The sequence below is a fragment of the Fusobacterium sp. SYSU M8D902 genome (genome assembly GCF_040199715.1).
Lineage (GTDB): Bacteria > Fusobacteriota > Fusobacteriia > Fusobacteriales > Fusobacteriaceae > Fusobacterium_A.
In genome coordinates, this window is sequence record NZ_JBEFNA010000001.1 from 1 (window position 1) to 115343 (window position 115343).

General features: G+C 30.6%; 104 protein-coding genes, 1 pseudogene and 1 riboswitch (1 of these 106 running past the window's edge). Of the genes and pseudogenes, 16 read left to right on the top strand and 89 right to left on the bottom strand.

Annotation, left to right across the window (positions count from 1 at the left end; translation table 11 throughout):
• Window positions 1-92: 92 nt before the first annotated feature.
• The 6 genes from ABNK64_RS00005 to ABNK64_RS00030 form a co-directional block, all read right to left on the bottom strand.
• Entirely contained in the window at window positions 93-1556 is a 1464-nt protein-coding gene (locus ABNK64_RS00005) for a tripartite tricarboxylate transporter permease (protein WP_502878723.1), read from the bottom strand.
• 18 nt (window positions 1557-1574) lie between these two features.
• Complete coding sequence (locus tag ABNK64_RS00010; protein WP_300343267.1) at window positions 1575-2003, bottom strand: tripartite tricarboxylate transporter TctB family protein; 429 nt, start codon at window positions 2001-2003, stop codon at window positions 1575-1577.
• Window positions 2004-2073: 70 nt separating this feature from the next.
• Window positions 2074-3000 (bottom strand): tripartite tricarboxylate transporter substrate binding protein, encoded by a 927-nt coding sequence (locus ABNK64_RS00015; RefSeq protein WP_300343269.1) that lies wholly within the window; start codon window positions 2998-3000, stop codon window positions 2074-2076.
• 292 nt (window positions 3001-3292) lie between these two features.
• The gene (galE, locus tag ABNK64_RS00020) at window positions 3293-4282 is read right to left on the bottom strand and encodes a UDP-glucose 4-epimerase GalE (RefSeq protein ID WP_300389305.1); all 990 of its coding nucleotides are present in this window, start codon (window positions 4280-4282) and stop codon (window positions 3293-3295) included.
• A gap of 17 nt (window positions 4283-4299) precedes the next feature.
• A complete protein-coding gene (gene galT / locus ABNK64_RS00025; protein ID WP_349763072.1) occupies window positions 4300-5820 on the bottom strand; it encodes a UDP-glucose--hexose-1-phosphate uridylyltransferase in 1521 nt (506 codons plus the stop codon).
• Window positions 5820-6995 carry a galactokinase gene (locus ABNK64_RS00030; RefSeq protein ID WP_349763073.1) on the bottom strand — a complete coding sequence of 392 codons (1176 nt, stop codon included), beginning with the start codon at window positions 6993-6995 and terminating at the stop codon, window positions 5820-5822. Before ABNK64_RS00030 ends, galT begins: the two co-directional genes overlap by 1 nt.
• Window positions 6996-7172: 177 nt before the next feature.
• On the opposite strand from ABNK64_RS00030, the gene ABNK64_RS00035 reads away from it, so the two are divergent.
• Window positions 7173-8327: an ROK family transcriptional regulator gene (locus tag ABNK64_RS00035; RefSeq protein ID WP_349763074.1), complete on the top strand. Its 1155-nt coding sequence runs from the start codon at window positions 7173-7175 to the stop codon at window positions 8325-8327.
• 224 nt (window positions 8328-8551) lie between these two features.
• Here ABNK64_RS00035 and hslU read toward each other — a convergent pair whose 3' ends face one another.
• From hslU to ABNK64_RS00065, 6 genes are read right to left on the bottom strand one after another with little or no spacing between them, the layout of a single operon-like run.
• The gene (gene hslU / locus ABNK64_RS00040) at window positions 8552-9862 is read right to left on the bottom strand and encodes an ATP-dependent protease ATPase subunit HslU (protein ID WP_349763075.1); all 1311 of its coding nucleotides are present in this window, start codon (window positions 9860-9862) and stop codon (window positions 8552-8554) included.
• A 19-nt stretch (window positions 9863-9881) separates the two neighbouring features.
• Entirely contained in the window at window positions 9882-10460 is a 579-nt protein-coding gene (locus ABNK64_RS00045; protein ID WP_291255473.1) for an IMPACT family protein, read from the bottom strand.
• Between the two features lie 12 nt (window positions 10461-10472).
• The gene (locus tag ABNK64_RS00050) at window positions 10473-11207 is read right to left on the bottom strand and encodes a site-2 protease family protein (protein ID WP_349763076.1); all 735 of its coding nucleotides are present in this window, start codon (window positions 11205-11207) and stop codon (window positions 10473-10475) included.
• Window positions 11170-12519 carry a ComEC/Rec2 family competence protein gene (locus ABNK64_RS00055; protein WP_349763077.1) on the bottom strand — a complete coding sequence of 450 codons (1350 nt, stop codon included), beginning with the start codon at window positions 12517-12519 and terminating at the stop codon, window positions 11170-11172. The genes ABNK64_RS00050 and ABNK64_RS00055 overlap by 38 nt, the downstream gene beginning before the upstream one ends.
• Before the next feature lie 17 nt (window positions 12520-12536).
• Window positions 12537-13859: an MFS transporter gene (locus ABNK64_RS00060; RefSeq protein WP_291255470.1), complete on the bottom strand. Its 1323-nt coding sequence runs from the start codon at window positions 13857-13859 to the stop codon at window positions 12537-12539.
• Window positions 13852-15030, bottom strand: a complete 1179-nt coding sequence (locus ABNK64_RS00065) for a nucleotidyltransferase (protein WP_349763078.1) — start codon at window positions 15028-15030, stop codon at window positions 13852-13854. The genes ABNK64_RS00060 and ABNK64_RS00065 overlap by 8 nt, the downstream gene beginning before the upstream one ends.
• A gap of 367 nt (window positions 15031-15397) precedes the next feature.
• Between ABNK64_RS00065 and ABNK64_RS00070 the strand changes: the two genes are divergently transcribed.
• Window positions 15398-17035, top strand: coding sequence for an AAA family ATPase (locus tag ABNK64_RS00070; RefSeq protein ID WP_349763079.1), 1638 nt, complete (start codon window positions 15398-15400; stop codon window positions 17033-17035).
• 66 nt (window positions 17036-17101) lie between these two features.
• Here the strand turns inward: ABNK64_RS00070 and ABNK64_RS00075 are convergent, their stop codons facing one another.
• The 13 genes from ABNK64_RS00075 to ABNK64_RS00135 all read right to left on the bottom strand — a co-directional run bounded on the left by ABNK64_RS00075 (window position 17102) and on the right by ABNK64_RS00135 (window position 30783).
• The gene (locus ABNK64_RS00075) at window positions 17102-18595 is read right to left on the bottom strand and encodes an ABC transporter substrate-binding protein (RefSeq protein WP_349763080.1); all 1494 of its coding nucleotides are present in this window, start codon (window positions 18593-18595) and stop codon (window positions 17102-17104) included.
• Window positions 18596-18696: 101 nt separating this feature from the next.
• Window positions 18697-22191 carry a DUF4402 domain-containing protein gene (locus ABNK64_RS00080; protein ID WP_349763081.1) on the bottom strand — a complete coding sequence of 1165 codons (3495 nt, stop codon included), beginning with the start codon at window positions 22189-22191 and terminating at the stop codon, window positions 18697-18699.
• A gap of 12 nt (window positions 22192-22203) precedes the next feature.
• Window positions 22204-22578 (bottom strand): hypothetical protein, encoded by a 375-nt coding sequence (locus tag ABNK64_RS00085; protein WP_349763082.1) that lies wholly within the window; start codon window positions 22576-22578, stop codon window positions 22204-22206.
• Window positions 22575-23828: a WG repeat-containing protein gene (locus ABNK64_RS00090; protein WP_349763083.1), complete on the bottom strand. Its 1254-nt coding sequence runs from the start codon at window positions 23826-23828 to the stop codon at window positions 22575-22577. Before ABNK64_RS00090 ends, ABNK64_RS00085 begins: the two co-directional genes overlap by 4 nt.
• Window positions 23829-23845: 17 nt before the next feature.
• On the bottom strand, window positions 23846-24265 hold the full coding sequence (locus ABNK64_RS00095) for a COG1470 family protein (protein WP_349763084.1): 420 nt from the start codon (window positions 24263-24265) through the stop codon (window positions 23846-23848).
• Complete coding sequence (locus ABNK64_RS00100; protein ID WP_349763085.1) at window positions 24265-24612, bottom strand: LysM peptidoglycan-binding domain-containing protein; 348 nt, start codon at window positions 24610-24612, stop codon at window positions 24265-24267. The genes ABNK64_RS00095 and ABNK64_RS00100 overlap by 1 nt, the downstream gene beginning before the upstream one ends.
• Before the next feature lie 23 nt (window positions 24613-24635).
• Window positions 24636-25109: a hypothetical protein gene (locus tag ABNK64_RS00105; protein WP_291255902.1), complete on the bottom strand. Its 474-nt coding sequence runs from the start codon at window positions 25107-25109 to the stop codon at window positions 24636-24638.
• Between the two features lie 58 nt (window positions 25110-25167).
• Entirely contained in the window at window positions 25168-25704 is a 537-nt protein-coding gene (locus tag ABNK64_RS00110) for a hypothetical protein (protein ID WP_349763086.1), read from the bottom strand.
• Window positions 25705-25728: 24 nt separating this feature from the next.
• Window positions 25729-28365 carry an SHOCT domain-containing protein gene (locus ABNK64_RS00115; RefSeq protein WP_349763087.1) on the bottom strand — a complete coding sequence of 879 codons (2637 nt, stop codon included), beginning with the start codon at window positions 28363-28365 and terminating at the stop codon, window positions 25729-25731.
• Between the two features lie 99 nt (window positions 28366-28464).
• Window positions 28465-28971, bottom strand: a complete 507-nt coding sequence (locus ABNK64_RS00120; protein ID WP_349763088.1) for a hypothetical protein — start codon at window positions 28969-28971, stop codon at window positions 28465-28467.
• 64 nt (window positions 28972-29035) lie between these two features.
• Window positions 29036-29758: a hypothetical protein gene (locus tag ABNK64_RS00125; RefSeq protein WP_349763089.1), complete on the bottom strand. Its 723-nt coding sequence runs from the start codon at window positions 29756-29758 to the stop codon at window positions 29036-29038.
• A gap of 86 nt (window positions 29759-29844) precedes the next feature.
• Window positions 29845-30195, bottom strand: a complete 351-nt coding sequence (locus ABNK64_RS00130) for an Rrf2 family transcriptional regulator (protein WP_349763090.1) — start codon at window positions 30193-30195, stop codon at window positions 29845-29847.
• A 15-nt stretch (window positions 30196-30210) separates the two neighbouring features.
• The gene (locus tag ABNK64_RS00135) at window positions 30211-30783 is read right to left on the bottom strand and encodes a cyclic nucleotide-binding domain-containing protein (protein WP_349763091.1); all 573 of its coding nucleotides are present in this window, start codon (window positions 30781-30783) and stop codon (window positions 30211-30213) included.
• 346 nt (window positions 30784-31129) lie between these two features.
• Between ABNK64_RS00135 and ABNK64_RS00140 the strand changes: the two genes are divergently transcribed.
• On the top strand, window positions 31130-31702 hold the full coding sequence (locus ABNK64_RS00140) for a hypothetical protein (protein WP_349763092.1): 573 nt from the start codon (window positions 31130-31132) through the stop codon (window positions 31700-31702).
• On the opposite strand, the gene secA is transcribed toward ABNK64_RS00140, so the two are convergent.
• The gene (gene secA, locus ABNK64_RS00145) at window positions 31699-34239 is read right to left on the bottom strand and encodes a preprotein translocase subunit SecA (RefSeq protein WP_349763093.1); all 2541 of its coding nucleotides are present in this window, start codon (window positions 34237-34239) and stop codon (window positions 31699-31701) included. The genes ABNK64_RS00140 and secA overlap by 4 nt on opposite strands.
• 282 nt (window positions 34240-34521) lie before the next feature.
• On the opposite strand from secA, the gene ABNK64_RS00150 reads away from it, so the two are divergent.
• Entirely contained in the window at window positions 34522-34884 is a 363-nt protein-coding gene (locus tag ABNK64_RS00150; RefSeq protein WP_349763094.1) for a PAS domain-containing protein, read from the top strand.
• 24 nt (window positions 34885-34908) lie between these two features.
• The gene (locus ABNK64_RS00155) at window positions 34909-35235 is read left to right on the top strand and encodes a hypothetical protein (RefSeq protein ID WP_349763095.1); all 327 of its coding nucleotides are present in this window, start codon (window positions 34909-34911) and stop codon (window positions 35233-35235) included.
• 61 nt (window positions 35236-35296) lie between these two features.
• Here ABNK64_RS00155 and ABNK64_RS00160 read toward each other — a convergent pair whose 3' ends face one another.
• The 9 genes from ABNK64_RS00160 to ABNK64_RS00200 form a co-directional block, all read right to left on the bottom strand.
• Window positions 35297-36559 carry a PTS galactitol transporter subunit IIC gene (locus ABNK64_RS00160; protein ID WP_349763096.1) on the bottom strand — a complete coding sequence of 421 codons (1263 nt, stop codon included), beginning with the start codon at window positions 36557-36559 and terminating at the stop codon, window positions 35297-35299.
• 12 nt (window positions 36560-36571) lie between these two features.
• Window positions 36572-36958: a PTS sugar transporter subunit IIB gene (locus tag ABNK64_RS00165; protein ID WP_291255528.1), complete on the bottom strand. Its 387-nt coding sequence runs from the start codon at window positions 36956-36958 to the stop codon at window positions 36572-36574.
• 13 nt (window positions 36959-36971) lie between these two features.
• The gene (locus tag ABNK64_RS00170) at window positions 36972-37409 is read right to left on the bottom strand and encodes a PTS sugar transporter subunit IIA (protein WP_349763097.1); all 438 of its coding nucleotides are present in this window, start codon (window positions 37407-37409) and stop codon (window positions 36972-36974) included.
• 18 nt (window positions 37410-37427) lie between these two features.
• Complete coding sequence (locus tag ABNK64_RS00175) at window positions 37428-38078, bottom strand: L-fuculose-phosphate aldolase (RefSeq protein WP_349763098.1); 651 nt, start codon at window positions 38076-38078, stop codon at window positions 37428-37430.
• A 23-nt stretch (window positions 38079-38101) separates the two neighbouring features.
• On the bottom strand, window positions 38102-40144 hold the full coding sequence (locus tag ABNK64_RS00180; protein WP_349763099.1) for a PTS sugar transporter subunit IIA: 2043 nt from the start codon (window positions 40142-40144) through the stop codon (window positions 38102-38104).
• Window positions 40145-40339: 195 nt separating this feature from the next.
• Entirely contained in the window at window positions 40340-41638 is a 1299-nt protein-coding gene (locus ABNK64_RS00185; protein WP_349763100.1) for a Sapep family Mn(2+)-dependent dipeptidase, read from the bottom strand.
• Window positions 41628-42110 (bottom strand): GrdB-related putative oxidoreductase, encoded by a 483-nt coding sequence (locus ABNK64_RS00190; RefSeq protein WP_300342786.1) that lies wholly within the window; start codon window positions 42108-42110, stop codon window positions 41628-41630. Before ABNK64_RS00190 ends, ABNK64_RS00185 begins: the two co-directional genes overlap by 11 nt.
• A gap of 2 nt (window positions 42111-42112) precedes the next feature.
• Window positions 42113-43477, bottom strand: a complete 1365-nt coding sequence (gene celB, locus ABNK64_RS00195) for a PTS cellobiose transporter subunit IIC (RefSeq protein ID WP_349763101.1) — start codon at window positions 43475-43477, stop codon at window positions 42113-42115.
• Complete coding sequence (locus ABNK64_RS00200) at window positions 43477-43794, bottom strand: PTS sugar transporter subunit IIB (RefSeq protein WP_291255521.1); 318 nt, start codon at window positions 43792-43794, stop codon at window positions 43477-43479. The genes celB and ABNK64_RS00200 overlap by 1 nt, the downstream gene beginning before the upstream one ends.
• A 202-nt stretch (window positions 43795-43996) precedes the next feature.
• On the opposite strand from ABNK64_RS00200, the gene ABNK64_RS00205 reads away from it, so the two are divergent.
• Window positions 43997-45133 (top strand): replication initiation protein, encoded by a 1137-nt coding sequence (locus ABNK64_RS00205; protein WP_349763102.1) that lies wholly within the window; start codon window positions 43997-43999, stop codon window positions 45131-45133.
• A 30-nt stretch (window positions 45134-45163) separates the two neighbouring features.
• Here the strand turns inward: ABNK64_RS00205 and ABNK64_RS00210 are convergent, their stop codons facing one another.
• The 22 genes from ABNK64_RS00210 to rimP all read right to left on the bottom strand — a co-directional run bounded on the left by ABNK64_RS00210 (window position 45164) and on the right by rimP (window position 69834).
• Window positions 45164-45316 carry a hypothetical protein gene (locus tag ABNK64_RS00210; protein ID WP_291255510.1) on the bottom strand — a complete coding sequence of 51 codons (153 nt, stop codon included), beginning with the start codon at window positions 45314-45316 and terminating at the stop codon, window positions 45164-45166.
• A gap of 19 nt (window positions 45317-45335) precedes the next feature.
• Complete coding sequence (locus ABNK64_RS00215; RefSeq protein WP_349763103.1) at window positions 45336-46826, bottom strand: carboxypeptidase M32; 1491 nt, start codon at window positions 46824-46826, stop codon at window positions 45336-45338.
• A gap of 18 nt (window positions 46827-46844) precedes the next feature.
• Complete coding sequence (locus tag ABNK64_RS00220; protein WP_349763104.1) at window positions 46845-47315, bottom strand: thermonuclease family protein; 471 nt, start codon at window positions 47313-47315, stop codon at window positions 46845-46847.
• A 105-nt stretch (window positions 47316-47420) separates the two neighbouring features.
• Window positions 47421-48155 carry an acid phosphatase AphA gene (aphA, locus tag ABNK64_RS00225; RefSeq protein ID WP_349763105.1) on the bottom strand — a complete coding sequence of 245 codons (735 nt, stop codon included), beginning with the start codon at window positions 48153-48155 and terminating at the stop codon, window positions 47421-47423.
• Between the two features lie 202 nt (window positions 48156-48357).
• Entirely contained in the window at window positions 48358-49494 is a 1137-nt protein-coding gene (locus ABNK64_RS00230) for a glycerate kinase family protein (RefSeq protein ID WP_349763106.1), read from the bottom strand.
• Window positions 49495-49523: 29 nt separating this feature from the next.
• A complete protein-coding gene (locus ABNK64_RS00235; protein ID WP_300390099.1) occupies window positions 49524-50780 on the bottom strand; it encodes a GntP family permease in 1257 nt (418 codons plus the stop codon).
• Between the two features lie 140 nt (window positions 50781-50920).
• Entirely contained in the window at window positions 50921-52000 is a 1080-nt protein-coding gene (locus ABNK64_RS00240) for a CdaR family transcriptional regulator (protein WP_349763107.1), read from the bottom strand.
• 91 nt (window positions 52001-52091) lie between these two features.
• Window positions 52092-52667 (bottom strand): D-sedoheptulose 7-phosphate isomerase, encoded by a 576-nt coding sequence (gene gmhA / locus ABNK64_RS00245; RefSeq protein WP_291255247.1) that lies wholly within the window; start codon window positions 52665-52667, stop codon window positions 52092-52094.
• A 9-nt stretch (window positions 52668-52676) separates the two neighbouring features.
• Entirely contained in the window at window positions 52677-53549 is an 873-nt protein-coding gene (locus ABNK64_RS00250) for a LysR family transcriptional regulator (RefSeq protein WP_291255248.1), read from the bottom strand.
• 127 nt (window positions 53550-53676) lie between these two features.
• Window positions 53677-54459 (bottom strand): Cof-type HAD-IIB family hydrolase, encoded by a 783-nt coding sequence (locus ABNK64_RS00255; protein ID WP_300342805.1) that lies wholly within the window; start codon window positions 54457-54459, stop codon window positions 53677-53679.
• A 101-nt stretch (window positions 54460-54560) separates the two neighbouring features.
• The gene (locus tag ABNK64_RS00260; RefSeq protein WP_349763108.1) at window positions 54561-57221 is read right to left on the bottom strand and encodes a valine--tRNA ligase; all 2661 of its coding nucleotides are present in this window, start codon (window positions 57219-57221) and stop codon (window positions 54561-54563) included.
• Window positions 57222-57827, bottom strand: coding sequence for a ribosome biogenesis GTP-binding protein YihA/YsxC (yihA, locus tag ABNK64_RS00265; RefSeq protein WP_291256360.1), 606 nt, complete (start codon window positions 57825-57827; stop codon window positions 57222-57224).
• A gap of 17 nt (window positions 57828-57844) precedes the next feature.
• Window positions 57845-60151 (bottom strand): endopeptidase La, encoded by a 2307-nt coding sequence (gene lon, locus ABNK64_RS00270; RefSeq protein ID WP_300342808.1) that lies wholly within the window; start codon window positions 60149-60151, stop codon window positions 57845-57847.
• 18 nt (window positions 60152-60169) lie between these two features.
• The gene (gene clpX, locus ABNK64_RS00275; protein ID WP_349763109.1) at window positions 60170-61405 is read right to left on the bottom strand and encodes an ATP-dependent Clp protease ATP-binding subunit ClpX; all 1236 of its coding nucleotides are present in this window, start codon (window positions 61403-61405) and stop codon (window positions 60170-60172) included.
• Between the two features lie 14 nt (window positions 61406-61419).
• Entirely contained in the window at window positions 61420-61995 is a 576-nt protein-coding gene (gene clpP, locus ABNK64_RS00280) for an ATP-dependent Clp endopeptidase proteolytic subunit ClpP (protein ID WP_291256363.1), read from the bottom strand.
• 114 nt (window positions 61996-62109) lie between these two features.
• Window positions 62110-63396 carry a trigger factor gene (gene tig, locus ABNK64_RS00285; RefSeq protein WP_291256364.1) on the bottom strand — a complete coding sequence of 429 codons (1287 nt, stop codon included), beginning with the start codon at window positions 63394-63396 and terminating at the stop codon, window positions 62110-62112.
• Window positions 63397-63412: 16 nt separating this feature from the next.
• Entirely contained in the window at window positions 63413-65131 is a 1719-nt protein-coding gene (gene recJ / locus ABNK64_RS00290; protein ID WP_349763110.1) for a single-stranded-DNA-specific exonuclease RecJ, read from the bottom strand.
• Between the two features lie 7 nt (window positions 65132-65138).
• Window positions 65139-65501, bottom strand: coding sequence for a 30S ribosome-binding factor RbfA (gene rbfA, locus ABNK64_RS00295; RefSeq protein ID WP_291256366.1), 363 nt, complete (start codon window positions 65499-65501; stop codon window positions 65139-65141).
• A 35-nt stretch (window positions 65502-65536) separates the two neighbouring features.
• Window positions 65537-67714, bottom strand: a complete 2178-nt coding sequence (gene infB / locus ABNK64_RS00300; protein ID WP_291256367.1) for a translation initiation factor IF-2 — start codon at window positions 67712-67714, stop codon at window positions 65537-65539.
• Window positions 67715-67737: 23 nt separating this feature from the next.
• Entirely contained in the window at window positions 67738-68265 is a 528-nt protein-coding gene (locus tag ABNK64_RS00305) for a DUF448 domain-containing protein (protein ID WP_349763111.1), read from the bottom strand.
• Window position 68266: 1 nt separating this feature from the next.
• On the bottom strand, window positions 68267-69331 hold the full coding sequence (gene nusA, locus ABNK64_RS00310; RefSeq protein ID WP_349763112.1) for a transcription termination factor NusA: 1065 nt from the start codon (window positions 69329-69331) through the stop codon (window positions 68267-68269).
• A gap of 23 nt (window positions 69332-69354) precedes the next feature.
• Entirely contained in the window at window positions 69355-69834 is a 480-nt protein-coding gene (rimP, locus tag ABNK64_RS00315) for a ribosome maturation factor RimP (RefSeq protein ID WP_291256370.1), read from the bottom strand.
• A 417-nt stretch (window positions 69835-70251) separates the two neighbouring features.
• Here rimP and glmS point away from each other — a divergent pair, with 417 nt between their 5' ends.
• From glmS to asnA, 10 genes are all read left to right on the top strand, one after another.
• On the top strand, window positions 70252-70671 hold the full coding sequence (gene glmS / locus ABNK64_RS00320) for a methylaspartate mutase subunit S (protein WP_291258828.1): 420 nt from the start codon (window positions 70252-70254) through the stop codon (window positions 70669-70671).
• Between the two features lie 22 nt (window positions 70672-70693).
• A complete protein-coding gene (glmL, locus tag ABNK64_RS00325; protein WP_349763113.1) occupies window positions 70694-72100 on the top strand; it encodes a methylaspartate mutase accessory protein GlmL in 1407 nt (468 codons plus the stop codon).
• A 38-nt stretch (window positions 72101-72138) separates the two neighbouring features.
• Window positions 72139-73593, top strand: coding sequence for a methylaspartate mutase subunit E (locus ABNK64_RS00330; protein WP_349763114.1), 1455 nt, complete (start codon window positions 72139-72141; stop codon window positions 73591-73593).
• A gap of 44 nt (window positions 73594-73637) precedes the next feature.
• A complete protein-coding gene (locus tag ABNK64_RS00335) occupies window positions 73638-74885 on the top strand; it encodes a methylaspartate ammonia-lyase (protein ID WP_349763115.1) in 1248 nt (415 codons plus the stop codon).
• 77 nt (window positions 74886-74962) lie between these two features.
• Window positions 74963-75229, top strand: a complete 267-nt coding sequence (gene citD / locus ABNK64_RS00340; RefSeq protein WP_291256375.1) for a citrate lyase acyl carrier protein — start codon at window positions 74963-74965, stop codon at window positions 75227-75229.
• 13 nt (window positions 75230-75242) lie between these two features.
• Window positions 75243-76115, top strand: coding sequence for an HpcH/HpaI aldolase/citrate lyase family protein (locus tag ABNK64_RS00345; RefSeq protein ID WP_291256376.1), 873 nt, complete (start codon window positions 75243-75245; stop codon window positions 76113-76115).
• A gap of 21 nt (window positions 76116-76136) precedes the next feature.
• On the top strand, window positions 76137-77678 hold the full coding sequence (gene citF / locus ABNK64_RS00350) for a citrate lyase subunit alpha (RefSeq protein ID WP_349763116.1): 1542 nt from the start codon (window positions 76137-76139) through the stop codon (window positions 77676-77678).
• A 103-nt stretch (window positions 77679-77781) separates the two neighbouring features.
• Window positions 77782-78393 carry an acetate uptake transporter gene (locus tag ABNK64_RS00355; protein WP_291256378.1) on the top strand — a complete coding sequence of 204 codons (612 nt, stop codon included), beginning with the start codon at window positions 77782-77784 and terminating at the stop codon, window positions 78391-78393.
• 51 nt (window positions 78394-78444) lie between these two features.
• A riboswitch (SAM riboswitch) is annotated at window positions 78445-78532 on the top strand.
• 88 nt (window positions 78533-78620) lie between these two features.
• Window positions 78621-79775: a methionine adenosyltransferase gene (gene metK, locus ABNK64_RS00360; protein ID WP_300340578.1), complete on the top strand. Its 1155-nt coding sequence runs from the start codon at window positions 78621-78623 to the stop codon at window positions 79773-79775.
• A gap of 368 nt (window positions 79776-80143) precedes the next feature.
• Window positions 80144-81139, top strand: coding sequence for an aspartate--ammonia ligase (gene asnA / locus ABNK64_RS00365; RefSeq protein ID WP_291256380.1), 996 nt, complete (start codon window positions 80144-80146; stop codon window positions 81137-81139).
• A gap of 54 nt (window positions 81140-81193) precedes the next feature.
• Here the strand turns inward: asnA and ABNK64_RS00370 are convergent, their stop codons facing one another.
• The 32 genes and pseudogenes from ABNK64_RS00370 to ABNK64_RS00525 form a co-directional block, all read right to left on the bottom strand.
• Window positions 81194-81823, bottom strand: coding sequence for a hypothetical protein (locus ABNK64_RS00370; protein ID WP_349763117.1), 630 nt, complete (start codon window positions 81821-81823; stop codon window positions 81194-81196).
• Window positions 81816-82961 carry an AAA family ATPase gene (locus ABNK64_RS00375; RefSeq protein ID WP_291256382.1) on the bottom strand — a complete coding sequence of 382 codons (1146 nt, stop codon included), beginning with the start codon at window positions 82959-82961 and terminating at the stop codon, window positions 81816-81818. Before ABNK64_RS00375 ends, ABNK64_RS00370 begins: the two co-directional genes overlap by 8 nt.
• A 370-nt stretch (window positions 82962-83331) precedes the next feature.
• The gene (gene trxA / locus ABNK64_RS00380; protein WP_498041305.1) at window positions 83332-83646 is read right to left on the bottom strand and encodes a thioredoxin; all 315 of its coding nucleotides are present in this window, start codon (window positions 83644-83646) and stop codon (window positions 83332-83334) included.
• Window positions 83647-83714: 68 nt separating this feature from the next.
• Window positions 83715-84560: a dihydropteroate synthase gene (gene folP, locus ABNK64_RS00385; protein WP_349763234.1), complete on the bottom strand. Its 846-nt coding sequence runs from the start codon at window positions 84558-84560 to the stop codon at window positions 83715-83717.
• Window positions 84561-84974, bottom strand: a pseudogene (locus ABNK64_RS00390) (GNAT family N-acetyltransferase); the annotation flags it as partial.
• Window positions 84964-85800, bottom strand: a complete 837-nt coding sequence (folK, locus tag ABNK64_RS00395) for a 2-amino-4-hydroxy-6-hydroxymethyldihydropteridine diphosphokinase (protein ID WP_349763118.1) — start codon at window positions 85798-85800, stop codon at window positions 84964-84966. The gene folK and the pseudogene ABNK64_RS00390, both read right to left, overlap by 11 nt.
• A 10-nt stretch (window positions 85801-85810) precedes the next feature.
• Window positions 85811-86362: a GTP cyclohydrolase I FolE gene (gene folE / locus ABNK64_RS00400; protein WP_291256384.1), complete on the bottom strand. Its 552-nt coding sequence runs from the start codon at window positions 86360-86362 to the stop codon at window positions 85811-85813.
• A gap of 70 nt (window positions 86363-86432) precedes the next feature.
• Window positions 86433-88499, bottom strand: a complete 2067-nt coding sequence (glyS, locus tag ABNK64_RS00405; protein WP_349763120.1) for a glycine--tRNA ligase subunit beta — start codon at window positions 88497-88499, stop codon at window positions 86433-86435.
• Between the two features lie 13 nt (window positions 88500-88512).
• Window positions 88513-89382, bottom strand: a complete 870-nt coding sequence (gene glyQ, locus ABNK64_RS00410) for a glycine--tRNA ligase subunit alpha (RefSeq protein ID WP_291256386.1) — start codon at window positions 89380-89382, stop codon at window positions 88513-88515.
• Window positions 89379-89849: a signal peptidase II gene (gene lspA / locus ABNK64_RS00415; protein ID WP_291256387.1), complete on the bottom strand. Its 471-nt coding sequence runs from the start codon at window positions 89847-89849 to the stop codon at window positions 89379-89381. The genes glyQ and lspA overlap by 4 nt, the downstream gene beginning before the upstream one ends.
• Before the next feature lie 8 nt (window positions 89850-89857).
• On the bottom strand, window positions 89858-92659 hold the full coding sequence (ileS, locus tag ABNK64_RS00420) for an isoleucine--tRNA ligase (RefSeq protein WP_291256388.1): 2802 nt from the start codon (window positions 92657-92659) through the stop codon (window positions 89858-89860).
• Window positions 92659-95067: an ATP-binding protein gene (locus ABNK64_RS00425; RefSeq protein WP_349763121.1), complete on the bottom strand. Its 2409-nt coding sequence runs from the start codon at window positions 95065-95067 to the stop codon at window positions 92659-92661. The genes ileS and ABNK64_RS00425 overlap by 1 nt, the downstream gene beginning before the upstream one ends.
• Window positions 95068-95072: 5 nt before the next feature.
• Window positions 95073-97238 (bottom strand): Tex family protein, encoded by a 2166-nt coding sequence (locus ABNK64_RS00430; protein ID WP_349763122.1) that lies wholly within the window; start codon window positions 97236-97238, stop codon window positions 95073-95075.
• A 122-nt stretch (window positions 97239-97360) separates the two neighbouring features.
• Entirely contained in the window at window positions 97361-97624 is a 264-nt protein-coding gene (gene rpsP, locus ABNK64_RS00435) for a 30S ribosomal protein S16 (RefSeq protein WP_176846417.1), read from the bottom strand.
• 57 nt (window positions 97625-97681) lie between these two features.
• Window positions 97682-99022: a signal recognition particle protein gene (ffh, locus tag ABNK64_RS00440; protein ID WP_349763123.1), complete on the bottom strand. Its 1341-nt coding sequence runs from the start codon at window positions 99020-99022 to the stop codon at window positions 97682-97684.
• A gap of 11 nt (window positions 99023-99033) precedes the next feature.
• Window positions 99034-99345 carry a YlxM family DNA-binding protein gene (ylxM, locus tag ABNK64_RS00445; RefSeq protein WP_291256392.1) on the bottom strand — a complete coding sequence of 104 codons (312 nt, stop codon included), beginning with the start codon at window positions 99343-99345 and terminating at the stop codon, window positions 99034-99036.
• A gap of 129 nt (window positions 99346-99474) precedes the next feature.
• Window positions 99475-100563, bottom strand: coding sequence for an antitoxin (locus tag ABNK64_RS00450; protein WP_349763124.1), 1089 nt, complete (start codon window positions 100561-100563; stop codon window positions 99475-99477).
• An 89-nt stretch (window positions 100564-100652) separates the two neighbouring features.
• Entirely contained in the window at window positions 100653-100997 is a 345-nt protein-coding gene (locus ABNK64_RS00455; RefSeq protein WP_349763125.1) for a DUF1667 domain-containing protein, read from the bottom strand.
• Window positions 100998-102260 carry an NAD(P)/FAD-dependent oxidoreductase gene (locus ABNK64_RS00460; RefSeq protein WP_300391008.1) on the bottom strand — a complete coding sequence of 421 codons (1263 nt, stop codon included), beginning with the start codon at window positions 102258-102260 and terminating at the stop codon, window positions 100998-101000. It lies immediately after the preceding gene.
• Between the two features lie 13 nt (window positions 102261-102273).
• Complete coding sequence (locus tag ABNK64_RS00465) at window positions 102274-103707, bottom strand: NAD(P)/FAD-dependent oxidoreductase (RefSeq protein WP_349763126.1); 1434 nt, start codon at window positions 103705-103707, stop codon at window positions 102274-102276.
• A gap of 146 nt (window positions 103708-103853) precedes the next feature.
• A complete protein-coding gene (gene glpK / locus ABNK64_RS00470) occupies window positions 103854-105356 on the bottom strand; it encodes a glycerol kinase GlpK (protein ID WP_291256397.1) in 1503 nt (500 codons plus the stop codon).
• Between the two features lie 26 nt (window positions 105357-105382).
• A complete protein-coding gene (locus ABNK64_RS00475) occupies window positions 105383-106123 on the bottom strand; it encodes an MIP/aquaporin family protein (RefSeq protein WP_300343302.1) in 741 nt (246 codons plus the stop codon).
• A gap of 190 nt (window positions 106124-106313) precedes the next feature.
• Window positions 106314-106877, bottom strand: coding sequence for a glycerol-3-phosphate responsive antiterminator (locus tag ABNK64_RS00480; protein ID WP_349763127.1), 564 nt, complete (start codon window positions 106875-106877; stop codon window positions 106314-106316).
• 74 nt (window positions 106878-106951) lie between these two features.
• Window positions 106952-108568: a chaperonin GroEL gene (gene groL / locus ABNK64_RS00485; protein WP_300340617.1), complete on the bottom strand. Its 1617-nt coding sequence runs from the start codon at window positions 108566-108568 to the stop codon at window positions 106952-106954.
• Window positions 108569-108586: 18 nt separating this feature from the next.
• On the bottom strand, window positions 108587-108856 hold the full coding sequence (locus ABNK64_RS00490) for a co-chaperone GroES (RefSeq protein WP_291256401.1): 270 nt from the start codon (window positions 108854-108856) through the stop codon (window positions 108587-108589).
• 70 nt (window positions 108857-108926) lie between these two features.
• A complete protein-coding gene (locus ABNK64_RS00495) occupies window positions 108927-110141 on the bottom strand; it encodes a M20 family metallo-hydrolase (protein WP_349763128.1) in 1215 nt (404 codons plus the stop codon).
• 14 nt (window positions 110142-110155) lie between these two features.
• Window positions 110156-110395 (bottom strand): hypothetical protein, encoded by a 240-nt coding sequence (locus tag ABNK64_RS00500; protein WP_300340624.1) that lies wholly within the window; start codon window positions 110393-110395, stop codon window positions 110156-110158.
• Window positions 110396-110496: 101 nt separating this feature from the next.
• Window positions 110497-111831: an alanine/glycine:cation symporter family protein gene (locus ABNK64_RS00505; RefSeq protein WP_300340728.1), complete on the bottom strand. Its 1335-nt coding sequence runs from the start codon at window positions 111829-111831 to the stop codon at window positions 110497-110499.
• A 162-nt stretch (window positions 111832-111993) separates the two neighbouring features.
• Window positions 111994-113148, bottom strand: a complete 1155-nt coding sequence (locus ABNK64_RS00510) for a dTDP-glucose 4,6-dehydratase (RefSeq protein ID WP_349763129.1) — start codon at window positions 113146-113148, stop codon at window positions 111994-111996.
• 72 nt (window positions 113149-113220) lie between these two features.
• Window positions 113221-114786, bottom strand: a complete 1566-nt coding sequence (gene rny / locus ABNK64_RS00515; RefSeq protein WP_291256405.1) for a ribonuclease Y — start codon at window positions 114784-114786, stop codon at window positions 113221-113223.
• 24 nt (window positions 114787-114810) lie between these two features.
• The gene (locus ABNK64_RS00520) at window positions 114811-115158 is read right to left on the bottom strand and encodes an STAS domain-containing protein (RefSeq protein ID WP_291256406.1); all 348 of its coding nucleotides are present in this window, start codon (window positions 115156-115158) and stop codon (window positions 114811-114813) included.
• Window position 115159: 1 nt separating this feature from the next.
• Window positions 115160-115343, bottom strand: the final stretch of a protein-coding gene (locus tag ABNK64_RS00525) for an ATP-binding protein (RefSeq protein ID WP_291256407.1). It continues 209 nt past the right edge of the window; 184 of the gene's 393 nt are visible here — the last part of the coding sequence; its start codon lies beyond the right edge, outside the window — the gene reads right to left on this strand; its stop codon occupies window positions 115160-115162.

Here is a 115343-nt window from a genome sequence, read left to right on the forward strand (position 1 = left end):
TGATTTCTATTTTTTTTGCAAAAAAAGAAAAAGGCGTTGCAACTGATATTTAAAAATCATCAGTTTGCAACAGCCCCATTAATTTAATTTTATTATTTTTTCTTTCTCAAAGCAGAATAAACTGATAATAAAGATAAAATCAAAAATACAATAGTTATTGGTCTAGTCCATAAAAAAGAATAAGAACCTTCATACATTAAAACAGCTTTTCTTAAATTTGTTTCTAGCATCGGACCTAATATAACTGATAATACTATAGGAGAACTTGGCATTTTTATTTTTCCCATAATATAACCAATTATTCCAAATGCAAAAGTAACCCCTACATCGAAAAGACTATTATTCATAGAATAAGAACCAATTGTTGAAAGCATTAATATACTCGGTATCATTAGTGTTTTAGGAATTTCAACAATTCTACTATAAAATTTTATTCCTGCTAATCCAATAATGAGCAATAAAATGTTACCAAGTATCATTGAACTAAATAAACCATAAACAATTTCTGGATTTTGTTCAAATAATAAAGGACCTGGAGTTAAACCTTGAATTATAAGAGCACCCAATAAAACTGCTGCAACAGCATCTCCAGGAACACCAAGAGTTAAAAGAGGAACTAAAGCACCACCAGTAACCCCATTATTTCCAGCTTCAGGAGCTGAAATTCCAATCAAGCTTCCTTTACCAAATTTTTCATCTTTATTACTTCTTTTAGCTTCATTATAACAAACAAATGCAGCTATATCTGCTCCAGCTCCTGGAATAGAACCTATAAATGTACCAATTACACCTGATTTTATAATAGTAGGTAAACAATGCTTCAACTCTTTTAAATTCATATAAGATTTATCCATTGTTATATTTGTTTTAATTTCTTTTTCATCAATTAAAAGTTCTATTTGATTAAAAACCTCTGAAACAGCAAATAAACCAATCAATACTGGAATTACAGAAAATCCATTTAATAAATCTACAACATCAAAAGTAAATCTAGGATAACTAGTTATATAATCCATTCCAAATGTTGAAATTAATAGTCCAATAACTCCTGCAATAATCCCTTTAAGAAAATTTTCTGCAGAGATACTTGCTATTATAGTTAAACCAAATAAAGCTAATGCAAAATATTCAGGTGCTGAAAATCTTAAAGCAAACTTTGCTAAAAAAGGTGAGATTGTAACAAGAGCTATACAACTTATTAGCCCCCCACAAGCTGAAGCTATTGTCGAAACACTCAAAGCTTTAGCAGGATGCCCTTGTTTTACTAATGGATATCCATCAAAGCATGTAGCTGCTGATGCTGGAGTTCCAGGTGTATTCAATAAAATTGCTGAAATAGACCCACCATAGATAGCTCCTACATAAATTCCAACAAGCATTATTAAACCAGTTACAGCATCCATTCCAAAAGTAAACGGTAATAAAATAGCTACCCCCATTGTAGCTGTTAAGCCAGGTAAAGCTCCAATAATTATTCCACCTGTAACACCCAATATTAAATAAATAAAATTTCCTAATTGTAAAGCAGTCAATAAACCATCTAATAAATGTTGCACTATAATTCACTTTCCTTTCTAAATAAATATTCCTGTTGGTAATGATACTTTAAATATATATGTAAATAAAAGATATAATCCTAATGGAAATAATATCGAATATATTATTTTTAATAAAATTGAATTTTTTTTGAAAAGTGACATAATACTAAAAGAAAATAATACTGTAGATATTAAATATCCTAATTTTCCAATAATAAAAATATATATCGCAAAAATAAATATAGTAGCTAAAGTATATTTTATATTTTTATTTTCTTGAATCGTTTTATCTTTAGAAAAAAATAAAAATATACTTAAAATAATTAATATAAATCCTACAATTTTTGGAAAAAAGTCTGGTCCTAGTCCACTATCACCAATATAACTCATATCAAAATTATTTGCTGAATATATAATTATAGCACTTATTATACATAAAATTACAGAAAAAATTTTCTCTAACAAAATAACCTCCTCAAGTAAAAAAGGGAATTGGAAGAGCAATTCCCTTTTAAAATTTTATAATTTATAAAGTTTATTTTAAATTATCAATAATCTCTTTAATAACCATAGTATCTTCTTCTATGAAATTACCAAATTCTTCAGGGCCTAAATATTTTACTCCAAAATTAGCCTTTTCCATAAAGTCTATGAAATCATCAGATGAAGTTACATTTTTTATTGCTTTATTTAAAGTATCTATTATTTCAGGATTAGTTCCTTTAGGAACAGCTATTCCTCTCCAAGTTCCTGAAACAACATCATATCCTAATTCATTTAGTGTAGGAACCTCTGCTAAGCTTTCTATTCTTTCATTAGCCATTAAACCTAATGCTCTAAATTGTCCTGATTTTATTTGACCAATAGCTTCTCCAGGTCCCATTAAAGCGAAATCAGCATGATTTCCTAATAAAGCTGGAACTACTTCTCCTGCACCATTATATGGAATATGATTGAATTTAACTCCAATTTTATTTTCAATAGCTAAAGCATAAAAATTTGGTTTTGCTGTACTCGCAAATTTTACTTTTTCAGGTCTTTCTTTAGCATCTTTTATTAATTCATCAAAAGATTGATATTTAGAATCTTTTCCTACTAAAACAACAGTTGGATCCATATTAACTAAAGAAACTAAATCAAAATTTTTATAAGTTATTGGTGATAATTTCATCAAAGGTAATGAAACTATTTCTCTTGTTATCATTGTAATAGTATATCCATCTTTTTTTGATGTTGATCCATAAGTCATTCCTACAGCACCAGCTCCACCAGTTCTATTAACAATAATAACTGGTTGTCCCAATTCTTTCTCTAATAAACTTCCTAATTTTCTTGCTACAGCATCTGTTCCACCACCAGCAGCAAAAGGAACAACAAGATTTATATTTTTATTAGGATAACCTTTTGCAAAACTAAAAATACTTAGAATAAACATTAAAATCATACATAAAAACTTTTTCATTTTTCCTCCTTTTTCATACTGTACTATTTTATTACTTGTAGTGCTATAAAATTTACAATATGTATTTAAAATTCCATTAATAATTATACAACAATTTAAATATTAAGCAATTATTAATACAGTTATAAAGTTTCTTATATAGAACTATTTAAGAAACAACAATCAATAACCAAGTATTTATAATATTTTTATAGTTTCTTATATGAAACTTTATTTTTTTTAGATATTTTAATAAAACTAAAAACCCTCTCTAAATAATTATATAGTTATCTAGAGAGGGTTAAAATTTTAATTAGTCCTCATATCCATTAGGATGAGTTTTATGCCAATTCCAAGCAGTTTCTATAATTTTATCAAGAGTATTATACTTAGGTTTCCAATTTAACTCTCTCATTGCTTTTTCAGAAGTAGCTACAAGCTTAGCAGGATCCCCAGCTCTTCTAGGAGATACAACAGCAGGAATAGGGTGACCTGTTACCTTTCTAGTAACTTCTATTACCTCTTTAACAGAGAATCCCTCTCCATTACCTAAATTGAATATAGCACTCTCCTCTCCTTTATAAAGTCTTTTTAAAGCAAGGATATGTGCATCAGCAAGATCCATAACATGAATATAATCTCTTATGCAAGTTCCATCAGGAGTAGGATAGTCATCTCCATATATTCCTATACTCTCTCTCTTTCCTAGAGCAACTTGTAAAATTATAGGAATAAGGTGACTTTCAGGATTGTGATCCTCTCCGATCTCTCCACTTGGATGTGCCCCTGCAACATTGAAGTATCTCAATGCAGTAAATTTTATACCATAAGCTAGATCACACCATTTCATCATTTTTTCAACTGCTAACTTACTCTCTCCATAAGGATTAGTAGGGAAAGTCTTATCTGTTTCTAATATAGGGATATTTTCAGGCTCTCCATAAGTTGCAGCTGTTGAAGAGAAAACAATATGTTTAACTCCATGTTTTCTCATAGCTTTTAATAAGCAAAGAGTTCCATAAAAGTTATTTTCAAAATATTTTAATGGTTCAGTCATACTTTCACCAACTAGAGAGAAAGCAGCAAAGTCTATAACTCCCTCTATCTTATTTTCTTTGAACACTCTATCTAAAAACTCTTCATCTCTTAAATCACCAAGAACAAGCTTTGCTTTTTCATGTACTGCATCTACGTGTCCAGTTAAAAGATTATCTAAAACAACAACTTCCTCTCCACTATCTATAAGGGCTCTAGTTACATGACTTCCAATATAACCAGCACCACCACATACTAAAACTGACATAATTAACCTCCTTAAAATTAAATACTATTTATATGGTCAACAAATCTTAGTAAACCACTTTGTCCTTTCTCATCTCTTTTATACACTCCAGCATCTTCTAAAACTCTTGAGAAAGTTATACCTACTTCAGATTTTAATATATCATAAGCATTTTGAGAAGAGATTTTTTCATATTTTTTCATAATATTTTTAATCCACTCCAAATGTTTCTCAACTTTACTATCATTTTGTATTCTATTTTCATAGTCATTTTCAACTATATACCTACTTAAAATTTCCAACTCCTCTTTTAGTCTTCCAGGAAGAACAGCTAATCCCATAACCTCAATAAGCCCGATATTCTCTTTTTTAATATTGTGTACATCAGAGTGAGGGTGGAATATTCCAAGAGAATGCTCTTCACTAGTTCTATTATTTCTTAAAACTAGATCCAATTCAAATTTCTCTCCTCTTCTTCTTGCTATAGGAGTAATAGTGTTGTGTGGAGTATCTTCACTATAGGCAAGAATACCTAAAGCTTCATCACTGTATTCTCTCCAATTATTTAGGATTTTATCAGCTAAATCCACCAACTTTTCTCTATTTTTACTAGAGATTCTAATAACTGACATAGGCCACTTAACAATACCAGCTTCCACATCTTCAAATCCTTTAAATGATATTTTTTTCTCAATAGGAGCCTTAGCCATAGGAAATTCATGGTGTCCACCTTGGTAGTGATCGTGACTAAGAATAGAACCACCCACTATTGGTAGATCAGCATTAGATCCTAGGAAATAGTGTGGTAAAATCTCTGTAAAACCTGTTAATCTATTGAGAGCTTCTTTAGTTATCTTCATAGGTCTATGCTCTTTAGCAAAAACAATAGCATGTTCATTATAATATACATATGGAGAGTATTGCATAAACCACTCTTCATTAGTAAGAGTTAGAGGTATAACTCTATGATTTTGACGTGCAGGATGATTTAATCTACCAGAATATCCAACATTTTCATAACAAAGTAAGCATTTAGGATAAGAGGCTTGAGGCATCAATCTCTCTCTAGCAATATCTCTAGGATCTTTTTCTGGTTTTGAAAGATTTACTGTTATCTCCATATCTCCATACTCAGTAGATGAGAACCAATGCATATTTTTAGCTATTCTATCCACTCTTATATAGTTAGATTTTTGTGCAAAATCATAGTAGAAGTTTGTTGCACTCTCTACCCCTTTCTCTTGAGTAAGTTTTTCAAATTTATCTATAATTTGAGTAGCTGTAGGAGTTATTTTTCCCATTACTTTAGTATCAAAAAGATCTCTTAAAGTGATAGTATCCTCAATTATTGAGTTTTTAACAGCATAATCACAAATATTTTTTAATATCTCAGTAGGATAATCAGGAATCTCATTCTCAGTTATCTCTACCTCTTCCCATTCAGCTATATTTAGTAGTTCTAAGATCTCATTTCTAGCAATAATCTCATCATATTTACCTATCAATCCATTTTTTAATCCAAAAGCTAGTAATAGTTTGATCTCTTTAAAAATATTCATTAAAATTCCCCCAACTTTCTACTTCCATCACCTATCTTAGCAACATAAAAATCAGCAACTAAACCTGTTTTAGCTGTATATTTTTCTCCAACAGATTTGATAAAGTTATCTATATTTTCATCTTTAACAATACTAACTGTACAACCTCCAAATCCAGCACCAGTCATACGAGCTCCAATTACTCCTTCAGCTTCCCAAGCAGCTTCTACTAAAGAATCTAGCTCAAAACCAGTTACTTCATAATCATCTCTTAAAGAGATATGAGAGGCATTCATAAGCTTACCAAAAGATGTTATATCCCCTGATTTTAATTTTTGAACAGCTTCCACAGTTCTAGCATTTTCTGTTACAGCATGAGTAGCTCTTTTAAGTTGTTCTTCATCAGTTATGAAGTGTTTTACTTCATTGAATCTATCTACAGAAAGCTCTCCTAAGTATTTAATATCTATACCATTTTCATTTAAAACTTTTACAGCTGCTTCACAAGAAGCTCTTCTTTCATTATATTTAGAGTCAGCAAGTCCTCTTTTTTTATTAGTATTAGCTATAACTACAGAGGCACCATTTAAAGAGATAGGTGCATATTGATAGTTTAAAGAGTTGCAATCTAAAAGGATAGCATTATCTTTTTTACCCATACCAATAGCAAACTGATCCATAATTCCACAGTTTACACCTATAAATTGATTCTCTGCTTTTTGAGATAATTTAACCATTTCTACCATATCAATATCTAATTTAAAGAAATCTTTTAATACAACAGAAATAAGTAGTTCCAATGATGCAGATGATGAAAGTCCAGCACCATTAGGGATAGTTCCATTGATTAATATATCAAATCCAGAATCTATCTTATATCCAGCATCAATAAATGTTTTGATAACTCCCTTTGGATAGTTAGCCCAATTGTCCTCTTTTTTATTGATTAACTCATCTAATGTAAACTCTTTAATTCCTTCATCTACAAAGTTTAATGAGTACATTCTAAATCTATTATCATCTCTTTTTACTGCTATACCATAAGTTCCAAAATCAAGAGCACAAGGGAAAACAAAACCACCATTGTAGTCTGTATGTTCACCGATAAGATTAACTCTACCAGGAGAGAAGAAAGCTTCTACCTTTCCTTCATAATTAAAAACTCTTTTAAATTCTCCAACTAATTTTTCTATCATGTTTGACCTCCGATTGAAATATCTAATTACCTATCATAAGTATATAATATTTTGACAGTTAATAGAATTAAAAAGGTAAAAAAAATAAAAACTTATTAAACTTTATAAAATAAGTTTTGCTTTTAGAAGAAAATTGAGTAAAATATAGATAAAAGAGTATAGAAAGAGGGGGTTACCTTGAAAAAAGAAAATGTTAAATTGAAAATTTTGGAGTTGATAAAAGAAAAGAATGGAGTTTCAAGAATAGAAATATCTAGAATATTTGGAATTACTCCAGCTGCAGTTGGAAAAATAGTAAATGAATTTTTAGATAAAGAGATTGTTATAGAGGAGAGAATTGGGGAATCTACTGGTGGAAGAAAACCTACCCTACTCAATCTTAATAAAGAAAAAATAGGAAAAATTTTAGGAGTCTACTTTGCTCCTACCTTTGTAGTTTTAAATGTAGGAGATATTGACGGAAATAATTTTATCAGTAAAAAATTTAGACTTGGAGATCTTGGTGGAGATATAATCGGACAGACAGAAAAGCTTATTGGAGTTATTTTAAAGAGAACAAAGGGAATAAATATGATCTCTGTAGTAATGAATGGATTAGTGGACAGTGATAGGGGAATCTCTATATTTTCACCACACTATAATACTAAAAATATTCCCATTGTTGAGAGATTTGAAAAAAAATTTAAAAAGAGAGTTTTTATAGAGAATGACGTCAGAGCTATGGCTCTAGCAGAAAAAGTTTATGGACTATGCAGAGAGAACAATAATTTTGTAGTTTTAAATGTTGAAGAGGGAGTGGGAGGAAGTATATATTTAAATAATATGCTCTATCACGGATATGGCTCAATGTCAGGTGAATTAGGTCATATGGTTGTAAGAAGAAATAGTCTTGAAAAATGCTCTTGTGGAAAAAAAGGATGTTTAGAGACTGAGGTATCTAATAGAGCAATAATAAAAAAAGTAGTAGCTTCAATAAAGATAAATAACCAATATAGCTCTTTAAAAAAGATATTAGAAAAAGAGGGAATGTTAAAGATAAAGGATATTATAAGAGGAGTAGAGGAAAAGGATATGGTAAGTTTAACAGTTACAATGGAAGCTCTACACTATATAGCTCACGCCTTAGATATGATAATCTCTGTAATCAATCCAGAAAAAATAATAATATATGGAGATCTATTTCAAAGTGAATATATTTTTAAAAATATGTTAAAAGAGATCAGAAAGCTAACTTTAGACGAACAGTATTATCAAATTAAAAGAACAGAGTTTCAAGAGAGCATATATAATATAGCTCCTATGGCTTTAGCCAACTATATGTTATTTAGGTAGTACAAAAAGAAAAAGGCCTGATTGCTCAAGCCTTTTTCTCACTATATAAAACATCTTGGGGAAAGATTTTATGTATTAATAATAACATTAAATTGTGACATTTTCGTGACGAAGTTTCAAAAAAATATATTTTTTTATCAGAAAATATTTTTTAATGAAATTTTTGAAAAATAAATATTATTTTTTTTATAATTTAAATTTTTTTATTGAAAATGAGTGATAAATTATAATATAAACTTATCTAAATTCTCCTCGTTCTCCTCTTTTTTAAAGATTTTTTTAATATAGTTTATATCAATATTTATTTTTTTGCTCTCTTCATATGGAGCTTCAAACATAACCTCTCTCAATAGCTCTTCAATTACAGCCGACAATCTTCTAGCACCAATATTTTCAACTTTTTCATTTTGAGTTGCAGTTATCTCAGCTATCTTTTCAATAGCCCCCTTTGTAAAGTTAAGCTCCACATTATCCACAGCTAACATAGCTTTATATTGATCCAAAAGATTGTATTCTACTTCAGTAAGAATTTTAATAAAATCCTCTTTTTCAAGATTTTTTAACTTTATTTTAATTGGAAATCTTCCCTGTAATTCTGGCATCAAATCTGAAGGTGAGCTCTGTGAAAATGCTCCAGCAGCAATAAATAGAATGTGGTCAGTTTTAACAGGTCCAAATTTAGTCATAACAGTACTACCTTCAACTATTGGAAGTATATCTCTTTGTACACCTTGTCTAGAGACATCTCCCTTTCCACCACCCTCTCTTTCAGTGATTTTATCTATCTCATCAATAAATATAATTCCATTATTTTCAACATTTTCAATAACCTCATTATTTAAAGATTCAAGATCAATTTTTTTCTCAACCTCTTCATCTAAAAGTATAGAGATTGCATTTTTTACTGTAGTAGTAAATTTTTTAGACTTATTGGGAAGTGAAGACATCATCTGATCCAAAAAGCCACCAATATCCTCTCCTCCACCTGCAACAACCTCAATAATAGGTATATCATTATCTTTTTTAGGTCTATCTATCTCAATTTCAGTATCATCATACTTACCTTCAATAATATCCTTAACAATTTTCTCTTTTTCAGTGTCATTTAAGGTATTATAAGGTTTTAATAGTTTGGCAATTTTTTCAACAGCTATTTGAAAAGATTGCTCTCTTAAAGAGTTAAATTTATCCTCTTTCATCTTTCTGTATGTAAGAGCAACTAAATCTTTTATTATACTTTCAACATCTTTTCCCACATATCCAACTTCAGTGTATTTTGTAGCCTCCACCTTTAAAAATGGAGCATTGGCAATCTTAGCTATTCTTCTAGCTATCTCAGTTTTTCCAACACCTGTAGAACCTATAAGTATGATGTTTTTGGGTGTAATCTCTTTTCTTAAGTTTTCATCTTCTATCATCTTTCTTCTATCTCTATTTCTCAATGAAATAGCCACATTTTTTTTAGCTTCATCTTGTGAAATTATATATTTATTTAATTCCTCTAAGATTTTTTTAGGTGTAAGTTCTTTATTCATTCCCTATATCTCCTCTATTTTATAAATCTATTATCATAATATCTCTTAAAGCTTGTAAATTTTCAAATGTAGGTGTATCTATTCTAACTTTATAGGTTACTCTGTCATTGTACCCCTTATCAAGATACTCACCATTTCCATTATTAACTATGCTCTCTACCTCTCCAATTTTTTCATAATTGAAGTCTAGAAGATAGATTTTTCTCTCAACATACTCCTCTATTCCAGCTTCTTGTATAGCAAGTTTAGCTGTTTTAGCATAATTTCTAACCAAGCCACCAGCTCCCAACTTGATCCCTCCAAAATATCTAGTAGCAACAACAGCAAGATTAGTAACTTCCATATAGTTGATGATATCTCCCATAGGTTTCCCAGCAGTACCACTAGGCTCTCCATCATCATCTGTTTTAAAATACTCTTGACCATTATCTATAACTTTGTATGCTGAGCAATTATGAGTAGCATCTAAATGCTTTAATTTTATAGATTGAATAAATTGCTCCGCTTCAATCTTACTTCCAACAGGCTTAACATAACCAATAAACCTCGATTTTCTCTCTTCAAATTCAATAACATACTCTCTTGCAACACTTTTCATAAACTCTCTCCATTAAATAACTTTATATAAAAATTCAACTATAAATTGATAAGTTGGTATAATAAAATTATACAAAATTCCTGTCCAACTCAAAATCATAATAATAAATATACCATATCTATCCATATGAAATACACTCTCTCTTAAACTCTCACTACCAATAGAGGCAACCACCCTAGATCCATCTAATGGAGGTATAGGTATTAGATTAAATACAGCAAGTAAAATATTTAACTTAACCATATATATTACAGCCACTACTAAGTGCCATGATAAAAGAAATTCATACATATATTTAATCATAAAAATTCCTATAAAGGCAAGTAAAATATTTGCCGACACACCAGCTATTGCCACTAAAAACTCCCCAACTCTACCATATTTTAGTCTATAGTAATTTATTGGAACAGGCTTAGCCCAACCAAATACAAAAGATGACCCTGCTAAAATCGAGAGTATAGGGAAGAGTGTTCCTAGGGGATCTAGGTGTTTAAGCGGATTTAAACTGAGTCTTCCATAGATTTTTGCAGTGTTATCTCCACAGAGATAAGCTACAAAACCATGTGCTAATTCATGGATTAGCAAAGATATCAATAAAAGAGCTATATTTATAAAAATAGAGGGATCAAATAGAAGAGTTTTACCAAAAGTTAGTAAAAAATATATAAGTATAACTCCTAAAATTAATTTTGTTGAATTTGGCATATCTCTATTGAGATATTTTAGTTCTTTTAAAAATTTTTTCATTTTTTGTAGAATCCTTTCTAAATTTGAGTATAAACACTATTACTAAGAAAATAGGATAGAATAGTGTTAGGAAAATACTATCATCTTTATACTCTATGCTCATCAATGGAATTGAGTAAAATAGATTTACTGCTCTAGAAAATATATAATATGCAAAGTTTAAAAGGGGAACTATTAGAGATCCTAGATATATATTTTCTAGAAGTAGAGCTATAAAAGATAGTGAAATTACTATACTTCCAATTGGAAGTACAAATATGTTTGAAATAAATGATAAAACCTGTATCACACCAAAATTTTTTATTAAAAGTGGAGTGAGAAACAGTTGTATACTTAAGGTTAAAATTATACCCTCTATAAACTTAGACTTACCTTTATAGATTTTAGTTTTAATCCAAGGAAAAAATCCTACAATAGCCAAAACTGCTCCATAAGAAAGTTGAAATGAGATACTGAATATAGAAGCAGGATTGATTATTAGGAATATGACATAACTAAATACTAAAGATTTAGCTAGTTCAGTATTTTCATTAAAAATCTTACCTAAGAGGTAGATAGCTCCCATAATATATGCTCTATTGAGTGAAGGAGAATGCTGTACTCCAAGATAATAGATAGTTAATAAAACTAAGAGTAGCATATTTCTCTCTCTTTTTTTTAAGGGTAATTTTAAAGAGAGTAAAAAGGAGAAGAGAGAGATAACAAGGGTAATATGAAAACCAGATAGAGCCATCAGGTGTGAGATTCCTATATAGTTAAATTTAGCTCTCATCTCCCTTGAAAGTCTATAATTCTCTCCTAAAATAACAGCTTGAAACATCCGTCTAAAATCATAATCAAAATTTTTTAATAATGAGTTACTTCTCTCTTGAAAATACTGCTGAACTTTATTGGGAACAACAGATTCTAATTTTAATACATCTACCTCATAATATAGATTATTGTATTTTTTAGAGATATTTTTAACTTCAGCAACTACTAGGTACTCTCCTTCCTTGCAGTTGGATAGAGAGAGATAGGAGTTCTTTAGTGGATACCGTGTATCTATCTTCTCAATTTTACTGACAGCACCGTAATTAAAAACTTGAAACTCTTTGATATCTCCCATTTTAATAGAGTGGTCAAAGATAAAAATAGCTCTCAATAAAAATAAAAATGGGAGTAATATTAGAAATATATTTTTATTGCTATTGAAGATATAGAGTCCAACTATAAAAATGGAGCTCAATATGATACAGAGATTAAATGGTAAAAACATAAAACCAAATAATATAAGAGAAATCTCAAAAGCTATAATATATATAATTTCCATAATATCCTCCCATTGTACTACTCTTTATACCTATAATAAAAGAAAAATGAGATTAAAAATGATATAGATGAAACAATGGCTGTCAAGTAGATACCTGATTTTTCAACACCTTTTGGAGCTGTAGTTATAGCAGATAAAATATCTCCATTCCCAGCTACCAATATAATTGGAAGAATAAGAATAGATATCATAAATGCCATTTTTAAGAAAAATCCCTGTATACCAAAACAAACACCCTCAATTCTATTTCCACTCTCTTCACTAATTCTATTTCCGATCTCACTCAACATTGCCGGTGGAAAGATAAAAGCTGCTCCAGCTACTGGTATACCAATCAAAGTGAAAAGAGGATACCCAAATGAAACAGGAACCAGCTTACCTAATTGAGAAAGTAAGAGAGTAAAAATAATTAATAAACTTAAGCAGATTAACATTATCTTTCTATATCCATATTTTTTAGAAAGTTTATTTGTAGGATAGAAGCAAAGAGCTGACATTCCAAAAAGAAGTGCTGAAGCAATTGTGATAGCTCCCTTTCCCAAGCCCATAATATCCTCTATAAAATAGTTCATAATAGCTCTCAAATTATTGAACCCTATAAAGAAGAAGAGTAATCCAAATAGATAATTGATAAAATCTTTATTCTTGAAAACTGTACTCATAGTATCTTTAAAGTTTGCCTGTGAAGTCAAGCCTAAAGAGTATTTTTTTTCAGGAACAAGAAAGACTGTTATAAGTCCACCTACAATTACAAGAGCACATAGAGAGATAACCATACCCCTTATTCCAACCAGTGTATCTCCTCTTCCTAAAGTTTTAATTAAAGCTCCAGGAATTATCATAGCCACAGCTGTATAGATCAATCTAAAAATAGATTGCCAAGTGGAAAGATTCAACCTTTCCTCAGTTGTCTGTCCAATCTCAGGAATAAGAGAGTTGTAAGGAGCACCAACTATTGTATAAAATGTAAAGAAAAGTGACCCAACTCCAGCCAAATAAAAAAATGCTAATTTCTCATTATTCATAGGTGGATAGAAAAAAGCAACTGTAAATATAGCTAGTGGAATGATACCAATAGCTATAAAAGGAATTCTTCTCCCCCATCTAGTATTCACTTTGTCAGATAAAAATCCTACAAGTGGATCTGTAACCATATCAACTACTCTAGATATAACTAGAGCCATTGAGATAAAAAGTGGTGCCATAACAGGCTTTAATCCAGATGATTCAGGTGGTAGATAAAAATAGAGTATCCATTGAGCAAATATCTGATCAACAATGGCATAACTAACCCCTAAACCATAAAATATCTGTATATTCGTTGGTAATCTTCTACTCATTAATAATATCCTCCCTGTATATTATTGGTATTTTATACTCTTGATAACTATTGATTAATCTATAAAGCTTAGAACAATTTTCATTAAATTCAATCAATGAACAAACTTCCTCGGAAAAAGTTTCATTCATCTTTTTATATGAAGTTATAATTTTTTTATTATTGATCCCCTTTAAGAAGTTTAGATACTCACGCCCTCTATTGTTAAAACCTAAAATTTTAACATAGGGAATCTCTTTTTTTACCTGTTCAGTAATTTTGCAAGTAAGTCCCAACAAGATGTGCATTAATACTCTCTGTGTTCTTCCCAAAGTATACCTTTTATTAGTGATGTTTTTAAAAAAATCCTCATAATTTTCAAACTTCAGAGCATTTTCGTAGAGTCTATTTTCAAATCCAATCTCCAAATCCTGTATCTCAGATAGATTTCTATAATTTTTAATAAGTTCATATCTAATAAGAGGATAGAATCTCTCTATTGAGGTAAAATTTACATACTCTTTTAAAATATTAAAACTCTCTGGAGTCACTATATTTTGAAAATCTTGTTGATTTCTAATAGAGTCTCTAATCTTTGTAGCACTAGCAAAATTTCCAATGATATTTGTATCATGATACCCTACTTTCTCTCTCTTAAGGGTCTTTGGAACAATTTTACTCTGCCAGTAATTTATAGCTTTAATATACTCTAAGCCGAGAATATCATTTGAATTTAGCTCTTTTTCTCCAAGTATCTCTCTCATAGTTAGACTGTGTGCAGTAGGATAGGATAACCCCTCTTTCAATCTCTTTTTTAAATTTGCTTTAAAAACATCGCTCTCTTGAAGAGTTGATATTCTCTTTAAATCTTCAATATCTCCTGACTCAGAACCAAAAAATAATGAGTCACACTGCAGTTCTTCTAAAATACCAACAGCTCCCTTAGCAAAAATTTCAGCACTTTGAGAAGAGTAAAAAACAGGTAATTCAACTACCATATCCACTCCATTTGCTAAAGCCATCTTAGTTTTAGTCCATTTGTCAATTATAGAGGGTTCACCTCTTTGTACAAAATCTCCACTCATAATAGCTATTATAATATTTTGAGGATCTGTTTCACGAGCTTTTTGTAAATGATACTTATGTCCGTTGTGAAAAGGATTGTATTCCACTATTATTCCTGTGGCTTTCATCTTTTCTCCTTTCATTATTTTTGTTTATATTATATCATATTTTCCCAAAATAAAAAGAATTAAGAGTGCATGAAATTATATTTAATCTAATATTAGAGAAGGAATTATACAGTGGGGTGTTATATTGTCTTTTAGAAAGTAAAATGGTAGAATATGAAAAAAGTAAAATGAGTATAGTAATTCAAGGAGTATAAAGTAAGACCAGTATAAGCCTATGAGGAGAGTATTTTAAGTTATTCTACTTAAAATAGAGTACTTGCTCAAATGAGAAATAAAAGAAATATCAGTTATAAAATAAAATAGGGAATTTCTTTATAGTATGATATAATAAATATTATATATTTAAGGAAAGGAGAGTAATATAACTATGAAAAAAGTACCTATTGCAGTAGAGGACTTTAAAGAAATTATAGAACAAGATTATTACTATGTTGATAAGACAAAGTTTATAGAAGATATATTAAATGATGGAGCAAAGGTAAAGCTATTTTGTCGTCCTAGAAGATTTGGAAAGACTCTTAATATGTCTACTCTGAAATATTTTTTTGATGTAAAAAATAAAGATGAAAACAGAAAACTATTTAATGACTTATATATAGAAAACTCTCCATTGATAGATGAACAAGGAAAATATCCTGTAATATTTCTTAGCTTGAAAGGAATAACTGCTTCTACTTGGGAAGGAGCAGTTAAAAATATACGAGATAAAATATTCAAGTTATATAATGAGTATGATGGAAAAATTAATCACATATTAACAGAAAATGAAAATAAAATATTTAATAAATTTGCGGGGAAAGAAAGTGATGAAGAAGAGTTAAAAACTTCTCTATCTTTTTTAACTTCTTTACTATATAAGAACTATAATCAAAAAGTAGTTGTATTAATAGATGAGTATGATTCTCCTATTATGAATGCCTATGAAAAGGGATACTATGATGAAATGAGAGATTTCTTAAAAGCTTTTTATGGGGATGTCCTTAAAACTAATGAGTATTTACAAATGGGAGTTCTTACTGGAATAATAAGAGTAGCTCAAGCAGGAATATTCTCTGATTTAAATAACTTTATTAGTTATACGACTTTAAATGATGAATATAGTGATAGTTTTGGATTAGTAGAAGATGAAGTAAAAGCTATGTTAGATTATTATAAGATAGGCTATGAAATGTTAGAAGTAAAGAAATGGTATGATGGGTATAGTTTTGGTAAAGATGATATATACAATCCTTGGAGTATATTAAACTTTGTACAGTTTAAAGTGTTAAAATCATATTGGATAAATACAAGCTCTAACTTTATGATAAGAGAGCTTTTAGAACATACTGGAGAAGAGGGATTGAAAACTCTTGAAAAGATTTTTAATCAAGAAGAGATAGCAGTAAGAATAACTGAAAATGTAAGATTTGGAAATAACCTATCAGCAAGTGAAGTATGGGAACTTATGCTATATTCTGGTTATCTAACTATAAATGGTAGATTAGAAGATGGAAGGTATTTAGTAAGAATACCAAATATGGAGATTATGAACTTCTTCAAGGATGAGTTTTTAACTATTGTATTTGGAAATTATGATAAAGTAGATAGATTAAGAGATGCTTTAAGAGATAAAAATATAGAGCAGTTGAATAAATCAATAGAGGAATTAGTTTTATATACAATGAGTTCACATGATATAACAAAATATTATGAAAATCCATATCATATGTTACTACTTGGATTTTTCTATGCTTTAGATGGTTACTATCTCCCTAAATCAAATATGGAAGCAGGATATGGTAGAGCAGATATAATACTATTTCCAAAAGATAAGACAAAAGCAGGATATGTCTTGGAGTTAAAAAGAGCTTATACTAAAAAGCCAGAGAAAGAAGTGGAAAAAGCTTTACAACAGATAGATGAGAATAAATACTATATAGAGTTGGAAAGATACGGAGCAAAAGAAATAATTAAGTTGGGTTATGTCTTTGATGGAAAGAAAGTAATAGCTAGTTATGTTCAATAAGATAGGAAAATGTCAAAATAAGAGTTATAAAAAAACATAGCTAAAATGCTATGTTTTTTATTTTCCCTATTTATATGCTTTGTAAAGACGGTGCTCACTCTCTATATCAAATAAAAATCCTTTAATATCTTTTTGTAAACCAACATTATCATAAGGATTTGCCAAAACAAATATAGGTAGTTCTTCCTGTACTATATCTTGAATCTCACAGTAATATTTGTTTCTCTCCTCTTGATCTGTACTCTTTCTAGCTAAGTCTAATAATTCATCAACTTTTGGATTACTAAAGAAACTTCTATTTCCTCCACTTCCGTGGTGTTTAGTATGTAATAGAGAGTATACAGCTGCATCACATTCTGGTGGAGTTGTCCAACCAAGAAGATATAGTTCTTGTTCTCCTCTTGATAACTTATCTAAATAAGCTCCCCACTCTATTATTTCAACTTCAACATCTATTCCTATCTGTTTCAACTGATCTTGTAAAATAACAGCAATATTTTTTCTAGTTCCAGAGTCATTCAATGTTATCTTTATTTTAAATCCATTAGGATATCCAGCTTTAGTTAAAAGTTCCTTAGCCATATTAATATTTTGTTCATATCTTCTAGCATTAGCATTGTATCCTGGAACTCCTGGTGGAACAATTGAATTGGCTGGAGTAGCAGAACCTAAATAAACAGCATCTATTAAACTAGGTATATTGATGGCATAGGCAATTGCTTCTCTCACTTCTTTTTTACTTAGTGGCTCTTTCTTAGTATTAAATCCTAGATAATTTATACTTAAAGCTGGTTGCTCCATTAAGACTAACTCTGGGTTACTCTTAATAAATTGTAGATCGATAGGATCAATCTCATAAGCTATATCAGCCTCTTTTGTTTCTAGAGCAATAATTCTGTTTGTAGGTTCTGTAATAGTTCTGAAAACTATATTTTCAGTAACTGGTTTCCCTCCAAAATAATTTGGATTTGCTTTTAATTCAACTCTATCTCCATATTTCCATGAAACAAACTCATATGGTCCTGTTCCTACTGGATGTAGGGCATAATCTTTACCAGCAGATTTTACTGTCTCTTCATCTAAGATAGAAGATCCTTTATGTGATAAAAAATTAATAAGTGGACCAAATGGTTGTTTAGTAGTTATCTTGACTGTGTAATCATCAATAGCTTCAACTTTGTCTATATCTCCAAAAAAACTCATAAGAGTTGGAGCTTCTTTAGCTCTATTCAAACTAAAAACGACATCATTTGCCTTAAAGTCATTTCCATTATGAAATTTTATATCTTTTTTTAAGTGTATTAATAATGTAAGTGGGTCTACCTGCTCCCAAGAGTTTGCAAGAGCTGGAACTAAATTCCCTTTTTGATCTCTCTGAAAAAGGGTATCATAGATATTAACCATAATTCTGTATGACGGAACATCATTACTTGCAATAGGATCCATAGTCTTTGCCTCTGCTCCCTGTGCTACTATCAATGTGTCCTTATCACTGGCAATTGCTACTGTTGATAATAATGTTAAACATGTAATTAATAGTGTAGATACTTTTCTTTTCATATTCCTTCCCCCTTGAAATATTTTATCTAAACTTATTATAATACATTATATAACATTATTTCTGATTTTCAAGTCAAAATATTTTTATTTTAAACACTTTTTTATTTTCCAGTGCCATCAATATCAACTATAACTTGAATCTCTCCCGTATATTGTCCAGGTTTTGTATTCTTTTCTACCTTTGCTGAAGCTCCTAGTAAGAATGAGCTTTCTCCATTCCCATTATTTTTTGATTCTGAAATTTTTATATTTTCTAATTTTAGATTATCCATTCCATTTTTTATAGTTCCTGTTGATGAAGCAACACTAAACTTTAAATTAGCATTACTTGGATTTTTTACTTTAAATAATTTTTCTTTTCTATACTCATTTAAATTAGAAGTATAAACCATATTTCCAAAATCTAACGTATTATCTCCAGTTAATTCAAAAGAATTCTTTTGGTTAGTAATTGTTAATGTTGTTTGACCTAAGAAGATATCTTTATAATATCCTTCAATTTTATATTCTATTGGTTTTATATTCTCTGTTTTTTTCTTTATAAAAAAACCATTATTATCAAACCCTATATTGTTATCAAGAAATTCTGTACATTCTATTTTAACTCCAATATTGTTAACTGAGACTTCTTTTACTTCATTTCCATCTTTTGTAACCTTTAATTTTGTTATTATATTTTTATTAAATAAATTACTTTTTATATAAGTTTTCCAATAAAATAATTTTCCATTTTCTAAAGTTACATCTTGTCCTGTGGTTGTAATATTCTCTGGATCATTCCAGATTCCTAATCCATTTATTGACCACTTTGATAAATCTACCTTTGCTGTTGTATTTTTAGCAACTTCTCCTATTGATTCTACCTTTACATCACCTCTATATATTTTACCATCTGATCCTATTAGTTTAATACTAGCACTATAATTTCCTATATGTATATTATTTGGTATATATATAGCTATTTTTTCATTAAAATTGGATATATTTATATCAATAGGAATAGCTACTTTCCCAAAAGAAGTTAAGAAAATTTTATATTTATATCCATTTATTCCATTTTCATGTCCAATACTACTATTTCCATTAACTATTGCATCAACAACTTGAACTGAAGATGAAGAAAGTCTATCTATATTAAAATTATTTACTTTTATTAAATCAGAATAATCCTTTTTATTAGAATTATTGAATTCTTGACTAGATAAAAGATTTCCATATATCCAACGATTTAAAATTCTATGGTCAATGGTAAATTTTTTATTTCCAATATCTTTAAAAGAATTTTTCTGATTAGTAATATTTAGATTCATCTCTCCTAAATAATTATCATAAAAATATCCTTTTACTATATATCTTATAGATTCACTTGACATATTTTTTTTATATATATTAATAGTACCTTCTCCCCAATTGTTATTAACTATTTCTATAGCATTATTTTTAAGTTCTACTCTAACTGTTCCAAAAGGATCTTGTTTAATTACTCGTTCGTTCTCATATGTATTAGTTTTTACTTCTAAAGTTGTTATCAAAGTTCCATACTCACCAGTTCCTCCACTACCTTTACCTACTACAGATGAAAAAGGAAAAAATTTATCTCCTGAATAATCTTCACTATTAAAAAGTTTATCAAAATTTAATGCATTAGTTTCTGATATTGGATATTTAGATAAATCTAAGTTTCCATACCTTACTTGAGCTGCTTTTCCAACAAATGTTAAATTTATCATTCCATTATATTTTGCTTTATTGCCTATTAACTTAATATTTATTTTCGCTTTATAATTTTCATTTTTAATATTATTTATATATATAGCCATATTATCTATAAAGTTACCACTATTATTACCTATAGGAATAGCTATTTTATTCCCTTCATTAAGAGAAAAAATACGATATTTTTTCCCATTCATCCATTTCTCTTCAGTAGAAGTTTGTCCATTTACTATTATATTAGTAATTTCTTCATTTTTAATTAAATCATTTCTAAAAAAACCTTGTGTTATATGAGCAACTCTTCTAAAATTTAACCTTTTGTTCTCATTATTTTTTATTGCATATCCATCTCCAAATATCCAATACTTACTAATTCTAGAATCATTTTGGAATTCTGCATATCCTAAATCATATTCTGGAATATTTGTTCCTCCCGAATTTCCTGAGTCTGGTGATGTTCCTCCACCATCTCCTATTCCATTTGTTATGTTTAAATTTAAAACTCCTAACAAAACATGATAATCTCTACCAGAATACACTTTAATAGTATATCTCTTATTCCCTACATTTTCACGCAACTTTTTAATTGTAAAATTAAGTCTATCTCCATAAGCAGAATCCCATTCATGATAATAATTAAATTCATACTCATCAGCTACTGTTACTTTAAATTTAGGATAGATTGAAGGTCCTACAACACCTGAATCTCCCACTTTTCTATTATTTTCTTCTACTGTCATTACTGATGCTATGACATTTGCATGTTTATTTTCGTATATTGGAATAGAATCAACTTGAGTATATAAGCAAGTAAGAAAGTTTCTTTCTCTTCTGTCAAATTTTCCATTAATGTTAACAGTATTACCCACAAGTACTTTTGTCATATCAATATTTTCATGTGCAGTAAATGTTCTTATATCATCACCAGCATGTTTTATTACTGTTCTATAATGATAGTTTCTAGTATCAGTATGTCTAGCACCAACTCTAAATTCTTGAAATTTATCAAATCCTCCATAATAATTTTGAGGTATCTTAATTGCTGGTACTACATCAAAAAAATCATTACTAATCACATCACGACCTTCTGCTATATATTTTAAAGAATTCGATTTCTTTAAAATTAAACCAAAGTTTCCATTTTTATTATAAAAATAGTCTCCTGAACGTGAAGTTTGTTCCAAACTTGAAATATAAAAAGAAGTTTCCTCAACAGTTCCATAAGTATCTCTGGTAATCTGAACTGTATTCTTTAATGGAATTGTAAGATCAAACCCATTACCTTTTCCATTTTTTCCTATAAATAATTCTCCTTGACTTATTTTATTAAAGTTAGAATTATATAAATTCCCAAAATGTACTCTTCCATCTAGATATATATAAGCATTTCCAATATCAGTACTATCATAATTCATATAATTATTCTCATATACTCTCTTTATTTTATCCTGCTCTTTTACAGCTATATATATTTTCTTTGAATCACTAGGTTTATCAACTTTTAATTTAGTTTTTTCAGTTTGATTTTCTAATGAAAATGTTGTTAAATTTTTATTTAATTTTAATGTTCTATGTTCCTGTATTTTATTAACATCATCTGTTACAAAAATATTCTCTTCTAATTCAACTTTTTCTGGAAGTTCAAACTCCAACTTCCCATCTCTCTCTATTCCAGTAATTGGAATAGGATTTATCTTTGTTACAGAGATATTCATCTCTCCATGCTCTCTATTTTTTAAACTCTCTATAGTTGTCACTTCTTTTTTAGGGTTATTTATAATCAGTTCATTGGGAACTTTTTCATTTTCTACATTTGAAAAAGATGTTATTCCTAATATAACCATAAAAAAAGACATCAGAATAAGTAAATATTTTTTCATCTATCCTCCTCGCTAAATAACTGTATACTTCTGTTTTATTCTAAACATCATATTTGTTTTCACTTTTTTAGTTTCTGTTAACATTTTTTGATCTATCAGTAACTGATATATATGATCCCCTTTTTTCTTATTTCCATTTACTGTAATTGTAAATGTTTTTTCAGTATTAGGGGCTATATATAGAGTTTTTGGTGAAACTGATACATTTTTATCTCCATATATATCTAATTTATAACCATATGTATTTTCACTTTTATTATTTATAGTAAATACCTTCGTTTCTGTTTTTCCAGCAATTACTTCCTTACTAAAATCTATAGAATCTATCTCAAAAGCAAAAGAAACAATAGATATTATAAAGAAAAATATAAATTTCAATACTCTCATTTATTGATCTCCTCCTTTAAAATTATCTCTATATTACTCTCTTTATTCAATAAAATTATATCCTCATTAATATATAGTAATTCTGATTTTTTTACTGTTAAAATAGTATCTCCTTTTTGATTTATTACATCTACATTCTCATTTTCTCTATATCCCAAATAGTAGTTATTACAATACTGTACTTTATCATATATCTCTGCTGTTTCCTTTATCTCAGGAATAATAAGAGCATTCAATCCTTTTTCTAATGTCCCACCTACAAAAACATCCTTTGTTATAGGAGAAATATAGTCATATTTTAGTGTTACCTTTTTCTCAAAATCCTTTACACTTGCTATTCCGTATCTCTCATTTTCAGCAACTATTATGTAATTTCCATCAACTCTAGGACTTAATTCCTCATATGTAGTATTACTTATTTCAAATGTCTCTAAATCTAATATTCCAAAACGATTATCTTTTTCGTAGATTAGATAATCACTCAAAGAAGGGTAGATTGTATCAACTAAAAGTGATTTTTTCTCTTTGAAATCTGTATATCCCTGTGAATCCTTTACTAAAATATTCCCATTCTTATGAAGATATATCTCATCATAGATAAAAGGAACTACAATTTCATTATTTTTATTAATAACTCCATATTTCTTTCCATTGTATGCTATTACAAGTTTATTTTTAAAGGAAAATAAAAATATATAATTTCCAGATATTACCTCTTCCAATTTCTCATTTAAATATCCATGTAAAGAGTTGTCAATTATATGTATATTTCTATCTTCATCCATTGGGTATATCTCTTCATACTGTTTTAAAATCTCTCTTTTCTCCAAAGATATCAAGTAAGAAAGTTTACCTCTCTTTCCAATTATGACATCTTTTAATCCAGAAGCTGTTATTGAATCATAAATTGGTTTAAATATCACTTTAAATTCTTTATTCACCACTCCATATTTGCTATTTTCTTGTATGATATAGTTATTTTCTACCTCACTAACTATCAAATAATCTAATTTTTTTAACTCTCTATCTTTCAAATTATAGCAATATGATCTCTCTTCATCTGAAAAAATAATATACTCTTCGTTTATAGATACAAAGGATATATTTTCATATTTTTTATCCAATTTCTCTTTCTTTATTTTAATTACTTTAATCTCTTTTTGTTTATCTTTATAAACATTAAAACTCCAACACCCTAATAATATAACTAATATACTAAATATTAATATTATAAGAGTTTTTCTCTTCATCTCTATCCTCCTTACTACTAATCTATATATCCTTTCAGTTTTAACTTTAACATTGTCATTACTTTCACTCTGCTTTCATCTTCATCTCTAGTCTTTTTTACACTCTCTATCTCTTTTATAACCAAGTTTGAATTATACTCTCCTGCTGGAGTTCCAGTTGGAGCTTTTACTGAAAGCTTTATTGTTTTTTCCTCTAAAGGTTTTAATGATATACTCTTTGGATATATCTTTATCCAATCTGTCATTGATTTTTTACCCTCAATATCCTCAAGGTACACTCTATATTTTATATCTCTTTGAGTTCTATTATATAGTGTGAACTCCTCATACGTTTCCTCTTTTATACTCTTTTCAAACTTACTAGGATATATATTTATGTATCCTAAAGCATTTATACTCATCAATAAAAGAATTAAAATATACATTATCTTTTTCATTAGTTATCCTTTATAATTATAATTTTTTGACCTACTTGAATTAAATTAATATTTTTTATATTATTGTCAAAAGCTATTTTTCTTACTGCAGTTTTATATTTTTTAGCTAGCTTACTAAGAGTATCTCCACTTTTAACTTTATACTCTACTACTGATTTTTCAATCTCTTTAATACTCTTTTTATCTTTTTTTACTAAAATCTTTATAATTCCACTCTTATTTTCTATATCAAACTTCAAATTTTCACCAGCAAATACCAAAGTTGTCATTATTGAAATTCCTATCACTATTTTTTTTAACATCTCAATTTTATTGTTTTTAATGATAAAAACAAACTCTCCTTTCAAGTCAAAATTCCTTCTAATTTATCTTATAATTGATTTTTACTCTCTGTTTCCAAATTACTCATATCTTCAATTGGTTTACCATACTGCTCTATAATTATAGGTACTCTTCCTACATACTCTCCCTCTAATAGTTCAGCATCTATCATCTTATCATTTAAAGTTTTTCTTCTTAAAAGTGCATATATTTTCACTATCTTCTTCTTTTGAGTAATTTTAAACTCTTTTTCACTGTTCTCCATCATATATTTTTCTATTTTTAACCATCTTTTCTTATTTGTCATCAATCCTGTCTCTGGAAATTTTAAAATAAGTTTTTTATTAAAATCTTCCTCTAGTTTATCTGTGGCGATCTCTAAACTTCCCTCACCTACAATCAAATCACCAACGGCTCTAGTATTTACATTTTTAAATCTGATTGGCTCATGAATTTTGATTTTTATTTCACCATAAGAAAGTGTCCCCAAGATAAATAAACCAAAAACTATTATTTTCTTCATTTTTTCCTCCATACATTCTATTATTATAAAAAAAGGAGAGAGTTTCCCTCTCCTCTTTCTAATTTCCAACTTCAACTGTTACGTATACTTTTTTCTTATGAGTTCCTTCCTTACTTATTTTTTCACCATAAATTTTTACAGTATTATCCTTTGAAATTTTTTCGTTTATATACTGAGGAGAATATATATATGTATCCATTTGTCCATCATTATCAATATCTAATATATTTTCACTATATTTTATTGAGTAATAATCTTTTTTCTCAGGTTTTCTATTTAATTCTATTTCAAATGGAATCTCTGCAATTTGATCTCCAACAAGAACTGCATCAATATTTATATCTGATATAACTTCTAATGGAACGAACACATTAACTCTTGATTCCAACATTACAGTATAGGTTTTTTCTAGCTTTCTAACTTCATCATTTTCTCTATTTTCTCCTTTTGTAGGAATAGCAGGAAGAAGAGGAATCATAGGGTATGTTCCTTCAATTGTTAATGGCGGAATATTTAACTCTGGAGAAACTGATTCTTGAGCCCAAGAACAAATTCCGTTGATTATTAAGAAAGCTATTATAAATATTCTATTCATTTTCTTCTCATTTTCTCCTTTCTACTATATATGCTCTGTTAGTTTTATACTCTGATTTGTTACATTAAATGTGATCTTATGTTCAAATCCCAATACAAACTCATTGTATTTATAATCTAATTTCATCTCTTTAGCCAAAGATTCTATATTGTACTTAGTTCCCACATATGAAACTTCTATATTATATGAATCTGGGAATAATCCACTTACATCAAAAGTTCCTGTATTATCTGGAGATACTAATTCAATTGTCTTTCCTTTTTCATCTTTAATCTCAATCAGTATTTCTGAATAGAAATCCTCTTTTTCCTGTTCATTTAATTTCAGTATCTTATCTAATTCAATCACTCCATGAAGATTGATCATTGGTTTGACAGGAATATATGCATCTACTGTAGAAGATACATTACTTAATACTTTTATCTTATTATCTCCCAATGCAAATGACGGTTTCTTTATTTTTGGTTTTAAGTCGTGAAGAAGTCCATTTGAAATGTTGTAGAATGTTCCTCTTCCTTTTTTATTTGTTATCAATTTCTGATTTCCTATTGTAACCTCTACACCATCAATTGTTATCTCATCTGAATCTAAGATATTGTTGTTATTATTATCAATGAATGTAATTACATTTACTCTTGAAACGTCCATACTATCTATACGAACTTTAGGATTTTTTAGATCAATTACTCTATCTACTCCTACTCTAAACTCTTTACTTCCATTTTTACTTATATTACTATCGAATGTTAACCAGTTATCTATATCTAGACTCACTTTAAATGTTACACTCTCTTTTCTTATATTTGAGTATCCAAGCTCCACAGAAACATCAAATAATCCTCTAAAGTTATTATTGTAGAAATTCAAAGTTGTTTCATAATCTTTTCCTGAATTTTCCCATTTGTTCTCTAAACGAGCAGTCATACTCTGCCAACCATTATAGTAAGCATTTACACTATACTCATTTTTATTACTATCTTTTAGATCAAACTTTGCACTTGATCCCAATAGTACCTTCTTGAATGTAAAATCATGGCTGAATCCTAATTTTTCACTTCTCTCTTTCGTTTTATCATATCTTTTCATATCTTCAATATCATATGTTAAACGAGTATTGTCAAAAACATCATATTGAAATTCAAAGTTATTTCTTCTCTTTTCATCATAATATTTTCCATAATTCTCTTGTGATAATTTATATTTATATTTTCCTACTCTAAGATCTCCCATTACCTCATATTTGTAACGATCATCTAATTTTTTTGAATACTCATCAAATGAGTTCCATGTCTTTTCTCCTGATGTTCTCAATGTATATGAGTATCCATTGTAAACCTCTCCATATATCACTTCAAGAGAGTTACTATCAAAATATTTATATCCATTCTCTGTATCCACTATATCTCTTGTGTATCCTCCACCTAATGTGAAGTTATCTGTAATACCGTAGAATACATTTCCCTTTGTTGCATATCTTTTCTTATCTTTATTCTCATCTATACTAAAATCATATTTGATCTCATGTCTATTCTGTCTATTGTAATCTTCTACTGTCTTTATCTCTTTTAAAGTTATCTTTCCATCTGGAGTATAGATTTTTAATTGATATGTTCTATCTCCTACAATCATATCGTTGGTAAACTCAACACTTCCATTGACTTCATCTTCAATAGCTATAGGTGTTCCCATGTAGATTAACTCTGCCCTACTTCCTATAGGCACACTCTCTTTTATAGTAATCTTACTACCATCTGTTGTAAATCCTTTATCTTTATAGAATGCTACTCCCCATTCTCTCTTTGATCCATTTCCTCTATTATTGATTACAAATGTATGATCATTCCATATATTTTCATACTCTAACTTTAAATCTCTAAGTTCTTTCTCTTTTAGATCATAACCTGCAAAGAACTCTCCATATAGCAATCCACCTTGATACTCTAAAGATCCATCCCAATTGGATTTATACCCTTTTTCATGCTCATTTTTTACAAAACTCTGACCTAATTGTACCCTTGTATATCCCAGATCAAATAGACTCCTCTTTCCTCTATATACTATATCTGGTTGTACATCTACATTCTTTAATTTGTCAGCTGTTACATCTAAGATACTACTTATCTCCTCTGGAGTTGCAAAGTTTACATACATGCTCACTTGAAGAGTAGAATTATCTACTGTACAGTATGATAAAAATAGCTCTTGGAAAACATCTTTCTCTAAGTATAAATTACCTTTCTCCATTGAGTACCAATTTTCTTTCAATGGTATATTTTTACCATTTTTTGAAACTCTATTTTTTTTAGTATCTATAACTACCTCTTCCAAACTGTTTCCTAAATAGATTTTGTAAACACTATCTTTCTTCTCATAGTTATTGAGGTTTAATAGGGTTAAAAACTCCTCTAGATTTAGATATGCTCTCTCTCCCTTTGTAGCCACTGAATAGATATTTGTTACCTGTTTTCCATTTATCTTTAAATTGTAGTATCCACTCTCTAGCTCATTACTCCCTAGAATCTCTTTTTTTAGGATACTATACTCCTCTTGGGTAATTACTTTATCATTATAAAGTGCATCTAACTCTTCTAAAGTATACTCTGCTGAAAAAACCTTAGAAAACATCCCAAGTAGAAATAAGAATAATATCTTCTTTTTCATTCTATCATCTGTTCCTCCATTGTTGTTTTTACTGATTTATCCTACTCCTTAAGATAAATTAGTAAAAACAACACGCTAAGCGTGTCGTTTTTTACTTTTTTAGTTTGCTTTTTTTACAAGTACTTCTAAGTTTACTCCATTATCCACAAAACTTCCTTTAGCCTTACCTGTAGCTTTTACATTTACTCTACCTATGTACTCTCTTCCTACTGCTTGTGGCTCATCTAAAGAATAGTCTAAATATGCTTCTTTTAATTTAGTTGGAGTTCCAACAGCATCTACTCCATTTCTTTTTAAAGAAGCTGCTATTTTATAATCTTCTTTTATCAATTCATTATCTTTGTAAACTCCTGCTGAATATCTCCCTTCTGCTGTGGTTGCTTTTCCAATAACTAATCCATCAAAATTAAATTGCATTGTGTCTAGTGAATTTGTTGAATCTAAAGGCTTTACTATTAATGAATATGTTGTCGAATCCACTACATTACCTGTTACTCTAATATTAAGTGCTGCTGGTTTTTTCCCAGTATTTTCTAAATCCTCTAGTATTGCTCCAAAAGATGTTGCTCCTAATACTAACATTGATCCTAATAATAATTTTTTCATTTTGTTTCCTCCTGATTTTTTATTTTTATTTATTATCTTTTTTATTTATGATTAACTAGATATACTAGATATCAACTTCTCCTAAATCTCCTAAGTCTGATGTATAGAATACTATCTTCTTAATCTCCTTAGGATCTTCAAAATTGTTTATTTTTATCTTTATACTTTTTGTAGATTGTTTAGGTATTCTTCCTATTGCATAGGAATCTAGCTTGTTTTTATACTCATCATACATCTTTATTCCCAAAGATAATCCTGAATGAGCGTTATTCTCCACTACGATATCACCTTCTAGTCCCTTTCCATCACTAGATTTTTTCAGATCTAAAGATTTTACTTTTAAAGACTTAGCCCAGTCTATTGTTCCACCATAACCACTCATAGCCAGTGAAGGTGCTAACTTTATTGAACTTGTCCCTGCTACAGTTTTTTTATCTCCATTCTTTTTAATTGTTGGAATTACAACTGGTGCAAACTCTAGATTGAAATCATACTCTCTTGCTTCAAGTTCCTTTGGTGCATCACCAAAAAGTTTTAATATTGCATAAGAATGTGGTTCCACAGTTAAGATTTGCGGATAAACCTTTACTATACTACTCATGTTTACTTTCTCGTTAGAACCATTACTTATCTTAACCTTATATCTAGATTTTGTAAGTGAGTCGTTATAGACTTTATACTCTTTATATCCACTCTTGTCTAGAGATTGATCAAAGGTGATTCCATCAATTCTGAAAGCAAATACATTTAAGCTTGCTAGTAAAAAACACATTGTTAATTTTTTCATTTTTTCACTCCATTCTTTCGCCTTACAAAGACATATTATCATAATTTTTTTTTTATTTTTTCCTAAATAGGATTTATTTAATATTTTTATATTTTTATATTTGCCATCTCCTGCATTACCATAGCTCCTATATAGACTACATCATTTCTAAACTCCTCATTAAAAAATGGTTTCATCTGCTTTCCCTGATTTTCTAACACTTGGAATAACTCAAATAGAGTTATCTCTCTAGACTTCTCACGATAAAATCCTCCATTCTTTCCTTTCAAGGATTTTATAAGTCCTCCTCTTGATAGTTCACTCAATATACTCAATCCCATATTAGGAGGGATATTTCCCTCTTGTATTATATCTTTTCCCGAAATTTTATTAATTTCATTAGTATTTTTCAAAAGTTTTAAAATAACGTACCCGTACTCTAATTTTTTTGAAAACATCATACCTCCTTATGATTAATCATAATTTGATGAAAGATATTCATCTATTTTCTCTATATTCAATATTATTTTCTTCTCTTTTTCTATGATAAATTTCTCTTTTTTCAATTTTGAATAGATAAGATAAAATTGACTTCTACTTATGTTGAAATTCTCATAATTTATATCCTTTTTTGATATTGTCTTCTCATCATTAGCATAAAGTTTTAAAATAGCCATAATATATCCTTTTGTGTCATAAACTTGATAAAAGAATTTAATCATACTTTTTTTTATCAACTGCATTAACATCTTTTCAAAATAGATATTCTGAAAAATATCATCTGCTGAAAATTCAAACTCCTCTAATATCGTGCCATCTTCTAGAGCTTCAACCTCTATATCTATCTCTGGAAGTATTATGTTATTATCTGGTAAAAACTCAAAAAAGTTTCCTATCAGATCCCCCTCTTTAAGATGATTCTCATTTGTTATTATTTTTCCACTATCTAATATATCTCTTGAAACTAATTTTCCCTTTTTTACTATAAAAAACTTTCCATCCAAGTAATGCCTCTCGTATTGATCCAAAATTATTTTACTTTTCACTTAAAAAGTCCCCTCCATAAAATTAAAATATTAAAATAATATTTTTATAAACTAATATAATATAAATTTATTTAAAAAAAATCCAAAAATGGACAATTTTACTTTAATATTTTTTTAACCTTTGATTTTATTGGCTTTTTATTGAAAAATAAATTTATTTCTTTTTGATAAATATTGATTTACAGATATTTAGAAAGGAAAAATAAATAAAATTATATATTATTTCTTCCATTTTTTCTTTTTGTTTTCATACTCTTTACAACTTCTTCATAAAAGAACCTTATTTTTTTTAAATATATGTATTATATTAATATTCAGTTTTCAATTTTATAAAAAGGAGTCAACTATGAAGAAACAAATTACTCTTAATAAAAAACAACTCTATTTCTTAGATCAAAAATTTTTTCTACTTAAACATGGAAAAATTATCTCTAGATACATTCTGGAAAATGGAAAGATAATATCCAATGAAAATTGTATAAAAGCTGGTGAATTTATTGGTAATTTCTTCTCATTTCTACCTACAGACTTATATTTTGTTCCAGAGTTTGAGGTTGAAATAGAAGCATTAGAAAATAACACTATTCTTGAGGAAATTGATACTGACTTTTTTGAAACACTAAAAAATACCCCTGCAGAAAAAATAATTATACAATTAATTAGAAATACATATATCAAGTACTTTCAACATCTTTTCAATACCAAGGGGTATATAATGTCTGTATTAAAACTTTATGCTGATGCTAGTAAAACAATTTCAAAAGATGAGATCAATCCCGAAAATTTTAATGTAAGTAGAAGTCTTTTCTATGCTACTTACTCAACCTTAAAAAAAGAAAACTTTATAACTGAAAAAAATAAGATAATTTATCTAAATTCAAATAAGATAGATACATACCTCAAAGGATTTTGTGCCTAATTTTCCTCTTTAACTTTTAAAGTTGCTCCAAATATCATATAGATAGCTTCCTCTTTAAAATTGCTAATCATCTCTTGAAATATCTCTCCTGCTGCAATTTTATATTCAATCACAGGATTTTTTTGAGCATAACTCCTTAAATGTATACTAGATTTCAGATCATCTAGCTCTTTAATATGGTTTCTCCAATTTTTATCTAACATTGTTAACAGACAGTATTTTTCAAGTTGTGGCATCACACCTACACCAAAAAAGCTCTCTTTTTCAAAATATTTTTTCTCTAAATCTAGATATATTCTCTCTACACACTCATCTATATTCATAGATCTATACTCTTCCAAGTCTTCAATACTATGCTGAAATCTTTGATTAAAATACTCAACTAGATTCTCTATATCTAATCTATCATCTATATCTTTCACTATATTTTTTCTTACTATCTTCTCTGTAACCTCTCTCAACATATTCAATACTGAACTTTTAAGAGTATCACTACTCAAGATTTTATCCCTATTTTCATAGATAGATTTTCTTTGCATATTTATAATCTCATCATATTCAAACAATCTTTTTCTAGCTGTAAAGTTTCTATTCTCTATACTTTGCTGAATTTTTTCAATTGTTTTTGTTATAGTTGGATGTAAAATCTCCTCATTAGGTTTAAAGTTAAATTTATCAACCAATTTTCTAAAATATTCTGATCCAAATACTCCCATTATCTCATCTTCAAATGATAGAAAAAATTGAGATTCTCCAACATCTCCCTGTCTACCAGCCCTACCTATTAACTGATTATCTATTCTTCTTGATTCATGTCTTTCTGTTCCTAAAATAAATAATCCACCAGATTTTTTTACTTGATCTTTCTCAACTTCACAAATCTTCTTATATTTTTCATAACTTTTCTGATACTCCTCTTCTCCCTGTTCTAAAGAATTTTTCATCGCTAATTTTTCTGGATTTCCACCTAAAAGTATATCAGTTCCTCTTCCAGCCATATTTGTTGCTATTGTCACAGCTCCAAATCTTCCAGCTTGTGCAATTATATCAGCTTCTTCATTGTGGTATTTAGCATTTAATACACTGTGTTCTATCTCATTTTCTTTAAGTAACTGTGATAATTCTTCAGATTTTTGTATAGATGATGTTCCCACAAGAATAGGTTGACCCTTTTTATGTATCGCCTTTATCTTGTTTACAATCCCATTCAGTTTCTCTTCATGAGTTCTATACAGTATATCTGCATGATCTTTTCTTTGAACTGGTTTATTTGTTGGAATAATTACTAAATTCAGATTATATGTATTTACAAATTCAGCAATTTCAGTCTCTCCTGTCCCTGTCATTCCAGATAATTTTTTATACATCTTAAAATAGTTTTGAATAGTTATACTTGCTATTGTTTCACTTTCTCCTGTTATTTCTAACTCCTCTTTTGCTTCAATAGCTTGATGTAGCCCATCTCCAAAGTGACGTCCATCCATTATTCTTCCTGTAAACGTATCAATTATAGCAATTTTATTATCCTTCACTATGTATTCTTTATCTTTTCTATATAGTTCCTTTGCATATAGAGCCTGTTTTAAGTAATGAGTTAACTCTACACTCTCTGTTGAATAAAGATTTTCAATTTGAAGTAAACTTTCAACTTTTTTTATTCCCTTCTCTGTTAAGATAACATTCTTATCTTTTTCATTAACTTCATAATCTTTCCTCAATTCCTCTGGAATATCATTAAGTTTTTTTCCTCTTTCATTCAAATCATCTATCTGTTGTAATTTCTCTGTTTCATAACTTCTTTCCAATATATCTGCTACTTGACGGAAGAGTATATACAAGTTTACTTTATCATTATTTGCTCCAGATATTATTAATGGTGTTCTTGCTTCATCTATCAATACTGAGTCAATCTCATCTATAATACAACTACTAAATCCACGTTGTACCTTCTCCTCTCTATTTTGCACCATATTATCTCTCAAGTAATCAAAACCAAATTGTGCTGTAGTTCCATAGGTTATATCTGCATCATAAGCTACTTTTCTCTCCTCAGGACTACTATTATTTAATATTACTCCTGTTGTCACTCCCAAAAAATCAAAAAGAGGTTTCATTATCTCTCTATCTCTAACAGCTAGGTAATCATTTACTGTTATAATATGAACTCCACTTCCCTCCAATGCATTTAAATACATGGGGCAAGTAGCTACCAGTGTCTTTCCTTCTCCAGTTTTCATCTCTGATATCTTTCCTTCAAAGAGTACTATCCCACCCAATAATTGAACATCATAGTGTCTCATTCCTATAGTTCTTTTAGCTGCCTCTCTAACTACAGAAAAAGCCTCAATCAATATTTCCTCTAGAGTTTCCCCTTTTTTTAATCTCTCCTTAAACTCTATAGTTTTATATTTTAATTCATCATCTGTTAATTTTATAAACTTCTCTTCCAATAGATTTATTTTATTAACTATTTTTTTTAATCTCTTAATCTCTCTATCATTTTTCGTACCAATAATTTTCTTTACTATATTTAACATACTATTTTGCCCTTTCATTGATAATATACTAATATTGTTAAATATGTTATCACAATTTTATCTTTTATTTTTCTATTTTAGGATTTATACTAAAAAAAATACTTCATTATTTTTTGAATTTTTTATTAATTCTGTCCAAAAAAAGACAAATAAATTTAATAAACATGATATAATTTGTGGCATCAAAATAATAGAAAATAATTGAAAATTTATACAACTATTTATTTTGGTAGTTAATTTTAATTAGATTGATATTACAGTTTGTAATGAAAAGGAGTCACTATGCTAAGTAATACAAATTTTAAAAAAATATTACTAGATGTTTTAAATGAAATCTTAGATATAAATTTAGAAAAGGATATCGTTTTTATAAAGGATTCTGATTTTAAATATGTCTATGTTAATAATAGATTTTGTGAGATTTTCTCTCTAGACCAAAATACTATAATTGGGAAGTGTGATAAAAACTTTATACAGGACAAAACTACTCTAGAGAACTGTTATCTCAGTGATTGTAAGGCTTTTGAAGATAATTTTATAATAATTGAAGAGACTACTTTTGGTAAAAAATTCAATGTTCTAAAATTAAAAATTAACTTAGGTCACAATAAAAATGGAATTCTCTGTTTAGCAAAAGAGAATTAAATCTAAAATAAGGATATTATCAAAATGTATAAGATCAAAACTGAAATAAAAAAACTAGAGAGAGAAAATTATAAACTAAACCTAATCATTGGTAAATTTAAAAAATTAGATAGAAAATTCTATCTCTTTGAAACAAAGTTTAAAAAGATTTTAAAATATGATACAGATAGATTCCACTCAAATATTTCTACATTAAATGTGCTAGAATCAAAATTAAATAGAATCCAATTTGAATATAGAAAATTGGAGAACGAGTGTGGAGATATCAGCATATATCAGATGAAAAAACTTATCAAACTTAATAATAAAAAAATTTACCAGCTTTATTCTAAACTCAAAGACAACTTTTAATCTCACACAAAAAAAGACTGAAGAATCTCAAACTCCTCAGTCTTTTTTATTACTTTATTATCTAAAATAATGAAAAGATCTTCCAAATTACATATGATAATACATGTGAACCAGCATCCAATGAAGATACACTTCCTACACCTTCAGGTATTGCAAATCCAACCTCTTTTGCTATTGTTGTTAGTAATGGTGCCATAGCTGAACCTATTAAAAGTATCAAGCTCATTACTATTATTGAAGATACCAATGCTCTGAATAGATTTCCTTTAGAAGGAATTATTGCCCAAGTTAATAATATAGGTATTATTCCTAAATCTGCAAAAGGTAACATTGTATTTCCTGGTAAAATCACTGCTAATAATAGTGATATAGGTACCATAATTACTCCTACTGACATTATTCCTGGATCTCCAATAGCTATTGCTCCATCAAGTCCTATATATACTTTTCTTCCAGGAAATCTAGCATTCATAAACTCTTGAGCAGCTTCTGATAATGGAATTAATCCTTCCATCAATATTTTTACCATTCTTGGCATTAGAAACATTACAGCAGCTAAATTCATTGCTAACATCAATACTTCTTTCCATCCATATCCTGCTAAAGCTCCAATTATAGCTCCTAAAATTAATCCCATTATAGCTGGATCTCCAAAAATTGACATCAATGAATTTGTATTTTTATTTTCTCCAGAGTTCATTCTGATATCAATTTTATTTATTCCTGGAATCATATCTATTAATTTATTAATTCCATATCCTATAGGTAACCAGTTTATTGACTCCATATGAGCAAAAGTAACACCTTCCATTCCAAAGTATTTACTTATTATTGGTGCTGCCCAGTCAGCTAATTTTATGATTATCACTATTGAAATTGCTGTTGCTATTAAAGCTAATACCATAGAATGTGTTGTATAATATACTAAGGCTCCTGTAAAAATAAAGTGCCAGAAATTCCATAAATCAACGTTCATTACATTTGTCCAGTTCATTGTCAACATAATTAAATTTATTACTAATGCTAGTATGAAAACCCAAATTACTAATGGTGTTGCAAATGAAATAGCTGATTCTACTGGCCATCCTACATCCATTGTTGTCAAATTAAGATTAAATCTTTCTGACATTTTTTGTGTAGCTGTTCCTAAATTTCCAACCAACATTCCTATTACTAAATTTACTCCAACAAATCCTATTCCTATTGTCAAACCTGATTTAAACGCATCTTTTACCCTTAATCTAAAAAATACTCCTATTAAAAATATTATAATTGGAAGTACAACTACAGCTCCCATATCCAATAAAGCTTTTATTATTCCCATAAAATTCCACCCCTATTTTTTTATACTATCTATAATTTCATCTAGTGCTTTTGTTAATCCTACTCCTGTTAAAAAAGGTACTCCTGAAAATACAGGACAATCAAATGTTAATCCTTGTGGTAAAACTACAGTATGTATTACAAAGTTTGGCTTTTGTACTTTAGCTAAATTTTCTAATTCTCCTATTTTACATTGAGTTATCTCAACTTTTAATCCTCTTTCTTCAAATCCTTTTTCTATTTTCTTTCTTGCCATAGTTGAAGTAGCAACTCCACTTCCACAAGCTATGATCGCTCTATATTTTTTATTATCTGTTGTATTTACCTCTTCAACTACAACATCTTTTTTCTCTACCTTCTCTCCCTCATTATTTTTAAACAATTTGCTAAATAACCCCATTTTCTCCTCCATTCTACATTAGAAACTCTAATATCTCTTGATTACTCATATTTATAAAATTTTTCAATTTTTCTTCATACTGTTCAAATAAGTCCATTAGTACTACTAAAATATCATTTTTATTTTCTTTAGTAAGTGCCATTACAAAGAAAACATTACATTCAACTTCTTTATCTAAATCATCAATACTTTTAAATACTACTGGTTCTTTACTTAAAACAATAGCTATCTTATCTTTTAATACATATTCATCATCTGAATGAGAGATAGCAGTCTTTGTTCCACCTTCTAATATCAATCCAGTAGGATATTCATTTTCTCTCTTTTTTATAGCAGCTATAAATTTTTCGTTTACAATCCCATCTTTTAAAAATTCATTTCCTACTTTTTCCAATACTTCATCTCTTGTCATCTTCTTATCAATTCTAAATATATACTTCTCTTCAAACATTCCTCTTCACTCTCTATTTTATAGTTTACAATATGATCCAAATTTCTCTATGTGTCTATCTATTTCATCTTTAGGTAAAATTACTGGCTCTCCAATTGATTTTGCTTTAACATACAATTCAGCACAAAATTCTACATATTCAGTTATTGCAAAAGCATTTTCTATATCTTCTGCTCCAACATTAACTCCGTGATTTGCTAACAAACAAGCTTTAGCTCCTCTAATTGCTTCAGTTGCATTTTTAGCTAATTCAGGTGTTCCAAAAGTAGCATATTCAGCACATTTAACTTCATTAGTCCCTGTTATTGCTATCATATAATCCACTGCTCTTAATGGTTCTCTTAAACATGCTATCGCTGTACAATTCATTGCATGAGTATGAATAAATGCTCCAAAATCTTTTCTTTCTCTATAAGCACTTAAATGCATCTCTGTTTCTGAAGATGGTTTATAGTCTGGATTTCCATCGATAACCTTTCCTTCTAAATCAACTACCATAATATCATATGGTGTTAAAATGTCATATGGAACACTACTTGGAGATATAGCCACTAAATTTTTCTCTCTGTTATAAATAGAGATATTTCCTCCTGTTCCCTTAGTCAACCCTTTTTGTACAAGTAAGTTTAAGTATTTTACTACTTTTTCTCTTTCTAATTGTAGTATCATTTTTTATCACCCCTTCAATTATTTTAAAGATTTTTCTCTATTATTTTTAACACTTCTTTTTTATCTAAACATTTTTCTAACTCTATTCTTAATTTTTTTTCTTCTAAAAGTTGCTTTAATTCCAAAAGTCCTTTTATGTGTTCTTCTGAATTCATAGTACATAAAGCAAATATATGTTTGACAGGTAATCCTCCTGGAAAAATAATATCTTCTGCTAATTGTACATATGATAATCCTGTTTTGAAAACATTTCTCTCCATATCTCCATGAGGTAATAAAACTTTCTCATCTATCAACATATATGTTCCCAAATCTACAATTTTATTTTTCATCTCTTCTATATACTCTTTATCTATGTAACTATTTTTTAATAATATCTCTCCAGCTTCTTCAATAGCTTCTTGCCAAGAATCAACTTTCACATCTAATCTTATATTTTTTAATGGTAATAATTCTAATAATGATTTTGAAACTAAAGAGTTTATCTTCTCTTTTTCAGATGAATATTCTAACAATTTTTTCTTTATTGTCCCTCTATCTTTAATATCAATATAGTTTTCTATCACTTCTAATATCTCTTCAACTTCTATTTCTATCTTTTTATTTTTTATTCCATAACTTAATAATTTTATAATATCTTCTTTTTTTAAAAAAGCATTTACTCTTATTATTGGAATACTTATTTTTTCATCTTTTATCTCCATTGTTGACAACACATAATCAACATCTAACTCTGTTATATTGTTAATATTATTTAGTGGTACTATATCTACAACCTCTATATCAAATAGTTCCTCTATTTCTTGCTTTAATAAATTAGATGTTCCATATCCCAAACCACAAACAATAACAACTCTTTTATGATTCCTTATTTTTTCCTCTTTTCTTTTTAAAGCCAAAATAAAATGTACTACTAAAAAAGCTATTTCATTATCTGAAAAACTTTTCCCTATATAATTTTCAATCTCTTTCACAAATTTTTTTATATTCATATAATAGTTAGGATATTCATATCTTATCTCTTCTGCTATGGATTCTTGTAAAACAAGATTGTTTTTCAATCTATATATAGTTGGAACTATATGATTTATTAAACCTTCTCTCAAAACTTTATCTTCATTCAAATTTATTTCTATCTCTTTGCTCATCTTTCCTATTAAATTATCAATAAATCTCTCTATTAAAATCCAATTCTCATAAAATGAATACTGAAAATTGTAGGTGTGTGCTCCCAAAATAAACTCTGTTATTTTTATAATCTCTTCACTATTTATTTTGATATTTTTCTCTTCTAAAAGAGCAATATTATTTTGAATCACCTTATAATCTTCTGTACTTTTTATAAATTGAGAATTTTGACATTTCTCAAGACGCAATTCCCCTCTTAATCTCTTCAATGTTATTAATAAATATATAAAAATAATTTGAAAAGCTTCATCAGAAATTTTCTTTTTTAAATCTATTTTTATTTTTTTAAAAAATACTGCTACTCTCTCAATTAGATCCTTCTCTAAAAAATCCTCTATAATTTTTCTTTTTAATAAATCCAAATCTTTCAATAACTCTATTTTTTCATTTTTTACTACAAAATAATTTCTCAATTTCTCTAAAATTAATTTTCTAATTTCCAGCTCTTCTCCAACTATAATCAGTCCTTTGTTAGCCTTAGATATGATCTCTATGTTCTTTTCTTTTAATTCATTTCTTAATATTTTTAAATCTTGTTTTAATGTGCTTCTACTTATATTTAAAATAGTTATAATTTTTTCTGCTTTATAACCTTCTGAATTAAATAATAGTAATAGTAGTATTATCTCTATTCTTTCATTGGAACCAAAGACATACTCTTCTTGTTCTAAAATTTTCTCTAAAAATGAAATTTCTCCCTTAAATTTTATAATCTTTTTCTCTATATAAATGAAATTTTTTTGAGAAGAAAAATTTTCATTTAAATCTTTTATTCTATATCTTATAGTTCTCTCTGATATTTTCAATTCTTCTGCTACTTCTTCAATGCTCTTATTAATGTATCTCAATAATTTCAAAGTTAAACTATCATAATACAACTCTTTTTCTCCTCCTCAAAACTTTTATTCCTTTATAGTATTATATTAATATATTTTACTTTTTTTTAAAAGGTCTTTTTTCTTCATTATTTTGTGAAAAAAACAACTTTTAATATTATTTTAATACTTTTTGTTTTATAAACATCTACAAAACAAAAAAAGACTGAAGAATCTCAAACTCCTCAGTCTTTTTTATTACTCTATCTCTAGTAACTTATAAATTGCCAAAGCATATATTTTTATTAATTTATAAAAATGCTCCACCTCTATATATTCATCTCTATTGTGGGCAATTCCTTTTTCATTTGGAAAAGATGGTCCAAAAGCTACTATGTTAGGTACTTTTCTAGCATAAGTTCCACCTGTAGTAGTAACTGGGGTGCTATCTAGGTTAGTTATTTCTAAATATGCTTCAGACATCTTTCTAACCATTTCACCCTCTCTATCCTTAACTACACTTGGCATTGAAAATTCAATTTCAAACTTACCACTAACTCTTTTTTCAATCTCTTCAACTATAGTTTTTTCACTACAATTAACAGGGTATCTTACACTTAAATATACCTCTAGTTTTTCCTCATTTTTCTTAATCTCATATAAGCTCACTAAGACCTCTCCTGTCTCAGGATTCTTATACTTTATTCCCAATCTCTCTCCATAAACATCTGAAAATAGCTCCAATATCTCTTTAAAAGCAGATCCAGCATCTAATTTTTCCAATATCTCATCTGAAATTGAGGAGATAGCATTAATTAGTGAGTTGCTTCCTAAGTATGGATTATTTGAAGGAGCTTTTTTCCCCTCACCAACTTTTTCACCAATTTGATAACAGATTTTTGTATAATCTGGAATAAAAGCTTTTGAATACTCTCCCTCTATTCTCTCTAATCTATAACTTTTTCCCTCAAGTAGAGGATAAGTAAGTTTTATTCTCAATACCCCATTCTCTCCATAGACTACTGGAAATTTACAATCAGGAGTAAATCCCATAACTGGGGGCTTCTCCTTAGAAAGATAGTAGTTCATGTCACTCATTCCACTCTCTTCATCTGTTCCCAAAACTATTCTAACTTTTCTATTAAAATTTATTCCCAACTCTCTTAAGATTTTTACACCATAGATACAAGCTAATATTGGTCCTTTATTATCTAATACACCTCTAGCGTAGAATTTCCCGCTATCTTTTGTCAAAGTATATGGTGGAGTCTTCCAACCTGTACCCTCTGGAACTACATCTAAATGTCCAAAAATTCCTATATAGTCATCAGATTCTCCCATCTCCAATATTCCAGCATAACCATCTAAATTTCTTGTTTTAAATCCTAGTTTTTCTCCTATATTTAATCCTGTTTCTAAGACTTTCCCTATCTCTCTTCCAAAAGGATAACCCTCTTCCTTTTCTCCTTTTAAACTTCTAATTGAGATTAAATCTGAAAAATCTCTCTCTATCTCAGGTTTTAAATTATTTAGCAAATTTTCAATTTTATTTTTCACAGCACTCAACAGCTTTCTTAACTATATTTTTCAAAGCATCATTTAAGCCTATTCCACCTTTTTTAGGAGTTTTTACTAGATCTAATCCACTATATTTTTCATATGCTGGATTATCTTCACTCATAGCTCCCACACAAGGTATATTAGTATTTTCTCTTAAGAATCTTACTAAATAACCACACATCTCTCCAAATCTTTCATAGTTAAATGCTGGTCCACAAACAATGACATCAGCTTCAAGTTTTTTTGCCATAGCTGCTATTTTCTTACTATTTTCTAGTTCATTCTCTAAAAAATTCTTATCACCACAGAATATTGTTGCTATTATCTTAGCATCAAACTCCTTTAGATATGGTTCCATCATAACTCCAGGCCCTAAAGCTCCCTTTTTTCCAGCTAGAGGTAGAGAAGAGTTCTCCTCTCCACCTTGTCCAGCTTGTGTTTGATTTAATACTAACATTATCTTTGTCATAGTTACACCTCTAAATCATCAAAAGAAACATCTTCAAAAGAGATATCGTCCTCTTCTTCCTTCTCCTCTTCTTTATTTTCTTCCATTAAATATTGTTTATCCATAATTTTGATAAATGGAATATATATTAAAACTCCAATTACGAATAGTATTCCTTGTAAAATTGCTCCTCTTATTCCTGTTGTTAAGAATCCAGAGAAGATAATTGGTGTTGTCCAAGGTAATTGAACACCATTTGTATATGGTACCAATCCAAAGAACATAGCATAGTAAGCTACGATAATATTGAATGTAGGAACTATTATAAATGGAATTAACATCAATGGGTTTAACATCATTGGTAATCCATAGATAATTGGTTCATTAATTCCAAATATTCCTGGTAATAATGATAAACTTCCTAAATTTCTTATTCTCTTACTTTTACATACAAATAACATTGCTACTATCAATGATAATGTACTTCCAGCTCCTCCAAATGTTGCAAACATATCTTGGAATTGCCCTGTTATTATATTAGGTAGAGGTGCTCCTGTTTTGAAAGCCTCTAGGTTCTCAATAGATAAAACTCTTAATATTGGGTTATATACAGCTCCAACTACACTTGAACCATTTATTCCAAAGAACCAGAATAGGTGTAAGAATATATATGAAATAACACAAGCTGGTAAAGTTGCTCCTATAGACACCAATGGTAACTGTAAAAACTTGTAAATAAATGTATGAATATCATTAAATTCTGTCATTTCAAATAGAGTTTTTATTATAAATACAACTATCATAACTATAGCTGAAGGGATTAAAGCCTCAAAAGATTTTGCTACTGTAGGTGGAACTCCCTCAGGCATTCTTATAATTATTCCTTTCTTTATTATCTTAGCAAATAGTTTTACTGATAATATAGCTGTAAACATACCAACGAAAACACCTTTTGATCCCATCCAACCTAATGGTATACCACTTACAGAATAAGTGATTGAAGATCCTTGAGGAACGAAAGATATAACAAATGGTGTTAAGATAAAGAATGATACTAGAGCTATTGCTGCAGAGTTTATTCCATTTACCTCCTCTTGACGTCCATAACTATATCCTATTCCTATAACTGCTAATATTGTCATTACATCAAATGTCGCTGATACTGGATGTGATAATTTATCTGCCCATCCCTCTCCAAAGAATCTTGCCCAAAACTCATTCCAACCTGGTATTGGAAAGTTAGCAACTAGAAGGAATAGAGATCCTACTATTAATAGTGGTGAAGAAACTAAGAATCCATCTCTAATAGATATTAGATACTTATCTCTTCCGATTTTTTCAGCCAACGGCATTAAAACTTTTTCCAAATTTCCCATTAATTTATTCATTATTTACCCCCTTTTAATACTCTGATTATCTCTTTTAATACTTTTTCTCCGTTCATAGCCCCATAATCAGCTGTATCTACTACCATTACTGGAGTTGGTGCATACTTCTCTTTCATATCTTCAAACATAAACTTTACTTGTGGTCCTAGTACTATGCAATCAGGTTTTTGTTCTGGTATTATTGTATGAGCCTGTGCATATGAATGAGCCTCTATCTCAATTGGTAAATTAAATTTCTCCACTACTTTATTCATTTTTGCAACTAATAAGCTAGTTGACATTCCTGCATAACAAAATAAATAAACTTTTTTCTTCATAAATACTCCTCCAACTTCATATATCATATATTTTTGTACCTATAATATATATTACATTTCATTTTCTGTCAAAACAGACATTTTTATTTCATTTTCGTTGATTTTAATTGATATTTCAATGAAAATATGATATTATTTACATATAACGAGAGTCTTTTTTTATCTTTTTCGTGTGTATTTTTTTTTAGGAGGTACTCAAAAATTGCAAAATTCTTTTATACAACATCTTACTAAAAAGAATTTATCTAATTTTCAAATAAATTTTAATAAATTTTTAACAAAAAAGGACAAAGCTATTCTCCTTATTTTTAAAAATAATAATTATAATCGTTACTCTGAAATCAGTAAAGAGATTTTTTTAGAGAAAAAAATATACTCTGACTATGAGGAGTTGGAAAAAAATATTTTTTACGATCTTTTAAAATTAAAAGAGAAAAATATTATCATCTCTTATGATGACAAACCAATTACATATATATCCATAATATCTTCATTCCATATTGACAAAAATATTATCTGTATAAATTTTTCTCAAGAGTTCTATAGCTCTTTTAACGAAAACTCTTTTTTTAACAAGTTAAATTTAAATTATCTGCTTGAATTTAAAGAGAGATACACACACTTACTTTATCAAAAATTTATTCTTGATAAACAAAATGAATATATTTTCGATATTGAAACTTTAAAAACACTATTCAATTTAAACGATAAAAATTATACTAGATTTTATGATTTCGAAAAGAATGTTCTTCTTCCTATTATTGAGGATATCAATAGTAATTCAACACTAAAAATCGTCTATGAAAAGGTCAGAGCTTCTGATCATAAAAACTCCAAAATTTTAAAATTAAAATTTATTTGTACATTCAATTACGAAAACAACAAGATTATAAACTATTTATTAAATATAATCAAAGATAGAATTGAAAATTTTGATCATGTCTATAATGAGATGAAAAAAATACTTGATATTGAAGGAAAACAGTATATAGAAGAGAGAATAAACTATGCTATAAAAATAAATCCTAAAAATTTTGAAAGTTATCTTTTAAAACTTTTAACTTTAGATAACTATAAAAAAGAGATTGTACTATTTAAAAGAAGTGAAACTTTTACCTCACTTTTTGAACTACATAGCTCTGTTTTAAAAATGATAAAAGAGCTACACAACAGAAACATAATTATTAATTTTGAAATTTTCTCAATTCAATTTCTATCAAAAATATTTTTTCTAACAAAAGATAAAGTTTTGCAATATCATGAAAAAAATTATAGTATCTACTTAGATTATAAAAAAGAGGGACCATCAACTTTCTTGGTAAAACAACATCTTAATTAAGATATTATAAAAAGAGGGGTAACCCTCTTTTTATAACAATCCTTGAGTATATTGATAATACAAATATCCTGTGACACATAGAATAAATCCTATCTTAAATATCATACTTGTACTTTTGTACAGAATATAAAGTGTTGCTATACCAAGTATTATATATAGCATTATGTTGCTCGATATCTCCATTTTTAACCTCTTTTCCTATTTAGATATTATATATTTTACCATATTTCTCTTTTAAATACTCTATATAATATCTTGGATTTAACTCTTCCCCTGTGACATCCTTAATTATCTCTACAGTGCTTTTCAATTTTCCAAATCTATGTATCTTCTCTCCTAACCACTCTCTTATCTTATAAAGCTCTCCAGTTTCTAAGATTTCATCTACATTTAACTCTTTTTTCATAGTGTTATATATCTGAGCTGAATAAGCACTTCCTAGTGCATAAGAGGGAAAATATCCAATAAGTCCTGCTGCCCAGTGTACATCTTGCATTACTCCATCGCTATCAGTTTCTGGTGCCACTCCTAAATACTCTTTCATCTTTTCATTCCAAATCTGTGGTAGATTCTCAACATTTATCTCTCCAGATATAATTCCTTTTTCAATCTCATATCTCACCATAATATGTAATGAATAAGTTAGTTCATCTGCATCTACCCTTATAAGAGAACTCTCTACTGAATTTATCTCCTCATAAAACTCCTCTAATGATATTCTCTCTAAAAATGAGTATTCCTCTCTCATTCTCTTATATAACCCTTTCCAAAAATGAATATCTCTACCGATAATATTCTCATAAAATCTTGATTGTGATTCATGTATTCCCATAGAACCACCACTTGCTAAAATAGTTCCCTGCAACTCATCTCCAATCTGTTGCTCATAGATACCGTGTCCAGATTCATGTATAGTACTAAATATTGCTGATATAGGATTATCCTCTATATATTTAGTTGTAAATCTCACATCATTTTTATTTATATTCATAGTAAATGGATGTTCACTCTCTGCCATTACTCCTCTTTCAAAATCAAAACCAATATATTTACTAATAAATCTATTGAACTCTCTTTGCTTATTTACATCTACTTTTTCTAAAAGTTTCTTATTCTTTCTCTCTTTTTCTTGAATTTTTTCCAGTAGAGGAACTATCTCACTCTTTAACAATGTAAAAAACTCATCTAATTTCTCAGTAGTCATTCCTTTTTCATAGTCATTTAAAAGAACATCATATAGATTTTTCTCATCTTTCTTATGGTAATTAGCAAATTTTATTGTATAATCAAAGATTTTTTCCAAATTCTCTTTATATTTTCCATAGTTATTTTCACTCTTAGCCTCTTCCCATACTCCTTGAGTTTTAGCAACTAACTCTGAATACTCTTGATACTCTTTAGGAGGAATTTTTTTCATTTTCTCTATTGTTTCACTTAATTCCTCAATCTCTTTTCTCTCTATCTCATTTAGTTTTTCACTATTCTCTTTTAAAAACTCTACACACTCTTGGAACTCTTTAGATGTTGTAATCTCATACTCTTTCATACTTAGATTTCCTATTATCTCTGCTATATAATCCATTCCTTTTTTGGGTGTATTAGTCTCCAAATCCCATTGAAGTACCTCTAAAGCTCCCTCTATTATCTTTTTCTCTTTAATTTTCTCTCTAAATAGTAGTAATTTTTCTTCCATTCTATCACCTCTAAACTATTAGTTATTTCTTGGATTTTTCAATCTAAACTCTCTTGGATTTTGAGGATTACTCTGCTTCCACAAACCTAATTTCTCTTGTTTTGCTTTTTCATAAGCTTTTCTATAAGCTTTTTCATTTCTTGCATGATATTTATAGAACCAAGCATTTCCTGTCTCTAGCATCACTAAATTTATCTGCTTACCATTGCAGTAAACTTTAGCAACCTTTCTTTTATACTTATCTTCATACAAAACTTTTAATTTTACTTTTTTATGTAAAATCAAACTCTCTAAATATTTTTTACTCTCTGCTCCATAGCTTTGCTTTAATTCTGGAGCATCTATCCCATACATTCTAACTCTTACTCTCTTTCCATAGCTACTCATAACAAAACTATCTCCATCTGATACCTTTACCACATAGCCATTCATTGAAAAAGCAAAGATAGATATTAACAGTGTAAAAAATATAACTAAAATTTTTCTCATACTCAACTCCCTTCATATGTATTATATCATATACAAAAATATATGGCATAAAAAAAAGATTAATTCCTATTCTAAGATAAGAATTAATCTTTTATTATTTTATCTTTACCAAGCAGAATTAATAACTACTTCCTCTCCATATCCTCCATTTAGATTTTGTGGGTTAGTTGAAGAATATGATCTTTGAACTCTTATTCCTCTTATTCCTGCTTCTTTTGCTGCTAAAATATCTTCATCAGAATCTCCATAGTGTAATTTAGAACCAACTTTTTTCATATAATAAGTTTTATCATATTTAAATCCATCTCTTGGAGTAGATGAAGTATACCAAATAGGTGTTGTTGCTGGTAGATTAAAATATTTTTGTAATACTTTTGCTGTTCCATTTACTATTCCATTTTTCTCATTTGAATGAGGATTTCTTCCAGTTATAAATACAACTTTATCTCCTCTTTCCATATGCATCTTAATTATATCTTTTGCAGATTTTTTAGGAATAGAGTGTTTATCCTCCTGTTCAGAAACATAATCCCAAAACTTCTGATTGTGCAATACTTCATCAGGAGTTTCTCCCCAACCTAACTCTTTACCAAATGTAAAACCATAGTGAAAATATTCACTTGAAAATAATACTGTATCATCTATATCAAAAGTTACTGTCATAGGTGGCAGATCTTTTAAACTCTCTTTAATATCATTAACAGATACAAAATTAACAGCTACCTGTGTTGCAGCATTTGTATAAAATCCTTCATGTGTATACGGTACTTTTGGCCCTTTTGCATATGTAAATGAACTAACTAAAACTAATCCTGCTATCAATAACTTAAATTGTTTCATAATTTTTGCCTCCTTGTTTTTTTATCCCTTTATTAAAATAAGTAATTCTTATTACTTTTGCATTATACTATTATTTTTTAATTTTTGCAATAAAAATGTTTTAATTTTAAAAATATAGTTTTATTACAACTCATAAAGTACGCTATAATTCAAAAAAAGAGAGAAAATATATTTTAAATTTTCTCCCTTTTCTATCTCTATCTTATTTTGTATAACACTTTACCATTCTAGCAATACTCTCACTCATATATTGTAGATTTTCTTTTCCATTTGATATAGCTTTTTCTAGGCTCTCTACTCTTGGTAAAATTGAAAATATAGCAGTAAAACCATATTCATATAGCACATCTATATCTTTACCTACATTTCCAGCTAGAGCTATTACAGGGATACCATATTTTTTAGCTGTCATAGCTACCCCGTATGGAGTCTTCCCAAATCTAGTCTGAGCATCTATACTTCCCTCACCTGTTATTACCAAGTCTGCCCCTTGCATCTTTTCCTCTAACTTACTATACTCTATCACTATCTCAATTCCCTTTTTTAATTCGGCTGATAAGAATGCCATAAGTCCTGCTCCTAATCCTCCTGCTGCTCCAGCACCTGGGATATTTTCTACATCTTTTCCTACATCTCTTCTTATAATTTCAGCATAGTGTTTTAAGTTTTTATCCAATAGTTCTCTTTGTTCCTCATTAGCTCCCTTTTGTTTTCCAAAAATGTGTGAAGCTCCACTAACTCCTGTCAATGGATTTTGAACATCACAAGCTACTATAATCTTAGTTTTCTCCAATCTTTTATCTAAGTTTGATAGATCTATTTTGCATAGGTTTGATAATTGACCACCACCAAATCCAATCTCTTTTCCACAACTATCTAATAATTTCCCTCCTAGAGCTTGTATCATTCCAGCTCCACCATCATTAGTAGCACTTCCACCTATCCCTATAAGAATCGTTTCAACATTTTTATCCAAAGCTGCTTTAATAAGCTCTCCAGTACCATAAGTTGTAGTTACTGTGGCATCTCTTTTCTCCTTAGGAACAAGCTCCAATCCACTTGCAGCAGCCATCTCTAATATAGCTGTCTTTCCATCTCCCAATATTCCAAATCTTGCTTCTACACTCTCTCCTAATGGTCCTAAAACTCTTTGTGTATAGAACTCTCCACCTGTTGCATCTACCAATGATTGTGTAGTTCCCTCTCCTCCATCTGCCATTGGAACTGAGATACACTCTAAATCTAGAATAATTTTTTTCATTCCTCTCTCTATCACTTCACAAGCTTCCTTTGCAGTCATACTCTCTTTAAATGAATCTGGTGCTAATATTATCTTCATTTTTCACTCTCCAAACAACTTATTACTCTCTAAAATAAAACTCCATAGATAATTGTTGATACACAAGCTAGTACCAATCCAATTAAAGATTCAAATGGAATTAATGCTAATCTCTCTTTCATATCCATATTTACACTACCACCTGTTGCATGGAAAAAACTTCCATGAGGTAGATGATCTAAAACTGTTGCCCCTGAATGTATCATTGCTGCTGCATTAACTGGTTGGATACCTAAACTCAATATAGTTGGTCCAAAAACTTGACTGGCAACTGCTGTCCCTGAAGTTGTAGAAGCTGTAGCTGCACACATTAATATTCCTGAGAATGGTGCTAATAAGTAAGCTGGTGCTCCTGTTGCTGTCAGTAGAGTTGTCAATGCATCTTTTAATCCAGAGTTAGCAATAATTCCTGAAAGAGTACCTGTCCCTAATAATAGTATAGCTACACCTACCATTTTTCCCAAACCAAAAACACAATATTGGTTGAAATTTCTTACTTTTCCCATAGCTAGACAACCAATAAATCCTCCTACTGGTAAAGCTATCAACGGATCTATTGTAATTCCTGCTAATGGTCTTAATGCCAATATAGCTATTGCTACTATTGGTCCTAAAATTGCAGCAAAAAAGTTTGGTCCGCTCTCCTCTTTTCTATCTCCTAAATCTCCCTCACTTATCTGACTTCCTCTTTTTGAAATCAATTTAGCTACAACTATACTTGCAACTACACCAAAAATTGCTGGTATCAATCCTGCCATCATCACAGATGTCAAAGGAACCTTAAAAGCTTCTGCTGCTGCTATTGCATTTGGATTTGGTGACATAATATTTCCTGCTTTTCCTCCACCTATCATAGCAAGTAAAGCTCCTGTTCTTGAGATTCCTGTTTTCTTAGCTATTGCCATTGCAATTGGAGCTACTGTTATTACTGACACATCAATAAATACTCCTACCATAGTCAATATCATTGTAGATAAAACAATTGCTATTATTGCCTTTGACTCTCCTAATTTATCTATTATTGTCTCTGCAATCTTACTAGCTGCCCCTGTTTCGATAAGTACACCTGCTAGTACTCCTGCAGTTATTATTCTCAAAATTGCTGGTATCATTCCCTGTGCTCCTGATATCATCAAAGATACAGTCTGCCCTATATTTGCTCCTCCTACAAGTCCCCCTATAATAGACCCTAATATTAGAGAGTATGCTGGATTTACTTTTTTAATTATCAATACTATTGCTACTACTAACCCTATAATCGCACCTAAAGCTGATACTGTTACCATATTCTTCCTCCTATTTTAATATATTTTTTTTATTTTTAATACATATATATCTATATTACAATATATATAGTTTTTTAACAATAGTATGTACACTAAATTTATAGTGATATTCTAGGTATTTTTTTAGTATAGCAACCAATTTAGCTTAACATAAAAGCTAATTTTAACTTAGCAAAATCCTCATAATTTCTCATATCTAAATCTATTTTTTCCTTCAATCTATTCAACTTATATTGAAGAGTATTCGTATGTATGAAGAGTTCCTTAGAGATTTTATTCAATGAACCATTATATTTTTCATAAAAATACAGTATCTCTCTATACTCAACTATCTCTTTTTGAGAGAGATTTCCCAAAATCTTTTTTATATAGATTTTTTTAGTTTTCAGATCTATATTTTTTACTATCAACTCTATATCTAGATCCTCGTAAAAAACCTCTCTTTTCTTACTTTTACTCCCCCATTCAAGGGCATTTATAGCCTCTTCATAGGATTCCCTTATCCTTCCAAACTCTGTCTTTATCTCTCCAATTCCCATATTGATATCTCTTTTTTTATCAATTTTTTCAATAAACTCCTCTACTCCTTGACGATTTTTTTCAAAAATCAATATGCACACAGTACTCTGTTTAAACATTATATATCCAGATTTTTTCTTTACTGCTATTTTTAGTTCCTTATAAATATTCTTAATAGTATTCAACTCATATTTACCATTTAACTTACAGACAATTATGCTGTAATATCTTCTTTTTTCTATATCTTCTACATACTCTGAAAATATAATGGGATTTTCCAACATTAAATCTTGAGATATTAGACTTTCTAAAAAAAGTTGCTCTTTCTCATTTTCCTCTTCCTCTTTCTTGCTTAGATAAGCTTCTTTTATCAAAATTTCAGACATTCTCTTTATTATCTTACCATACCTCTCTACCTCTTTTGTCTCCCCTGATATCCCTATCACTCCTATAATGTCATCATTGAATTTTACTGGTAAGTTTATCCCTTTTTTAGCTCCAACATACTCTCCATCTCTATTTATTCTGACTATACTCCCTCTCTTGATTACCTCCTTTCCACCTTCGTGGTAGGTATTCACCCTTTTTTCATCAGTACTAGCCACTATTATCCCCTCTGAATTGATAAAATTCAGATCTTTTTCTATAATTTTTTTCATCTCTTTAACTATGCTTTCTGCCAACTCTTTTGCTATCTCCATACAATCACACTCCCCTAAATTTCCTCATACTAAAAATACTAAAGAGAGATTATCCCTTTAGTATTTTAATTTTTGTAATATTTTAAAATTTCTAGTAGTTTTCAGGAAACATAATTCTTTCTACACCCTCTATAATTATATGTAGTATCATCATGTGTATCTCCTGTACTCTATCAGATGTTTTCCCTGGAATTACAAACTCATAGTCACACATTCCCTTAAGTTTTCCTCCATCTTTTCCAAGTAGAACACAAGTTTTCATTCCCATTTTTTTAGCGACTTCAACTGCTTTTATCACATTTGGTGAGTTTCCACTAGTAGAGATACCAAAAAACATATCCCCCTCTTTTCCATAAGCTTCTACACCTCTAGAAAAGATATGATCAAACCCATAGTCATTTCCCACACATGTGATGTGTGAAGAATCTGAAATAGCTATTGCTGGTAATGCTCTTCTATCTCCTCTAAATCTACCTGTAAACTCCTCTGCAAAATGTAAGGCATCACAGTTACTTCCACCATTTCCACAGATCAATACTTTATTCCCTTTCTGAAAAACATCAGCTAATTCCTTAGCCACTTTTTCAGTCTCTCTTCTCTCCTCTTCCTCTTTTATAAAATTTTCTAATAGAGAAAGTTCAGTTTTATATGATTCTAACAAGTTCATAAAAACCTCCTAATACTGAATTTTATAGTCTTGTATAAAATTAATAAACTTAATTATTTGTATCAAGCTCTTCTTATCCTTAGTGATAACTGCCTGATATCCATCTTTTACATCATTAACTTTGTATATTACTTTAAATTCACCTTTTTCTATCTCTTTATGTACTGAATAATAAGGTAATATTACATTTCCTATCTCTTCTCTTACCATTCCCTTGATAACTTCAAGACTTCCATTTATATTTATTTTTGAGTTAAAAGTAATTCTATATTTATCCTCAATAGCTGCTATTGCTTCATTATTGTTAGGTATGTTTCTTCTTGTTATAAGAGGATCTTTTGCTACACTTTCCATACTGTGATACTCTTTTGTACTGACTAAAACATATGGCATTCTTTCAATAGTTATAACCTCTAAATTTGGGTCATTGATATGCTCCTCGTCTATAATAAGTATATCTAAATCTCCCTCTTTTAAAAGTTTCAACAACCAGTTTTTATCTCCAATTGTTATCTCATACTCAATCTCTTCATGTGCTTTTGAAAAGCCCTTCATCAATCTTGGAATAAGGGGTTCACCTATCACTGAAGTTGCTCCAATAGATATTTTCGCTCTATCCAAATCTATAATTCTAGATATCTCTTTTTCAGCTCTTTTTACCTTTTCGAAAATATCCTCAGCCATCTTATATAGAGCTTCACCTGTATAAGTTAATTTTATTTTTTTCGAGCTTCTATCAAATAACTTTGCATTCAATATCTCTTCAAATTTTTTAACTTGAATAGAAACAGCTGATTGATTTATGTAAAGTTTACTTGCAGCTTTTGTAAAACTTTTCTCCTTAGCCACCTCATAAAATATTTTTAAGTAATGTAAATCCAAGCCCACCAACTCCCTAAAATTATATATACAATCAATATGATCATATGTTTATTTTATCATAAAATCTCTTTAAAGTATAATGTTTTATTAAATTTTTATATTTTATTTTGCAGTTGCTATAAATTTATTATATCATTTCAAAATGTTTTAAAGCCTTATAAACTCCATCTTCATCTACACTACTTGTAACATAGTCAGCTATCTCTTTTACATCTTCATTGGCATTTCCCATAGCCACTCCTATCCCAGCAGTCAAAAGCATAGTTTTATCATTTCCACCATCGCCAAAAGCCATTATTTCATCTTTTTTGTACCCATAATACTCCATTATCTTTTCAATTGCTACGTGTTTTCCACCACCAGCTGGAATTACATCTATAAATACAGGACTCCATCTAGTTGCTTCACAATTAGGGAGTACCTCCATCAACTTATCTTGAAAATCCACTGGTATATATGGATTTAGCTGAAATATCTTCCCTACCTTAGCTCTAGCTATATCATCTAATGGTGGAAGTGGTACATTCACTATCTTTAAGAGATTTTCTACAGTTTCATCTATATAGTTCATATATGTCTCCTTGTCCTCTACAAAGGCACAAGGGAAATTATTTGTCTCCATAAATTCTAAAAGCGAGTGTATATCCTCAGAGCAGATATTTTTTTCATAGATTACCTCTTTTTCCTTGGTAAAACAATACTGCCCATTCAAAGTTACAAATCCATCAAACTCAATCTCTTTTACATTATTCCCCTCACTAAGTATTGAAGGGTGTCTTCCTGTTGCTACAAATACTTTTATTCCTTTTGCTTGTAACTCTTTTATTGAATTCAAAGTACTTTCAGGGACTCTATGTGTTTCAAAACTTACCAATGTTCCATCTATATCAAAAAATACTGCTTTTATCATAAATTCACTCCTAACTATTAAAAATTGAGAGTGACTCAAAAGCCACTCTCCAATCCTAAAACTATTATAATTTTATTAAAACCTTTTAGCTTTCCTATTTATTATTGAAAGTTCTTTAAGTTTTCAGTTAATTTATCCATCTTATCTTGATACTCTTTCTGGATTCTTCTCTCTCTCTCTAAAATGTGAGCAGGTGCTTTTGATGTAAATCTCTCATCAGCAAGTTTATTATTTACCTTATCTAGATCTTTTTGAACTTTTTCTATCTGTTCTTTTATCTTCTTAACCTCAGCCTCTACATTTAATAATCCTGTAAGTATCATATATACTTCTGAATTTCCTGTTACTCTAAATCCACTCTGATCAGGTTTAGCTACATCTTTTCCATAAGTCATCTCTTCTATTTTAGCTAATTTAGTTATAAATAGATAGTTATTTTCTAAAGTTTTTAACTCATTCTCATCAGAAGTTTTAATTACAACCTTAACCTCTTTAGCTGGAGATATTCCCATCTCTGCTTTTATATTTCTAAGTGATGAGATCACTCCTTGAATATATTTAAATGAGTTTACAACTTCTGGTTTTATTTGAGCTTCATCTACAACTGGGAATCCCTCAAGCATAATAGTCTCTCCTGAAACTTTTATCTTTTGCCAAATCTCCTCAGTTATAAATGGCATAAATGGATGTAATAGTTTTAATCCTGATTCTAGTACTGTCCATAAAACATATTGAGCTGTTAATTTTGATTGTTTTCCTGACTCCTCATTGTTGTATAGTCTTACTTTTGCAAGCTCTACATACCAGTCACAGAAATCTCCTCTCAAGAACTCATATACAGCTTTAGCTGCATCATCTAATTGGAATTTTTCAAGGTTTGTATGAACCTCTTTAGTAGTTTCATTTAATCTTGAGAATATCCACTCATCAACAAGTTCAAATTTTAACTCCTCTTTATTTACAGATTTTACATCAAATCCTTCTAGATTCATTATAACGAATCTTGCTACGTTCCATATCTTATTAGCAAAGTTTCTTCCCATCTCTAATAATTTTTCAGAGAAGTAAACATCTTGCCCTTGTGAAGTATTGTATAGCATTGAGAATCTTATTGCATCTGCTCCATACTCATCTATTAGATTTAATGGATCTGGTGAGTTTCCTAAAGATTTCGACATCTTTCTTCCAATCTCATCTCTTACTATTCCATGGAAGAATACATTTTTAAATGGTATCTCTTCCATCTCATATAGACCAAACATTATCATTCTAGCTACCCAGAAGAATATTATATCTGCTCCTGTTACTAGAGTTGAAGTTGGATAGAATGTATCTAACTCTTTAGTTTTTTCTGGCCAACCCATAGTTGAGAAAGGCCATAGTGCAGATGAGAACCAAGTATCTAATACATCTCCCTCCTGAACTAGCTCTACAGCTTTTCCATAGTGAGCTTTTGCTTGTTCATGAGCTTCCTCTTCTGACATAGCTACGAACATGTGATTGTCTGGACCATACCAAGCTGGTATTCTGTGTCCCCACCATAACTGTCTAGAGATGCACCAGTCTCTTATATTTTCTAACCAGTTGAAATAAATTTTTTCCATTCTTTTTGGAATAATTTTTATCTCTCCATTTCTTACTACTTCAAGAGCTTTTTTAGCTAATGGTTCCATCTTTACAAACCATTGTTTTGAAACTCTTGGTTCAACTACAGTAGAGCATCTATAGCAGTGTCCTACATTGTGCTTTAAGCTCTCTATTTTTACTAATACTCCGCTCTCTTCTAGCTCTTTAACTATTACTTTTCTAGCTTCAAATCTGTCCATTCCAGCATATTTAGGATAATCATCAACAATATTTCCCTCTGGAGTTAACATATTTATTATTGGTAGATCATATTTTTTACCTAAATTAAAGTCATTAGGATCGTGTGCTGGAGTTATTTTTAAAGCTCCTGTTCCAAACTCCATCTCTACATACTCATCTGCTATTACAGGAATCTCTCTACCAACTAATGGAAGTATTAATTTTTTACCTACAAGATGCTTATATCTCTCATCTTCTGGGTGTACAGCAACAGCTACGTCAGCAAGCATAGTTTCTGGTCTTGATGTTGCAATAATTATATACTCATCAGAATCCTTTACTGGATATTTTAAATGCCATAGATTTCCATCTTTTTCTGAGTGCTCCACTTCGTCATCTGCTAGAGCAGTTCCACATCTAGGACACCAGTTTACCATATATTCACCTTGATAGATCAATCCATCATTATATAGGTCTACAAATATCTTTCTAACTGCTTTTGAAAGTCCCTCATCCATTGTGAATCTCTCTCTATCCCAGTCAAGTGATGCTCCTATTTTTCTAAGTTGGTTAGTTATTATTCCACCATACTTCTCTTTCCACTTCCAAGTTTCCTCTAAGAATTTCTCTCTTCCTAAATCCTCTTTTTTTATACCTTGCTCCGCTAACATTCTCTCTACTTTATTTTGAGTAGCAATTCCAGCATGGTCACACCCTGGTACCCAAAGAGTATTTAATCCACACATTCTCTTATATCTTACTAGTGTATCTTGTATAGAGTTATCTAATATATGTCCCATATGAAGTATTCCTGTTACATTTGGAGGTGGTATAACTATTGAATAGCTATCTTTTCCTTCTTCCATTTTTCCAGCAAAATACTTGGAATCTTCCCATATTTTGTACCACTTAGACTCTATTTCCCTAGGGGAATATGTCTTATTTAACTCTTCCATTTACTCCTCCTCTTCTATTTCCTCTTTATTTAAAAGAGACTCTATATAATTTAAAATATCTTCTTTTCCAGTGTCATTAAGTGAAGAGTGATAAAAAACATCATCATTATGAAACTCGATTTTCTTTTTTATATCCTTTAAACACTTAAATTTCTCGTTATTTGAAACTTTATCTATCTTTGTAAAGATTATTTTGAATGGTATATCATGGTGATCTAGCCATACAAGCATCTCAATATCCTCTTCACTCGGTACTCTTCTGATATCTAGTAGAACGAATACAAGTTTTTTACGATTACTTGCTACGTATCTCTCCATTGTTTTTCCCCATTCAGCTTTCATCTCTTTAGGTACTTTTGCAAAACCATATCCAGGTAGGTCAACTATATAGAACTCATTATTTACTTTAAAATAGTTTATAAGTTGTGTTCTTCCTGGTGTTTTACTTGTTTTTGCCAACTTTTTTCTTCCTGTTATACTATTTATAAGAGAAGATTTTCCAACATTAGAACGTCCTACAAAGGCAAATTCCATATTATTTAATTCTGCTGGATAATCTTTTTCATAAACTGCAGATTTTACAAATTCAGCCTGTTTTATCTTCATAATTACCTCACCTATCACTATTCAGCAAAAACTAGCTTCTCTACATCTTCATAAGTAGTAGCAAAATGTATCTTCATCTCTTTTGCTATCTCTGCTGGGATCTCATCTTTATCTATTCTATTATCTTCTGGTAAAATTACCTCTCTAATTCCAGCTCTGTGTGCTCCTATTACCTTCTCTTTTACTCCACCTATTGCTAAAACTTCACCAGTTATTGTTATCTCTCCAGTCATTGCTATATCCTGTCTAATTTTTCTACCTGTTAATACAGAGATTATAGCAGAAGTTATTGTTATTCCAGCAGAAGGTCCATCTTTTGGTGTTGCTCCCTCTGGGAAGTGTAAATGTATTCCTCTTTTCTCAAAGAAATCCTCTTGTTTAGGTTTATATTTATCAATATTAGCTTTTACAAATGTATAAGCAACTTGTGCAGATTCCTTCATTACATTTCCCAATGTTCCAGTTAGAGAGATCTCTCCCTTTCCTGGTATAGATACACCTTGAACTTCAAGAGTTACTCCTCCTACTGATGTCCAAGCCAATCCATTTACAACTCCTAATTTAGGTGTTTTTTCCTTCTGTTTCTCTGGTCTAAATTTAGGTTTACCTAAATATTTTTCCAATGTATTAGTTCTTACAACAATTTTTTTCTTGTTCTCTTCTACTACTTCTCTTGCTGCTTTTCTGCATAGAGTTATTATCTCTCTCTTTAGATTTCTCACTCCAGCTTCTCTAGTATACTCATCAATTATCTTCAAGATTACATTATCTGACAGCGTAAGCTCTATATTTTTCAAACCACTTTCCTCTTTAGCCTGTTTTACTAGATATTTTTGAGCTATGTGTAATTTCTCAAACTCTGTATATGAAGAGATATTTACTATCTCCATTCTATCTCTTAATGGAGCTGATATAGTTCTTAGATCATTTGCTGTGGCTACAAAGAATACCTTTGATAGATCAAAAGGCATATCTATGTAGTGATCTTCAAAATGGCTATTTTGCTCTGGATCTAATACCTCTAACATTGCTGAGGCTGGATCTCCTTTATAGTCATTTGACATCTTATCTATCTCATCTAATAGTATTACTGGATTTTTTGTACCAGCTTCTTTTATCGCCTTTATTAATTTACCTGGCATAGATCCTATATAAGTTCTTCTATGTCCTCTTATCTCAGCTTCATCTCTTACTCCACCTAGAGATACTCTCACGAATTTTCTTCCCATTGCATCTGCTATTGATTTTACTAGAGATGTTTTTCCTATTCCAGGAGGTCCTGCTAAGCATAGTATACTTCCCTTCATATTAGGATTCAATTTTTTTACTGCTAAAAAGTCCAATACCTTGTTCTTAGCATCTTTTAAACCATAGTGATCTCTCTCTAAAATCTCACTTGCTTTCTTTAAATCAACTATATCTTTAGTTGATTTTTCCCAAGGTAACTCTATAACTGTCTCAATATAATTTCTTGAAACTGTTGCTTCTGCTGAAAAAGGAGGCATTTTAGCTAATTTTTTCATTTCACTATCAATTTTACCTTTTACATCTTTTGGAAGTTTTGCTTTCTTTACTTTTTCAACTAATTCAAGCATATCATCATCTTGTGAATAATCTCCCAATTCCTCTTTCATAGCATTTATTTTCTCTTTTATAAAGTAATTTTTTTGAGCTTCATTCATCTTAGCTTTTACTTTATCATCAATCTTTTTCTCTAATGAAACTATCTCCATTTCAGAAGTTAAAAGCTCTAGTATCTTAATTCCTCTTTCAGTTACATCTAAAACTTCTAGTAGCTCCTGTTTTTTCTCACTCTTTAATGGAAGGTTTGCTGCAATTATATCTAAAGCACTATTTATATTTTTTATACCTTTTAAGTTTACCAATAGTTCTGATGAAACTTTTCCAGTAAGTCCTATATATTTTTCAAATAGTCCCAATACCTTTCTATATACTGCTTCAGCCTCTTTTGTAGCTCCATTTACACACTTTAATACCTTGTATTCAGCCTTATAAATGTCCTCTTCAACTGTAGTAGAATTTATCTCTACTCTCTCTTCTGCCTCTACTAAGACCTTTATATTATTATTTGGCATCTTAACTATCTGTAGTATATTAGCCACAACACCAATTTTATATATGTCTTTCTCTAAATTTGGCTCCTCTTTTGTTGGATCCTTTTGCATTCCAAGTACTAATTTACTCTTGCTACTTACAGCAACTTCAAGTGTACTTATACTCTTTACCCTACCTACATAAAGAGGGGTTACTATCCCTGGGAAAACTATTAAATCCCTAGTAGGTAAGAACAATGTTTTACTCATTAGTCATCCCTCCGTTTTTTACTTTTCTATTATAGCTTTAGTTGAATCAAGAATTGCATCTTCACCGATTATTACTTTTGAAATATTATCATCTGAAGGTACTTCATACATAAGTTCTAACATTGTTTGCTCTATAATAGCTCTCAATCCTCTTGCACCTATTCTTCTCTCTAAAGCTAACTGTGCTATTCTTTTTAATGCTTCTGGAGTGAACTCTAACTCTACCCCTTCAAGATCAAAAAGTTTTTTATACTGCTTAACTATTGCATTTTTAGGTTCTGTTAATATCTTTATTAAAGCATTTTCATCTAAGTCTTTAAGAGTTGTTATTATTGGTAATCTTCCTACAAGTTCAGGTATGATTCCCTGTTTTACTAAATCTTCTGGTAAAACTTTAGCAAATACCTCTCCAACTCTCTCCTCTTTCTCTTTTGAAATATCAGCTCCAAAACCAATTACTTTTTTATTCGTTCTAGATTTTATAACTTTTTCCAATCCTTCAAAAGCTCCACCTACAATAAATAATATATTACTTGTATCTATCTCTATTAGCTCTTGATTTGGATGTTTTCTTCCACCTTGAGGTGGAACTTGAGATCTTGTCCCTTCGATTATTTTTAGAAGAGATTGTTGAACTCCCTCTCCTGAGACATCTCTTGTTATTGAAACATTTTCAGATTTTCTTGCAATCTTATCTATCTCATCTATATATATAATTCCTCTCTCTGCTGCCTCTACATCATAATCAGCTGCTTGTAGTAGTCTAACTAAAACATTTTCAACGTCATCTCCTACATATCCAGCCTCTGTAAGTGTTGTCGCATCAGCTATTGCAAAAGGAACTTTTAAACTTCTTGCAAGTGTCTGTGCAAGAAGAGTTTTTCCCGATCCAGTAGGACCTATCAATAGTACATTTGATTTTTGTAACTCTACACTATTCTCATCAGATCTTTCCACATTATCTAAAATTCTCTTATAGTGGTTGTATACTGCAACTGCAAGAATTTTTTTTGTCTCGTCCTGTCCTATTACATACTCGTCCAATTTCTCTTTTATCTCTTTTGGTGTAAGTAATGTTTCCTCTAACAACTCTTCTGGCATTGCTGTCTTTATATGCTCTTTTGAAAGTTCTAAAATATCTGAACAACTCTCAATACATCTATCACATATAAGTGCTCCATCTATTCCACTAAATAATTTTGATACTTCATCTTCAGTGCTTCCGCAGAAAGAACATCTAGCTTTTTTACTCATCTCTCTTCTCCTTTCTACTTTTTAAATACTTGATCAATTAATCCATACTCAACAGCTTCTTGTGCTGACATATAGTTATCTCTCTCAGTATCTTTTAATATTTGTTCAATATCTTTACCACTAGCATCTGCTAAAATTTGTGATAACATCTCTTTCATTCTCAATATCTCTTTTGCTTGTATCTCTATATCTGTAGCCTGTCCCTTTGCTCCACCTAATGGTTGGTGTATCATTATTCTTGAATGCTCAAGAGCAAATCTCTTTCCTTTTGCTCCTGCAGTCAATAATAATGCTCCCATACTTGCTGCTTGACCTATACATACAGTTTGAATATCTGGTTTTATATAGTTCATTGTATCATATATAGCCATTCCAGCAGTTACCACTCCACCAGGACTATTTATATACATTATTATATCTTTCTCAGGATCTTCAGCTTCCAAAAATAAAAGTTGAGCCACTATAGCATTTGCAACATTATCATCTATCTCTGTTCCTAAAAATATTATTCTATCTTTTAAAAGTCTTGAGTATATATCGTAAGCTCTCTCTGACCTACCATTACTCTCTATAACAGTTGGATTATACATTTTTACCTCCCTTAAATAAATAGTTAAAAAATTAATATCATTTATTTCTTGACTATTTATTTAAATTTAATGGCATAGGAAGCAGAAAAATCTGCTTCCTATGTTTTAAATTAATTATTTTGCATTATTTACTATTACATCAATAGCTTTTTGCATTAAACATTCACCTTTAACAGTCATTTTAAAGTTGTCATAGTTGTTGTGTTTGTTTAACTCTTCTTCTAATTTAGCTAAATCCATTCCATACATTTTAGCTATTTCAGTCATTTTTTCTTTTACTTCATCTTCAGAAACTTCTAAGTTTTCAGCTTTTGCTATAGCTTCAAGAATTAAATCAGCTTTTACTTTTCCAGCTGCCATTGGAGCTATTTGAGCTTCTAATTTAGCTCTGTCCATTCCAGTCATTTGTAAGTACATATCAAATCCGATTCCTTGAGCTGCTAATTGTTGCTCCATCTCAGATATTCTAGCTCTTACTTCAGAAGCTATCATTGATACAGGAATTTCAACTGTGCTTGTTCCAGAGATTTTCTCTAATAATTTTCCAACGTACTCGTTTTTAACTCTTGCTTCTTCTCTAGATTTGATTCTCTCTTCTGTTTTAGCTTTCATATCTTCAACATTTTCAAATCCAAACTCTTTTGCTAACTCATCGTTTAACTCAGGAGTTACTAATTTTTTAATGCTGTTGATTTTTACTTTAAATACAGCAGGTTTTCCAGCTAAATTTTCTGCATGGTACTCAGCAGGGAAAGTTACATTTACTTCTCCTTCTTGTCCAGCTTCATATCCTACTAATTGATCTTCAAAGTTGTCTATGAACATTTTTGATCCTAATTTTAATACGTGAGAATCAGCTTTTCCACCTTCGAATGCTACACCATCAACAAATCCTTCAAATGCTAAGTCTACAGTGTCTCCCATTTCAGCTTTGTATCCAGCTTCTGTATCTTCTAATTTAGATTTGCTGTTTACCATCATTTTGATCTCAGCATCTAATTTTTCTGGAGTCATTTCAAAAGTTTCTTTTTCTACTTCTAATCCTTTATATTCTCCTAAAGTTACTTCTGGATATACATCTACAGTAAATGTTACTTCGAAGTCATCTCCTAAGTTAGCTTTTACACTGTTTATGTAGCTGATTGGCATTATTTTTTCAGCTTTTATTACTTCTTCATAGTATTTGTGTAAAACTTTATCAGTTACTTCTTCTTTTACTGCATCTTTAAATTGAGTTTCTACAGTACTTACAGGTACATGTCCTTTTCTGAATCCTGGAACCTCTACTTTTTTAGATAGTTCTTTTAAAACTTCCTCTTTTACTGGTTTTACTTCTTCAGCAGTAAGAGTTATTTTTATCTCAACTGCAGAATTTGCAACTTTTTTTAATTCGTGTTTCATTGTTCCTCCTTAAATTCTATTTAGTAAAAATTTCATAAAAGTCATCTTTTATTTTTATATCTTTAATTCTTATTTGCATAATCTCTTCTCCTTTATAATAAACTTTTTCAGGATAGTAGACTATGTCAAATTTTTGAATTTTTGACTCTATCTCATTTATTTTATGACCTAAATCAAAGGCAACCATATGGTATTTTTTTCCATTTTTTACAATTATACCATTAAAATGTCTATCGTTTACTCCAAATTTTTTTATATATTCAAAAGATAGATCTTCATCTAAAAACAGTGGGTATGGATTCTCTAATCCAAATGGAGCCATACTCTCCATAGCATTAAATATTTCATCATCAATATTTTCTATTGAGTACTTCATATCTATTTTTAAAATTTTCTCTTCCTCTTCTGCTTTTAGCTCTCCTATCTTCTCTTTAAAAATCTCTTCAACTTCCTTCAATTTACTCTGTTTTACTATGAAACCTGAAGCTAAATCATGCCCTCCAAATCTTACAAGCTTGTCTTTCATATCTTGAAAAATATTGAACACACTTATACCTTTTACACTTCTACATGAAGCTTTTCCAACTCCATCTTTCAATGCTATTAAAGCTATAGGCATATTATATTTTACACTCAGTCTTGATGATACCACCCCAATTACACCAGGATGCCACTTCTCAGAGTATAAAAATGCACATTTAACCTCATCTTTTTGCATTTTTCTTATTTTATAGTCCGCTTCATCATATATGTTTTTCTCCAGTTCTCTTCTCTTCTTATTTGATTTTTTCATCTCTTCTATAATATTATAGATTTCAAACTCATCATTTTTCAAGAAAAAATCTGCTCCAATTTTTGAGATACCAATTCTTCCCAAAGAGTTTATCAACGGAGAGATAAAGTAACTTACATCTGTTGTATTTAAATCCTTAGATTGGAATTTCAAATATTTTAAAAGATACATAAGACCCTTAACTTTTGTTCGTTTTAATGCCTTTAATCCCTCTTTTATTATAATTCTATTCTCATCAATCATAGGTACTACATCAGCAACTGTTCCAATCATTACTATATCCATATATTGATACAATTTATTCAAATCAGACTCTAATTTTAAATAAACTCCCTGTGCCACCTTTAAAGCTACTCCAGCACCAGATAAAAATTTAAACTCATATGTGTCACTCAATTTAGGATTGAGCAATAACAACTCATCATCTTCATCCTCTTTTATTGACTTATGATGATCAGTTATTATCACCTCTATTCCCAAAGAATTAGCATATCTTACATCTTCAATAGAGTTTACACCTGTATCCACTGTTATTACAAGCTTACAGTTTCTTTTTTTCATAAAGTCTATAGCTTTTTTATCCAAGCCATAGCCCTCTTCCATTCTGTTAGGAATATAATAGTCAACGTCTATTCCTATCTCACTAAATACCTTCACTAAAAAAACTGCAGCTGTAATTCCATCTACATCATAATCTCCATAGATGAAGATCTTTTCATTCTTCTCTCTTTTTTCTAATATCTTTTCTACTACACTAGCCATCTTTTCAAATTTAAAAGGATCTCTGAAGTCAGAAATTTTAGGACTTATAAATTCATTAACACTCTTTTCATCAGAAAATCCTCTATTGAGTAATAAGGTAGTCAGTATCTTACTTTTTTTCCATTGTACAGCCTTAGTTTCAATTAGAGATTGAGGTAGTGAACTATATTCCCAATACATTATATCACTATCCTTTTAAATCATTTAAAAGTTTTGATATTTTTATTGCATGTTCTATAGAATCATCTAACTTTACTCTTATTTCTGGTATATATCTAATCTCTATCTCCTCTGCTACTCTCTTTCTCAAGTAACCTTTGATTTGATTTAGTCCTTCTAAAACAGTGTCTTTATCTACTGATTTTTCACCGTTCATTTGTCCAGACATTATACTGAAGTACACATCTGCAAACTTCAAATCCTCAGTCACTTTTATATTAGTAACAGAAACCAATCCTTTTATTTTTGGATTTTTAACCTCTTCAAAAAGAACTTGAGAAATTACTCTACTCATCTCTTTTTCTATTCCAGCTAATCTTTGTCTCTTCATAAATAATCCCTCTCTTTCTGTAATTATTTTTTAGATTATTTTAGAGTTCTCTTAATTTCTTGTAATTCAAAAGCCTCAACTATATCTCCCTCTTTAATATCATTAAAGTTTTCGATTCCAAGTCCACACTCTTGTCCTACAACTACTTCTTTAGCATCATCTTTAAATCTCTTAAGTGATGATAATTTTCCTTCATACATTACGATACCATTTCTTAAAAGTCTGATGCTTGAATCATTTTTAACTTTTCCATCTACAACTATACATCCTGCTACATTTCCAACTTTAGAAACTTTAAACACTTTTTTGATCTCTATTCTTCCAAGATAGATCTCTTTATATTCAGGATCTAACATACCTGTTAAAGCTTTTTCAATATCTTCAGTTATATGGTAGATAATATTTGATGTTCTTATCTCTACACCATTTGCTTCAGCTTCTTTGATTGCTTTTGTAGTAGGTCTAACATTGAATCCTATTATAATTGCATTTGATACTTCAGCTAGTTTTACGTCACTTTCAGTTATAGCTCCTGAAGCTGCCTGTATTATATTTACTGCTACTTCACTTGTTGAAAGTTTTAATAATGATTCTCTTAAAGCATCTACAGATCCTCTTGAATCTGCTCTCAATACTAAGTTTAACTCTTTTATATTCTCGTGATCAAATTGCTCTGACAATGACTCTAGAGTGATAGTTTTCTTACTTGTTTCAGCTAATTTTCTCTCTTTAGCTACCTCTTCAACTATTCTCTTAGCATGTTGTTCATTTTGAATTACATACATAGTATCTCCTGCTTGAGGTACTTGTGTAAATCCTATAATCTCTGCTGGTTGAGATAGTTCAATTTTCTCTACTCTATCTCCTCTGTCATTTAATAGAGCTCTTACTTTACCATAAGTTTCTCCAGCTACAATAACATCTCCTATTTTTAAAGTTCCCTCTTGAACTAAAATATCTGCTATTGGTCCAACTTTTGGATCTAGTCTTGACTCTAGTACAACACCTTTAGCTCTCTTTCTTGGGTTAGCCTTTAACTCTAAAATCTCTGCTGTAATAAGTATTGTATCTAATAGATCATCTAGGTGTAATTTCTGTTTTGCTGATACTTCAACAAACTCAGTCTCTCCTCCCCACTCTACTGAAACAAGACCATGTTCCATTAACTCTTGTTTTACTCTCATAGGGTTTGCTTCTGGCTTATCTATTTTGTTTACTGCTACTATTATTGGTACATTTGCAGCTTTTGCGTGAGATAATGCCTCTATTGTTTGTGGCATAACTCCATCATCTGCAGCAACTACTAATATTGCTATATCAGTTACTTGTGCTCCTCTAGCTCTCATATCAGTAAAAGCTTCGTGTCCAGGAGTATCTACGAAAGTTATTTTCTTTCCATTTTTTACAATTTGGTATGCTCCTATTTTCTGTGTGATTCCTCCAGCTTCTCCCTGTACTACATTACTTGCTCTAATTGCATCTAGTAATGATGTTTTTCCATGGTCAACGTGTCCCATTATTGTGATTACTGGTGGTCTCTCTTGTAAATCTTCATCTCTATCCTCTAATTCAAGAGCGAATTTTTCTCCAAAATCTAATTCAATTTCCTCTTCCTGTTCAACTAATGCATCATAGTCCATAGCTATCTCTTCTACTATGTCAATAGATAGTGGGCTATTTATTGTTAACATCTGTCCTTTTAAGAAAAGTTTCTTAATTATCTCTGAACTTGATACTCCTAATCTTTCAGCGAAATCTCCTAAAGTGATCTCACCTCTGATTTTTATTATCTTCATTCCATCTTCTTCTATTGTTTCAGAACCTGCAGCCTCAACAGTTTTCATTACGAAATCTGTTCTTCTACCCTTTTTCTTTTTATTTTTCTTTCTTTTATCATCTTCACTGTTTTCAACTGTATCTTTACTGTTGTTACTTTTTTTACTTTTCTTTGCTTTTTTTGAAGTCATCTCTTCTTCAAAAATCTCGTCTTCTTCTAATAGTTTTTTATTCAAAGCTACTCCTTTTCCCCCTTTTTCATCTTTTTCTGGGGCTACTTTTCTTTCAAAATACTCTCTTACCCTCTCAATATCCTTCTCATTTACTCCTGATAAAATTGATGTAACCTCTAACTTAATCTCATCTTTTAGCAAGTTTAGAAATTCGTTACTATTTATCTCATACTCTTTTGCTAACTCATGTACTCTTTTTTTCATCAAGATACCTCCTATTTTATAGGTTAATCTATGAGTCCACGGGCCATCTTCTTACTTTTTACAGCAATTACACTAACTTCTTCTTTTCCAAAAATTTCACCAAGTTGATTTTTATTTCCAAAATATACAAATTTTATATTTAATTCTTTTGCTTTTACTAAAAGTTTTCTCTCATTTTTTTCACTTATATCTTCTGCAAGAACTAAAAAATGTGTATGTTCTATCTCTTCTAAAACCATATTCATTCCAAAAGATAAAGTTTGTGAGTTCTTCATTGCCTTCAAAATATTTAAATAGTCCTTTTCACCTTTTTTTAAGTGATTTAACATTTTCATTAAATCATCTGCACTCATTTTTATTTTTTTATGCTTAGCTAATCTTTTTAAACATTCGTGAGATTTACAAATATAGTATCCCCTACTTTGTGATCTCTGTTTCTCATCAAAACCATACCTATCTTCGCTTACTTTTGTAAGTCTAAAAAGATCTTTCTTCTCTCTTTTCTCCTTACATATAAGACAAGTTCTTTCATGAATAATAGTAGTATCCAACTTACTCTCCCTCTTCAACACTATTTGCAGTTTTAATGTCTACTCTCATTCCTGTTAATTTTGCTGCAAGTCTTGCATTTTGTCCATTTTTTCCTATTGCTAGTGATAATTGTGAATTGTCAACGATTACTCTTGCAGTGTTTTCCTCTTCAAATACATCAACACTTACAACTTTTGCTGGACTTAAAACAGCTGATACAAACTCTTCAACTGACTCTTTCCAGATAACGATATCTATCTTTTCACCATTTAGTTCATTAACTATGTTTTTAATTCTTAATCCTTTTTGACCTATACAAGCTCCAACAGTATCGATATTAGCATCTGCTGAGTAAACTGCTACTTTTGCTCTTGATCCAGCTTCTCTTGCCACTGCTTTAATCTCTATTAGACCAGAAGTGATCTCAGGAATCTCTAATTCAAATAACTTTCTTAATAGTCCTTCATGTTTTCTTGAAATTACTATTTTAGGGAATTTGTTAGTTTTTTCAACTTCTGCTAAATAAACTTTAATTCTCTCTCCAACTCTATATGTATCTGCTGGTGACTGTTCTATTGGTGGTAAAACAGCTTCTACACCATCAAACTCTATGAATACATTTTTTCTTTCGTCTATTCTTCTGATAATACCATTTATGATATCATGCTCTTTTACTTTAAATCTATCATAAACATACTCTCTCTCTGCTTCTCTTACTTTTTGAATAACGATCTGTTTTCCGTTTTGAATAGCATTTCTTCTGAACTCTTCACAGTTAACTTCTATTCTTATAACTTCTCCAATTTTTACTCTTTTCTTTATCTCTAATGCATCATCATAAGAGATTTCAACAGCAGCATCATAAAGGTCCTCAGTAGGAACTACAGTTTTTATCTCATAGATCTTAACATCTCCTGTTTCTCTATCTATTACAACCTCTACGTTCTCCTCTTCTCCATGGTTCTTTTTATACGCTGCTAATAAAGCTTGTTCAACAGTTAAAAGAAGATTTTCTTTGCTTATCCCCTTCTCTTTTTCTAACTCTTCCAAAGCTTCTAAAAATACTTTCGCATCTTTACTTTTCATTATCTACCCTCCTGAAAACTTCTTTAAAACTCATCAAATTCATAAACAAGATTAGCCTTTCTAATCTCTGTAAAAGGAATCTCTAATACTTTTTCTGCTTCTAACTCTAAAAATACTACATTGTTTTCACACTTGATTATGATACCTTCAAAGTTTTTATTATCTTCAACCTTGTGTTTTAAACTTACTTTTATCTTCTCCCCTTGAAATCTAATGAAATCCTCTATTTTCTTTAGTGGTCTTTCAATTCCTGGTGAAGAAACTTCTAAGAAAAATCTCTGCTCTATTAACTTATCTATATCTTCATCAATTTTTCCACTAATAGCAGCACAATCCTCTAGTGTTATCTCTCCATTTAAGTTCTCAACATATACTCTTACATACCAGTATCCGCCATCTTGCATATATTCTACATCTACAAGAGATAACCCCATCTCCTCTATTACGGGAGTTACAATACTCTCTATCTTCTCCACTAGCTGCTTGTCATCCAACTTTGCCATTATAATTTCACCTCTTTTCTCAATTTTTAAAACTTCTATTAAATAGGGAGTGGATATTTTCACCCACTCCCTCCTTAAAAAACTAGTTTACTACTTTATTCAAGTTATTATATCATATAATTTCTAAAAAATCAATTAATAGTATATAAAATTTGGACTTTTTTAGGTTATTTTTGTTTTTATTTTCCTTTTTTTTATATTAAATATTTATTTAATTTATACTATTTTTTATCTAATATTTTTTCTAAAATTTTTTTCTAGCTGAAAATAAGATTTAAAAAAAACCAATCTAAATATATATAATTAAATTCTTAAATGTTAACGATTCATTTTTTTAATAATTGTTGATTTTTTGTCTAAATGTTGTATATTATTATCAAAGGTTTAAATATAAAACACTTAAGGAGGAATTTTTTCATGAGAAAAAATGGGAAAAAAGTTGTTATTGGAGTCATTGGTTCAGACTGTCACGCAGTTGGAAATAAAATAATTCATCACGTTTTAGAGGTTAATGGTTTTGAAGTCATTAATGTTGGAGTTCTTTCTCCTCAATCAGATTTTATTAATGCTGCTGTTGAAACTAACGCTGATGCAATAATCGTTTCTTCTCTTTATGGACATGGTGAATTAGATTGCCAAGGAATGAGAGAAAAATGTAAAGAGGCTGGATTAGATAATATCCTCCTTTATGTTGGTGGTAATATTGTGGTTGGAAAACAGGTTTGGGAAGATGTTGAAAAGAGATTTAAAGCAATGGGATTTGACAAAGTATATAAGCCTGGTACTCCTATCGAAGATACAACTGAGGATCTAAAAAAAGATTTAGGACTTATTTAACCTAATTAAAGAGAGTGATATTATGAATGTTTACTTAGCTATTGATTTTGGAAGTACATATACTAAATTGACAGCTATTGATCTTGATAATGAGACTATCCTAGCTACTGCAAAGGATATCACTACCATTGAAGATAACATAATGGTTGGCTTTAATAAAGCCTTTGAAAAATTAAAATTTGAAATTAATAAAATAGTTGATTTTAACTCTATAAACTTTGTTAATAAGACTGCTTGCTCCTCTGCAGCTGGTGGTTTAAAGATGATAGCTATCGGTTTAGTTCCAGAACTCACTACTGAGGCTGCTAAAAAATCTGCCCTAGGTGCTGGTGCTAGAGTTATAAAGACATATGCATATGAACTAAATCACAAGGAGTTGGAAGAGATTCTTAACACTCCATTGGATATCATTCTACTTGCTGGTGGAACTGATGGTGGAAATAAAGAGTGTATCATTCACAATGCTAAGATGTTAGCTGAGCACAATGTTAAAATCCCTATTGTAGTAGCAGGTAACAAATCAGCTATTGATGAGATTGAAAGTGTTTTTAATCAAGCTGGACTTGATTATTATATCACTGAAAATGTTATGCCTTTCTTCAATAAATTGAACGTGGATCCTTCTCGAGAGGAGATCAGAAAAGTTTTTATGAGTCGAATTGTAGAAGCTAAGGGTATGAAAAGTGCTGAAGAGTTTATTCAGGGAATTTTGATGCCTACTCCTGCTGCTGTTTTAAAAGCTGCTGAAATCTTAGCTAAAGGAACTAACAATGAAGAGGGATTAGGAGATCTAATAGTTGTAGATATCGGTGGTGCTACTACTGATATACACTCTATTGCCAAAGGTGAGCCCACTAAGCCATCTATGATAATTAAAGGGCTTATAGAACCTTACGCTAAGAGAACTGTTGAGGGAGATTTGGGAATGAGATACTCAGCTCTAGCTCTATTGGAAGCTTCTGGTGAGAATAAAATAAAACATTATCTAGATTCCTCACTAAAAGATATAGATATAAATAAAAGTTGTCAATATAGACACGATCATATAAAGATGACACCACAGACAGATGAAGAGTTCAAATTTGATGAAGCTATGGCAAAAGTAGCTACTGAATTGGCAATGACTAGACATTGTGGTGAGTTAGAGTGTGTATACACTCCAATGGGAACTATGTTTAACTTAACAGGAAAGGATCTTACTGAAACACCTTATGTTATTGGAACAGGAGGGGTTATAGTCCACAGTGAAAATCCTTCGAAAATTTTGGAGTCAGGTAATTTTAAAGAGGATGATCCAATCCATCTAAAACCTGTAAATCCTAAATTTTTAATCGATAAAAGTTACATCTTATCAGCTATGGGATTGCTTGCTCAAGAGTATCCAAATATAGCTATTAGAATAATGAAAAAATATTTAGTCAAAGTTTAAGTTCTAATTTTAGGAATAATAAGGAGGATTAATTACATATGAAGTTGAGATTTAGTAAGTGGACTGAAGATGAGTTCTTTGAAATAAGAAAGGAAGTTTTAAGTACTTGGCCTACAGGAAAAGATGTAGATTTAGAAGAGGCAGTTAGATACCATAAATCATTGCCTGAATCAAAAAATTTCTCTAAAAAGTTACTTAATGCTAAAAATGAAGGTATTACATTGGCTCAACCAAGAGCTGGAGTTGCTCTAATAGATCAACATATAGAGCTTTTAAATTTCTTAGATAGCGAAGGAGGAGCAGATCTACTTCCTTCTACTATAGATTCTTACACTAGACAAAATAAATATGAAAACTGTGAAAAAGGTATTGAGGAGTCTAAAAAAGCTGGTAGATCTCTTTTAAATGGTTTTCCTGGTGTCAATCACGGAGTTAGTGGATGTAGAAGAGTGGTTGAAGCTACAAATCTACCTCTACAATTAAGACACGGTACTCCTGATGCTAGACTTCTTTCAGAGATTATGCTTGCTGCTGGTTTTACATCTGATGAAGGTGGTGGAATTAGCTATAACGTTCCTTATGCTAAATCTGTATCAATTGAAAAAACTCTTATGTATTGGCAATATGTTGATAGACTTGTTGGTTGGTATGAAGAGCATGGTGTCTCTATCAATAGAGAGCCATTTGGACCTTTAACTGGAACTTTAGTTCCTCCTTCAATGTCAAATGCTATTGGGATACTTGAAGGATTAATGGCTGCTGAACAGGGGGTTAAAAATCTTACTTTAGGATATGGTCAGTGTGGAAATCTAATTCAAGACGTAGCTGCTGTAAGAGCTCTAGAATCACAAGCTCAAGAGTACTTCAAAAATTTTGGTTACGAAGATGTACAGTTGACAACAGTATTCCATCAATGGATGGGAGGTTTCCCAGAAGATGAGGCTAAAGCCTTTGGAGTAATCTCTAACGGTGCCACTGCTGCAGCTCTTTCTGGAGCTACAAAGGTCATTGTTAAAACCCCACACGAAGCTATTGGAGTACCTACTAAAGAGGCTAATGCTGCTGGTATTAGAGCTACAAAAATGGTTCTTAACTTACTTAAAGGACAACAGTTATCATCTTCTCCAGAATTAGAAAAAGAGATTGAAATTATAAAAGCTGAAACAAAATGTATCCTAGATAAGGTATTTGAATTAGGAGATGGAGATTGGGCTATTGGAATTGTTAAAGCTTTTGAACAAGGTGTTTTAGATGTTCCATTTGCTCCTTCTATATACAATGCTGGAAAAATGATGCCAGCTAGAGATAATGTTGGAAAAGTAAGATATCTATCTCTTGGAAATGTTCCATTAAGCAAGGAGTTAGCTGAATTTAACTTAGCACAATTGGAAGAAAGAGGAAGATTTGAAGGAAGACCAGTAACTTTCCAAATGACAGTAGATGATATCTTTGCTGTTGGTAAAGGAACTTTAATTGGAAGACCTGAAAAATAAAGTTAGTTTAAAATTTATCTATTAAAGAGTAGGAGGAATATATTATGAAAATTATAGATGTTGTTTGTTCTGCAGGAAAAACAGGTTTCTACTTTGATGACCAAAGAGCTATAAAATTAGGAGCTAAACATGACGGAATGTTTTATCTTGGAGATTCTGTTACTTCAGGATTTGAGAGTATTAGACAATCTGGAGAATCTATCTCTGTACAATTGATTTTGGAAGATGGACAAGTTGCTTTTGGAGATTGTGCTGCTGTTCAATATTCTGGAGCTGGTGGAAGAGATCCTCTATTTCTAGCAAAAGATTTTATCCCAGTTATTGAAAATGAAATAGCACCTAAACTAATAGGTAGAGAATTAGATAATTTTAAATCTTTAGCTGAAGAGTTTGACTCAATGAGTATCGATGGAAAAAGATTACATACAGCTATCAGATATGGAATAACTCAAGCTCTTTTAGATGCTGTAGCTAAAGCTAGAAAGGTTACTATGGCTGAAGTAATTCAAGCTGATTATAATACAGGGATCGAAATTTCAAAAAGACCTATATTCACTCAATCTGGTGATGATAGATATATAAATGCTGACAAAATGATAATCAAGGGAGCTGATGTACTTCCTCACGCTCTAATCAATAATGTTAAGGAAAAATTAGGTGAAAGAGGAGAGATATTGCTTGATTATGTAAAATGGTTGAGAGATAGAATAATTGCTAAGAGAGTTAACCCTGAATACTACCCTATATTCCATATAGATGTATATGGAACTATTGGTGCAGCATTTGATTGTGACACTACAAAAATGGCAGATTATATCTCTACATTAGTAGAAGCTGCTAAACCATTTAAATTAAGAATTGAAGGTCCTATGGACGTTGAAGATAGAGATAAACAGATTGAAGCTCTAGCTGCCCTAACAGCAGAAGTTGATAGAAGAGGTATTGAGGTAGAGTTAGTTGCAGATGAATGGTGTAACACTCTAGAGGATATTAAACTTTTTGCTGATAAAAAAGCTGGTCACGTAGTTCAAATAAAAACTCCAGATTTAGGTGGAGTAAATAATATAGCTGATGCTATACTTTACTGCAATAAAGTGGGAATAGGTTCTTACTGTGGTGGAACTTGTAACGAAACTAACAGATCAGCTGAGATAACAACAAATATTGGAATGGCTTGTGGAGCTTTACAAGTACTTGCTAAACCTGGAATGGGTGTTGATGAAGGATTTATGATAGTTTTCAATGAGATGGCAAGAGTGGAAGCCCTAGTAAATAGAAGAGCAAAAAAATAGTATTTTTAATAGAGAATTTTAGTAAGAAGGTGGTTTGTTACTACCTTCTTATCTTTATAATATTTTGAGGTGAAACAATGACTATAAATAAAATAAGTAGATGTGGAACATTGGAATCTAATGATATCTTTATAATTCTTGCTCCTGGAGAAAATGGTATAGAGATCGAGTTAGAAAGCAGTGTTGAAAAGCAATTTGGAAATCATATAAAAAAAGTTATCACTGAAAAACTTTTGGATCTTGGAGTTAAAAATGTTCAAGTTCAAGCACAGGATAAAGGGGCTCTTGATTTCACTATCAGAGCACGTATTGAAACTGCTGTAAATAGAGGACTTGCAAAATAAGGAGTGATTTGTTGTGAAATTGAGAAGAACTATGTTATTTATGCCAGGAAACAATCCTGGTATGTTACAAACAGCCACTGTCTTTGGGGCAGATGCTGTAATCTTTGATTTGGAAGATGCTGTTGCTCTTGGGGAAAAAGATGCAGCCAGAGTCCTAATCAGTGAAGCTTTAAAAACTATAAACTATGATGATATTGAAGTAGTTGTCAGAATAAATCCTCTATCTACATCTTTTGCTGAAAAAGATATTGATGTAATTGCTAGACTAAAACCTGATGCTATACTTCTGCCTAAAGCTTGTCCCGAAGACATTACTGTTTTAGATAAAAAATTAACAAAAATAGAGAGTGAAGAGGGGATGGAAAATGGAACTATTAAGATACACCCCTTAGTTGAAACAACTTATGGAGTTGAAAAAGTATATGAAACAATCAAAGCTAGTCCTAGAGTTATCTCTGTCCTACTTGGTGGAGAGGATCTAGCTGTAGATCTTGGAGTTAAGAGAACAAAAACTTCAGATGAATTACTCTATGCTAGAACAAAGATTGTAAACGCTTGTAAAGCTTGTAAAGTTGATGCTATAGATACTCCCTTCACTGATACCAATGATCAAGATGGACTTTTAGCAGATACTTTAAAAGCAAAGACACTTGGTTTCACTGGAAAATTGAGCATAAATCCTAGACAGATTGATATTATTCATAAGGCTTATGCTCCTTCTGAATCAGAGATCAATTATGCTCAAAGAGTTATCTCAGCCAAAGAAGAGGCTGAAAAAGAGGGGCTTGGTGTGTTCTCTTTAGATGGAAAAATGGTGGATCTTCCTATCATCACTCGGGCTATACAAACTTTAGACACAGCTAAATTAATGGGGCTTATTGATTAATTTTAAAGGGGGATGTTTTTGATGAAAAATATTTTAGGAAGAGAGATTCCTGATTTTATAGATGGATATGGAGAAGTTACTCATTATGATGGATACCTAAAAAAAAGAGATGGTGAAATTAAAAGAAACCATACCTTCAAGGTTGCAACGCCTGAAACTAACAAACTTTTTTATGATTTAAACAGTTTACTAGATCAACTTCCATTAAAAGATGGTATGAAAATCTCATTTCATCATCACTTAAGAAATGGAGATTACGTTTTAAATTTTGTAATGGAAGAGATAGCTAAAAGAGGATATAAAGATATCACTTTGATGGCAAGTTCTATCTTCCCTTGTCATAAACCACTTGTAGAATACATTGAAAACAAAGTTATTACACAGATATATGCTGGATATATTTCAGGACCTGTAGCTCAAGCTATATCTGATGGAAAATTAGAAAAACCTGCTGTTATGCATACTCATGGTGGAAGAGCTAGAATTATGGAGAGTGGTGAAGTTGAAATTGATATCGCCTTTGTTGCTGCTCCTACATCTGATGAATATGGAAATATCAATGGGGTAGATGGAAAATCAGCCTGTGGTGCTTTGGGATATGCTCACTCTGATGTAGAAAATGCAAATATAGTTGTGGCTATAACTGATAATTTGGTTGAGTTTCCAAATACAACTATTGAAATCAATCAAACTCTTATTGACTATGTCCTTGTAGTTGATGCTATTGGTGACCCAAAAGGAATTGTCTCTGGAACAACACAGATTACTAAAAATCCAATTGGACTTAAGATTGCTGATCTAGCTGCTAAATTTATTGAGCAGTCTGGATATTTAAAAGATGGAATGAGTTTTCAAACTGGAGCTGGTGGGATCTCCCTTGCAGTTGCTGCTGAAATTAAAAACCTTATGAAAAGTAAAAATATAGTTGGTAGCTTTGCTTCTGGTGGAATTACTGGTTATATTGTTGATATGTACAAAGAGGGGTTATTTAAAGCTCTATTTGATGTGCAATGTTTTGATTTAAATGCAATCAAATCAGCTAAAGAAAATCCTAACCATATAAAAATGTCAGCCTCTATGTATGCTAATGTAAATAATAAAGGGGCGATTGTCAATAAATTAGATGTGGTAATCCTTGGAGCAACTGAGATGGATACAAATTTCAATGTCAATGTTACTACAGGATCTGATGGAGTGATTATGGGAGGATCTGGAGGTCATAGTGACACTGCTGCAGGTTCAAAACTTTGTATCATAGTTTCTCAGCTTGTCAATGCTAGAATCTCTGTTGTAAAAGATAGAATAACTACTATTACTACTCCTGGTGAAACTGTTGATGTTTTAGTTACTGAAAGAGGTATAGCTATAAACCCATTGAGAAAAGATCTAGTTGAGAGATTTAAAAACTCTAAGCTTCCTATAAAAACTATTGAAGAGTTAAAAGAGATTGCTGAAAATATGACTGGAAAAGAGGAGCCATTAGAGTTTGAAGATAAAATAGTTGCTCTTGTACAATATAGAGATGGTTCTATACTTGATGTTATAAAACAGATAAAAAGATAGTGTTTTTCATTATTTTGTAATTAATTTCATTATTTTATTGACAATATTTGGAAAAATAGATAAAATACTCCTTGTATTTAAATTTTATATTAAGGAGAGTTAAATGAAAGAAATTAATTATGTTAAACACGAAGTTGCAGATCCTTCTGCACTAGGACTTTTTGGACTTGCAATTGTAACTTTAGTTGCATCAGCTAATAAGTTTGGAATTGTTAGTGGAGTATCTTTAGTGGTACCTTGGGCTGTATTTTTAGGAGCTTTTGTTCAACTTATTGCATGTTTAAATGATATTAAACATGGTAATGTTTTTGGTACTACTGCTTTTGGTGGATATGCCTTTTTCTGGTTTGGTATGGCTATGAGCTGGATGATTCAATTGGGAGTTTTTGGAGAAGGAATGAAAGCTGCAGCTGATCCTAAAGCTTTTGCATTTGTATTTTTAGGTTATTTAATTTTCACAATATATATGACTATTGGAGCAATAGAAACTAATAAAACTCTATTAATTATCTTTATTTTTATAGATCTTTTATTTTTAGGGTTAACTCTTTCTTCTTTAGGAATAGCTTATCACGCTACACACCTATTAGCTGCAATAGCTGAATTATCAATAGCTTTATTCTCTTTCTATGGTTCAGCAGCAAATGTTTTAAATAAAACTTTTGGTAGAGAGTTTTTACCTTTAGGTAAACCTTTAGGAATACTAAAAAAATAAATCTTGATTTTTTTAGTATTTAATGATATAATAATTTGAAAATTAAAATGTAACCCATCAAGAGAGATTGAGGGACTGGCCCTATGACATCTCAGCAACCTGCTTTTTAAGTGTGGTGCTAACTCCTGGTAGATGGCTGAGAATATAGGTCTGAACTTTATTCCCTTCATCTCCTAGGTGAAGGGATTTTTTTATAGTATTTTGTTTAATTTTAGGAGGGAAATTTAATGAAAAATTTAACTTATTTCACATCTGAATTTGTATCACCTGGTCACCCTGATAAAGTATCTGACCAAATATCTGATGCTGTATTAGATGCTTGTCTTGCTGATGATCCTAATTCTAGAGTAGCATGTGAAGTTTTTTGTACTACTGGTCAAGTTATAGTTGGTGGAGAGATAACTACTTCTACATACATTGATATTCAAGATATCGTTAGAAGTAAAATTGATGAAATCGGATATAAAGAGGGAATGGGATTTGACTCTAACTGTGGTGTTTTAAATGCTATACACTCTCAATCTCCTGATATTGCTATGGGTGTAGATGTTGGTGGAGCTGGAGACCAAGGAATAATGTTTGGAGGAGCAGTTAAGGAAACTCCTGAATTAATGCCTTTAGCTCTAGTTTTAGCAAGAGAGATCCTAGTTAAATTAACTAGAATGACTAGAAGTAAAGAGCTTAACTGGGCAAGACCTGATGCTAAGTCACAAGTTACTTTAGCTTATGATGAAAATGGTAAAATTGCTCACGTTGATACAATAGTTCTTTCTGTACAACACAATCCTGATGTAACTCAAGAGCAAATAAAATCTGATGTTATTGAAAAAGTTATAAAACCTGTATTAGAGTCATATAACTTAAATCCAGCTGATGTTAAAAAATATCACATCAATCCTACTGGAAGATTTGTAATCGGAGGACCTCACGGAGATACTGGACTTACAGGTAGAAAAATAATAGTTGATACTTATGGAGGATACTTTAGACATGGTGGAGGAGCTTTCTCTGGTAAAGACCCTTCAAAAGTTGACAGATCTGCAGCATATGCAGCTAGATGGGTAGCTAAAAACATAGTAGCTGCTGACTTAGCTGATAAGTGTGAAGTTCAATTATCTTATGCAATAGGTGTAGTAGAACCTACTTCTGTAAAGGTAGATACATTTGGAACAGGAAAAGTTAGCGAAATTGAGTTAGCAGAAGCTGTAAAAAATGTATTTGACTTAACTCCAAGAGGAATTGAAAAATCTCTAGAATTAAGAAGTGGAAAATTTAAATACCAAGATCTAGCAGCATTTGGACATATTGGAAGAACTGATCTAGATATTCCTTGGGAAAAAACTAGCAAAGTTGAAGAGTTAAAAAAAGCTTTAAATAGATAGTTTAGTATAGAAGTTATAAGGGCTAAGTTCTTATAACTTCTTTTTAATTTCTAAAAAAATAAAAAGAAATTTTAATTTTTTCTTGACTTTTAAATTAAAAAATAGTATTCTAAATACATAAGTTTTAATTTAATCCCATTTTAGATAATATTGGAGGCAGAGATGAAGATTTTTTCAATAAAATATACTGCACAATTTAATAATAATAATAATATGTCGAGGTTTGGACTTAAGTAGATTTTTCTACTTGTGGTACAAATCCTTTTTCACTTAAACGATTTGTACCCGACCTTGTTTGTAAAGATAAGCCATTCGGGTACACCGAATGGCTTTTTATTTTATATAATAATTTTTAAGGAGTGATAAAAATGATTAAACAATATGATTGTAAATTAAATCTATTTGAAACTGAAGTTGCCATAAAAAAAGTAAAAGACTTTTTTGAGAGAGCCTTAGCTTATGAATTAAATCTAACTAGGGTTTCTGCCCCTCTATATGTTAGAAAATCTTCTGGATTAAATGATGACTTAAGTGGAATTGAAAGACCTGTTAACTTTGACACTCACTGGGATAAAGAGGAGGAGTATCAAATTATTCACTCTCTAGCTAAATGGAAAAGAATGGCTTTAAAAAGATATGAATTTCCTGTTCACACTGGATTATATACTGATATGAATGCTATTAGAAGAGATGAGGATTTAGATAATATCCACTCTATGTATGTTGACCAATGGGACTGGGAGCTTATAATAAACAAAGAGGAGAGAACTACAAAAACTTTAAAAGATATTGTTAGTAATATATATAAAGCTCTTAGAAAAACAGAGGAGTTTATCAATAGAGAGTATCCTGTATTCTCAACTAAACTTCCTGAAAATATATTCTTCATAACTTCACAAGAGCTAGAAGATGCATATCCTGAACTTACACCTAAAGAGAGAGAGAATGCTATCTGTGAAAAATATAAAGCTGTATTTATATCTCAAATTGGTAAAACTTTAAAATCTGGAAAAAAACATGATGGAAGAGCTCCTGACTATGATGACTGGGAATTAAATGGTGATATCTTAGTATGGAACCCTATATTAGAGCAAGGTTTTGAACTATCTTCTATGGGAATCAGAGTTAGTGAAGAGACTCTTCAATTACAACTTAAACTTGATGGAAAAGAGGAGAGAAAAGAACTTCCATTCCATAAATCTCTACTTGCAAAAGAGCTTCCATATACAGTTGGAGGAGGAATTGGTCAATCTAGAATATGTATGTTCTTCTTAGAAAAACTTCATATTGGAGAGGTTCAAGCTTCTATTTGGCCTGAAGAGATGGTAGCAGAGTTTGCTAAAATCGGAGCTCACTTCCTATAATATATAAAAAACAATAAGAGGTTAAATAACTGTATATTTAGCCTCTTTAATTTTTTATTTAATATTAAATTCAATATTTAAAACATCTTTTAAATATTCTAATAAATATGTTAAATTACTTTGAACTTTCATTATATTTTCTTCTTTAAAAATACCTTTATTTAATCCTTTTTTCAAATAATAAAGATTATTTTCTTTAAATTTTTTCTTAGCTATTGTATAGATAGCTCCCTTAGCTACTAATCTTTGGTAAATATCCTCTTTACCTTTAGATTTGCCACTATATCCCAATTCAGAAGCTAAATCATTCACTTTATAAGGTAATGTTGCTATTTGCCAAGTTTCAATATTTTTATATGTTAAAAATATATTATTTTTTATATTTAATTTTTCTAATAAAGTAATCAAATCAAATAATTTTTCTTTTTCTCCTGTATGAGCACTTGCTCTATCTAAATCAGCTATTATTATAACTATATCATATAAAGACTTATTTTTATTAAGCTCTCTAGTAAAAGCAAAATATCCTCCTCCATTAATATTATCAATATCTAAATGAAGTGAATATCCTTCATCTTTTAACAATTCTTTAAAATAAAATTTTTCTGTAGCTCCTTCTACAAGAAATTTAATTCTTATTAATGGTTCTCTAGTTCCTCTTTTATCTATTCTCTTCTTAGCCATTTATACCACCATATTTTCCTTTTAGAAAATCATGATATAAATTTTCTTTTTCACTTCTTATTTTAAATTCTGATAAAGAGTATAATTCTGATGATAAATTCTCTTTTTTATTTACAATATATATCTGTTGAGGTTCAAAAATATTATTATCAAAAAGGAAAAGGTTATGTGAAGTAACTATTAATTGTCCATTTATATTATTATCTACATTAATAAAATTATTAAATAATTTAATTAAAGAAATAGTACTGATAGAAGAATCTAATTCATCAATTATAATAGTTTTACCCTCATAAACTTCTAATAAATCAAGCATTAAGTTTATTATCTTTCTTATTCCTTCAGATTCATTTCCTAAATAAAATTTATTTTTACTTCTTTCTCTTAAAAAGTACATATCATATACAATCTCATTATTAGCAGTTCCAAGCTTTTCAAATTTTAAATCTTCAATAGTATAGTCTAATAATTTTATAATTTGTAACACTTCTTCTTTTTTATCTTCCAATCTTAATTTTATATTTTCATTAATAAGATTTGGAGTATCTTTAGCTTCATAATTTATTCCTTTATTTCTTTTGATTTTTACATTTTCTAAAGATAAAATAAAATTATTAATTTCTTCTAATTGAAAATCTCTTAATTTTTTTAAAATAGTTTCTGTTGATATGATAGAAAAAATTTTATTAACTTCTTTAGGAAGTTTTTTAGAAAAAAGAGTATCATTTTTAAACTCATAGATTATCTTATCATTACACTCTAATTTTTCATATATTAGATTTTCTTTATTAAATTCAATAGAGTAATCATATGTATTTTCTTTTTTATCTAAAATTCCAATTTCAAATTTAATAGTATTAGAATCATAATTTAAATTTTTTTCATTAAAATCTTTAGGAAGATTTATTCCATTAAAAATAATATCTTTTAACCTCTCTAAACCTAATATAAGATTTGTTTTTCCAGAAGCATTAGCTCCAAATATAATAGCTGATTTCATTACTCTATTAGTTTTATCTATATAAAAATTTTTTTCATATTTAGTATTTTTTAATCTAGTACCTAAATAAGCTGTTAAAAATAAATCTTGTATTTCTTTAAAAGAACAAAATCCACCAACTGAAAAATATAATAACATATCTTCCTCCTATTTATCCATTATTATCTATTTTACCATTTTTTTCTATAAAGATAAACATTTTTCATGATTATAATTTCATATTTATTTAACACTATTTTTGACTAAGTTTTTTACATTTATGATACACTTAATTTTGGTGGAATACTTACTAACATACATATATGCTAAACTATTATTTTTCATTCCTTTAATTAATTTAATTGGTCGGCAAACCTATTTTTATTATATCAAAGGATTTTATTTATGCATAGCCTTCCACTTCCTTTGACCACTCACTCAGCAAGTGGTTTACTTTATAAAAAAAGGAAAAAATTACTTTTCAATTTCAGTAATTTTTTCCTTTTTTAATTAATTTATTTTACTTTTATTATGATCTTGAAAAATCTATAACGTCTTCTCTTGAAGAAAGTCCAACTAATTTATTTGTAACTTCTCCATTTTTGAAAAGTAATAGAGTAGGTATACTCATAACTCTAAATTGAGCTGCTAACTCCTCTTCTTCATCAATGTTTATCTTAGCGATCTTTACAGTTCCTGCTAACTCTCCATCAACCTCTTCTAAGATTGGTGCTAAAGCTTTACAAGGTCCACACCAAGATGCCCAGAAATCAACTACTATTGGTTCTTTTGATTGTAATACTTCCTTTTCAAAGTTTTCTTTTGTTATATGTAATATTGCCATTTTATAAACCTCCTTAATATTTTTTCAATCTATACTATTAGTATACACTATTTTTCCGTTTTTGTCTATTATCTTCTTATAATTCTATCTGCAACCATAGCTGCTCTTTTATTGGATAATACATCATGAACTCTAACTATGTCCACACCTTTTTCTATACCTATAACTGTAGTTGCAACTGTCCCTTCTACTCTCTCTTCAGGGGCTACCTCACCCAATATTGTACCTATAAATCTTTTTCTTGACGCACCTAAAAGTAATCTTCCTAAATCTCTTAATTCCTGTAATCTTGACAATACTTCTAAATTCTCATCTATCCCTTTTCCAAAACCAATTCCAGGATCCAATATGATTCTTTCTTTAGAGATTCCATAATTTTCAGCTATTTTATAAGTTTTTTCAAAAAACTTTTTCATAGTTGTAATTATATCCTCTCTATACTCTTTTCCATTCTGATTGTGCATAGCAATTACTGGTACATCATATTTTTTTACCACTTCTGCCATCTCTCCACTATCATATTGTAATCCCCATATATCATTTAGTATATGAGCTCCAGCTTCAAAAGCTGCCTTTGCTACCCTATGTTTATATGTATCTATAGAAACAATAGCCCCCAATTCAACAACTTTTTTTATAACTGGTACTACTCTATCTATCTCCTCTTCTGCACTTATCTCAACATATCCAGGTCTAGTAGATTCACCACCAATATCTATTATGTCAACTCCCTCATCTATCATCTTTTTGGCATGTTCTACAGCTTTCTCTAGGGTATTATGTTGTCCACCATCAGAAAAAGAATCAGGAGTTACATTTAAGATACCCATTATTAAAGTCTTTTTACCAAGCTCTATCTCTTTATCTCTACATTTTAATACTTGTACCTCTCTTCTATTTTTTTTATATACCATAGGTACAAATCTAATCCCTTTTATATTCTGCTCCTCATCTGTAACTGTAAATCCCATTTTTTTATAGATATTTACAGCATTTAATGATGAGTTTACTGTTATCTCATTCTCCTTAGTCAAAGATAGTACTTTTTGAAAAAGCTCTTTTCCTATTCCCTTTCTTTGATAGTACTTTTTTACAAAGAACAAACATATGTGTTGTCTATCTTGCAATCCAATTATTCCAACTAACTCTCTTCTGTCATAAGTTCCATATATTTCAAATGAATTAATTAATTCTCTACAGTCTAAAAACTTTCTAAACTCTTCGACACCTGAACGATTATAGTTAAATGCCTCACTCTCTAAAAAAACATCCCAAACAAGTTTTAACGCCTTATTTATCTCTAATTTTTCAAGCTTCCTAATCTCCATTTTTTACCCCACTCTCTTTTATCTTTCTAGCTAACATCAAGATACTCTTTCTTTCCAATGGATGAATGTAATTTGGAGCAATCTCTGCCAGTGGATCTAGTACAAACTCTCTTTCACATATCCAAGGGTGTGGAACAGCTAAATTATCCTCTCCTATTACCTCATTATCGTAGAATAAGATATCAATATCTATTATTCTAGGCCCCCACTTTATCTCTCTCACTCTTCCCATTTCCAACTCTATTTTTAAAATAGAACTCAAAAATTCTTGGGCTGTCATAAGTGTTTTTACTTCTAAACAAGCATTTAAAAAATTATCCTGCTCTATATAACCAAAAGGTTCTGTCTCTAGTATTGTACTTTTTTTAGTTATAGTTGTATCCTTCAATTCTCCAATTCTCTTGATAGCTTCTAACAGATTCTCTCTCTTTTCTCCCATATTACTTCCTAAAGAGAGATATATTCTATGCCATTTTCTCACAATCTCTACAGCTACATTTTCAAAGTGCATCTGTAGTGGAGCCCACGGTTTTTTTACTATAACTTTTACCTCTTTTACCAACTCATATTTTTTTAAAATCATCTCTGCTATCTCTTCAGCACAGCTCTCTATCAAATCCACACTCTTCTCAAGAAATAGTTTTTCTACATCTTGAGCAACTAACCCATAGTGAACTGATTTACTTAAATCTCCTGTTTTCCCAGCTTCTCTTGTATCTACAGTAAGCTCTAAAGATACCAAAAATTTTTGTCCTAATTTCTTCTCTTCAGGAAATACCCCGTGAAATCCTATAAACTCTAGGTTATTTATATATATTTTATCCATTATATCACCACTATTTTAATAAAGTTAAAACCTCTACTCTTCTATTTGTATCCTGTTCAAAGATTCCTCGATATGAAGTAGTTATTATTTGACTATTCTCTTTTTTAGCACCTCTCATTGTCATACACAGATGTCTTGCTTTTATTATTACCATAACTCCTTGGCAATCAAGTGTATTGTATATTACATCTGCTAACTCACTTCCTAATCTTTCCTGTATTTGAGGTCTTTTTGCTAGTATCTCTATACTTTTGATAATATCTCCAAAACCTACTATCTTCCCATTTGGAATATATGCTACATCTATTGTTCCAAAAAAGGGTAGAAAATGGTGCTCACACATAGAGTAAAAGTCTATTGATTTTTCCATTACTAGATCATTACTATTTACTGAAAAATGTCTCTGTAAAGGTTCACTTGGATCCTTGTCAATTCCTGCAAATAATTCTGAATAACTCTGAGCAACTCTTTGTGGAGTCTCTCTCAATCCCTCTCTTTCTCTATCTTCTCCTATCCCATCCAATATGGCTTTAAAAGCTTCCTCTATCTTCTCTAACTCCATCTTCTCTTCCTCTTTCTATTATTTTAAAATTTTATAAAAAAGAGGATAACAATAGCTATCCTCTTTTATCTTATCTTTCTTCTATTTGATTTAAATCTGCCATCTTACTAAAGATATCAGTTAAAAATCTTAGTTGAGATAGTCTATTATTTTTAATAGTTTCATCTTTGTCCATAACTATTATTTTATCAAAGTAGTTATTGATTATATCTTTTCCAGTAGTTATCTCTTTTAAATATTTAGAATAATCTTTATTAGCTAAAGCCTCTTCCACTTTTTCACTTAAGTTCATTGAGAAGTTATATAGTTCTTTCTCAATCTCCTCTTTAAATAGAGCTGTATCTACTGTCATATCTCTATGATCTTTTGAGATGTTTCCAACTCTTTTTAATACAGGTAAAAGCTCTCCAAATTCCTTCTCTTTTGCAAAAGCTTCAAGAGTTTTTACTCTCTCTAATGCTTCTACTATATTGTCATAATCTCTGTTTAATACAGCATCTATTACATCTTTACTGAATCCCATATCTCCAAAGATATTGATCTCTCTCTGTTTAAAGAACTCTAATACCTCTGCTTCAACCTCTGCTCTATCTCTTTTTAGTACTCCATCAGCTTGTAAAGTATCTAGTGATCTATTTACAAGAGCTTTTAAAGAGATATTTAATTTTGAATTGATAATTACGTTTACAATTCCTAAAGCTGCTCTTCTTAAAGCAAATGGGTCTTTAGATCCACTTGGTATAACTCCTACACCAAAACAACCAACTAGAGTATCCAATCTATCAGAGATACCAGCTATAATTCCTTCCATCTCTGTAGGTAGTAAATCTCCTTGGAATCTTGGATAGTAATGCTCTTTTATTCCTAGAGAAACTTTCTCATTTTCACCTGATTTTAAAGCATAGTCTGCTCCCATAAATCCTTGTAATTTAGTAAACTCTTTCTCTCCAATCATATTTGAAACTAGGTCTGCTTTTGCTAAGTATACAGTTCTTAAAACATCTTCTCTTCTATCTGCACAACCTAATACGTCCACTAAATAGTTAGCTATCTCTCTACTTCTCTCTATTTTTTGGTATATAGTTCCTAAATCTTTTTGGAAAACAACAGTTTTTAATTTCTCTACATTATCTGCTAACGGGTGTTTTAAATCCTCTTGATAGAAGAATCTAGCATCTGCTAATCTAGCTGATAATACTTTCTCATTTCCTTTTCTTACATAATCAGAACTCTCTACACCATTTCTTACAACAACAAATTTAGGTAGTAGTTTTCCATTATTATCTAAAATTGGGAAATATCTTTGGTGTACTTGCATTGATATTATTAAAACCTCTTGTGGTACCTCTAAGAAATCTGAATTAAAAGTTCCAACTATAGGACAAGGGTACTCTATTAAGTTTGTTACCTCATCTAATAACTCATCTTCTATATGTACTTGCTCTCCCTCTTCAGCACACTTTGCTACTAGATCTTTTACTAGAGCTCTTCTCTCATCTAGATCTATAATTACATTATTTTCTCTTATTTTTGTAAAGTACTCATCTATATTTGATACTTCAAACTCTTTTCCAAAGAATCTATGTCCTCTTGATCTATTTCCGCTAGTTATTCCCTCTATTTCAAAAGGTATTACCTCTGACTCACATAGAGCTAAGAACCATTGAACTGGTCTTGCAAATCTTAATTTTTTATCAGCCCATTTCATTGATTTTGGGAAGTTTAACTCAAGAACTAGAGATTTTAATATCTCTGATAATAACTCTTTTGTCTCTCTTCCTTCCATAAATTTTCTAGCAGCTATATACTCTCCCTTTGGAGTTTCTACAATCTCTAATTGCTCAGGCTCTATACCTTGTGACTTAGCAAATCCAAGTCCTGCTCTAGATAGCTCTCCATTTACATAAGCTACACTCTTAGCTGGTCCCATATTTACAAGATCTAAGTCCTCCTGTTTTTCAGCTAAATTATGAACATCTAAAATAAGTCTTCTTGGTGTTCCATAAGTTTTTATCTCATCAAATTTAATTCTTTCTGTTTCTAATTTTGTTTCTAAATTATGTTTTAAATCATTTAATGCCTGCTTCAAAAATCTTGCTGGCAACTCTTCCATTCCAATTTCAAATAGTAATCTCAACGTTCTTCCTCCTCTATTTCTTTAATAATGGATATCCTAAATCTTTTCTATTTTGAACATAAACTTCAGCACATCTTCTTGCCAAGTTTCTAACTCTTAATATATATGCCATTCTCTCAGTAGTAGATATAGCTCCTCTTGAATCTAGTACATTGAAAACGTGAGAACATTTTAATACATAATCATATGCTGGTAATACTAATCCTTCATCTAGTATTCTTGTAGCTTCTTTTTCATACTCATCAAACCATTTAAAGTGTTTGTCTAAATCTGCTAATTCAAAAGAATATTTAGAATTCTCATATTCAAACTGGAATCTCATATCTCCATATTTAACACCAGGTGCCCACTCTAAATCATAAATATTCTCTTTATTTTGTATGTATAGTGCAATTCTTTCTAGTCCATAAGTGATCTCAACAGGAATAGGATCTAATTCTAAACCTCCTACTTGTTGGAAATATGTAAACTGAGTAACTTCCATTCCATCTAACCATACTTCCCAACCAAGTCCCCATGCTCCTAATGTAGGTGATTCCCAGTCGTCTTCAACAAAACGAATATCATGTTTTTCTGGCTCTATCCCCAATACTCTTAAACTTTCTAAATAAAGTTCTTGAATATTTAATGGAGATGGTTTCATTATAACTTGAAATTGGTGGTGTTGATATACTCTATTTGGATTTTCTCCATATCTTCCATCTTTTGGTCTTCTTGATGGCTCAACATATGCCACACTCCATGGCTCTGGTCCTAGTGACATAAGGAATGTATTTGGGTTAAATGTTCCTGCTCCTTTTTCTATATCATAAGGATTTCCTAATACACACCCTTTTGAACTCCAATATTTTTGAAGAGCAAAAATTATCTCTTGAAATGTCATTGCTTATCCTCCTCTTTTTCTCTCTTCCCTTTTAAAATTAATTGATCTAACAATATAAATATTACACCTATATTTATCCATACATCTGCAACATTGAATACATATGACCAGATACCTCTAAAGTCTACCATATCTACTACGTATCCTCTAAAAGCTCTATCTATCATATTTCCAACTGCACCTGACAATATATAGATAAATCCAAGCTTCTCTATAAAAGATAATTTATTTTTCTCTTTATATAAGTAATAAGCAATAGCTACAATTGCTATAATTGTAGCTACACTTATTATATCTAGTTTTCCTTGAAACATTCCAAAGGCAATACCTCTATTTTTTACATAAGTTATGTGAAAAAAGTTGTTTATCATAGGTATTGTCTCTCCCTCTAGCATATTTAAATCTATTAAATATTTAGATAATTGATCAATACCTACAAGTATCAAGATTAAAACTATATATATCATACTTTCTCCTAGTTATTATTTAATACAGCTGCACATCTTGGACATAGTGTTGGATGGTTGCTATCTTTTCCAATCTCTGTTGAATATTTCCAACATCTTTCACATTTTTCTCCATCAGCATGTACTACTTTTATGTATAGATCTTGTAACTCTTCACCTTTTACAAATGTATCATCAATAGCATCTACTATTTCAACATCTGATACGATTAAAGCTAATTCTAATCTATCTCTATTCTCCACTAAGAAGTTTTGCATTTCAGAGTTTGCAAAATGTAAAATTACCTTAGCATCTAAAGAGTTTCCGATTATTCTGTTCTCTCCTTGTCTTGCTTTTTCTAGCATCTTATTGCTCTCTTTTCTAATTTTTATAATATCTGCCCATTTTGCTTCTACTTCTGAATTTAGATACTCATCATTCTCTTCATACCAAGAGCTTAATAATACTGATTCCTCATCTTTTAAAGACTCTGGTAATGTATCCCAAATCTCCTCAGCTGTGAATGAAAGAATTGGTGCTATCATCTTAGTTAAAGTTAATAGTATCTCAGTCATTACTGTTTGAGCTGATTTTCTATCTAGAGAGTCTGTTCCCTCTGTATAAAGTCTATCTTTTATGATATCTAGATAGAAAGCAGACATATCTACTCCTGCAAAATAGTGTATATCTTGGAATAAGTTATAGAACTCATATTTTTCATAGTTCTCAGTAACTTTTCTTTTTAAAATCTCCAACTTATTTAATGCCCATTTATCAATTTCCATTAAATCTTTATATGCTACTTTGTCAGTTGCAGGGTTGAAGTCATTACTGTTTCCTAAAATATATCTAGCAGTATTTCTTACTCTTCTATATGCTTCTGCCATCTGTTTTAGGATGTTGTCAGAAATTTTTACATCTTCTCTATAATCTACTGAAGCACACCATAATCTTAAGATATCTGCTCCATATACTTTTATTACATCAGCTGGTACTACAACGTTTCCTACTGATTTAGACATCTTTTTACCCTCTCCATCATTTACAAATCCGTGTGTTAAGATCTTTTTGTATGGAGCATCATGAGTAGAACCTATTGATGTTAATAGTGATGTTTGGAACCAACCTCTGTGCTGATCTGATCCCTCTAAGTACATATCAGCTGGTCTATGTAATAACTCTCCTCTAGTTTCTAATACAGATCTATGAGATACTCCAGAGTCAAACCATACGTCCATTATGTTTGTCTCTTTTCTTAGAGTTACTCCTTTTAAGTTATATTTCTCTAATAACTCTTCACCTATTAACTCCTCTGCTGTATGTGTTAACCAAGCAGCTGTTCCCTCTTTTCTAACTATCTCTACTATTCTTGCTAAGATCTCTTTATTGTATATCTCTTTTCCAGTCTCTTCGTTATAGAATACAGGAATTGGTACTCCCCATACTCTTTGTCTTGAGATACACCAGTCAGGTCTTGTCTCTAGCATAGATCCTATTCTATTTCTTCCCCAAGCTGGTACAAACTCTACATCATCTAATGCTCTTAGAGCTCTCTCTCTTAAGTCTGATCCCTCTGCTTTTACGAACCATTGCTCAGTTGCTCTAAATATTACTGGAGTTTTTGATCTCCAATCATGTGGATATGAGTGCTCTATATTTTTTAATTTTAATAGGTGTCCTGTCTCTTCTATATGAGCTACTATTGCCTTGTTAGCTTTTAAATAGAATAGTCCTGCAAACTCTCCTGCCTCTTCAGTTAAAACACCTTTATTGTTGATAGGTGAGATTACCTCTATACCATATCTAGTTGCCACTACATAGTCATCTTGTCCATGTCCAGGAGCTGTGTGTACACATCCTGTTCCTGCATCAGCTGTAACGTGTGTTCCTAAGATTATCATTCCAGTTCTATCTATGAATGGGTGCTTATATGTTGTTCTTTCAATCTCATTTCCTATGAACTCTTTTATTAACTCATAAGATGTTATCTCCATCTCAGCAAAAGCTTTCTCGGCTAACTCTTTTGCTAAAATTAAGTTTCCTTTTTCAGTTTTATATACTCCATATTCAAAGTTAGGATTTAATGATATTGCCATATTCGCAGGTAAAGTCCATGGAGTTGTTGTCCAAATTACTACCCAAGTTTGCTCTGTTAATCCTAGTTTTTCTAATAGATCAGAGTTAGCTTCCATTCTAACATAGATAGATGGAGATGTTACATTTTTATACTCTATCTCTGCTTCAGCTAGTGCTGTTTCTGTAACTGGTGACCAGTAAATTGGTTTTAATCCTTTAAATACATATCCATTTTCATAAAGCTCTCCAAATACCTCTAATTGTTTAGCTTCATATTCTGGTTTTAATGTTAGATATGGATTTTCCCAATCTCCTAATACTCCTAATCTTTTAAATCCTTCTCTTTGGATAGATACCCATTTTAAAGCATATTCTGTACAAAGTTTTCTTATCTCTAATGGAGACATCTCTTTTGCTTTATCTCCTAATTGCTCAGTTACTTTTAATTCGATAGGTAATCCGTGAGTATCCCATCCAGGTATGTATGGTGCATTATACCCTCTTAATCTTTTATATTTTAAAATGATATCTTTAAGAATTTTATTCAAAGCATGACCTATGTGGATATCACCGTTAGCATAAGGTGGTCCATCATGTAATATAAATGATTTTGTACCTTTTGTTAATCCTTTTTCATAGATCTTATTTTCTTCCCATTTTTGAATAATTTTAGGTTCCTTATTTGGAAGATTTGCCTTCATTTGAAAACTTGTCTTCGGAAGGTTTAATGTTGCTCCGTAATCCTTTTCACTCATTATAAAATCTCCTCCTTATATATATTTAAAGTTATTTTTACGTCCGTTCCTTCATTCTCTTGAGATAAAATCTTAATTACTCCGTGGTGGTCCTTCACAATCCTTGATACTATTGCTAGACCTAGGCCTGGAGAGTTTTCATTATAACCTACAAATGGTTCAAATACATTTTCTAACTGCTCTTTTGTCATTCCTATTCCATTATCGATTATATTAATTCTTATTTTATCTACATTTTTTTCTTTTGTCACTATAATATTTATTTTTTTATTATCTTGATTTTTTTTATCAAAAGATTCTTTAGCATTTTTTATAACTTCATATAGAGCTCTCTTTAATCTTGCTCTATTTCCTATTATCTTTCCATTATAGTTAATAAAGGTTGAGATATTTATCCCTATTTTCTCCAATTTTTCCTCTACTCCAGAGATTACTTCTGAGATTATCTCCTCAATATCTATAATTTCAAGTGGTTCATCACTTTTTACATTGATGTACTCATTCAATATCTCTTTTTCACGCTTAAGTTTGATTATCTCATTTTTTATCTCTTGAATCTGAATTTTAAGCAAAATATTACTTTGATCATATTCAGTCATCTTTTCCATAAAATCTAGCATCTTCTCAAAGGAATTCTCCCTACTCTTAAAAAACCTCTCCACAAGTTTTCCTGTAGTTACAGCTCTTTCTAAGTCGATCTTCTCCTCTTCAATAGTTCTATTTTTTATTCTAATTGCTATGTTTAGAGATAACAATGTTAGTAACTCAACCTCTTCTTGAGATATGTTGTTATCCTTCCCAAAATAATCAACTACTATACAACCATAGTTTCTCTTCTCACTATAGATTGGCATAATCAAAAATCTATTGATTCCAAAACTTTTAAATAATTCATTTCCTAAATTATATTTGTATCCTTTATCATTTTCGAAAATTATTCTTTTCTCCACAAGAGATTTCACAATTAAACTATCTGATTTAAATGGTATTTTTATAAGTTTTACAAGTTCATTCAATTCAGCTATTTGGAATTTAAACCCTGAAGTATTTCCTTCATTGTTTAATACCTCTCTTTTTACACGATTATTTATAACTGCCAACTCTCCTACTAATCTATCTGCTTCTCTACTATATCTAAAGTACATAGCACGACTATAGCCCAGCCCTACCTCTGAAGTAAAGGCTGACATTATCTCCTTTACAGTTACAGTCATATCATTTTCAATCTGTATATTCATCAAAATTCTTTCAATTGAATCCAGTCTTTTCAAAGTTCCCAAAAGCTTTTTGTTTTTATTTTTTGCTTGTTCCTCATTATTTCTAATATCTTCGGCCATTTTATTAAAACTTTTTGAAAGAGTTCTTATCTCATCTACTCCCTCAGGTTTCACAAAAATCTTATAATTTCCCTTACTTACCTCTTCAGCTGCATCTATTATCTTAGATAAAGGTTCCAAAAGATTCCCAAATAACTTTGCTGAAACAGTTGTACTAACTGCCACAAATAGAAGTATTATCATTATTACTGATAAAGATACTACTCTTTTCAATTTCTCAATAGCTTCATAATATATAGCCACTCCCATACTTCCTATATACTCATTTTTGTAGTCATATAGGTCTGTCAAAGCTATATAATAAACCTCTTTATTGCTATCTTTCTTTTTATAAATATAACTAAATTTTTGAATGAAATTTCTACCTGGGTCTCTCTTCTTGATTGCTCTTATCTCATCTGCAAAATTAAGTCCATTGGAAATGTATTTACCATCAATTAATAGTATTATACTATCCTCTTCTCCTAAGCCTCCTACAGCTTCTAAAGCATTTAAAACATCTTGGTTAGTTGGCATAGTCAATACAACATAGAGTTTTCTCGACCTTTCAACCTCATATCTCAATATCGTTCTAGAGTATATGTTATCTCCATTTTTAAAGAAATACGTAGTTTTTATCTCACCATCATTTTGAGCCACATTCTCTTTAAATCCAACTTGATCTATGATTGTTTTTCTATGATTCTCATTTGATTCTGCCAATACAATTCCATCTTCATCTACTATTGATAGATTTGAATCCTTATACATGCTAAAGTTTTTCTTTAATAATCTAGTTTGAAGCATCTTTGCTTGTTGAGTGTAGGTAAAATTTTTCCTAAAATTTCTGTCTCCTAAAGCCCCTACATTTCTTATTACCTGGTTAAGATCATCCTTAGACTTTAAAATCTCACCACTGTATGCCCTTGTTATTAAAGCTACCTTATCTCTAGCCGAATCTATAAATTTAGACTCAATATTTTGAAATGCTGTAAAAGTTAAAAAGAGGGCAATAGTGATTGATACCATCACTATTGCAATATCATTATAAAATACCATTCTAAATAAAAGAGAACTTCTACTTACCTTCATTGAAATTATTTCTCCTTCTTAGTTAATCCTACTCTCTCTCTCTCTTTATCAATATCTTTTATTCTTACTTTAATTATCTGTCCAACTGATAATACCTTACTTGGATCATCTATAAATTTATTTGAAATCTCTGAAATATGTAAAAGTGCATCATTTTTTAAACCAATATCTATAAAAGCACCAAATTTTACTACATTTCTAACTGTTCCTTCTATCTCCATTCCTGGTTGTAAATTCTCTATGTTCAATATATCTGATTTTAAAAGTGGTTTCTCAAAACTATCTCTAGGGTCTCTTCTATCTCTAATCAACGCTTCATAGATATCCTTAACTGTCTCTAATCCATACTCTTTCTCTTTTGCAAATTTTTCATATGCAAAACCTTTCAATTTCTCTCTAGCTACATTTAGATCACTCTTGTAGTCAGCTATTGAAATTCCTGCTTCTGTCAATATATCTGTTGCTATATGATAAGATTCAGGGTGGATTATTGTATTATCCAGTACATTCTCTCCATCAACTATTACTAAGAATCCAGCCATTTGCTCATAAGCTTTAGCTCCAATTCCCTTAACTTTTAATAGCTCTTTTCTATTTTTAAAGTTTCCATTCTCTTTTCTATAATCAACTATATTTTTAGCTATATTTTTCTTTATTCCAGAGATATGTGATAGTAAAGCCCAAGAAGCTGTATTTAGATTAGCTCCTACACTGTTTACCACATTTGTTATAACAGCATCTAGTGAATCATCTAATCTTCCTTGATTGACATCGTGCTGATACATTCCTACCCCTATTGATTTTGGATCAATTTTTACAAGTTCTGCAAGTGGATCTTGAACTCTTCTTCCTATAGAGATAGCTCCTCTAACTGTAACATCTAGATCTGGAAACTCCTCAGCTGCAATTTTAGATGCTGAATATATTGATGCTCCAGCTTCATTAGCTATAAGATATTTAGCTGGTAGATTGTATTTTTTTATAACTCCTGCTACAAAGCTCTCAGTCTCCCTAGAAGCAGTTCCATTTCCTATTACAATAATATCAATCTCATATTTTTTCACATAGTCAACAATCTTATTCTCAGCAGTTTCTAGTTGTTTTGCATTATGCATATCTGCCACTAAAAAGAAAACGTCTTTCTCTCTATAAAATCCATTCTTATCTATAATTGCTACTTTACATCCTGTTCTATAACCAGGATCTAAAGCTAATATATTTTTTTCATTTAAAGGTGCTTGCATTAAAAGATTTTTTAAGTTATCCTTAAATACTGCTATTGCCTCTTCTTCAGCCTTATCAGTAAGAATATTTCTCACTTCTCTCTCAATAGCTGGTAATATCAATCTATCTAAAGCATCTACAACAATCTTTGAGTATAGATCCTGTAAATTTTTATTTTCAAAATCCTTCAATATTAGGTTTTCTACTCTAACTCTTACCTGTTCATCAAAATCAATTGCAGTGGATAATATATCTTCCTTCTCTCCTCTATTTACAGCTAAAATTCTATGAGAGGGTATCTTAGCTATAGGTTCGCTATATTGATAATAATCTGAATATACCTTTTTTATATCCAGCTCTCTTGCCTTTTTACTCTCTTTAGTTACTAATATTCCCTTAGTTAACATTATCTCTCTAATTTTTTCTCTGTATATTGGAGTTTCAGATATATTTTGTGCTAAGATCAACATAGCTCCTTCAATAGCCTCTTTTTCATCAGCTATCTCATCAGTTAAAAACTCCTTGGCCTTTAACTCTAAATCCTCCATTGATTTAGCTTTTAACATATACTCAGAAAACGGCTCTAAACCTCTTTCTTTTGCTATATCTGCTTTTGTTTTTCTCTTCTTTCTATAAGGAAAGTATATATCTTCAACCTCTTGAAGTTTTGTTGCAGAAAAAACAGCCTTCACTATATCATCAGTTAATTTTCCTTGCTCCTCAATTAATCTGATTACCTCTTCTTTTCTCTTCTCTAAGTTTCTTTGATATGTAACTGTTTCTAGTATTTTCCCTATCTCTACCTCATCAAGATTCTTAGTTACCTCTTTTCTATATCTTGCTATAAAAGGTATTGTTGCACCTTCATCTAAAAGTTGCATTGTATTAACTACTTGTACTGTAGATAAATTTAATTCTTTAGCCACTTGTTCAAATATCTTATCCATTTTTCACCTTTATTTTATATTTTATTGAACTTCTCTATATTATATCAAAACTTTATTAGCTTGTCTAATAGAAAAAAGGACTTTATACAGTAGTATAAAGCCCCTAAAATTCTTCTAATTAATTATTTTCTTTTTGCTTCTTCGAATTTTGCCCATACTCCAGCTTTAACTAATATTGATTTTACAGTTCTAGTTGGTTGAGCTCCGTTTAATAAGAATTTTACAATTTCTTCCTCTTTTAATACAACTCTAGAATCTTCTAATGGGAAGTAGTTTCCTAAGTAAGCAACTGCTTTACCATCTCTTTTTGATAATGCTTCCATAGCTGCGATTCTATAAGAAGGTCTTTTTTTGTCTCCTAATCTAGTTAATCTTAATTTTAACATAAATTTCACGTCTCCTTTTATTATTTATATTTTATTCTTTAAATTATTTATATGTTATTAAAATGGAAATTTTCCACCTTTAAATCCACCAAATGAAGGTAATGAAGGCATCTTACCACCACTGAACATCTTCATCATAGCTTTCATCTGTTCAAATTGTTTTAACAATCTATTTATATCTGCCACTTCAGTTCCACTACCCTTAGCTATTCTCTGTTTTCTACTAGCTTTAAGTATCTCAGGTTTCTTTCTCTCTTCTCTAGTCATTGATTGAATAATAGCTTCTACCTTTTTCATCTCTTTTTCAGCTGGAGCTAAATCTCCAATCTGTCCCATTCCAGGTATCATCTTTAAGATACTTCCTAGTGAACCTAATTTTTTTATATTTTGTAACTGTTTTAAGAAGTCATCTAAATCAAATTTTTGAGTTCTGATCTTCTCTTCCAGTGACTTTGCATCTTCTTCATCTATTGCACTTTGAGCCTTCTCAACTAATGAAACTACATCTCCCATTCCAAAAATTCTTGAAACAAGTCTCTCTGGGTGGAATAGTTCTATATCATCAATTTTCTCTCCAACTCCTACAAATTTTATTGGTTTTCCTACCACTGCTTTTATTGATAATGCAGCTCCTCCTCTAGTATCTCCATCTAATTTTGTAAGTACAACACCATCTATATTTAAAACATTATTAAATGATTCTGCTAAGTTAACAGCATCTTGACCTATCATTGCATCTACTACTAGTAAAATCTCCTGTGGTCTAGTTATTTTTTTTATATCTCTTAACTCATCCATTAATTTTTCATCAATGTGTAATCTTCCAGCAGTATCAATTATCATATATGTAGAACCTAGCTCTTTTGCTTTAGCAAGTCCTCTCTCACAGATTCCAACAGCATCCTGATGATCTAGCTCTGAATAAACCTCAATTCCTGTTTGCTCTCCTAAAACTTGTAACTGTTTTATCGCAGCTGGTCTGTACACGTCAGCTCCAACCATTAGAACTTTTTCACCCTGTTTTTTTAAGTAATTACCTAGTTTAGCAGCAAATGTAGTCTTTCCCGCTCCCTGTAATCCCGCTAACATAAGTACAGTTGGATTTCTTACTCCTTTTGTCAATCTGGCATTAGTTCCACCTAAAAGTTCTATCAATTCATCATTTACAATCTTTATAAACTGTTGTCCTGGATTTATCCCCTTTAAAACATCTGTTCCTATAGCTTTTTCTTGAATCTTAGCTGTAAAATCCTTTACTACTTTATAGTTAACATCGGCTTCTAAAAGTGACATCTTAACTTCTTTAAGAGCATCTTTTATATTGCTCTCACTCAACTTTCCATGTCCTCTTACTTTTTTAAAAACCTCTTGAAATCTAGAACCTAAATTATCTAACATATACACCTCGACTAAAATAATCTTTCTATTATCTCATCTAGTCTTTCAAGTTCAAAGTTCTCTCTCAGTCCTAAAAGTTCATCATAAATCTTTTTCTCTTTTTTATGAAAGCCTAGTTTCTCTTCATACTCTCTTAGTTGTTTTATCCCTCTTTTTATATTATCATAGACAGCCTGTCTACTGACACCATTGTTTTTAGCAATCTCTGACAGTGATAAATCTTCCTCAAAATGATTGATCAAGTACTCTTTTTGCTTATCACTCAACAAGTTTCTATAATAATCTAATAGAGTCGATACTTCTAAAAATTCATCTAATTCCATTATATCACCAGCATATTATATAAGATTATACAAAAACTGTCAAGTGTTTTTTCTTTACATTATATATTTTTTATAAAAAAAGTGCCAGTGAAACTTTTCTCACTAGCACTATCTATTAATTTCTATCTCTTATAGAAAATTTTCATTAAAATATACCATCAATGCTTCAAACTCTTTTTGAGTATTAGCCACTGTAAACATATCTATTCTAAATCCACCCATAGATGTCTTTAACTCTAAAGATAGAGTGCTCTCGTAATCAGCACTATCAAGAATAAAAAACTTAGAAACCTTTAATTTTCTATTTGGATTGTGGAAAACAACTTTTAATTTATTGATATATGGAGATGCTTTTAGCATTTTTAGCATATCCAAAAGCTCCTGTGGTCTCTCCTCTATAGTTGAAGGTAGCTCCTTTTCCCAGATACCAACATTTGTTGTTCTTCTTGGTAAATGTCTACAATCCTTTACTCTTCTTACATAGAAATCTCCCATTGCAGATAGTTCTACATAGATTTTTCCATCTTTTTCTATCTCTTCAACAAAGTAGCTAAGTTCCAATTTCTCATCTAAATATTTAGCTATAAGTGACTTTTCAATCTCTGTTCCTTTTACTAAAATATTGAAAAACTCTTTATTCTCTAGATAATAATTATAGTCAAGTTTTATAGGTAGTGGTGGAATTTCAGTTACATGTTCAAACTCTCTAAACATAAAATAAGATTTTACACCTAAGATTTGAGCCATTAAACTAACCATAAATATCTCTGCTGTATATCCTCCAACAGTACAAACAGAAACATTATACTTATTTCCAACTGTATCTACTATATTTCCAATCTCTTCTACTAAATTTCTTAATCCCTTTGTTTTAAATTCAATTGGATTTCTTTTATTCATAGCTGGAATAGCTTTTTTTGTAATATTTTTTACTATCTGTTTCTTTAGGAAAAACTCCTCTAAAACCTCACCAGCCAATCTTCCATTAACAGTATCATGAGTTATCATAAATAGGTGTTCCCCTGAAAAAACATTTTTCTCTCTCAAGTTCTCAACAGAGATGATCTCTATTCCGAATCTTATATCTCTTAAGTCCTCTATCTTTTCCTCTTCATAGTAGCTTAAAATATCGTCCTTTGTGATACTCTCTTTCTCAGGATTGTGCTTAATATAGTTATCTATTAGACTTGTTCCAACTGTAATTATTAAATTATCCAATTTCTTCCCTCCTACCTTTAATCATAAATTATCCTTACAGATATTATTACCTTTAATTAGAGGTTTGTCAATACTAAAGATAGTTTATTTTACATATCTCTACAAGCTACTATATTTGCACCTGTTCCTAAAATATTTTCTATGATTATCTCACCATGTTTTATTGGTGATTTTACCTCTATATTATTCAATAGTTTCATACACTCAAAATTTAGTTCTTTTGGAATACTCATATCTGTTTTTACAGGTAATCTATTGTGAACTCCACCAACTATTCTAACAGTTGAAGTTATAACTCTTTTAGGAGCAGTCAACTCCTCTTTAGCATATACCGGTCCTCTTGGACAAGTGTTTCCTGTCACATTCAAACTCTCTGTATCTATCTTTAAATGACATCCCATTGGACAAACTATACACACCATCTCTTTTATCATCTATCTCCCCTCCTCTGCTACCAAACATACCTCTATCTCTTTTCCTTTTACACCTTCTAATAGTTTTTTCGGAACAACTATTTTCTCCATCTCTCCTGGAGCTAGATGTGATTTTTTTAGATTTACAAGTATATTCTCTCCATCTCTTACCTGTAATCTCATATTTCTGTAGATATTATTTACTCTCATAGAGATCTCCAAAAATTTATCTAAATTCTCTATTCTATACTTTTGTGGCACTGTATAAGTTATTCCAAGTCCAGTTTTAATATCTATATACTCACCTGTCTGTGCCTCTCCCTTAACAAATTTTGCTGCTGCTTTCCCTGCTTTTCTTGCTTCTGCACTTACAAAGTCAACTAGATCATGTACATGAACCACATTTCCACAAGCAAAGATTCCAGGTATACTTGTTTCCATCATCTCATTAACAATTGGCCCTGAAGTTCTTCTATCTATTACAATTCCTGTTTTTCTTGAAATATCGTTCTCTGGTATAAGTCCTACTGAAAGTAGTAGTGTGTCACACTCATACTCTATCTCTGTTCCTGGTATAGGTCTTCTATTTTCATCAACCTTAGCAATTGTAACTCCCTCTACTCTCTCTTTTCCTTTTATATCAATAACAGTATGACTCAAATATAATGGGATGTTGTAGTCATTTAGACACTGAGCTATATTTCTAGCTAATCCTCCTGAAAATGGCATAAGTTCAACAACAGCTTTTACCTCTGCTCCCTCTAATGTCATTCTTCTAGCCATAATAAGTCCAATATCTCCAGATCCTAAAATCAAAACCTTCTTACCTACCATATATCCTTCCATATTGATAAATCTTTGAGCTGTTCCTGCTGTAAACACACCTGCTGGTCTCTCTCCTGGAATTGAGATAGCTCCTCTTGTTCTCTCTCTACAACCCATAGCTAGTATTATAGATTTAGCCTCTATCATCATGTATCCATCCACTGTATTTATTGCATGAACTATCTTCTCTGGAGTTACTTCCAATACCATTGTATCTAATTTATACTCAATATTATTCTCCTGTAATTTTTTTATAAATCTCTCTGCATACTCTGGTCCTGTAAGCTCTTCTTTAAATTCATGTAATCCAAAACCATTGTGGATACATTGTTGTAAAATTCCACCTAATTCCTTATCTCTCTCTATTACTAATATGCTCTCTACTCCATTATTTCTAGCCTCTATTGCTGCTGCAAGACCTCCAGGTCCTCCCCCTATTACCACTAAATCATATCTCATTTCCTAGTTCCTCCTACTTTTTAGTCTCTCCTGTAAGTATGTATGCCCCAACTTTATCTTGAACAATCTCATCTAAATTCTTATTTAACTCTCTTGCTAATATCTCTTGTACTCTCGGTCCACAGAATCCACCTTGGCATCTTCCCATACCAGGTCTACATCTCTTTTTAACTCCATCTACAGTTTTAGCTCCCACCATTCTATGAATTACATCTACTATCTCTCCCTCAGTTATGCTCTCACATCTACATATGATTCTTCCATATCTTGGATCTTTCTTTATTACTTCTGCTTTCTCTTCTGAAGATAGTTCCATAAAATGAATCTGTGGTCTATTTTTTTTATGCTCCTCTTTCTTAGATACATCTCCCAACTTCTCTACTATCATTCTAGCCACATCTAAACCTATTGCTGGTGCTGATGTTAATCCTGGCGATTTTGTTCCAGCTATATTAAAGAAATATGGTGCATCCTCCACTTCACCTATTATAAAGTCTGGACAGTCTGACTCAGCTCTTAAACCATTGAAATTTTTTATATTATCTCTAAAGTTTATATCTTTCACACTCTTTACAGCAGCTGCTCTAACAGCATCCAATCCTGCTAGTGTATTTCCTACATACTCCTTATCATCAGTCAAACTTGCTGTAGGTCCAACTATTAAGTTACCGTGGGCTGTTGGTGCTACTAAAACTCCTTTTCCAACTTTTGTTGGACATTGGAATATAACATTATTTACTAAGTTTCCTTGAACTTTATCTAATAGATAATACTCTCCTGCTCTTGGAGTTATCTTTATCTTTTTAGAACTTACTAAATTATTTATCTCGTCAGCAAACAATCCAGCTGCATTCACTACTACCTTTGTTTCAAACTCTCTTCCATCAGTTAATATAACCTTGTATCCTTTTTCTAACTTCTCTATCTTTTCTACCTTTGCATCTGTAAGAACTTCTACTCCATTTATTGCAGCATTTTCCAATAACTTTATAGTCACTTCCCAAGGACCTGTAACACCAGCTGTTGGAGCATATAGAGCAGCTACTACTTCACCACTTACATTTGGCTCCATTTTAAGTATCTCTTCCTTCTCAATGATTCTTAACTCTGGTATTCCATTTTTTAATCCTCTCTCATAAAGTTGTTTCAAATGCTCTCTCTCTTCCTCTGAAAAAGCCAAAACTAATGAACCTGTTCTTTTAAATGGTGCATCTATCTCTTTGCACAACTCTTCATACATAGAGTTTCCAAGGGCATTGTACTTAGCCATTAAAGTTCCCTCTTTTGCATCATAACCTGCATGTACTATTCCTGAGTTTGCTTTACTTGTACCATTTGAAACATCATGCTCTTTTTCCAATACTTTTATTTTTAAATTATATTTTGCCAATTCATATGCAGTTGCAGCTCCCATAACTCCTGCACCTATTATAATTACATCTACCATATAGCATTTCCTCCCGATCTTTTAATAAAAAAAGTCAGCAAATAGACAGATCTCTCTGCCCTTTGCTGACTCTCCTATTCACTAGTCATTTATTCTATTTTCTCATTAATTATCTTACTTTTCTTTTCATTTGTCAAGAGATATTATTACTCCTCTTCCCAAGCAAGAGCTCTTTTTACAGCTTTTTTCCATCCACTATATTTTTTACATCTCTCTTCTTCACTCATATTTGGAATGAACTCATTATCTAGTTTCCATTGTGAGCTAATCTCATCTTTTGTCTCCCAGAATCCCACTGCTAAACCTGCTAAATATGCTGCTCCTAGTGCTGTTGTTTCAAGAGTTACTGGTCTTCTTACTGCTGTTCCTAAAATATCAGCTTGGAATTCCATTAAGAAGTTATTAGCTGCTGCTCCACCATCCACTTTTAAACTAGCTAATTTAATTCCTGAATCCTCTTGCATAGCCTCAAGAACATCTCTTGTTTGATAAGCAATTGATTCCAAAGTTGCTCTAATTATATGATTTTTATTAGCTCCACGTGTAAGTCCTACTATAGCTCCTCTTGCATACATATCCCAGTATGGAGCTCCCAATCCTACAAATGCTGGAACTACATATACTCCTGCACTATCCTTTACCTTTCTAGCAAAGTACTCTGTATCCTTTGATTCTCCTACTAATTTTAATTCATCTCTCAACCATTGAACACTTGCTCCACCAATGAAAATACTTCCCTCTAATGCATACTCTACTTTTCCATTAAGTCCTATAGCTATTGTTGTTACAAGTCCATTTTGGCTTCTTACCATCTTAGTTCCTGTATTCATCAATAGGAAACATCCTGTTCCATATGTATTTTTAGAATCTCCCTCTTTAAAGCAAGCTTGTCCAAATAGTGCTGCTTGTTGGTCTCCTGCTACCCCAGCTATTGGTACTCTATGACCACCTTTTCCTCCTAGGTTTGCATAACCAAATGTTCCACTACTATCTTTTACTTCTGGTAACATTGATTTTGGAATTCCTAATATATCTAATAATTTTTCATCCCATTCTAATTTTTTAATATTGTATATCATTGTTCTAGAGGCATTTGTATAGTCAGTAGCATGAACCTTTCCATTAGTTAATTTCCAAATCAACCAAGTATCTACAGTACCAAATAGCAACTCTCCTCTTTCAGCTTTCTCTCTAGCACCCTCTACATTATCTAATATCCATTTGATCTTAGTACCAGAGAAATAAGCATCTATTAGTAATCCTGTATTCTCTCTTACATACTCATCTAAACCTTCAATCTCTTTTAACTCATCACATATCTTAGCTGTTCTTCTACACTGCCATACTATTGCATTGTATATAGGTTTTCCTGTATTTTTATCCCAAACTATTGTTGTCTCTCTTTGGTTTGTAATTCCAATTCCTATAATATCATGTTGTGATATACCTGTTCTTGCAATTACTTCTGCTAAAACTCCACTCTGACTTGACCAAATTTCCATTGGATCATGCTCTACCCAACCCTCTTTTGGATAGATTTGAGTAAACTCTTTTTGTGCTACTCCAACTATTTTTTGCTCACTATCAAATACTATTGCTCTTGAACTTGTTGTTCCTTGATCCAATGCTATTATATATTTTTTCTCCATAATTTACTCCTCCATTTATTAAGTAATTATCCACAAGCTACACAACTGATTGAAAAGAAATTAAATAAAGCTATTCCTATTAATGCACCTATAATAGGTCCAACAATTGGTACCCAAGCATAACCCCAGTTAGAATCTCCTTTTCCTTTTATTGGAAGTATAGCATGAGCTATTCTTGGTCCAAGGTCTCTTGCAGGGTTAATAGCAAATCCTGTAGCTCCACCTGTTGCCATACCTATAACACTGATTAACATCCCTACTAAAAATGGTTTTATTCCTGGTTCTACCATATTTTTTCCATATCCTATTGCTAGTATTCCAATTACTAATATAGCTGTTCCCACAGCCTCTGTTACCACGTTCCAAAATTTGTTAGGTATTGCTGGTCCTGTTGAAAAAACCCCTAGTTTTGTTGCTGGATTAGGCTCTTCGTCCATAAGGTTTTTATATGTTAAGTAAGCTAATATAGCTCCTACTATACCACCTAAAACCTGTGCTATTATATAACCTGGTACCAATGCCCAATCTAAAGCTCCATCTACTGCTAAAGCTATTGTTAATGCTGGATTTAAGTGAGCTCCACTTACCCAACCTGTTAGGTAGGCTGCCATAGAAACTGCTATACCCCAACCAAAGCAGGTTACCATCCAACCTCCACCTTTTCCATAACTTTTATTTAGGCTTAATGTCATATTGATTCCATTCCCTAAAAGTAAAAGAAATGCTGTTCCTAAAAACTCTGCTAAATACATTGCACTTGCTGTCATAAAAATGCCCCCTTTTTAGATTCAAAACTGCAAAAAAAGCTCAAAAAAATCGCCCCCTATTAGCAACTCTTTTAAGCTTCTCCATCTCACACAGCTTTTATTACGTTAACATAATTCTAACACTTTTTTACAATTATGTCAATACAAATAAAATTATTTTATTACTATTTGATTTATTTATGTACACTATTTAGATATCCCATATGTGACTATATGTTGTTGATACCCCTACAGCACCTGCTGCTAACGCATTTATAACATCCTCTTTCTCATTTACAAGCCCTCCAGTTATCACAGGAATCCTTGTAGAATTATTGATTTTCTTTATTATTTTTGGCATAAGCCCCGGCAAAATCTCCACTGCACTAGGTTTATTTTCTTTGATATGATTTATTGTATTTTCCAATGAGAAAGAGTCTAAGATAAAAAATCTTTGAATAACCTTTATCCCTTTTTTATTTGCAAAAGCTACAATATTATGTTTTGTTGTTATAATTCCATCTGGTTTTACCTCTTGCATCAGATACTCCACTCCATTGTTAGAACTAGATATTCCATCTATCATATCCATATGTACATAGACTATCTTATTTGCAGCTTTTAATTTTGTAACAATACCTTTAATGTTTAAGATATTTGCCATAATTACAAAAACTATCTCACTTCCACTTTCTATTGCCTCATCTAAATAAGCTTCATTCTTTAATGCTGGTATCACTGGATTTCTCTCCAATATCTCCTTTATATTTGCCATACCCATCTCCTTAAATATTTTTACTATATTATAACATATTTAGAAAAAAAGGGAGAATTTTTTCTCCCTTACTTCTACATCATTCCTGGCATCATTCCTGGATTCATCTCTGGTTGTTTAGGCTCTTTTTTACTCACTACCAAAACCTCTGTTGTCAAGATTAAGGCTGATACTGATGCAGCATTTTGAATAGCTGATCTAGTAACTTTTACTGGATCTAATATTCCCTCCTCTATCATATTCACATATTTTTCTGTAGAAGCATTAAATCCAAATCCTTCTGGCATATCTTTTACTTTTTCTAATACAACTGCTCCATCTATTCCTGCATTTTCTGCTATCTGTCTCAAAGGTGCTGTCAATGCTTTTTTAACAATCTCCACTCCTATTCCCTCTTCTCCAGATAATTTAAATTCATCCATATCCTTAGCAATCTCTACTAATATAGTTCCTCCACCAGGTACTATCCCCTCTTCAACTCCAGCTCTAGTTGCATTCAAAGCATCTTCGATTCTAAGTTTTTTATCTTTCATCTCCACTTCAGTTGCAGCACCAACTTTTATAACTGCCACTCCACCTGAAAGTTTTGCAAGTCTCTCTTGTAATTTTTCTTTATCATAATCTGAAGTTGATTCCATTATCTGATTTTTTATAGAATTAACTCTAGCTGCTATTATCTCTTCTTCTCCAACTCCATCTACTATTATCGTAGCATCTTTAGTTACTTTTACCTTTTTAGCACTTCCTAACTGTGGTATAGTAGTCTCCTCTAATTTCAATCCCTTCTCTTCAGAGATTACCTCTCCACCTGTAAGTATAGCTATATCCTCTAACATCGCTTTTCTTCTATCTCCAAAAGCAGGTGCTTTAACAGCTACTACATTTAAAGTTCCTCTCAATTTATTTATAACTAAAGTAGTTAAAGCTTCTCCCTCCAACTCATCTGCTATAATAAGTACAGGTCTTGAAGTTTGAACTGTCTGCTCCAATATTGGTAGTATATCTTTCATATTTGATATTTTTTTATCAGTTATAAGAATAAATGGATTATCTAGCTCTGCCACCATTCTCTCAGAATCCGTTACCATATATGGAGATACATACCCCTTATCAAATTGCATTCCTTCAACTACTTCCAAAGTTGTTTCTAAAGATTTTGCCTCTTCAACAGTTATTACTCCTGTTTCACCAACTTTTTCCATAGCTTGAGCAATCAATTTTCCTATCTCCTCATCTCCTGCTGAAATAGATGCTACTTGAGCTATCTCATCATTTGATTTTATCTTTTTAGCTCTAGCTTTTAAGTGAGTAATTACCTCTTTAGTTGCCTTCTCTATACCTTTTTTTATAAACATAGGATTAGCTCCAGCACTAACCATTTTTAATCCCTCTTTTACAATAGCTTGAGCTAATATAGTTGCAGTAGTTGTTCCATCTCCAGCCACATCATTAGCTTTAGTCGCTACCTCTTTTATCAGTTGAGCTCCCATATTTTCAAAAGGATCTTCCAATTCAATCTCTTTAGCTATTGAAACACCATCATTAGTGATTAAAGGAGCTCCATAACTTTTTTCTAAAACTACATTTCTACCTCTAGGTCCCAATGTAACTTTTACAGCATCTGCTAAAGTATTTACTCCTGATTCAAGTTTTTTTCTAGCTTCCTCATTAAATTTTAAAATTTTTGCCATTTTCAATCCCTCCGATAATTACTCTACTATTGCTAATACATCTTCTATATTCAATATTAAATATCTATCTTCGCCATCTTTGATCTCAGTTCCTGAGAATTTTGAATAAACTACTTTATCTCCAACTACTATTTCAGAAACTTTCTCACCTTTTCCTACAGCTATTACTTCACCAATATTTGATTTTTCTTTGTCATCTGATCCTGGAAGAATAATTCCACTCACTGTTTTTTCCTCTAATTTAACAAGCTTAACCAAAACTCTTTCACCAATAGGTTTTATCTTCATTGTTCTATCCCTCCAACTTATTAGCACTCTTTATTAATGAGTGCTATTTTTCTCATAACTTAATAATAAATCATTTACTCGCAACTGTCAATAGTTTTTTTAAGTATTCATATATTATTTTACTTCCAAGTATTATATCTTCAACATCAATATCTTCAGCAATATTATGGCTTATTCCCTCTTTACAAGGTATGAATACCATTCCTGTAGGAGCAATATCCCAAAACTTCATAGCATCATGTCCTGCTCCACTATTCATTACCATATAATCTATATTTAACTCTCTAGCAGTATTCTCCAAATCCAATAACAACTCCTTATCCAGTATTACTGGTTTGCCCTTTGAAACCGACTCCAACTTATACTCTAACTCTCTTCTACTACAAATATCCTCTATTATCTTTTCAATAGACCTATCAATTCTTTGGATACTCTCCCAATCCACTCCTCTAATATCTATTCCAAGTTTTACCCTTCCAGGTACTACATTAAAAGCATTTGGAGAATTTTGCAAAAATCCAACTGTTGCTACACTCTTATTCTCTTTTTCTACTAGAGCTAATTTCTCTAGTTCACACACTATCTCTGCTCCTGCACAAAGTGCATCTTTTCTCATTCCCATAGGTGCTGCTCCCGAATGATCTTGCCTTCCCTCTATTGTCAACCAATATCTCGTAGCATTGGCTATAGCATCAACTATTCCAATTTTTAAATCGTTATTCTCTAAAATACGACCTTGCTCTATATGAACCTCAAAATATTTTTTTATTCCTGATATTTTTTCACACTCTGGATTATACCCTCTAAATTTTAACATCTCATATAGAGAGATCCCCTCTACATTTCTTACAGCTTTCAGTTTTTCAACATCTATCTTCTTAGTTATCAAGCCACTTCCTACAGTTGCTATTCCAAAAGCACTAGATTCCTCGCATCTAAAGGCTGCTACCTTCAATGGAATATTTAAATTATTCTCTTTTATCCATTTTAAAACCAATAATCCAGCTACTACTCCAACTACACCATCATATCTTCCACCATTTATAACAGAGTCCAAATGAGATCCCATTAAATAATACTCAGACCAATTCTCCTCGTAGATATATGTATTTCCTACCTCATCACTGGAATATTTCAGTCCCAACTCTCTAGCTATATTTCTAATAGCCCCGTGCATAACATCTTCATTTTTAGTATAACCTAGTCTAGTTACACCTCCACTTTCATCTGCACCTATGGAATAAAAAGCTTTAAACCACTTTTCCAAACACTCTAAATTCTCCATTCTTCACCTCACATTTATTCCAAATCCTCTTCTACAAGTAGATTCATTTCATGCCAATCATAAAACTCTTTCATCTTAAAAGGGATTGTTCCATTTTTATATGCAAGAGCTGCCATCTCATCTGGCTCTAATTTGTATACAATTTGATGCTCCTCATAATCATCTAATATCATATCATGAAACTCCTTATATTTTCCATTCTCTTTCATCTCTAATAATATTTTTTCTAACTCTATTTTATTTAATTTTTCCATTTTTACACCTCTTAATTATATAATATACTCATATTATATAATTCTTTATCAAAATAGTCAACTTTATTAAAAAATACCCTTCGTTAAAAGGGTATTTTTTTCTATTTTTTCTTTAATTTCAACTCGTATTTCTTTAGTTCTTCAATAGCCTCCTTAGCAATTGGCAATATACATATTATATTTATTACAGTCATTATTCCCAATCCAAAATCTGCTAATGACCAAACGAAAAGATTCTGCTCTATTCCTCCAACATATACCATCAATACCACAACTATATGGTATAGATATCTCATCTCTTTAGATTCCATTATGAAATTTATAGCATTCTTACCATAGAATGTTACAGCTAATATTGTACTTAATGAGAAGAAGAATAATACAACTATTGTGAAAGGAATTCCTATCCATCCTATATGGCTCTTTATTGCTTCTTGGAACATCGCCATCTCCCCAATTTTCTTTCCTGCTTCTACCACTTCTGGATCTGCAAGTAATATTATAAACGCAGTTGCACTACAAACTATAAGTGTATCTACGAACACTCCTAGAGCCTGAACCATACCTTGCTTAGCTGGTTCATCAATATCAACAACAGCTGCTGCATAGTTAGAATCTCCACTTCCTGCCTCATTAGAAAATAGCCCTCTTCTTACTCCCTGCATTATAACTATTCCTATTCCTCCACCTGCTACCTCTTTTATTCCAAAAGCTTGTTTTACTATAGTCTCCAACATACTTGGGATAGCTGTGAGATTTGTTACCACTACATAAGCCACTAATACTAAATATAGGATAGCCATCACTGGTACAATCTTATTTAAAGCCACTATAATAGTATCTTTTTTCCCTCTGAAAAATACAATCACTCCAACTATTATTGCTAAAACTATTGCAATCTCTTTCACTCCATAACCATAAGCATTATTTATTGATTGTGTCACAGAGTTCGACATAACTTGAATAACTCCCACATAGCAAATTAATGATGCAATAGCATATATTATTCCCAACCATCTCTTATTTAAACGTTTCTCTATTATCCAAGGAGTTCCTCCTCTATACTCTTTATTTCCAACTTTCTCTCTATACATAACTGCTAAAGTTGACTCTATAAAAGATGTTGCTGCTCCTAAAAGAGCCACTAACCACATCCAGAATATAGCTCCTGGTCCACCAACAGCTATAGCTGCCACCACACCTGTTATATTTCCAGCTCCAACTCTACAAGCTGTTCCCAAGAAAAACGCTTCTAAAGAGCTTACTCCCTCTCCATTCTCCTCTCTCTTTCCTAGTATCTTTACTATATCTCCAAACAATCTAAATTGCATAAAATTTGTTTTTATACTTAGATATATAGCTGCTCCTATCAGCATAACAACCAAGATATTCTTTCCCCACAATAGATCATTGACTAAATTAATTACTTCTCTCATAACCTTTTCTCCTTCGCCCTTTGTTTCTTGTTTTATATATTCTATCACTCTCTTCCCTAAAATAATACCTTCAATTTTTTTTATTTTTTGTTCGTTATTTTCTATATATTTAGCCATAAAAAAAGAGAACTACTATAAATAGTCCTCTTTTTTTGTTCGTATCTATTTCAGGTTCTCAACCCACTCTTGATTATCTAAATACCATCTTATTGTCAACTCTATTCCTTTGTCAAAAGGAGTCTCTGGATACCAACCTAGTTCCACAGCTATTTTAGTTGGATCTATTGCATATCTAGCATCATGTCCCAATCTATCTTGAACATAGGTTATCAAATCATAATTTATATTCTCAATATCTGTTTTTAATATCTTCCTATACTCAGGCTCCTCTTTCATCAATCTCTTTATAGTATCAATTGTCAATTTTACTATATTTATATTTTTTTCCTCATTAAAACCACCAATATTGTATATCTCTCCCAATTTTCCAGCATTTATCACCATATCCACTGCCTTATTGTGATCTCTTACATACAACCAATCTCTAACATTACTTCCATCTCCATAGACTGGTAATTTCTTTCCTTCTAATATATTTTTTATTATCAAAGGTATTAATTTTTCTGGAAATTGATATGGACCATAGTTATTTGAACATCTTGTTATATTCATTGGTAATTTATATGTTTCTGCATAGGCTTTTACTATCATATCTCCAGATGCTTTTGAAGATGAGTATGGAGATCTAGGATCTAACGGTGTCTCCTCTGTAAAAAATCTCTCACCATAAGTTTTTAAATTTTTTCTTCCTTCAACTACATTTTTTACACTCTTTTCTAAATGTAGTTCTCTTGCATCTGAATAATCCTTCACTAGAGATCCATACACTTCATCTGTAGAGATTTGAATATATTTTTTCCCCTCTTTATAAATAGGATAACCATTTTCATCTTTTCCTATTGACCAACTATCTTTTGCTACTTCTAAAAGGTTTTGAGTCCCTAATATATTAGTTTCTAAAAACACTCTAGGTCCTAATATACTTCTATCCACATGAGATTCTGCTGCAAAGTTTACAACATAATCTATGTCATATCTTGAAAAAATACTCTCTACTAGCTCTTTATTCCCAATATCTCCTCTTACAAACCCTATCTTTCCACTCTCTATCTCGTCTCTCAAACTCTCTTTATTTCCAGCATAAGTCAACTTATCTAAAACAATTATCTCAGCTGTATCCCCATACTTTTCCAGCATATATTTTACAAAATTTACCCCTATAAAACCAGCTGCTCCTGTGACTAAATATGTTTTCATATAACTCTCCTTCTCAATTTTATAAAAAATTCCCCAATATATAATTAGTTATATACTAGGGAATCCACTCTCTTATTTAGCGTAATCTACAGCTCTTGTTTCTCTAACTATAGTTACTTTTATTTGTCCAGGATATTGCATTGAATCCTCTATTTTCTTAGCCACATCTCTAGCCATTTTTGTAGCCTCATCATCTGACATAGCTTCAGGATTTACTATTATTCTAAGCTCTCTACCTGCTTGAATTGCAAAAGATGACTCCACTCCTGAGAATGAATTTGCAATCTCCTCAAGACTCTCTAATCTCTTCAAGTAAGCTGTCAATGTCTCTCTTCTAGCTCCTGGTCTTGAAGCTGAAACAGCATCTGCTGCTTGAACAATTATTGCTTCAACAGTTTCAAACTCAACTTCATTATGGTGAGCCATAACTGCATTTATAACCTCTGGCTTCTCTCCGAATTTCTTTAAGAACTCTCCACCAATAAGTGCATGAGAAGACTCTATATCACTTTCTAATACTTTTCCTACGTCGTGTAATAATCCAGCTCTTTTTGCTAGCTCTGTATCTGCACCTATCTCTGCTGCTAAGTTAGCTGAAAGTTTTGCAACTTCAATTGAGTGAGTAAGTACATTTTGTCCATAACTTGTTCTAAACTTTAATCTTCCTAAAGTTTTTATAATTTCAGGATGCATTCCAGGAATTCCAAGCTCTATCATAGCTCCCTCTCCAGCATCTACTATCTCTTTGTCAATCTCTTTTCTTGCTTTATTAACTACCTCTTCAATTTTTCCTGGGTGTATTCTACCATCAGTAATTAATTTTTCAATAGCAAGTCTAGCTATCTCTCTTTTTACTCCATCAAAACTAGATAATACAACTGCTTCTGGAGTATCATCTATTATTATATCTACACCTGTTAAAGCCTCAATAGCTCTAATATTTCTTCCCTCTCTACCTATGATTCTTCCTTTCATCTCATCATTAGGTAGGTTTACAACTGACACTGTAGCATCTACTACATACTCAGCAGAAGCTTTACCAATAGCAGTTGATAAAATTCTTCTTGAAATTCTATCCTTTTCATCTTCAAGCTTATTTTCAAACTCTCTAATTGCTACAGCTGTTTCATGAGTTAGATCATCTCTTAACTTAGAGATTAAAATCTCTTTTGCCTCTACTTTAGATAATCCAGAGATTCTCTCTAATTCATCTTCTTGTTTTAATTTTATAGCTTCTATCTCATCTTTTTTAGCTTCTAATTCCTCTGTAGTTCTCTCTAACTCTTGACTTTTTAACTCTAACTTCTCAATCTTATTATCTAAAGTTTCCTCTTTTTTAGTAAGTCTAGCTTCTTTTTGTAAAAGCTCATTTTTAGCATTTTTTATCTCTTTTTCAGCTTCCTCTTTTATTGAGTATGCGTGTTCTTTTGCCTTTAACTCGATCTCTTTTCCTCTTGCGTGTGCATTTTTCTCTGCATTTTCAACTATTTCTTGAGCCTTTATCTTTGATTTTGCTACTTCATCTTCTAAGTCATTTAACTCATTTATCTTTTTATCTATAACAGACTTTTTATAAAGAATAGCAAATACTATTCCTAGTCCGATTATTATCAAACCTATTCCTAAAACTGTATTCATAATTATTTCCTTCCTACTTATCTATTATTTAAAACTTGCTATTGCCTCATCTTCTGTTTCATATATTTCAAATATCTCATCTAATCCTATCATCTCAAATATTGTTTTTATATGTTCATTTAATTTGATAAGCTTTATATCTCCACCCATCTCTTTAACAACTTTTAACTTTCCTCTTAAAATCCCCATAGCCAAGCTGTTGATATGAGTAACTTCCTCAAAATCAATTATAAATTTTGTAGAATCAGCTTCTACTAATTTTGTTATTCTCTCTTTTAACTTAGGTGCTACTAAAGCATCTAACTCTCCTATCACTTTTAACTCTTTAATTTCCCCAACATTTTTTTCAAGTATTTCAAAATTGCTCATCATTTTATGCCTCCTTAACTTTTTTTTCTACTCTAAACAATGTTCCATTTAATTTCTTTTCGATTCTAAAGTCATCTGCAATGGCTCTTGCTATAAAAAGACCCATTCCACCCTCTTCTTTACTCAATTTCTCTTCATCAAACCCCACACCATTATCTTCTACAATTAAACGAATAATATCGTTTGAT

Coding starts and splice junctions, on each gene's coding strand:
- ABNK64_RS00330 (WP_349763114.1), top strand. CDS start 72,139: ATGAAGTTGAGATTTAGTAAGTGGACTGAAGATGAGTTCTTTGAAATA.
- ABNK64_RS00065 (WP_349763078.1), bottom strand. CDS start 15,030: ATGAAAGCCACAGGAATAATAGTGGAATACAATCCTTTTCACAACGGA.
- ABNK64_RS00490 (WP_291256401.1), bottom strand. CDS start 108,856: ATGAAGATAAAACCTATTGGTGAAAGAGTTTTGGTTAAGCTTGTTAAA.
- ABNK64_RS00095 (WP_349763084.1), bottom strand. CDS start 24,265: ATGAAAAAGATAATGTATATTTTAATTCTTTTATTGATGAGTATAAAT.
- ABNK64_RS00240 (WP_349763107.1), bottom strand. CDS start 52,000: ATGGAGATAGCAAAAGAGTTGGCAGAAAGCATAGTTAAAGAGATGAAA.
- ABNK64_RS00140 (WP_349763092.1), top strand. CDS start 31,130: ATGAAGAAACAAATTACTCTTAATAAAAAACAACTCTATTTCTTAGAT.
- secA (WP_349763093.1), bottom strand. CDS start 34,239: ATGTTAAATATAGTAAAGAAAATTATTGGTACGAAAAATGATAGAGAG.
- ABNK64_RS00200 (WP_291255521.1), bottom strand. CDS start 43,794: ATGAAGAAAAAAGTTTATTTATTTTGTTATGCAGGAATGTCAACTAGC.
- ABNK64_RS00055 (WP_349763077.1), bottom strand. CDS start 12,519: ATGGAAATTATATATATTATAGCTTTTGAGATTTCTCTTATATTATTT.
- ylxM (WP_291256392.1), bottom strand. CDS start 99,345: ATGGAATTAGATGAATTTTTAGAAGTATCGACTCTATTAGATTATTAT.
- ABNK64_RS00105 (WP_291255902.1), bottom strand. CDS start 25,109: ATGAAGAAAATAATAGTTTTTGGTTTATTTATCTTGGGGACACTTTCT.
- ABNK64_RS00500 (WP_300340624.1), bottom strand. CDS start 110,395: ATGGAAAAATTAAATAAAATAGAGTTAGAAAAAATATTATTAGAGATG.
- ABNK64_RS00505 (WP_300340728.1), bottom strand. CDS start 111,831: ATGAGAGAAGTAATTAATTTAGTCAATGATCTATTGTGGGGAAAGAAT.
- ABNK64_RS00475 (WP_300343302.1), bottom strand. CDS start 106,123: ATGACAGCAAGTGCAATGTATTTAGCAGAGTTTTTAGGAACAGCATTT.
- ABNK64_RS00215 (WP_349763103.1), bottom strand. CDS start 46,826: ATGGAAGAAAAATTACTACTATTTAGAGAGAAAATTAAAGAGAAAAAG.
- metK (WP_300340578.1), top strand. CDS start 78,621: ATGAAAAATTTAACTTATTTCACATCTGAATTTGTATCACCTGGTCAC.
- folK (WP_349763118.1), bottom strand. CDS start 85,800: ATGGATAAAATATATATAAATAACCTAGAGTTTATAGGATTTCACGGG.
- ABNK64_RS00120 (WP_349763088.1), bottom strand. CDS start 28,971: ATGAAAAAATTATTATTAGGATCAATGTTAGTATTAGGAGCAACATCT.
- gmhA (WP_291255247.1), bottom strand. CDS start 52,667: ATGAACTTGTTAGAATCATATAAAACTGAACTTTCTCTATTAGAAAAT.
- ABNK64_RS00090 (WP_349763083.1), bottom strand. CDS start 23,828: ATGAAGAGAAAAACTCTTATAATATTAATATTTAGTATATTAGTTATA.
- ABNK64_RS00255 (WP_300342805.1), bottom strand. CDS start 54,459: ATGATAAAAGCAGTATTTTTTGATATAGATGGAACATTGGTAAGTTTT.
- ABNK64_RS00370 (WP_349763117.1), bottom strand. CDS start 81,823: ATGGCTAAGAAGAGAATAGATAAAAGAGGAACTAGAGAACCATTAATA.
- ABNK64_RS00125 (WP_349763089.1), bottom strand. CDS start 29,758: ATGAAAAAATTAACAATGTGTTTTTTACTAGCAAGCTTAAATGTATTT.
- celB (WP_349763101.1), bottom strand. CDS start 43,477: ATGAATAAATTAATGGGAAATTTGGAAAAAGTTTTAATGCCGTTGGCT.
- ABNK64_RS00520 (WP_291256406.1), bottom strand. CDS start 115,158: ATGATGAGCAATTTTGAAATACTTGAAAAAAATGTTGGGGAAATTAAA.
- tig (WP_291256364.1), bottom strand. CDS start 63,396: ATGAAACACGAATTAAAAAAAGTTGCAAATTCTGCAGTTGAGATAAAA.
- hslU (WP_349763075.1), bottom strand. CDS start 9,862: ATGAATAAAGAACTTACACCTAAAAAAATCTTAGAGGAATTAAATAAA.
- trxA (WP_498041305.1), bottom strand. CDS start 83,646: ATGGCAATATTACATATAACAAAAGAAAACTTTGAAAAGGAAGTATTA.
- galE (WP_300389305.1), bottom strand. CDS start 4,282: ATGTCAGTTTTAGTATGTGGTGGTGCTGGTTATATTGGAAGTCATGTA.
- rbfA (WP_291256366.1), bottom strand. CDS start 65,501: ATGAAGAGACAAAGATTAGCTGGAATAGAAAAAGAGATGAGTAGAGTA.
- ABNK64_RS00050 (WP_349763076.1), bottom strand. CDS start 11,207: ATGAAAAAATTTTTAAAAGAACTAAAATATCTCAATAGAGATATGCCA.
- ABNK64_RS00070 (WP_349763079.1), top strand. CDS start 15,398: ATGAAAAAAGTACCTATTGCAGTAGAGGACTTTAAAGAAATTATAGAA.
- ABNK64_RS00495 (WP_349763128.1), bottom strand. CDS start 110,141: ATGGAGAATTTAGAGTGTTTGGAAAAGTGGTTTAAAGCTTTTTATTCC.
- ABNK64_RS00080 (WP_349763081.1), bottom strand. CDS start 22,191: ATGAAAAAATATTTACTTATTCTGATGTCTTTTTTTATGGTTATATTA.
- glpK (WP_291256397.1), bottom strand. CDS start 105,356: ATGGAGAAAAAATATATAATAGCATTGGATCAAGGAACAACAAGTTCA.
- ileS (WP_291256388.1), bottom strand. CDS start 92,659: ATGAGTGAAAAGGATTACGGAGCAACATTAAACCTTCCGAAGACAAGT.
- rpsP (WP_176846417.1), bottom strand. CDS start 97,624: ATGTTAAAATTAAGATTAACTAGATTAGGAGACAAAAAAAGACCTTCT.
- ABNK64_RS00155 (WP_349763095.1), top strand. CDS start 34,909: ATGTATAAGATCAAAACTGAAATAAAAAAACTAGAGAGAGAAAATTAT.
- aphA (WP_349763105.1), bottom strand. CDS start 48,155: ATGAAACAATTTAAGTTATTGATAGCAGGATTAGTTTTAGTTAGTTCA.
- ABNK64_RS00130 (WP_349763090.1), bottom strand. CDS start 30,195: ATGTTTTCAAAAAAATTAGAGTACGGGTACGTTATTTTAAAACTTTTG.
- ABNK64_RS00115 (WP_349763087.1), bottom strand. CDS start 28,365: ATGAAAAAGAAGATATTATTCTTATTTCTACTTGGGATGTTTTCTAAG.
- lon (WP_300342808.1), bottom strand. CDS start 60,151: ATGAGTAAAACATTGTTCTTACCTACTAGGGATTTAATAGTTTTCCCA.
- glmS (WP_291258828.1), top strand. CDS start 70,252: ATGAGAAAAAATGGGAAAAAAGTTGTTATTGGAGTCATTGGTTCAGAC.
- clpP (WP_291256363.1), bottom strand. CDS start 61,995: ATGTATAATCCAACTGTTATAGAGAGTAATGGTAGGTCAGAGAGAGCT.
- ABNK64_RS00480 (WP_349763127.1), bottom strand. CDS start 106,877: ATGGCAAATATAAAGGAGATATTGGAGAGAAATCCAGTGATACCAGCA.
- ABNK64_RS00235 (WP_300390099.1), bottom strand. CDS start 50,780: ATGGTAACAGTATCAGCTTTAGGTGCGATTATAGGGTTAGTAGTAGCA.
- folE (WP_291256384.1), bottom strand. CDS start 86,362: ATGGAGTTAGAGAAGATAGAGGAAGCTTTTAAAGCCATATTGGATGGG.
- glmL (WP_349763113.1), top strand. CDS start 70,694: ATGAATGTTTACTTAGCTATTGATTTTGGAAGTACATATACTAAATTG.
- ABNK64_RS00175 (WP_349763098.1), bottom strand. CDS start 38,078: ATGATACTACAATTAGAAAGAGAAAAAGTAGTAAAATACTTAAACTTA.
- ABNK64_RS00425 (WP_349763121.1), bottom strand. CDS start 95,067: ATGAAGGTAAGTAGAAGTTCTCTTTTATTTAGAATGGTATTTTATAAT.
- ABNK64_RS00170 (WP_349763097.1), bottom strand. CDS start 37,409: ATGTTTGAAGAGAAGTATATATTTAGAATTGATAAGAAGATGACAAGA.
- folP (WP_349763234.1), bottom strand. CDS start 84,560: ATGGTATATAAAAAAAATAGAAGAGAGGTACAAGTATTAAAATGTAGA.
- asnA (WP_291256380.1), top strand. CDS start 80,144: ATGATTAAACAATATGATTGTAAATTAAATCTATTTGAAACTGAAGTT.
- ABNK64_RS00335 (WP_349763115.1), top strand. CDS start 73,638: ATGAAAATTATAGATGTTGTTTGTTCTGCAGGAAAAACAGGTTTCTAC.
- ABNK64_RS00260 (WP_349763108.1), bottom strand. CDS start 57,221: ATGGAAGAGTTAAATAAGACATATTCCCCTAGGGAAATAGAGTCTAAG.
- ABNK64_RS00230 (WP_349763106.1), bottom strand. CDS start 49,494: ATGAAGATAATATTAGCACCAGATTCATTTAAAGAGAGTATGACTGCA.
- ABNK64_RS00165 (WP_291255528.1), bottom strand. CDS start 36,958: ATGGGGTTATTTAGCAAATTGTTTAAAAATAATGAGGGAGAGAAGGTA.
- ABNK64_RS00160 (WP_349763096.1), bottom strand. CDS start 36,559: ATGGGAATAATAAAAGCTTTATTGGATATGGGAGCTGTAGTTGTACTT.
- ABNK64_RS00190 (WP_300342786.1), bottom strand. CDS start 42,110: ATGACAAAGATAATGTTAGTATTAAATCAAACACAAGCTGGACAAGGT.
- ABNK64_RS00375 (WP_291256382.1), bottom strand. CDS start 82,961: ATGTTATTATATTTTTCAGTTGGTGGATTTTGTTCTTTTAAAGAAATA.
- nusA (WP_349763112.1), bottom strand. CDS start 69,331: ATGAAAAGTAAAGATGCGAAAGTATTTTTAGAAGCTTTGGAAGAGTTA.
- yihA (WP_291256360.1), bottom strand. CDS start 57,827: ATGAAGATAAAACAGGCTGAATTTGTAAAATCTGCAGTTTATGAAAAA.
- ABNK64_RS00075 (WP_349763080.1), bottom strand. CDS start 18,595: ATGAAAAGAAAAGTATCTACACTATTAATTACATGTTTAACATTATTA.
- ABNK64_RS00015 (WP_300343269.1), bottom strand. CDS start 3,000: ATGAAAAAGTTTTTATGTATGATTTTAATGTTTATTCTAAGTATTTTT.
- ABNK64_RS00355 (WP_291256378.1), top strand. CDS start 77,782: ATGAAAGAAATTAATTATGTTAAACACGAAGTTGCAGATCCTTCTGCA.
- ABNK64_RS00510 (WP_349763129.1), bottom strand. CDS start 113,148: ATGAAAACATATTTAGTCACAGGAGCAGCTGGTTTTATAGGGGTAAAT.
- citF (WP_349763116.1), top strand. CDS start 76,137: ATGAAAAATATTTTAGGAAGAGAGATTCCTGATTTTATAGATGGATAT.
- galT (WP_349763072.1), bottom strand. CDS start 5,820: ATGAATATTTTTAAAGAGATCAAACTATTACTAGCTTTTGGATTAAAA.
- glyQ (WP_291256386.1), bottom strand. CDS start 89,382: ATGACATTTCAAGAGATAATTTTTGCTCTTCAAAAATATTGGAGTTCA.
- ABNK64_RS00060 (WP_291255470.1), bottom strand. CDS start 13,859: ATGAGTAGAAGATTACCAACGAATATACAGATATTTTATGGTTTAGGG.
- ABNK64_RS00220 (WP_349763104.1), bottom strand. CDS start 47,315: ATGAGAAAAATTTTAGTTATATTTTTTACACTGTTAATATCTATCTTT.
- citD (WP_291256375.1), top strand. CDS start 74,963: ATGACTATAAATAAAATAAGTAGATGTGGAACATTGGAATCTAATGAT.
- clpX (WP_349763109.1), bottom strand. CDS start 61,405: ATGAGTAAAAAAGCTAGATGTTCTTTCTGCGGAAGCACTGAAGATGAA.
- ABNK64_RS00110 (WP_349763086.1), bottom strand. CDS start 25,704: ATGAATAGAATATTTATAATAGCTTTCTTAATAATCAACGGAATTTGT.
- ABNK64_RS00085 (WP_349763082.1), bottom strand. CDS start 22,578: ATGAGAGTATTGAAATTTATATTTTTCTTTATAATATCTATTGTTTCT.
- ABNK64_RS00045 (WP_291255473.1), bottom strand. CDS start 10,460: ATGAAAAGTGTTGCAAGAGAGTATGTTATTGAATTTGAAGAGAGAAAA.
- ABNK64_RS00465 (WP_349763126.1), bottom strand. CDS start 103,707: ATGGTAGATGTAATTATAATAGGTGCAGGAGTTATGGGAGCTGCAACT.
- infB (WP_291256367.1), bottom strand. CDS start 67,714: ATGAAAAAAAGAGTACATGAGTTAGCAAAAGAGTATGAGATAAATAGT.
- lspA (WP_291256387.1), bottom strand. CDS start 89,849: ATGATATATATAGTTTTAATCTTGATACTTGTAGGTATTGATCAATTA.
- ABNK64_RS00430 (WP_349763122.1), bottom strand. CDS start 97,238: ATGGATAAGATATTTGAACAAGTGGCTAAAGAATTAAATTTATCTACA.
- ABNK64_RS00210 (WP_291255510.1), bottom strand. CDS start 45,316: ATGGAGATATCGAGCAACATAATGCTATATATAATACTTGGTATAGCA.
- ABNK64_RS00455 (WP_349763125.1), bottom strand. CDS start 100,997: ATGATAAAAGAGATGGTGTGTATAGTTTGTCCAATGGGATGTCATTTA.
- recJ (WP_349763110.1), bottom strand. CDS start 65,131: ATGTATTGGGAATATAGTTCACTACCTCAATCTCTAATTGAAACTAAG.
- groL (WP_300340617.1), bottom strand. CDS start 108,568: ATGGCAAAAATTTTAAAATTTAATGAGGAAGCTAGAAAAAAACTTGAA.
- ffh (WP_349763123.1), bottom strand. CDS start 99,022: ATGTTAGATAATTTAGGTTCTAGATTTCAAGAGGTTTTTAAAAAAGTA.
- rny (WP_291256405.1), bottom strand. CDS start 114,786: ATGAATACAGTTTTAGGAATAGGTTTGATAATAATCGGACTAGGAATA.
- ABNK64_RS00030 (WP_349763073.1), bottom strand. CDS start 6,995: ATGATAGAAAAATTAGTTGGAGAATTTAAAAGAGTTTTTAATTATGAA.
- ABNK64_RS00460 (WP_300391008.1), bottom strand. CDS start 102,260: ATGAGATATGATTTAGTGGTAATAGGGGGAGGACCTGGAGGTCTTGCA.
- ABNK64_RS00150 (WP_349763094.1), top strand. CDS start 34,522: ATGCTAAGTAATACAAATTTTAAAAAAATATTACTAGATGTTTTAAAT.
- rimP (WP_291256370.1), bottom strand. CDS start 69,834: ATGGCAAAGTTGGATGACAAGCAGCTAGTGGAGAAGATAGAGAGTATT.